Genomic DNA, 82173 nt, shown 5'->3' on the forward strand with positions numbered 1-82173 from the left:
TCAGTGACCTTAGACGTTCATCAACCGACTGAGATTCTAAAACCGAAGCACTCATGCACCCCCAAATAGAGAATCCCGCCACTCACCGCCAGATCAACTCGCTCTCACCACAACTTCCGCGAATGCTTACGAGGTAAATCTTGTAAGTCTTTTTCAATCAATAACTTAAAAACCGGACGAACTCTGCGCGAGCAGGGGTGGGCGGATACCTATACACTGCAGCAGTCACAACTTAAAACCGTACGACCTCACTGGTCGGAGGTTGTCGTTTGTCGTCGCGTGCTGGCAAGTGAGCATTTCCGCCCGCTGTGTGCGTTATTGTTACACGTCTAGCTCTTCCGTTCGCTGTTCGTTCCGATCGACTTTGCAAATCGAAAGTGGTTTTGATGCCAGGTCGTGGATCGATAATTCCAATAGGGTCAAGCAGCGCAACTTGTACCGACTCAAAAGTGGATTGGAAGGGAACCAACGAGTCCACGTGAATTCCATCGCGGAACAATATTTGCGGATGTTCTTTCGAGAGTTTTGAACGCGAGCGGGAGAGACGTCGATGGCGCTATCGCAAAAACCTCGTTTTCTGAATTTATCAACGCCGCTGGGGGACGACGTCCTGTTTCTGACTTCGTTTTCTGGTAACGAGGAGATGTCTCGGCTGTTCACGTACCAGTTGCAGATGATCTCGGACGACAATTCGATTGCGGCCAAGGACATCGTTGGATCGAATGTGACGTTCAGTGTCGAGTTGGCCGATGGTTCCCGGCGACATTTTAACGGGTTCGTGAACCGTTTCATTGCAGGCGACGAGGATCGAGAGCACCGTCGTAACTACCGGGCCGAAGTGGTGCCGTGGCTTTGGTTCCTGACCCGCACGGCCGACTGTCGCATCTTTCAAAACAAAACGGTTCCCGAAATCATCGAGCAGATCTTGGGAGACCTCGGGTTCAGCGATTTTGAATTGCAGATTTCGCTTCAACACAAGAGCTGGGACTATTGCGTTCAGTTTCGTGAAACGGACTTCAACTTCATTTCGCGACTGATGGAACAGGAAGGCATCTTCTACTTTTTTAAGCATGCCGATGGTAAGCACACCCTGGTGATGACCGATCACAAAGGTGCCTACATCGATTGCCCTGAAAATCAGGTCGACCTACCCGGTGACTTCAGCGCGATCGCAGTCAAGGATCATCTCCACAGTTGGGAACATCACTACGAGTTTCGTCCCGGCAAATGGGCTCAGACCGACTTCGATTTCAAGAAGCCCAGTACCAGTTTGATGACGCACACGGACACGATCGTCGACCTGCCCGGCGTAGACAAGTACGAGGTTTACGACTATCCCGGTGAATATGTCGAGAGAAGCGATGGCGAAATGGAAACAAGACTCCGGATGGAGGAAGAGGAAGCCCACCATGACGTCGTGTACGGAACCAGTGGTTGCAAAACCTTTACAATCGGAGGCCGTTTTCGTGTTGGCAAGCACCACAACGAGGATGAAGAAGGGAAGTCCTACGTGATCACCGAGATCCGACATGTCGGGACGGAATCTCTTGGCTACGAGACGGGATCCAATTCGGCGGAAACGGACTACTCGAACTCTTTCGCCTGTATCCCGGATGCGGTCGTGTTCCGTCCCGAACGCCGTACCGCCAAACCGATGATTTCCGGTGTGCAGACGGCGATCGTGGTGGGTCCGTCAGGCGAGGAAATCTACACCGACGAATATGGGCGAGTGAAGGTGCAATTCCACTGGGACCGAGAAGGAAAGAACGACGAGAACAGCAGTTGCTGGATTCGCGTTGCGCAAAACTGGGCCGGAGAGAACTGGGGGGTGCTGTTCAATCCTCGCATTGGCCAAGAGGTGGTGGTCGACTTTATCCAAGGCGATCCTGACCGTCCGATTATCACCGGTCGTGTTTACAACGCCGAGCAGATGCCACCCTACGATTTGCCCAGCGAACAGACCAAGAGCACGATCAAAACACGCAGCTCCAAAGAAGGCAGTCCCGATAACTTCAACGAGATCCGATTTGAAGACAAGAAGGGCGAAGAGGAGTTATACATTCACGCTGAGAAAGACCGAAATACCATCGTCGAAAATAATGATACCCTCAACGTAGGCGTCGATCAGACGATTGAAATTGGCAACAACCAGAGCTTAAAGGTCGGTGGGCAAAACGCTCAAGAAGGAACGCAAACGATTGAGGTATTGAAGGACCAGATGACGACCATTTCAAGAGGAGATCGTAGTACGAAGGTCGAAATGGGAAACGATTTCCTTGAACTCAAAATGGGCGATTGCAAGGTCCTGATGGATTTGGGGAAATCGGAGACCGAGGCGATGCAGTCGATTGAGTTGAAGGTTGGCAGCAGCAGCGTCAAGGTCGATCAAATGGGGGTGGAAATCAAAGGGATGATGGTCAGTATTGAAGGAGACCTCATCACCGACATTAAGGGATTGGTCACGAAAGTCCAAGGAGAGGCCGTTCTGCAAGCAAAGGGTGGCGTCACGATGATCAATTGAAACGGATGAGGTGTTTTGACGAGACCGTCTCCGACAGGTGACATCACATGGAGCAACGAGAGAGTGACATGACGATTACACTAGAAGTCGTGAAGGGACCAGGAGCGGGCAGGAAGATCTTTCTGCAATCCGGTGGACAAACCACCGTCGGTCGTACCGACGAGGCTGACTACAGCTTCGCTAACAATGAAGAGATGTCGGGGCGTCACTTTGCGGTGGTTTGCCAATGGCCTCACTGGTTTTTGGATGATTTGGACAGCAGCAACGGGACGATGCTCAACGGCGAACGAATCACGCACGCCGAGCTAAAGCACGGCGACGAAGTTGCGGCGGGCCAGAACGTCTTTCATGTCATCCTCAGCGGGCAGGATAGCCGGATCCACACCACCATGGACGTGGAAGCGTCCTCGGAGGGTGAAGCTGCGATTGAGGTCTCTGACGCCAATTCGGAGCTCGAACCCATCATCGCGGTTCGCGATGAGCCAAGTGGGTTTGTCGCTGCGACAGCGAAACCGATCTGCGATCAGATGAAAGAACTGGACGAGGCCGCTGCGACATTGCTCCAGCCCGACCATTCACCGAAACAGTACCTCGAGGTACTCGAACAAAACGAGCAATTCACCGACGCCATCCGGTTTCTGGCCAACGCGTTGCCGAGACGCGATGCGGTCGCTTGGGCTGCCGATTGTATCGTCAAGGCAAACCAGGGCAAACTTGCTGACGCCGATGCGCGAGCCATGGAGGTGATCCAAGCTTGGGTGGCAGATCCCAGCGAAGCCAATCGGCGTGCAGCGCAAAGCGCGGCGGAGGCAGCGGAGCTCAAGACGCCTACGAGCTGGGCTGCAATGGGTGCGTTTTGGAGCGAGGGGAGCATGGGGCCACCGGAGGTACCGGCCATTCCGCCCGCCTCACACTTGACGGCGCACGCCGTTTCCAGTTCGGCGATCCTGGCCGCGGTCGAGAAAGAACCCGAGAAAGCGAGTGAGAAGTATCACGCGTTCATTCAGCTGGGAATCGAAAAAGGGAGTTAGGTGATGGGAATGCCAGCCGCACGCGTCGCGGACATGCATGTCTGCCCGATGGTTACGGGTGTGGTTCCACATGTCGGAGGGCCCATCCTGCCGCCAGGCGGAATTCCCGTGTTGATTGGCGGAATGCCTGCGGCTCGGGTGGGGGACATGGCCACTTGTGTCGGACCACCCGATGTCATTGTCTTGGGCTCCTTTACCGTTCTGATCTGCGGTCAACCAGCCGCGCGGCTCGGCGATCTGACCGCACATGGCGGAACGATTGTCATGGGCTACCCGACCGTCTTGATTGGTTGATGAAAGCGACGCGGGCAGGTCCATGGTCCTTCCGACTGGAAAGAAGCTGGCTCGCCGATGCCAGCTAAACCAAAAGAGCGGATTGATGCAGTTGATCAAGCACTTGATCAAGGATCGCCTTGCAAGCGGCGTTCACCTCGACCGAGCTGTTCCCTTCGACATTCGGGGCGAGCTTGCCTTCTTTCGCCAACTCAAAAACACATGCAACCAACTCCTGTTTCGTCTTGGTTCCATCGATCAATGGAACGATGGATCGGATCATCGGATCTGGGTTGAACATGATTGATCTTCCGAGTGTGCAGCGATTCAAGATGTCTTGGTTGCGTCTGGCAACCGGGTTGCGCGGACGATTGAAACACAGAGCCACAGAGGAACACAGAGCCGATTCTCCGTGCTGTCCTTGTGCCCTCCGTGTTCTCTGTGGTTTATCCTCTCTCCTTCGGACATTGGATAACGCGTCGGAGTGACCAGTCGCTAAGCCGTTTCGGTTATCGGTCGGGTCCCTGACTGCCTCCAGGTGGCCTGCTGCTGTAACCTTGGGGCGTTCCGCCAATGCTTGGAGGATGCGGTGAGGTTTGGTATGCTGCGGCTCGTGAAAACGAGCTCGGATTGGCCGAGTCAACGCAGGTACCAAGGACAGAACCCACGGGTGAACGCGTGCCGGAATCGGCCCCATGGCTCGCTTCGCTTGGCGACGTTTTCTCCCCACCGCGTTGCCCGAAATGTTCGGCCTCAAGGACCTCCGAATATTTTTCATACCCTCCGCTCAACCCGCTACCATCCGGAGATGCCCATGACACTACGACGCTTGGTGGTAGCTTTGGCGTTGTTTACGATGGCCATTGGCTTCCTAATGGCGATGGTAGTTGTACTGTGGTGGGAACGGCCTGCGGGCAGCACGCTCGTTAGAGCCGGGGGCGTGTTTTTTTTCGGCAACCTGACGGCTGCATCGACGTTAGCTGCTCTTTATGTCTTGGATACGCCGGCCGATCAAAAGGGCTTTGGCATTCGTAACCTCGCACCGGCGGGATGGGGCTTGGTGGCAGTCACTGGCAACGTAATGGCAGCTGCTGCCATTAAACCACCACCTGATTTCGAGCTGCTGTTTTTCTACCCCAGACTTGCAGCGTTTTTTTTTGGTCTGCCGGTCTTCCTGGTTGGTTGGTTCCTGCTTTCTCGCTTCGGTTTCCGGATTTGGCGAAACAACAAGAGTTGATCAACCTTTGTCCGTTTTTGCCGCCTGCTGCCCATCAGGATCGTCATTGTCGTCGAGCTACCCCAAGGGGTCGCGAGATTCCATGACAACCAGGTCAGCCTTTGCGTTCTTAAGGACGCTGGCGATGGGTTGCGGCTCGGTGGGCATCGTGAGAGAGCGTGTTTTACGAGTTTTGTTGTCAAAGAAGCGGCAGACGGAGTTGAATTTGCCGAGGTCAAGTGCGAGAATTTTTTATATATTTTCAGTCCTTGTGTGTGGTGGATGGCAAAAATGTGGCAGGCGGCCAGCCGCTGCTCCGATCACGGGTCCGAGTCGCCATTTTCATGACGAAAGACTCCCACCCATCAACCTCGGACTTACCTGGATTCTTTCGTCGTCATTTTCCTTGCCATCATTAATGCTTGTCGTCCGGAGACACAAATGGCAGACCGCTCCGATGTGCACGCTTGGAACTACGTCACACAAAGTGGTGCTCAAATAACCGTTCACTCTCCACGCTCTTCGTATGTGAAGATGGCCATGTGGGGAATGTTGGGAGCCTGTCTATGCTTACTTGCCTTGGCCTTGACCCTAATCTTATGGGCTGCAATGCAAATCGGTAAGGCAGAAGCGGATTCAGCCACGAACCCCACCGAGCAGCAAGGCGAAGTAGCTGGTGAGGCGGTTGTGTGCGTATTCGTGGGAATACTTGGGCTCTCGACCGCATACGCCGGTGTGGGCTGTTTCCGAATCGCACGTAGGAACATCGCAGAGTCCGCCGAAGCGGCATTTCGAGTCGGTCAACGTGCCCCCGTTGTCTATCTGCGTTCATTTGCGCAGGACAACATGAAACAGGAATTGCAAACAACAGATCAAATCCTCCACCCAGTTCAGGCCCGTGTCAGCGCCACCTATGAGGAGCGTTTCGCCAAGCACCTGCGTAAGATCGGTCCAATGGTCGCGATTGGTAAACCCGGTGAGAAACTTCCGCCAACCGGTGCAGCGCGAATGTACGTGGAAAACGCGCATTGGCAGGAGCTTGTTGTGGACTTGCTCCATAGGGCGCGCGTTGTCGTAATCCAAGCCGGAAGCACGCCGGGCATCCAGTGGGAATTCAGCACTGCCATCGAACGACTCGCACCCAGCCAATTGCTCGTTTTTTTGCCATCTCAACTCAGCCTTGCCAAGCACCCGAGGGCGGAAGCCTATCGTCAATTCCGCGATTGGGCGTCTCGCGATCTCCCAACAGAACTACCGGAAACAATCGATGATGCCGCCGTGATTCGGTTCTTAGACACTCCGCCTTGGCAACCCGAACCACTTTCGCGTCGAGGGATTCGCGTGCGGGAAGGGGCGATGGATCGCTGTCTGCGTCGATTAGTCCGTGATCGGTACTTGCGCCCTCGAGGTGGTGGTTTACTCCGACTCGTCATTTACGTTTTGCTGGGGCTACTTGCACTGTTTCTGATTGTAGGCATCATTGGCGCAATCTTCTTACCGTAGACGACTGACCGTCGCCGCCGGTTGGTCGTCACCGTTATCCGACTGAAAGCTGCACGCCGTTCTTCAGGGTAATGGGCTGTTCCACGACCGGCACACTCGGTTTGTTGAGCTTGCACAAAGCCACGAAGCAAAGCAAGTCGCCACCGAAACGGAGGAAGAATCAACTCGGAAGACTCGTTCGGAGAACGCGCGCCGAGCGAGCTGGCCGTTAACAACCCTTTCTCTCGCTCCCGGTGCGCGTAGCGTATGCCAAGCAAATGTTAGATCGTCGAATTTTCATCCTTACCCTGTTCGTGCTCGCGGGATGTTCTGGCCCCGAAGGAGATGCATTGACCGAGTCCTACATCCCACCCAACCTAAATTCGCTTGCAGAAGTTGATGTCGCGGACGTTGCATACAACGACCAACCCATTGTGATCGAAGGACTTGTTTCCCCGAGCAGCCAGGGTGCCTCGGTACGCGACGATGATGGGTTCGATGTGCACATGTTCTCGCTTGCGGCCTGGAAGGAATCGAATGGCTCAATCATCGAGGATGAGTTGCTGGTGCTTCATCCCGTTGCTCAAGATCATGACTGGGGGCCCGATTTTCCGGCGTTTTCCGTCCACCGGCTGAAGCTACTTTTATCGAAAGAGCGGAATCGATCTATCCTCATCTCATCGGAAACAATCGATTCTTCTCCGCAGTTCCAGAGTATTGCGCAGAAATTGCTACAGCCAATCGTTGTTGAAACCGAGCAACTTGGGGACCTGATTCTTGACCGCTCGCTGGATTGGTTTGATGATGGAGACCTATTCTGGGGACATGCGATCATGGTAAGCGGAGACGTTGAGAACGGACCTGACGACGCTGGGATTCATGGTTGACAGGACTTCGAGAACCGGCGAACCACGACCGGCACACTGGGCTTGCTGAGCTTGCACAAAGCCACCAGGCAAAACAAGTAGCCGCCGAAATGGAAGAAGAATCCGCCAAAACCGAGCCACGTTGCGGTGTCACCATACCACGCGGCGTCCGCGATCCGCTGCTGTGCCAACCGGCCCATGACGGTTGCGGTTGGTAGTACATAGAGGGCTAGCCCTGTGACAGCCGCCCATCTCCACGTAAAACGATTGTTGGTAGGATCGCGATTGACGAGTCCGCGGTAAGCGATCGCTAGTAGGCCAGCCCAGGCAACGGTCAGAACGGCGATCGATATCGGTCCGGCCATTGTTGCCTCCACTCCTGCGTACGCCATCCAAGCCCCCGTCATTGCAACCAATGCCGATACGCCGCTTCCGCAAAGCGTGAACAAGAGGAAACCGCCAAGCATCCACGCAAGGCGTGTTCGCCAAGCAGAAACTGGTTTGTTTTTTCCAAATTCAGATTCCAGGTCCGCAGTGATGCCCAGACGATACGCACCAACAGCAAACGCTTCGCGTTCGCTCAGGCCTGTTCCTTGAAGACGTTCGATCGACTCACGAAGATGCGATTCAACTTCCAGGATGCCATCGGCTTCAATGGAACTATCTGGGCGGAATGTCCGCTTCCAGTCATCAATCGCCTGTTCTAGCTCAAACATGTCTTCGCTCCCCAAAAAGATACAAGTGTTTCGTGCACCGCAAGCCATTGCGTCCGTTCTGCTTCGATCCCACGCGTCCCTGATTTGCTAAGCCGGTAGTACTTTCGCTTTCGCCCGTTTTCGCCAATCTTCCAAGATGAAAGGATGAGCTTTTCCTTCTCCATTCGATGCAAAACGGGGTACAACATTCCTTCGGACCACTCCAAATGGCCGTCGGACTGTTCACGCACTTGGTCAATGATCGCGTATCCATAACTCTCGCCCCTCGACAGTATCGCCAAGACCAAAGGTCTCGTTGATGCTGCGATGAGTTCTTTTGATGCCATCTGATCCTCCTCCAGTAAATGCCTAACACTACTAGGTAATGTAGCATCGTGTCGCTATGCTTGGCAACTGCCAGCGTCCCAAAAAAATGAAGGTCGTTGATCTTTCGCAGGTGATTTTCTTTCGCCCAACCGACATTGATCGCCTAGCAAAGCGATAACCAGATGACAACTAACACAAGCTCGCGAGTATCAGTGCCATGCATCGGAGAGGCGAAGTCGCGCTCGTCGAAAATAGAAAATCTCTCGTCGCCGCCCCGTGACCGCTAGCATTCGTCGTGTCAAGAATTGCGCAGTCGATGGTTTCGCGGTCGATCTTGAGACACAGAGCAGCAGAGAACCACAGAGGCAGCAGGCTGGTTTCTCGTTTTCCTCTGTGAGCACCGTGCCTCCGTGTTTTCGTTTTTCATCGGTCGCATGTGTGAGGTTCTTGGCGTTCGGTTACTTTTTTGAATCGCTCCGGTTTCCTGCGGCGGTGTTTGTGGTTGTCTCGGCCTACTTGACCAACTTGGCCTTTTATGAACCGCTAGGATTGGCCGCAATGATGGTGACCTTCCTTGAAGAGACAAGGGACATGGAGCCGGATCCGGTGTGGGACGAGCGTCTGACTGCGGCCAGCAGCAAGTTCACCGAACTCAAGGATCGGGCAGTCGAAAGCATGTCCGAGTGGAACGATCGAGGCAACCGCGATCAAAGTGGCGCTGATGAAAACCAATGACGTCGCGGCATCCCGTTTGTTAGGCTTGGCATGCTCTGATTCGGGACTCAACGCGTTACGAGACCTGCCCTCTTGGCTCCGCTTCTCGAGTCGCACAGGGCTCACCCGCTAGGTCGATCGTGAACTCGACGGTCGTCGGTCCTCCCGGTTTGGAATCGATCTTCACTGATCCGCCGATCAGATGGGATCGTGATTTCATCGTTCGAACTCCATAGCGGTCAGCCGGCACTTCGTCGGGGGCGAAGCCGACTCCATTGTCGGTGATGGCTAACGAAAACTCGTTTCCTCGTTTGGAAGCAGCGACCGTGATCTTGGTCGCTTTGCCATGTCGCAGTGCATTTCGGATCGCTTCGACCGAGATTCGGTAAGCGGTGGTGGCGACGGCCATTGGGAGTTGGGTCGATCGATGATCGATTTGCCAATCGATGGCTGGTCGCTGGCCCGATGGATCATCGATCACGCGGTCAATGGTGCCGCGCGCTGCATCGCTCCAAGAACTGCGGTCGAGTTCCACGGGGTAGGCGGCGTTTAGGATCTGCCGCCCTGTTTGCATCGCTTCGTCGATCCAATCGGCGACTTGGGCGAGTCGCTTGTGGTCGTGGAGCTCTTTTGATTCGGCGGGTAGATCCTTGGCAGCGGTGTCAAGCAGACGATGCAAACCGGCTGAGGCGGCGAACAGAAGCGGTAGGAGCGAGTCATGGATTTCGTGGCCGATCGCTGCACGCTCGGTCTCAATCAGCTGAGTCAGCTGATCAGAAAGGGCCGAAGGTGATCGAGACGACTCCCCCATCGAGATCAACCAAACCAGCCTTTCTTGTCAAAGCTCGCCATGGCCTTTTCCTCATTGTCCTGAATATCAAATAGCTTGTTCAGCTTGGTGATTTTAAAGACTTCCATCACATTTGGCGAAACCTCGCAGAATTTGAGGTTCACCCCTTGAGCTTTGCATCCTTTGTTCAACATCACCAGCTTGGTGATCATGGCCGACGACATAAATGAGACGCCACGGAAGACGAGTAACATCTTCTTATGAATCGCTTGCGGGATCATCTCTTGCAATTCGCGTCCTACTTGCTCGATTCGTTGTGAGTCCAGGATCTTGCTGTCTGTAAAACCGACCACAAGGATTTCATTGTTCGTTTGAGACGTGACAGCCGACATGGGGTGCTTTCAGGAGTTTCTTAGAAGGAATCAGCAGGGACCTGCCCCGCCCAGGGGGCACCATTAGGTTATCACCCCGATCCCCGAAAGGCAATTATCTTTACGGCGCCAAACGGAGGATCTGAGAAATCGGTCATCAGCCCAAATCAAAATGGTCAAGCTGATCGACGAGCGCATCGAGTGCGTCTGGAGGCTGTTGTGGCCGAGCTTCTTTCGGTTGCTGCTTCGATCCCTCGTTCGACGTTTCGCGATAACCGCCCGCTGGGCCTCCGTTGGTGTGGCGCAATGGTAGAACGGAGGCCGTTGTGTGTTGCGGTGGACTCGTACGTACAGTGATCGGCGGAGTGGAGCGATCCGTTTGGCTCGGTTCGGTGCGGCGCTCCCTTGCCGCGGTCGATTGCCCTTCCCGATCGGCGATCAGCGAAAAAGTACGAACCTGTTTTTCATTCAATAATTCCTGCATAGCGTTCCGAATGGCTTGCGGAGAGCCAAATTGTCGAAGGTCGAACGCATAGAGGCGGCGAGAGCGGTTTGCGGTTGGCTTAGCGGTTTGCTCGTCGTGGGGGTGCGGAAAGCGAGCACCGCGGAGGCCCAACTCGGCAAACGCTTCACATAGTGCGGACGGCGATTGCCAATCGAGAATGGCAACGTCCCCTTGAATCAACTCGAGCGACAAGTGGTCGGTGGAATCGGGCGCAATCTGTTCAGGACGCCCGATCAGCATCAGATCAATCCCAGCGGCTCCCAGCAGTTCGCCAACGATTCGGTCGACGGATTGCAAGCTGCTGCAGTTTTTGGACGCAGCGGGATCGGTTGGCTCGAAGTCCGCCGTGCTACTTGGAGGCGGTGATTGGACCATCACCACGGTGAGTCGAGTTGCCATATTGTCTCCGAAGGTGTTCCAAAATGTCGTAGCACTCGAACCAGCATTCACGTAGATTGGCTGCGGTGGTACTGGTTCGGGTTGCAAGGTGATTGCGGATCGTTTTCTTGACCTGGTCCGAGAGTCCGCTGAGACGTTGGTCGGTCAGTGCTTCCATCTGATCGGGTGACAGCGTCGTGTTACGGAGTGATTGAAAACCTTGAATCGGGCGGTGGCTGGTTGCCAAGACATGCACCGCTTTCGCTTGAGCATACCAGCGAACTCTTAGAACGTCGTACCAGGCTAATTGCTCCACGCCGTCGATAACCAATAAATCGCTCCTGCCCAAGTGTTTTAGCTCGCTGAAAACCAAGGCCCGGTTTGTGGACGCGTGGCGATAACGCGTCGAGTCACGTTGCCAAGGGGAGAGCGAGTGCAGTTGGACCTCGCGGACTTGACCGAACCGACGATTCAACAGTGGAGCCAACGACCGAATCAGGGTTGATTTTCCCGTGCCGTGTGGACCTTGAATCAGCGAGAAACGGTAGTTCGCGATCTGTTCGGCAAGTTGCAACAGTGCTTCGTCGCGATCCGAGCCGTTGAAGAATTGGTACGCGATCGCACCGGGGCGTACGAAGCGAGTGGCAAACGGATTCGACGCATCCGTTGCAATCATCCGCTCGACGGGTTGGATTTCGAATTCTTAAACGAGGCCCGTCGAATCATCCGCGTTCGATGAGCAAGTCCTGCCCGAACGGCCAATCGCCGCGGTTTCATTCCGAGGCTTTTCGACTTGTTGTATTCCGAAGTGACGCTGGCCAGCTTCGCGTTGTCGATGTCGTCGGATTGCATTTGAGCGACCTGACGACTTGAAACCAAATGAAGGGGATGTTCGCTAACGATTTCCCGTCCCCCTTCAAGGAACAGTCGCAGCCGGATGCACCAACAGATCCGAACCAAATGGCCGTGATAGCTGAGTGGCGTGCAGGGCAATTTGCAGGAAATGGATTGCGAGTCGGCAATCCCGGTTTGCCTGAGTTGGTCTTCGTCGAGCCGATGGAAATGATGGACGTGAAGGTCTTCGTCCCCTTTGCCCTCGGTGTGCCAAAGCACCGATAGTTCCAAGCCTTGCAGTTGGTCGATCGGCACGCGGCTGATTCGCCAATGCACCGTCAAACTTTCGCCTGCTTGATAGACACCATCGACCCTACACAGCGACACGCTCACCGCGGGCTGCGATTCAGCGGCACCCCGGGCGGATGAACGATGACGGGAAAACTTCGGCAGAACGATGGCCAAGGACGGGATTCTCCAGAAACGATGATCTTCCAGCGGATGGCATTGTGAGAACCGACAAAAGAATGCATGACGTTCTCAGGGAGATCAATGCCCAATTGTTGTTCCCAAGGGGTCTGTGGGTCAACCGCAACATCACGCGTATTGCAAATTACTTGGGTGAATGCTTCGTGTTTTTCGACCCGAACATCCGTCCCCTGGCGGTAAAAGGACTCTTCCTCACAACTTAAAACTATTTTGAATCTTCTTAGCCGCAAACGTCCCATTTGGCAAACATACACCCGGTAGGTCTCGCCCGGGATCAGCGGATGGTCGCTGATTTCGACGATCGTGGATCCCACGCCGGCAATTCGCCGAAGCTGCCCAAGGAACGAGCGAAACGACCAATAGCCAATGCCACCCAAGGGAAGGAGCAAGAAGGTTAAAATGTAGCGGGGGCGATCGTAATAAAAGCCCGCAACGACGACGGCCAACAAAACGAACCACACCGTGCTCCAAAGCAGTGCCAGCAGTGAGGGGCCGAGAATTCCACCTTCATCCGCGGTTTTCATCGCCAAGCGATAGGTCAACCGTTCCCCGGGACTGTCGGTCAGTGATCGACCTTGCGGGACACTTGGCAGTTTCGATTCACTGTCGGACCCTGGGCCAATGATCTCGATTCCCGGCGGACGGCTCAACAAGACCGAGCGATGCTCGTGGCTCGTCGAGATCGCGCTCAACCGATACAACAACCCGCCCGCCCCCGTGGCAATGGCCGCAATCGACAAAACCCCAAAAACCCAAAAACTCAATGAGCTCGAAAGGGTCTCGGACGAAACCTCGGGGGCACGCTCCGGTACGAACCAGGCGATCAGGACGATCGAGATGCCGAACACTCCAACCAGAAACAGCGAAGCGTAAAACAACGCTTCGCCTGCAATCCCACCAAGCGAATGACCGATTTGCCGTTTTCCCCGTTTCTTGGTCCACGGTTTGGGGATCCGAAGTCGAGGGAAGTGAGGCATGGATCAGCAGCTTTCCAGCACCGTGGCTAAACCGATGCGGTCTTGTGACCGGGGCGATAGAAACCGAGCGATTCGAGCGATGCGTAGACTTCCTCGAGCGTCTTCTCGCCAAAGTTACTGATGCCCAGCAACTTTCTCGGCGTTGCATTTAGCAAATCGCGAACCGTCAAGATTCCGGTTTCTTCCAAACAATTCGTCGTACGAACCGAAAGCCCCATTTCGGCAATACTCAAATCCAGTCGCTCGCGGCGAAGACGAGCTTCCTCTTCCGCATGGCTCAGTGGAATGCGTGTCATTGTCTACAACTCCCTTAATTCAACAATCGTGTCCCGTCGGAAAAGACTGGCTCGAAGTGAAGCCAGCGGTGTCTGCTGGGCGATGATGGTAGGCAATTGCGGTTCAATTGGCAAACGTTGGCGGAAAAAAACGCGAGCTTTTTTATTGGGTGATGCTAGCAAGAGAGAGAGGTGGCATCGCCTGGTTAGGGACGGGCGAACACGTTGGGCAGTTCCAAAGGTTCCGAGTTCAGCGCTTCCGGGAAATCCAACTGTCCATCCGCCGCAGCGGGGGGGTTGGATGCCGTCGAATCGCTGGCTTGACGCGTCCGGCCGAGTCGATCTTGATCCAAGATTGAATCTCGGGGCGTTGGCTCGGGAAGCCACTGCGACTCGAGGTTCCGCCCCGCATTCGGCGAGGCGGAAATCTCGCTCGCTGACGGTTCGGTCTCGATAAAGCCAAGGTCGCTGGCCAACGGATTGGCAGCGGCAAAGAACAAACCTGGGGTTACCGGAGCCAGGGTTGCAACCGCGTCGGGGCGGCAGCAGGCTCGTTGGCTGCGGCAGCATCGCTGGCAGGTTTCGTTCGACTGCCAAAACATCAGTTCGTCGAGACAAGATCGTGTCGAAACGAAGATCCGGTCCCCAGGTTGCAATTGGTAATTGGTCGTGGTGTCACCGAGTTGAGTGATCTCGCGGTAGCAAACCGGCAACGTCACGCGACACGAACAAGGCGTCGTGGGACGGGCGAGCAAGATCTTGCAGGGGGCCGCATCGCTGGTCAATCCACCGGCGGCTAAGATCCCGTCCAGAACGGTTTCAAAGCCCGATAGCGGATAGCTTCCGGGTGAATTGACTTCGCCAAGTACGTAGTAGTGGTGGACCGGTTCGAGCAACCGAATGTTGATCTGCGTTTCTTCTTCGGCGGAATCTGTAATCGTTCGTTCCACCAATTGCTCGGCTTCCTCGAGCGTCAATCCTGCGACGACACATCGGCCAAATCCGCCCAGATCAATGCTGCCGTCGGCCATCACATGTTGGTCGGCAGGCAAACGCACCTCGCTGCCCAAATGAACCGGTTCAACCAATAGCACATCGCCCGGTTCCAGGTAGTGCACTGGGATCACCGAGCGGTTTAGTTCTCGAGGCAATTCGGCCGCCGTCGGTGAACCATCGAGAACCCGTTCCGCTTGTTCGGTTAGAAAGCTGCCTTTGGGGTAGAGAGACAACCCCAGCGTGCTGCATCCAACAGCCGGAAGTAAGCAGATGCTGGTAGCGAGAAGAAGGATGCGATGGTTCAATACGTTCTCGCTCAAGGAAGTCAAAGCCGATTCAATCGTTTCATTGAGCGTTATCGTCACGCGTTGATGGGTTTTGTGGTAACAAATGGGGCGACATGCATTGTCGGCACGACCGGAAAGGTCTTCCTTTGTTTCGTAATCGATTCACTCCCATTCGGGTTCGATGCCACCCGCCAGGCTCAACCCGAGCAAATCTCGCAGGATATACCGAACGGCTTCGTCGCGAAGCGTTGCCAAGGGTTTGAGGCTCAGGCGAGGATTGGACACTGGACCGCGCGCATCGACGTAGATCGTCCGATTGCTGAGGAGTCGATTGATGCGAATCAACAAGGCCAAGGGGCTAACGAAATCCAGAGCGACAAGTTGCAAATACGCATCCGCCAATTGATTGGCTTCGAAGTTACCCGTCGAGATAACCGCGTCAACTTCCATCCGCCCGCTGGCGAGTTGTACAAAGCCGTCGGCCCAAACTCTCAGATGTGGGCTGGCCAATGCGAACTCCTTGATGCGCGCTCGGCCACCGCTGACCGTACCATTGAGCCGACCCTCGTCGATCCGAATGCCCGAGAGTGGAATGGCGCCGAGGAACCTCTGGGCATCGCGAAGCCCAGGGATCGCGGCTGCTTGACTGCCATCGAGTTCCGTTTCAAAGGAGCCGCGTAGATCGGAGAGTCCGGCAATGCTTTTTCCACCGAGAACGAGTGAGCCCCGAATTTGCCCCTGTGCCATGGTGGAGACGCCACCTCCGGCTTCCGCAATCAATTCATTGAAATCAACACGGTCAAACCCAAGCTCGGTTTGCATGTCGAAACGTCCTGGTCGATAGGCGGAATCAAACGTTGCTTTTCCTCGCACTCGACCGCGTGCAAGGGTGCCGTCGATGGATATCAATCCGACCTCCCAGCGGCCGCTGGGAACCGTGTAGGATGCAATGACTCCGCTGTGCACGTTCCCCAGCATCAGCCCCTTAAACGATGCGTCACTCGTTTGCACCGCACCCCGAGCTCGCAGTTGTTCGCCGCCGGTTACGCGAAGGTTACCCGATAGAGTGCCGTCGATCGATTCGGCCAACGACTTGGAGATCAACTGCATGGCCTGTGAGGCATCGATCGCGGCGACACGAAGTTCCAATCGTCCATTGCCAACGGGGCCTGCCTGCGATTTCCAATCCCAGCGACCGGTCGCTTCGATTCGTCCGCCAGCGTACGTTCCGGAAATACGATCGATCCAAACGATCTGGTCACGTAGCCGAGCCGATATCTCCAATCCGTTGGTCAGCTGCACCGGTCCTAACGCGACGTTGTCCAGACGCAGCTGCAGATCCGCTTCGACCTGCTCGGACGAAACGCTCTGTAGCGGCGCCGTGAGATTTGCCTCAGCGGTGAGGCGACCCTTGAGCCGATCGTACCGCGAATCGGGTAACACACTCGCCGGTAACACCTCGACGATTTGATCAAGCTGGATCGAGTTCGCGGAAACCCTCGCGTTGATGGGATTTCGCATCAGGTCTTGCCAGGTGGTCTTCTCCGTAATCGCCGCCGTCGTGATCACGGTCACATCGCCTCCGAATAAATCTCCTTCGGCAGAGAGCTGTAGTTTCTGGTCTCGATTGACAACCGACATTCGCAGGTCTCCGACTTCGGCCCCGCCAATCTTGATTGACGATACCGCAATCTCCAGCATGCCGTCTTGCTTCGCAGGCAGGTCCCATTGGCCGGCGGGAACGGTCCAACGAATCTCTCCTGATGAAATCCCCGTGATTGAAACCTTGGCGAGCGAGAGAAGATTGGCGTTGAAGACAGGCGATAATTCGCTCCATTGCAAATCGAGCTGATGGGTGCCTAAGGCAGCCAAGGCAAGCGTCGCCTTTCCAGTGACTTCGCCACCGAAGACGCACGCGGCAAGTTTCGACAGGGACCATTGCTGATCGCGAAGCGAATAGTCGGCCTCGATCGATTCGATCACGCGTTCCGGGACCTCCGCCGTGTTGGGTATGGTCGCCGGTTGCAAACGGAAATGCTGGTGGTCAAAGCTAAATTCATGTTCGAGCAAACCTAGGCTGACGCCGACGACCTCCAAGCGTGGCGAAGCAACACGCCCTGATGCATCCCACTGCCGCCGGGACAAGGTGCCACTTGCGCGAGCATCGATGTCGAGGGTTCCTTTGGCCAACCGATCCTGGTCGAAACCAAACAAGTTCGACAAAACCCCAAGCGGCAAATCGTTTGACCGGATCGCTGCGCTGAACCGCTGCTGCTCGTTCAATTCAACTTGGGCTCGCACGGTCGCCGTCAACTCGGCGACCTCAGGCGAAGTCAATTGCATGCGATCGGCCGTCAGTATCCCACGGTCCACGGAGATAGCCCCCGTCGAGAGGTTCAGAGGCATCGACCCGCCGCGCGAGAGACCGTTGATTTCCAGGTTCGCTGTGGTGGTCCAAGCAGCGATGTTTTGCAATTGATTGAGGGGTGCGCGAAAATGGAGGCTGCCCGTTGCCAAACCCGATAGTTGTTTTTGAGCGTCTGTTGACGCCAGCTGTGTTGGGGCAATTTGAACCTCGGATGAAGTGCGAGACGCAGCGAGAACCAGATCGTGAAGCGGAAGGATGGGGATCTCACTTGTGGTGATCGACACTTCGATCGATCCGAGCGGAGACAACTGCAAGTTGGCCTGGCCCGTGACTTCTCCCTTCGCGGTGATCGGGCGTTTGCTCGACCCGTCAACCAAGCGTCCTCGCAGGTTCTCGATCGACATCACCCCGTTGGACAAGTCGAGGGTTGACCGGAAATCGTCAATCACCAATTTTTCGAGACGCAGCTGGTCCGACCGGATCATGCCTTCGATCCGGTAGCTCTTTGCGTCGGTTAACGCGGTCCAAGGGACGGAGACCGTCAAGTCGACCGACACCTTGCCTTGCATCTCGATGGGAACACCGAGGCCCAGCCGATGGAGCCGCAGGTTCATCGTCTGGACGTCGACCTGGTCGAAATGCCATTCGGTCGTCCAATAACGGTTGTTTGCTTGAGCGGCCGCGATCGGCGTCGTGACCAGCGGAAGCACGACCCACCCAAGAACGATCGCAACCACCTTCGCTGGTGTCGATGTTGATAGCAAATGCTGCCAATGGGAGGGGGCCTTTGTCATGTTCGCTCGAATGGGAGAAAAGGGTCGATAAGATCTTCGATCGGAAGGAAAGCGAAAAGAAAGGATGGAAAAGTGGCGATTTCTCAAGCGAATAGGACAACCGCAGCGGTAAACTGAGGTTAGCGGGGCAAAAACGAGGCCATTTGCTCAGGATCCTTGGTGTTTTTGTTGGCACGCTTGTCAAAACGATAGCGTTTTTCGACTCAATAAGGGCGGAATTCTTGGCTTCGGGCTTGGGGGAAAAATGCTGCCAAGCTATACATAAGGACCAATGGCAGGTGCCGGTTGTAGGCACATCCGTTGATTCATTCCGTTGAGATGGCCTCGATTGAGCTGCAATTTGCCATCGAAAAAATCGTCGTGCGGGTCTCGCGCGGCCAGAAAGCGAAGCAACCAGGAGTTGGATTCCGTTTTGCTGGCCAGCTGCGTCCCCCACTCCCATCCAAACCACAAATCACACCCCTACAAAATCATTTATGAGATCAGATCATTGGAATTTCCTAGCCAATTTGCTAGGAACCCCAGGCGGACCCGCTCCCCGCGAAGAAAGCGAGCCGGCAAAAAGCGAACAGCGTGCGAAGGCCGAATCGGGTGACAAGCCAGAAACGAAGCAAGCGGACGATTCGAAGCCGGAAGACAATCGACGCGAAGACAAGAAATCCGCGAAGCGGGATGAACGCAAGCAGCCTGAAACGCTGACGAAAACGGAACCAGAACCCACCAGCGATGCGGTCGCCGAAGAAGCCGCCAGTGTCGATGATGTCATTGAAGCCCTGCAGTCGGTCACTCCGCCACAGGTGATTCCTGGATTTGGGCCGCCGAAGAAGACCGAAGCGGCAAAACCGACCGAGAGCCGCTCGGCAGGTCGAAGTCCGGCATCCGCACCCGTTCGCCGCGAAACGCCAGCCAAGGCTGAAGTCGCGCCCGTCGAGATGGCTGCAGACTCGGACAACGAGAACGACAACGATGAGCTGTCGCAAGCCTGGGGAGGTTTGGCGAGCCAATTGGGGATTCAGGAGGATCCCTCGTCATCGAGTCCGCCGCCAAAGCCTACCAAAGAGGCGTCGCGGGAGTCGCGGTCGCCAGAGAGTCGCAAGCCAAAACGAGAAGAGGACAACCGAACGCGAGCCCCTCGGCCGGCTGTTGGTTTCGGTACGGGGCTTGGGATCGATCTCGGGCCGGAACCGATCGACGAGAACCCTGCAGACGAAGTTGCCAGCAAAGAAAGTGTCAATAAGGAAGTTGACAGTAAAAAAGTGGTCAGTGATTTCGCAGCCGATCTTGCCGGTGCCGATCGTGACACGGATGAGCTTGGTTGGCAGCCTCCCCGTCCCCGTCGTGATTCGGCTCGCGAGGACTCGCCACGACGCAAAGAGCCATCGCGTCGCGAACGGTCGTCACGCGAACCTGCGGATGAAATCCTGGCGAAGCCCAAGGCGTTTGCAGACGATCGCGAAGCCGATGAGGATTCGACCGCAGAGAAGGGTGGGTCGGCACGACGTCGTGGACGCCGCCGTGGTGTCCGTCAACGGATGAGCGAAGACGCGATTGACAGTGGCGGCGACGATTCGGGGAAATCGCCCCGTGGTCGTTCGAGTTCCCGAACCGAACCGGCGCGATCGGAGCTATCGAGCCGGGATGCTGATGAGGATGCGCCTCGTCGTCGTTCACGCAAGTCGAGTTTTGTGACCGATCTTGACGATCAGGCCGATGATGAATTACCCGAAGATCTGTTCGGTGACGACCTCGATACAGAGGACGTCGATACGGACGACGTCGAGGTTAGCGGAGACAGCCGTGATGATCAGGAGGAAGAAGCACCTCGTTCTCGCTCCCGACGTCGTGGGCGCCGCGGTGGCCGCCGAAGCCGTGGTCGTGATAGCGAAACCAAGACCAGCGAAGAGTCAACCAGTCGTCGTGGGATGACAGAGTCGGACGATTTGGAGAGCACATCCGAGTTTGACGATGATCATGAAGACGACGAAGAAGTGGAAGTGATTCGTCGTGGTCGACGACGAGGTCGCCCGCAGCGAGATCAGGACTCGTCAACCGAGGACAATGCGGAACGCGAATCTCAGGGTCGCGGACGAGGGCGTGGACGACAGAGCGAAGCCGACAGCGACGACCCCGTAGCGCCGCGTCCCAATGTGCCCACATGGCTCGAAACGGTCACGTTGCTTGTCGATTCGAACGTGGAAAACCACAAGAAGACACCGGCTCGTGGCGGCGGTGGGCGAGGCCGCGGTAAACGCCGGTAAAGGCGATAGGCGGGCTAATTTGGTGTTTGGAGCGTTTGCGAAGGTGTGACGTTGGCTCACGCCGGCGTTTCGCTCCTCCTCATTCCTTTACCTGATCGATCCCTTATGTCGGCTCAAGACCAAACGCTCGACCAATACCACGAGCTGATGCAGATCAACGTGGTCTCGCATCTGCTCCGCAGCGCCCGCGAAACCGGCTTGTTGGACGAGCTAAAGAACGGGCAGCGGACCCTCGAGCAACTATGCGAATCGTTGTCACTGCTGGTTCAGCCAACATCACTGTTGCTCGATGCATTGATCGCGATTGGTATCGTTCAGAAATATGGTAACGATCATGCATTGTCTCCTGCGGCTCAGTTGCTGTGTAGCTATGACGTTGATTTAGGGGACGCTCGTTGGGGCCAACTGGCCGACCAAGTCCGCGGCCGTCGAAAGCGATCCGATGCCGATTCGATTCGCTATTTTGAACAGATCGCAGCGACCCAATGGATTCACACTCCCGCTGCGATTCAGGCGGCAGAGATCTTGAATCTGGGCGGAGAAGGCGAGGAGCTTGGGCTGAGCATTTTGGATCTCGGCTGTGGGTCAGCGGTTTGGAGTTGCGCGATGGTACATCGCGACGTGGAGGCGACGATCACGGCGGTGGACCTTCCCGGCCCACTGGCTGCTGCAATCAGCATGGCAGCGTCGATCGATGTCACCGATCGCTTTTCTGTGATCGAAAGTGACCCGTTGGAGGTCGATGGACTTGAACCGGTCTATGACATCGTGCTGCTAGCACAGCGGCTGTTTGGCTTGGGCGAAGAGGGGCAGATACGGTTGTTGGAAAAAGCGGTCTCGGCAATCCGGCCCGGTGGCCGGTTGGTCGTCATCGATCTGTTCCGAGGACCTACGAAGCCAAGCTTGGCGGAAAGTGTTGAGGCGTTGAAGCTGGAACTCGATACCCCTGCGGGCGGAATGAAGACGCTCAAGGAAGCCGAAGCGATGCTTGGCTCGGCGGGTTTGGGGCAAATTCAGTTTTCATTTCTTGTGGCAAGCCGCATTCATCTGGGGATGATGGTAGCAGTCCGGTAGCTACGTTTGCTGTTCCTTGCCAAACCATGATGCACGAAATCAATACGTCGGCAAGTCTCTCGCCTACAAGCGTTGCAGTTCGTTCAGTAGAAGCCGAGCGGAGCTGGCATTCTGCCGATCTCCTGTTTGCTGGGAAATCATCAGAGCCGTTTTCGATATCTCAAAGGCCTCGTGAACGAGTCCATTTTCGGCGAGGGCCTGAGCATGGACCAGCAGCGTGGATGGATCCTTGCCGCCGGTGAACTTGTAGGCCTGGGTCGACAACCGCAGCGCCTGTTTGGCATCCTCCGGCGTTATGTCGAGGGGGTTCAGCAGCGTAACGGCCAAACCCGCAAGCGCCGCGGACGACTCGGGGTCTCGCCTAAGGGCTTTGCGGTACAGGGTTTCGGCTTGATCGACCTTTTGTTCAAGCAAAAGAACGCGAGCCAACGCAACGTAGGGTGACGCAAATTCGGGGTCCAGTCGCGAGGCCTGGATCAGGTGTTCTTTACCCTCGTTGGTCTTTCCCATTTGGACGGAAAGGACGCCCAACGCGTGGTAAGCGGGAGCGCTATCAGGGACCGCCTTGATGGCGCTTCGATACGCTTCGGCGGCCTTTGAAAACTCGCCCGTTCTTTCGAGAATCGACCCGTGTAACACATGGGCCCGTCCATTATCGGGGTTGGCGTCAAGGATGATCGCGATTTGATCTTTCGCTTGCTGGATTTTGTTGAGTCGAAGGTACACGTCCCCCAGGCACAGCCGAGCTTCAGCGTATTCCGGGTTTTCCGCCAGCGCTCTTTCAAAAGCTTGAATCGCAAGTTCGTACTCTCCATCAAAAATGCATGATTTCCCCTCTTTCACCAGGGCGTATTCGTCAATGAAGTTCTGCGAGATCTGAGCGATGGCGTCGTCCGACGTATTGACGAACTCAGGGATGTTCGCGGCCATTTGGTCCGAAGTGAAATGGGACAGGACGACCGGAGGAGTGGTTCGGCCCGCTTCATCGAAATGCGTTAAGAACAATTGCGTGTAGGGCGAAAGCGTTTTCGACGAAAAAACCATCCACTTACCATTGGGCGACCAACTGTGCCAAGAATTCATTCGATTCGTATTGCAGTTCAGTCGTCGGGCCTCGCCGCCTTCGGCGGGAATCAGGAACAGCTCGCTATCCGGTTGCAGCAGCATAAAACTCTTTGCTTGACAAAAGACGATCCATTTGCCGTCAGGCGAGTACTTGGGAAAGTAGTTGCTCATCTCATTGTTGGAAGCGCCCAACAGCGGCTTCGGTGTGCCTCCCTTGCCATCATTGAAAGGAATTCGCCAAAGGTCGAACTGGAATTCCTCCTTGTGGTCGATGAAATCACGCACATCTTCCCGCTTGATCAGGCCATGTCCTTTCTTGGTTACCTTCAGTTCGCAAGATTCGTGCCGAGCAAAAACGATATGCTTGCCGTCTGGGCTCCAGGCCGGATTGCTTTGCACGAAGTTTGGGTCATCGGCGCCCGGCAAAGCATGGAACGTTTTGTTCTGAAGGTCATAAAACGCCAAAATTCCGCGGACGGGAAAAAAGAGTTGGCTAAATTCCAAGTCGTCCAAGGGCGCAAAGACCGAAGCATCCTTGACGGTGCTGATCACGTATCGACCATCGGGTGAAACCTGTGAAAGTAGCCCTAGCGTTTCCTCGTCCGCCTCGGGCTTGTAGTCGCTCCAGGTGATGATTTTGGGGTCATCGAAGGTCATCTCCTGCGACACGGGGCTCAGAACATAGGATCCCTTATCACTGCCGTAGTCCACGTCCATCCCTAGGGTCTTGCCGTCGCTTGAAAACGAATGGCAATTGCCGCATAGAGGCATCTTGTCCAACACGACCGGCGGCTGCTCGCAGTTGGCAATGGATCCGAATCGCCAGCGGATATGCGCGCCGGGATCTTTCACAGCCTCAGCAAACGGCAAGTTGACTTCTCGGTAGAAGATCGGTGCGCCAACTTCGTCACGGGACGTGCTGATCGAAACATGGTCTTCTGAAAGCGTGTTTTCCGGGTCCTTGCTGTCGATACCGTAGACGGCGACGTGTGCCTTCGCGTCAAGAGATCGCTGTTTGATTTCGTTCCAGGCATCTTCTGGCGGAGTCCATTCGCAGGTGTTGGCGGTGAATTGCATGGGGGCGCCATCGGCAAATTCAATCAGGATCTTCCAACGGTCAACCTGGTCCGTCTTGTCGCGCCAAACAAATCGTGTCGGGGCGATCTCCGCAGGAAACAGGCTGCCGTCGAAGGGGCATTGGATTTTCAGTGCCGGCGGTTGTGCCTTGCCAAGGGTGGTGGATGTTGCGGTTGGTTGCAGGGTCGCATCGATCGTCGGCGAGGAAGCAAACCACCAAGCCGATACGCCGCCAACCCCCGCCAAAAGCAGTCCGATCGCGACCAGCCAAATAATCGGGACAGACGAACGACTGGATTCTTCACGGGACGATTTTCGCTGTTTTTGAGTCTTGCGCTGCTTGGACCGTTTCGGACTCATCTCATTCTCGGCTCTTCTGGAAACCCTCTAGCGTAGTTGTCTCAGGCGTTGCGGGCCACCTCGGAATCCAAATGGCAAGGTAAGTGGAGTGACTTTGAAAATTCCGTTTCACCTGATGATCTGGCTCCCTTCTCCCCACCCGATTTTGAGGTCGTCCGGTTTTTAAGTTGTGACGAACACAGTGTTTCGGTATCCAACTACCCCTGCCCGCGCAGCGCTCGTTGTACCGCGCATCTCGGGTGCTGTCTAATACATCTGCGGGGTAGGTGACGAGATTTCGCTCTGGACTTTCGACAAACCGCTGCGAATGATTGCTGCCTTGCGGTTCGCGCTGGTGCTGCGAACATGGGCAAGCCTGTTGCACGGAGGTGCGGTTCATGGGTGCGGTGGCTCTCGGACTCCTCGGTCAAAAAACCGGCTCATCCGACGGAAGCGCGCGGAACCCAGACTCAAGGTTTTTTGGAGGTATGGCTCCGGTGTCCAATGATCTCTTAGAAAAGAGTCCCCGACGGTCGGTCGTCCGCCGGGAACCGGTAGCACCCTTGGCGCACCGTCGACCGGGATATCCCTTGTCAAGTTGCACCTCTGCAGAGCTCGACTCCGTTTCTCCCGGCAACTGCACGATAACAAGTGAAAATAGCTCCTGCCAGCAATGATGGGACACCGGAGAGATGCCTCGAAAACCTCCTGCGCACGCTTCCGCCGGATGAGCCAAAAAAATATCACCGGATTAGGAGGTCGTGCAGTTTTTAAGTTGTGACTGCTGAATTGTTTAGGTATCCAACCACCCCTGCCCGCGCAGCGGGAGGGGTCGAGCGCAGCGAGGGGGAGGGCCGGTATAGAAACCGTGCTGGAATTTCATGTTGTCATCGCAGCCCGTTTTCCCTCTCCCTCGCTTAGGCTCGACCTCTCCCAGAGGGAGAGGTAAATCTTGTAAGTCTTTTTCAATCAACAACTTAAAAACTGCACGACCTCTTAGGATGAGGGGGTGGCAGCAGCGTGATCGAGCCCAAGAGTCGGTCCGCAAACCGTGAGCAGATAACGCATTTCCCTGCGATCTGGCGATCGCGAGGGGAGCCAGAATCCATGAGCACGACTTGCGTAGGTACCGATGCCCCAGCGTGGACGGATCTAGCCTGAACGGCCTCCGTGGGTGGGAAGCCGCGCCCAAGGTGGGGTTCAACTGAATCGAGCTGATCGCCTTTGTTTGCTTCCTGTCTTGGTGGTTCGCTTCCCGCGATGGCGGTCATGTCGCCTCGCATGTTGGCCGAGGGGACGACTTCGCCCCAAATTCGAAAGAAAATGGCTGCGCCACGTTGACGAAACCGAGGTGTTGCTTCTACGATACGCGGCTCAAATCAACCGAAACCCCTCTCTATGGACCCCCAGAGATGGCTGTCCCCAAAAGAAAACACTCCAATAGCCGTACCGGTAAGCGCCGTAGCCACGACCGCGTCAAGCGACGCCAAGTGAGTTATTGCCCGCAGTGCAGTTCTGCCGTGCCGACTCACACGGTATGCCCAAAATGTGGGTATTACCAGGGTCGAACCGTGGTCGAGCAAGCTGACGAGTAGGCCAGGCTCGCTGCTGAATCTCAGCTTTGAAAAGAGGAGCCCGTTGTGGCACTTGATGTAAAATCCGCAGGCATTTTGTTTCCAGGGCAAGGTGCACAGGCTGTCGGTATGGGGAAATGGTTGTGCGAAACCTATCCTGCGGCACGCCGTCGTTTTGATGCTGCTTCGGAAGTTCTCGGTTACGACCTTGCGGCGCTCTGTTTTGAAGGTCCCGCCGAGAAGCTGAATGCGACCGAGTTTTGTCAGCCCGCCTTGTTTGTCGTTGGCGTTGCCGCCGCGGATGTCTTGACGGCGGAGCGGCCCGAATGGATCGACTCGATCAAAGCAGCTGCGGGCTTGAGTCTTGGCGAATACACCGCCGTCTGTTTTGCCGGCGGCATGAAGTTCGAAGACGCCGTCACCGTCGTGAAACGCCGTGGCGAGGCGATGCAGGCGGCGTCGGATGTGGTTCGTAGCGGCATGGCCAGCGTCGTTGGTTTGGACCTCGAAAAGGTGCAAGCGGTTTGCGATGAAGCTCGCGGCGAGGTTGACGTCCTACGTCCTGCGAACTTGCTCTGTCCCGGGAATATCGCAATTTCTGGTCATTTATCCGCGATCGATCGAGCGGAACCGATTGCCGAGCAAGCGGGAGCCATGAAGGTAATCCGGTTGACGGTGGCCGGTGCGTTTCACACCTCGTTGATGCAATCGGCTGTCGAAACCTTAGCGGAGGCGCTCGATGCGGTCGAAATCGAAAACACGCGAATCCCGGTCTACAGCAATGTCGATGGAAAACCGCACACCGATGCGGGGGAAATCAAAGATCTGCTGAGCCGCCAGGTGGTCAATCCTGTCCTTTGGGAGGCCTCGATTCGGCAGATGATGAACGATGGCATCGAAGGGTTCATCGAAGCGGGAACCGGCCGCATTCTGCAAGGCACCCTCAAGCGAATCAACCGCAGGACGCCGACCGAAGGCTTCGGCGACGGTTGATCCTCTCCCCTTTCTCGAACGACTGAAGACCAATGCAACTGACGATTTCCGTAGACCTGAAAGAACAAGTAGCCATCGTGACCGGAGCGTCGCAAGGTTTGGGGAAAGCCATCGCGGTTGCCCTTGGGCAGAATGGGGCAACGGTGGTTTGTTTGGCTCGGAACGCGGAAAAACTTGCAGCGACCGTTAGCGAAATCGAAGCGGCGGGTGGTTCCGCTGAAGCGGTTTCGGTGGATGTGACCGACCGAGCCGCAGCCGCCGCGGCGATCGAAGCAGCCCACAAAAAGCATGGCCGGCTCGATATCCTGGTCAACAACGCTGGGATCACAAGAGACAAGTTGATGCGTGGCATGTCCGATCAAGAATGGGACGACGTGATTGCGACCAACCTGACCAGTTGCTTTGTTTGTTGCCGGGCGGCCGCGGGCATCATGCGTAAGGCGAAATACGGTCGAATCATCAATATGGCCAGTATTTCGGGGCTGATCGGCAACCCAGGCCAAGCGAATTATTCGGCCAGCAAGGCTGGCATGATCGGCTTCACGCGAACGCTGAGCAAGGAATTGGTGAACCGCGGCGTCACCGTGAATGCGATCGCGCCCGGCTTTATCGCCAGCGAAATGACCAAAGAGCTTGGTGATGTGGTGCTCGCGGAGGTCAAGAAACGAATCCCAGCGAAACGTGTCGGCGAGCCCGAGGACGTTGCGGCTGCTGCGTTGTTCTTGGCATCCAAGGACGCGGGTTACATTTCTGGCCAAACGATCGTTGTCGACGGCGGCATGACCGGCTAGGTTTGCCAAATCGGACCGCTTACGAGATGTGAAGCTGGGAAAAGAATTGAGAAGCGAGGAAAAACACGAGACTTCCGCCCCAGAAGGGCCTTCGGTGTATTGACGGGATTTAGCTGTTTAACCTATTCTTTTCCGCGAAAGCGTTGGGTGTTGCCGGGCTCTTTATTGTACAGATCGCCGGCTTGATGGATTGAGTCTTGACCCAATCCTAACGCCATTCCCTTCCTCCCTAACATATTTGCTGACATTTCCCCCTGGAGTATAGCCCATGGCTAGCGTCGAAGAACGCGTTGTCGACATCGTTGCTGAACAACTTGGCGTCGACAAAGACAAGATCACACGCGAAACCTCGTTTGTGAATGATCTGGGTGCCGACTCGCTCGACACCGTTGAATTGGTAATGGAACTCGAGGAAGAGTTCGACATCAGTATTCCCGATGAGGCTGCTGAGAAGATCCAAAAGGTTGGTGAAGCCGTCGATTTCATCGAAAACTCCAAAGGCGAAGATGCGTAATCTCGGTTGAACTGCTTTAGGTATCACGACCGAGATCAATCGCTTCACCAACATTTTTAGTGTTGACGCTGTTGCCGCCCAAGAATTTTATCCTTTTTCTTCGCAGAGAACGGGTGATTTTTCGAAGGCGGCATTTGTTTTAGTTTCCCTTCGAGAACCCTTGCCGTTTCCAGGATCGGTTCTTGACCTCTCCTCTGCACCCTTTGTTTTACGTTTTTCTTGAAGGCTCTTTTCGATGCAAACGCGGTCGGCACGTCGTGTGGTTATTACTGGAATGGGGGTGGTTACGCCGCTTGGACTCGACGTCGCGAAGTTTTGGCAACGCTTGATTGCCGGTGAATCAGGCGTCCATCCTTTAACGATTCTCGATACCAGCCAATACAAGGTCCACTTCGGTGGTGATATTCCTGATTTCAACTTGAAGGGAATCGTCGAGCATCGAGAAGTCAAACGACTCGATCGCTTTACGCAGTTTGCCGTCCATGCGGGACATCAAGCGATCAATGATTCGAAGATCGATTTTGATTCGGTCGACCGGCTACGATGCGGGGTTGTGATTGGATCGGGCGTTGGAGGGCTGAGCGAAATCGAAGCTCAAATTGAGAAGATGATCAAGAAAGGGCCTGATCGAGTCAGCCCGTTCACCGTTCCGAAGATGATGCTCAATGCAGCCGGTGGGAACATCTCGATCACCTATGGATTGCGAGGCCCGAACTATGCGGTTGCCACCGCATGCGCGAGTGCGACCAACGCGATTGGTGAAGCGCTGCGCAGTATTCGTCTGGGGGAAACGGACCTGATGGTTACCGGGGGAAGTGAAGCCGCGATCACGCCGATGGGCTTGGCCGCTTTCCAGAATATGAAAGCGCTGTCTACCCGCAACGACGACCCTCAAGCAGCGAGCCGACCGTTTGATGCCGACCGTGACGGGTTTGTCATGGGGGAAGGCGCGGGGGTCCTCGTGCTCGAAGAGCTCCAACACGCTCAGGCTCGAGGCGCCAACATTTATGCGGAGTTGCTAGGCTACGGGACGACCAGCGACGCGGGACATATCACAGCCCCGGATCCCAACGGCACCGGCGCTTCGGCGGCGATGCAAGCGGCGATTGATGATGCGGGAATCGAACCGACCGTCGTTGACTACATCAACGCTCACGGCACGAGCACCCCGCTCGGGGATAAAGCGGAAACGCAAGCGATCAAGAAGGTGTTCGGAGATCACGCGTATCAGCTTGCCGTCAGTAGTACCAAGAGTGCGCTCGGGCACTCGCTCGGCGCAAGTGGTGGGATCGAAGCGGTCGTTACCTGTAAAATTATCGAGAATTCCCTGATCGCACCCACGATCAACTACCAAACGCCCGATCCAAGTTGCGATTTGAATTACACGCCGAACGAAGCTCAACCACGAGAAGTGAAGGTGGCGATGAGCAATAGTTTTGGCTTTGGTGGACATAACGCGTGTATCGTGATTGGCAAGTTTGCCTAGGCGGTTTGCTTTCGTCGACGCGACCGGGAACGCAGCCGCAGCCGGACAGGACGAGAAGGATATCGGGGCTCTTTTGTTGAACGAATCTTAGGCGAATCATGTCCACTCCCATTCTCGATCGCGCGGAATACATCGAGCAGGGGTATCTTTTTCAACTGTTGCGTGAGCGAATCGGCGAGCAAATGCCGATGCAGGAGTTGCTTGAACAGCTTCGCCTCGAATTGCTAACGACAACGAAGTTGCCGATGGCGATCGATTACCTGCTGACGGAATTAAAGCACTCAGGCATGATGGCTCCGGCCATGCTTCGGCTAAGCCATTACTTTACGTCGTTTCAAGCCTATTTAATCGAGGCGTCCGAGAGTGAAACGGGACGATTTGATACCGTCACCGCGTTGCAGGTACTGGAAGCGGACGCAAAGTATCGGGCTGCCGGTGCCACCGCAGCCGGAATGTTTTTGTACCAATTCGAGGCTCTTTGTCGAAACCGGCTGAACTACGATAAAGGGCTCACGGCGATGAGCAACGACCCGATCTACGACGACGCTTGGGCGAAGTGGATTTTGATACTGCGAGCCCAAGTCGGGTTGGTTGACTTGGCCGATTTGTTGTTCTTGGCAAGCGATGACTACAAACGGCGGCTGATCGATGCCGACGAGACACTCAAAGGTAAAGGCCCGTTTCTGTTCGGCGAAAAGGAAGGACGCATTGCGTTTGGCAATCGTCGCAAAGAACCGCTGTACCTTTTCGCAGCGATGCAGAGGCACTTGGGTTACCCAGCGGTTCCGCGACCGGTTCACGCCAATCGCGACCACGAGATCATTCCGCAGTTGGCTCGCCGGATCGAACGCTTAGACGCCCGGATCAAGCTGCTCGAAGAAGAGCAGCGATCCGGGATCGACATCACGAAGTTCTATGAAAGCAACAAGAGCAAACTCAAGTTGCCCGAATAGTTTTTTTTCGGAATCGACCGTTTCGCCGTAATCAAACGTTATCGAGCGGAAACCGGCTGGCTCAACTTTGCAGCGACACGCTCGAGCAAAGCCTTGCTCTTGCGAATGCCTTCGTATTCGTCGCCCCCCCCTTCGTATTCGATGCCAACGTAGCCGTGGTAGCCATGGCTCAGCACGATGCTCATCATCTTTTCGTAGTCAGTTTGATAGGCTTTTCCATCAATGTTCGCATGAACGACGAGGAAATCACCAGCGAAGTCATGAGTCTTTGCGCTAACGGCTTTCGCATACGGCATCATCAACTCAACGCCTTCGTAGTTGTCAAACCATTCCGGTGGATTGCGGTTGACGAAGAAGTTCCCAAAGTCGGGGAGCGTGCCGCAGTTGTCGAGGCCGACCATCTTGATGGTGTCCGACAACCATTTGCCGTTACTGCTTAAACCGCCGTGGTTTTCGACAATGACGCCGAGTCCCTGCGGAGCGGCGTATTCACTGAGTTTTCGCAGGCCATCCGCTGCAAGCTTTTGTTGTTCCTCGTAGCTTCCGCGGCTTGATGCGTTGACACGAATGCTGTGACAACCAAGGAACTTCGCCGCATCGACCCACTGGTAATGGTTCTCCACCGCTTGCTTGCGTTTGGCGTCATCGGGATCGCCTAAGGCGCCTTCGCCATCGACCATGATCAAGACGCTGTTGACCCCAAGGTCTTTGCATCGCGTTTTTAGTTCGGCGAGATACTTGTTGTCTTTTGCTTTGTCTTTGAAGAACTGGTTAACGTATTCCACCCCATCGATGCCAAACTCATTCTTTGAGATGCCTGGGAAATCCATGTTGGTGACTCCCGAGGATGCATCACGCAGCGTGCGATGGAGCGACCATTCGGCGAGCGAGATTTTAAAGGGGGCATCGTCCGATTCGTTGGCGAACAAACGAGATCCAAACAGTCCGGTTGCAGCAAACGCCGCACTGGATGCTTGCAGGAATTGACGACGATCGGAAGAGAACGGTGTTTTGGGCATTACGTATGGATCCTAAAGAGGGAAAGGATGGTGTTGCATGAACCCCATGATTGTAACTGCTAAGCCGGACGTTCTGTAAAGGCTGAACATCAACGGCTCAGCGATTCCTGTTTTCAGGTGCTTTGACGGCTTGCCCGGCTTCGGAATTGACGCGTCGATTTGATGTGTTGTCGAAGTCGGCTGCGGCATTGGTTTGCAAATTGTTTCACCTCCTCGGTTCGGTAGTCGGGATAGGTCCAGCGGTGATCGATCCACTGGCGATGCACATACGTTAGCGTCACTTCGGCAAAGATCCCGTCACGCAGGTAGATCCGGTGATCGCGGTCTTTCGTGGTTGCTAAGACCAGTTTGGCCTGTGTCACATACCCGCAATCCAGGTTTAAGGGGCGTGGTTCCGTGGCTTCGCTCGCCGATGCGTACTGTCGCTCGAGAGCATTGGTTTCCAATTTCCAGTCGGCCAATGGCGAGGGGTCGCACGGGCTGCCGAAGGCGACAATGGTTTTTTCTAAGCCGGCGCCCATTTCGGTTTCATAGTAGCCGCCTGCTTCAAAGGGCATCACGGTTGTGTTCACGACCGCCTCGCCCCAACGCCCGCAAAGCTGGTCAATGGCCCACTGTCGCGTTGCCTCGTAACGCGAAATCACCGCACAAATACGGATCACCGGTTCGACGGATTGGATTTTTGCCATCTGCTCACCTTGGTTCGTTGCTTACCACGCCTCCTCCGCACCGGACAACCGTCATGCGGGCTACAGCCCGATCCACAATTCTTGATACACTTGTCGGTTCAATCGACTCTCCTGTTTACCTTCTCGTGTTCGAAGTGAACTTGCAATGCACCCATGGATCGCTGATCGCACCACCACGTTTGATAGTAGCGGTATTCGAAAAGTCTTTGATTTGGCCGCCAAACTAAAGGATCCCGTGAATTTGTCGATTGGGCAACCCGATTTCGATGTTCCGGATTCGATCAAAGAGGCTGCGATCGAAGCGATTCGCGATGGTAAAAATGCGTATTCCCCCACCCAAGGGATCGCGGAATTGAGGGAAGCCATCCGTCAAGAGGTTGCCGCCAAGTATTCGCATGAAGATCGTGATGTTTTCGTGAGCAGCGGGACCAGTGGCGGGTTGATGTTGGCGATGTTGTCGATGGTGAATCCCGGCGATGAAGTCATTTTCTTGGACCCGTTCTTTGTCATGTACCCTGCGCTCGTACGAATGTGCGGCGGCGTTCCCGTCCCAGTCGATTCGTATCCCGATTTTGATCTCGACGTCGAAAAAATTGCTGCGGCTATCACTCCAAGAACCAAGATGATTCTGCTCAACAGTCCTGCCAATCCCACAGGCGTGACCGCGTCCGAAGCGGAATTGAAGGCCGTCGCCGCTTTAGCCGCTGACAAAAAAATCGCCCTCTTATCAGATGAGATCTACAGCCGGTTCTTCTATGACGGTGACTTTGTTTCGCCGGCTTCGTTCAATGATCAGACCATCGTGATCGATGGGTTCAGCAAGAGCCATGCGATGACCGGTTGGCGAGTGGGGTACGTGCACGGGCCGAGTGAGATCGTTCGAACGATGCTCAAAATCCAGCAATACTCGTTCGTCTGTGCACCACAACCGGCGCAGTGGGGAGCGCTCCGAGCGATGGAAGTGAGCCTTCGCGGCCACATGGATGACTACCGACGAAAACGTGATTTTATCGTCGAATCGCTCAGTGATTGTTACGAGATTGCACGACCCGGCGGTGCCTTTTATGTCTTTCCCAAAGCTCCCGGCGACAGCGGCGCAGCGTTTGTCGAACGAGCGATTGGCCAGGGTTTGCTGATCATCCCAGGTAACATTTTCAGCTCGCGTGACACCCATTTTCGGATCAGTTTCGCCGCCAGTGATGACCAACTGCGGCGGGGCGTCGAGATCCTGCGGTCGCTTGCAGGTGCCTCCGTTTAGGATTCACCCTTCGTGCGTTTTGTACCGAGGTCGGTCGTGGGGGCGGCTGCCGGTTCGATACCGGAATCCCGTACGATCACCAGGATGCTGCGGCACGACGGTTATTCGCCATCGTGACCGGTATTGCAGCGGAGTACATACTGCTGCGATCGTTCGGTGGCGTCCGCGCGAATCGCGGCAAGTAAAGCTCCAAGCGGCTCGGCTGGCGCCGGGCGAAGGGGCTGCGGCGTCAATTCCTTTTGAGTCCTAAGTGTGCTTTCGAGTGGGGCGACGTTCGGATTCGCAACAGCGTTCATGGGAGAGTCAGCCTTTGAAAGGGATGAATCGAAAATCTCGATGGATAACTGCACCAAGAATTGAGTGACAACTTGCCAGCAATCCCTGGGCACGCATCAGAACGCGTAACCTGGAACGATGGCCCGCACGAAAATGATCGCCACGGACGTGAGTTTGCTAGCGTTTGGCCCTCTGTTGACTTGCAATGCGATTGAAGCAGAATCTTCTCGGAACCGATGAATTTTACCCGCGGAGAAAAGTGAACAGTTGGAGAGTCTTTCTTGAAGCAAACGGGGCCCCCTTTTTACGCGGGCGACTGCCAAGCTTAGCGGGATCGAAGACGGGTGCGTCCTTTTTTCGTTGAGGTCGGTTTGCTAGATTAACTCGATGACAGAGACGCTGATTCAACTGCCGAGTGAATCGACCCTTGATCGAGCCGTGACGCTGCTTGGTGAAGGCCGACTCGTGGTCCTTCCCACCGAGACCGTTTATGGCTTGGCCGCCAATGCGTGGAATCGCGAGGCGGTGATGCGGATTTTCGCCGCAAAACAGCGGCCTGCGAATAATCCCTTGATCGTGCACGTTGCCTCCGTAGACCGGATTGGCGAAGCGGCAGCGTTGCCGGTTGACGGTTCGACGCGGCAACAATTTGATGCACTGAGCGATTTGTGGCCGGGGCCGTTGACGCTCGTTTTGCCACGCAGCGAAAAGGTTCCTCCTTGCGTGACCGCTGGCCGCGACACGGTGGCGGTCAGGGTCCCCTCGCATCCCGTCGCCACGCGACTGCTTGAGCGGTGTCCCTTTCCGATCGCAGCCCCGAGTGCGAACCGTTCCAACTACATCAGCCCGACGACGGCCGAGCATTGCGCCCGTGGATTAGCAGGCGAGGTCGAGCTGATCATCGACGGGGGCCCGTGTGATTGTGGTGTCGAGTCGACGATCGTCGCGCTTGATCGATCGGGAGCTCGCTTGTTGAGACCGGGCGCCGTCTCGGCCGAAGAGGTTGCCCGTCGACTCGATGTTCCGATCGAAAGATTGATTCGACAAACGCAGTTCGAACCTGGTGAAATCGAATCGCCGGGCATGCTGCGCGAGCACTACAGTCCGTCGACGCCACTTTTTCTGTTGGCCGGCAACCAAGCCGTTGATGTCTTGCCGCGAACAGGACGGATCGCCTTCTCACCTCTCGATACCGCAGAGGCGACTCAATACGATCGACTTGAAACGCTGAGTGATTCGGGTGACCTCAACGAAGTGGCTCGGCGGCTGTTCGCCGCGCTGAGGCGGTTGGACCTTTTGGGGCTCGACCAGATCCATGTGGATGTGTGTGAGCCGATTGGGATGGGACGTGCGATCATGGACCGGCTTTGTCGCGCGGCCGCGAAGCATCAGCCGTAATGCTGGGCTGGCAGTTCCCCGCTTTAACAACGGGGGGATTTATGCCGGTTGTTCTGGATCTGCGTTAACTGCGGGCTGTCGTGACCAGGAACTCCGTTCGCTTTCTCGAGCCTCTGCGGAACTTGGCCGCGTCGATCGCCGATAACAAACGTGGGAGTGTCTTCTTGCGCTCAATCTGTTTTTGACCGCGTTCTCGATCACTCAAAAGTAAACTGATGAATCGCCCGAACACTTCAAATGGCTCAAGCATGTCGAGCAGCGTGGACACCAAACAGGATGGGAACCAAAATCCGGTCGAAGATCAGCTTGATGCGTTGATCTCTCGAATCCATTCGCTCAGCGGTGAGCGTCCCGCCGAACCCCGTCGCGAGAAGCAGCCGCCACGAGCTGCGCGACCCACCACCGAACCAGCCGCTTCGGCGCCGCTTCAACAAGCGCCCCCTCCAACGCCACCGGTCTCCGCTCCCGTTGCCACCAAGTCTTCTGGGCAACCGATTGCCGCGGCGCCGCCAACAAATAGGGGGCAAGGCAATGCGGGAGCCGCTGCTGCCGCCGCGGGCTTTACGCCAAGTCGCGACGAATGTTGGCGTCCGGCCGAGCCCCGTGATTTGCAGTCGTGCCGTATCAATGAGTCGTTGCTTGAAGCGATCGTCTATCGCTACCTGCGAAATGTTGGCGAGTGCGAAGGTCGCAAAGTTGCTGATCAGGTCAAGCTGCCGTTCCGGTTGGTCGAGCCTCTGCTGAATCGACTCAAAATGGAGCAACGCGTCGCTTACAAAAGCTCGACGGCAACGAACGATTACGTCTATGTGTTGACCGAAACCGGCCGCGAAGTCGCCCGCAACCTCTCCTCCGATTGCACCTACTTTGGAGCGTGCCCGACCAGCTTGAATGAGTATGTGGAAAGCGTCCGCAAGCAAAGTATCGAGGGCCAGTATCCAAAGAAGCCCGACCTGGAACGTGCCTTTCACGACCTTCTAATCAATCCGGCGATGTTAATTCGTCTCGGCCCTGCCGTTGCAAGTGGCCGTGGGATGTTCTTGTTTGGTTTTCCAGGCAACGGCAAAACATCGATCGCGGAGCGCGTCACCGGTGCATTTGGAAAATACATTTGGATTCCCCGTGCCATCGAACTTGACGGAGCGGTGCTGCGGGTCTTTGACCCCATGAACCACGAACTGGCGATGCCGGAGGCGGGGAAGGGACTGCTTGACCGCGGAAGCTTCGATAAACGTTGGGTTCGAATCAAGCGACCGACGATTGTCGCCGGGGGTGAGTTGACCTTGGAGATGCTTGAGGTGCAGTCCAATGCGGAGAGCAACATCAGCGAATCGCCGCTGCAGTTGAAAAGCAACTGTGGTACGCTCGTGATTGATGACTTTGGCCGTCAAAAGATGAGCATTGACCAACTGCTCAACCGTTGGATTATCCCACTTGAAAAGCGATACGATTTTCTGAATATGGCCAATGGTAAGAAAATCCAAGTGCCGTTTGACCAACTGGTCATCTTTAGCACCAACTTGGAACCCAAGGATCTCGTAGACGATGCCTTCCTCAGACGGATTCCTTATAAGATCGAGGTTCCTGATCCGCCCGAAGCTGACTTTCGCACGTTATTTGAGATCATGTGCAAGGTGACCAAGATCCCCTACAACGCGGAAGCGATTGAGTATCTCATTCAAACGCACTACTTGCCAATCAATCGACCGTTTCGCAATTGTCAACCGAGAGACTTGTTACTTCAGGTTCGCAACTTTTGTTTGTACAACGACTTTGAAGTGGAGTTGAAAAACGAGTACTTTGACTTCGCTTGTGAGAATTACTTCTCGGTCATGGATTGATCGGGCGATCAATCGTCACCGAAATCGCCGTCCTCGTCGAACTCCTCAAGCTCATCGGCGGGAGTGGTTGGATCTTCCGGAGCGCGTTTCCGCAGCTTCCGCTGCAGCGAACGGCGATGGATTCCGAGACGACGAGCCGCTTCGCTGATGTTGCCGCCACATTCCGATAACACGCGGTGGATGTGTTCCCATTCGTTCCGCGCAAGTGACGGTGCGGGGAAGATGTTGATCCCCTCGGGAACGCTCGGTTCATCGCCTCGCACAAACGCCGATAAAATATCATCCGCGTCGGCAGGCTTGCTGAGAAAATTGACCGCACCGGCACGGACGGCATCAATGGAAGTCGGAATGCTGCCGAAACCTGACAACAGAATGATTCGGGTTTTGGGTTCCATTTGCAGCAATTTTCGAAGCAGCTCCAGCCCGCTCTTGCCTGGCATGCGAAGATCCAACACGGCCAAGGCAGTCGGCCGCTGTGAAAAAACCTCAACCGCTTCGTCGTAATCACCCGCGGTCTCGACCCGAAAACCTCGCTGCTGCATCGCTAGCGACAATCGCTCACGCAACACCAGCGTATCGTCGACCAAGAGGATGCTGTCGGCGCCAACGGTCGCGGCGTTGTAAACAGGAGGCATGTCGCCGTTCGATTCACTCATCTGCACAAATGTTTCCGAGAGGAGGATCGTCATCCGATCCTGCTGGTTAATAGCCGGGGAACCCCGCCAAGATTTGCCGGGCCAAATTGCGGCATGGACCACTGAGTAGGACAATTTACCGCATGAAGCCGTTTCAGACAGCCCTACGCCTGCGTCAAAATTTCCCTATGGAGACTCGTTTCAACGCTTCTGAACCCCCCATGTTAGCATAGCCCTCGTAAATTATGAGTCAGACGAGGTGATTTTTGCTGAATTGACGCGGCAGTTCCCCCTACCAAGCCGGCATGAAAGAAGCCGGGTTGGGGCCTCGAATCAGCGACCCCGAGGAGCGTCGTCGTCGGATTGGACCAGCGGTAAGCGGACCGTCGCCGTGGTGCCGTTGTCCGGAGCGGAATCAAAATGGAGCTCGCCACCGAGCTGGGAAATGACATTTCGTGTCAGAAACAACCCCAGCCCAATCCCGCGGCCGGGTTCCTTGGTCGTGAAAAAGGGATCGCCCGCCCGCTTGAGCACCTCTCCGGACATCCCCTTTCCCGTGTCCTGAACGGTCAACTCCAATTGATCGCCCAGGCGTCGTGCGTCCAACCGAACGCGACCGTCGCTGCCACTGGCGTCGAGTCCGTTGTGGATCAGGTTTCGGATCGCTTGCGCAACCGCCTCTCGAGGAACCCACAGCGGTTGCTCTTCAATCGGGGCCATCCGTTCGTCGTCGATATCAACGCGATGTGGATCTCGAATGCCCTCGAGTGTCGCATCGATCAGATCTCCAACGGTCGTTTGGTCCCATCGCGGGGCCATCGAATCGCCCGCTGCCGACCTCATTCGAGCAAGGATTTGTCGGCACATTTCTAATTGACCGTCAATCAATAGCAAATCGGTATCGACCGTTTTGGGTTTCTCGACGCCCTCGAGATGCCGAGACAATTCACGAACGATCACATCGATCGTCGACAGCGGCGTTGCCAACTCATGAGCCGCTCCAGCGGCCAGCGTTGTGAGTCCTTCCAAACGGTAGTTTGCGGCTCGGGCTGCCTGAGCTCGTCTCAGGTCTTCTTCGCGTCGCTGCAATTCTCCTGCGGTCCGGGTCACGTAATAGGTCACCACACCCGCGCAGGTCGCAAACGCAAACAGCAACGCGCTGATGCGTAAATCAAAACCGTTTTCCACTCGCTCGATGGTGATGCCGTCGACCGGCACTGAAAAACGCAGCAGGAACGTGTAGCCAGCGATCGCGAGTACCGGCATCAACCAGCTGGCACTCGGGCGAATCATCACACCGCCCACGGCAAGGTTGACGAAGTAAAAAAACGTAAACGGGTTGTCCGCCCCTCCGCTGAAATACAACATCAATGTCAGACTGATCAAATCAAGCAGCATCAACCCCAGTGCGACCGACTGTAACAGAGCCGGCTCGCCGTCCAATTCGGTGGAGGGTTCCGCAGCCTCGTCCGCCGGATTTCCATGTAAATCGGATCTGCGGTAATCCTGATGACGTAACCAGAGGAGGTAACCGAAATTGGTGATTGCGGTAAACCCCACCAGCAACAACAACGGTAACAGAGAGAATTGAATGTCGGTTAGAAAACTGGCGATCACAATCGTCAGCAACTGCCCCATCACCGCCATCCATCGCAGATGGAGAAGCCAGGTGGAGGAACCGAGTCGTGCTGGAGCGAACATCGGGATTGGAAGCGATTCACCAGACGTAGGCACTCTCAGTTACTACCTTCCCGTCGTGTTAACTCGTCACGAAGCTTCGCTGCCAATTCGTATTGCTCTTTTTCGACGGCGGCGTTGAGTTGTTCGTTGAGCGTCTGTCCCACCGCATACTCACTGCGGAGCGATTCACGCATTTCGACCAACCGAATGACCAATTCGTCGTCCTCGAAATGGTCTTCCGCTTCGTGCTCCGCAAAGAATAGACGAATCGTTTCGAGCCCTGCGTTAATCGCTTGAATCGCTTCTTCGGCCGTGTTGTCTTCCAATTCGCCAAGTGCTTGCGCTTGGGTGCGATGGAACAGGACGAAGGGACGGTACTGTTCGTGTGACCCCGTCCATTCTTCATCAGGGCTCATTTGGCTACTTAGATCCATCAGTCGGAGTGTATGGTCTGCATCCATCACGGCGCGGTGATAATACTGCAGCCGCAACCAGCAAATCCGACGATGATAAAACTGCATGAACTCGCGGTCCACTTCGTTACATTGCTCATCGGTCAAAACGGCATTGGGGTTTTCCAACAGGACGATTTGCAGGTGATCCAGAAACGTTTCACACTCCTTGAAAACCGATCCGTCCGGCCGACCCGTTGTTTCCAGTTGCAGAATCCCCATGTCGACGCGCATTTGAATCACGTCGCGCCCATCTTTGCCTTTGACGAGCCGGACGTTTAGATTCGAAGGGTCAAATTCCCATCGAGACAGATGATCGTCAAGGTGCATCGATCGCTTCATCGATCCGTTCAACTAGAGAAGACTGCAAGGTTCACACGCACGTGTGGTCGATCGGGGGGCCCGCTCAGGAGCATGCCCGAATCACCAGAGTATAACAGGCTGAGTTTGAAGTTGAACCATTCGAAGAATCGAATGGACCCAGCAGCGAGTAAATTTTCATTGCCGCCTGTCCAGCGTCCCCAAGCGTCACTCGTTTGGGCCGGGGCCACGGCGATTTTGCTTCTTCTGAGAGTTTTGTCGTTTATGGTCCAAACGCCTCAATTGGCTGCCGCGGGTCGGTTTTGTCGCCTTGCGAGGCTTCGGCGGTGATTGGCACTCCAACAACATGTCAGCGAGTTTTTTTCGCACATCGGCGACGTTTCGGCCGCGGTCGCGGTACTTTTCGCTGTGCAGAATCAATTCGCCGTCGCGATTGATGCGATTTTGATAGCGAGCCACAAATCGGCGACGCCATCCTCCGTCAAAATCGCCACAGCATGCGGGGGACCAGCGCAAGGTGACCTTGGAGTTCACTTTGTTGACGTTCTGCCCACCGGGCCCGCTACTTCGCGCGCTGGTCAAGGTGATTTCCGCAGCCGGAATCGTCAGTCGTGAATTGATGAAAAGGTCGCTCATGGTTTTGCTCGTAGAACGAGAGCCGGTGTGTCTCGTCCAGGTTCGGGGTGAAAACGTAAGGGCGAGGAAAGACGGTACTCAGAAAAAGGGAGTTTTTTTCCGTTCCGCGTGACCAGACTTGTCACGCCCCCGTGCGATGGTAGTTCTGTCGCCCGGCGGTTCGGTGCGACGCAAACGAACCCAAGACTCTTGCTTCAATCACGGAAGAAACCTCTCATGCCAAAGTTTTACGTTCAATGTGGACCAGTGGAAACCATTGTTGACGCCGATTCGCCTTGCTCGGCGGCGATGAATGCGCTGGACGGCGTGCTTCAGTCACATCTGTGGATTTATGACGACAACGGATTGACCCCGCAGGATTGCCGGATGCACTTGATGCTGGAAGCCTTGCTGCACTTCGCCCCCTCGGTACGTGTCAGCGAGCAAGGCTTCCACCGCGATGACGCGATTCAAATCGGTACGCCCGAAACCATCGATCGTTGGCATCGATTGATGGTCGGCATGAGACGGCTGTTTGTTGCCGCAGGATTGGCCACTCGCCCGATGGCTTCGACCGCCAGCTCGCAGGACGCCTCCTTTTCGCCGCCTCGAGTCCCCCGATAACTCGAGTTCCCCGATCGGTTGATTGCCGCTGCCGGCTGATTCGGAAGTTCCGACAAAGGCGTTTGCCCTTTACGTCGCCGTCGTCGATTTGTTAACGGCACGATGGTGAGTGACTGCGACGGTTGAGAGTTTCAACGAAACGCCGTGTGACGAAAGGATGGCGAAATGTCCGCTTTGACAGCCCTGTTGGTGTTTTTGGCTTCAGCGATTGTTCCATCGGGCTCTGCTCGTGAGCCTGAAACAACCCAACAACAAGTCGATTTGATCGAACTCAACCATTTTGTCGATTCAGATGGTCGAGAGGTTTTCCAGCAGGTCATCTTTTACGATTGGTCGAAAGCAAGTCGCCGTTTTCACGTTCGTGCCTGGCGATTGATCAAGGCCCCCGACCAATTGCCAATCCGCCAATTTTCCCCCCCGATGTACCACTGCTCCTGGTACGAGGACCGGGTCAAACGCAAAGTCAACGCACCCACGATGCGAGAAACATGGTCTCAACAGGATCCTGAGCGGGTCAATCGCAAGTTCTTGCCGGAAGATCAGCGGGTGCCACTGTGGCCACCCGCGGTCGCCGCAAAGAACGACGGTCCGGGGCATGAGGAATCGGCTTCACGAACCCAATAGGGCGGCGAGTTGCCGCTCAGAGACAGAGCCGTCTTGACGGTCGTTGCGATCGAGAAAGCCGTCCCGATGGATTCTCGATCAAGTCCTCTCGGTGCTACAGCGACCGAATCCGCAGCTTGCGGTACCAGGCCTCGGTCGGCGGCCCGCTGTGAATCTGCAGTCCAATCACACCGGTTTGCGGGATGCCGGGATCTGCTTCGGTGTAGTCGACCGTTTGAGTGCCGTTGATAAAGATCTGGATGCGTGGTCCTTCACAACGAACACGGATCTCGTTCCAGCCGTCTTGTTTGACAATCTTTTTCTCGAGTTCCGGCGACACCTCTACCAAAAATTTGCGGCGCCGTGATTCGTCGTACAGCGCTCCCCAGATCGGCTTGCCGCCCAATTCGCCCATGTCCGCTTGGTAGCCGGCGACTTCGGTATCCCCCGGAATTCGCTTAGTGCGGAACTGCACTCCCGCATTCTTCACGTCGCCAATCAACTTTGCTTCGAGACGTAATTCAAAGTCGCCAAAGGGACGCGTGGTGCACAGAAATTCGTTGTGGGGGATCTTCTCATCCAGGCGTCCTGCTACGATCGCCTCGTCCTCGACACGGAACCAATACGCATTGCCTTCCCAGCCGGCCAACGTCTCGCCATCGAACAGCGACATGGATTTGAGTGGGAAATCGTCTTCCGCGGTCGTGATCAGTGGGTTTAGGGCGACCACAGAAACGACGAAAAACCAAGCAAATCGCAACATCTTGCTAACTCCGGAAGTGGGGTGCCGGATCGTCCCGTTGTGAAACGCTCCATGAAGATCATAATCGGAAGCCGGTAACCTCCGCAAACCAGTCCTCCCTTTCACGCAATTCGACAGAATCGGCCATGCACCAACCTCTCAACAAATACAGCAGCAAAATCACTCAGCCCAAAAGCCAGGGAGCGTCGCAGGCGATGTTGTACGCCACCGGCATGACCCCCGAGGACATGGATAAGCCGCAGGTGGGTATTGCCAGCATGTGGTACGAAGGCAACAGCTGCAACATGCACCTGCTCGATTTGGCCGCAGAGGTCAAGAAAGGGGTCGAGGAAAAGGGGATGGTCGGGATGCGGTTCAACACGATCGGCGTCAGTGACGGGATCTCGATGGGAACCGACGGCATGAGCTATTCGCTTCAAAGCCGTGATCTGATTGCCGATTCGATCGAAACGATCATGGCGGCCCAGTGGTACGACGCACTGGTGGCTTTGCCAGGTTGCGACAAGAACATGCCAGGATGCTTGATGGCGATGGGGCGGCTGAACCGACCCTCGATCATGGTCTATGGCGGAACGATCAAACCAGGTCACTACAAAGACGAAAAACTAGATATCGTCAGTGCATTTCAGTGCTACGGCCAATTCATTGCGGGACAGATCAGCGAAGAAGAACGCAAGGAAATCGTCCGTCACAGCTGCCCCGGAGCAGGTGCTTGTGGCGGCATGTATACCGCCAACACGATGGCCAGTGCGATCGAAGCACTTGGTATGTCGCTGCCTTACTCTGCCAGTATTCCGGCGGAAGACGTTTGGAAGATGGAAGAGTGCCATCAAACCGGTCCGGCAATCTTGAAACTGTTGGAACTCGATCTCAAGCCACGCGACATCATGACGCGCACCGCTTTCGAAAACGCCATGGTCACCGTCATGGCACTCGGCGGCAGCACCAACGCCGTCTTGCACCTGATTGCAATGGCTCGCGCCGTAGACGTCCCGATCACGATTGACGACTTTCAAAGCGTCAGCGATCGTATCCCGTTCCTGGCGGACCTGAAACCAAGCGGCAAGTTCGTGCAGGAAGATTTGCATTCGGTTGGGGGCACGCCCGCCGTGATGAAGTATTTGCTCAGCGAAGGACTCCTCGACGGATCCTGCATGACAGTGACGGGGCAAACGTTAGCGGAAAACCTCGAACCGCTGCCGGGACTTAAGGAAGGCCAAACGGTCGTGCACACTGTTAGCGATCCGATCAAAAAGACGGGGCATATCCGGATCTTAAAAGGATCCTTGTCGCCCGAAGGTTCGGTGGCAAAAATCACCGGGAAAGAAGGGCTGCAATTCTCGGGGCCGGCACGTGTGTTCGACAGCGAAGAGGACATGTTGCACGCTTTGGAAGAAAAGAAGATCCAAAAGGGGGATGTGGTCGTGATTCGTTACGAAGGGCCCAAAGGCGGCCCCGGCATGCCAGAGATGCTCACGCCGACCAGTGCGATCATGGGTGCTGGACTTGGCGGTGATGTCGCCCTGTTGACCGATGGCCGGTTCAGCGGTGGTAGCCATGGTTTTATCGTTGGACATATCACGCCCGAAGCACAAATTGGCGGGCCGATTGGATTGGTCCAAGATGGCGATACGATCACGATCGATGCGGAAACCAATCGACTCGATGTGGACCTCAGTGACGTGGAACTCGAAAAACGACGGTCGTCTTGGACCGCACCTGCACTGAAGGCCACTCGGGGAACGTTATACAAGTACATCAAAACCGTCAAAAGCGCAAGCGAAGGTTGCGTGACTGACGAGTGAGCGATCTGCAAGACCGCTAACGTGTCGTGGGTCTCAAAAAAGCAGTGGCAGTTCGTGCGTGTCGACTCTGCTTTTTTATCGATCGTGCCCTGTTAGGATTGGGTCGCCATACATTTGCCGTAGCGCTTTGGCAACACGCTTGGCAATCCGTCTGCTTCCGCGTGGGTTGCTGTGAATGCCGTCGTCGCTGAGTTGCGAATTCGGCATCCACATCCCTGGCGGCGCGATCGGACTCATCACCACCACCTGCCGAAGCCAGGTGTCGGCTACCAATTCGACGTCATGCTCGTAAGCGATTTCTCGTTCTAGGCTGGCAAAGGGGTCGAGGATAAAACCGCGAGGAATCTCCATCAGAATGACCTCGGCATCATGGTTGTGACAGCTTTCGATCATCGCGACCAAGTTTGCTTTCGTGGTCGCCCGGCTGTGCCCTTTCAAAAAGTCGTGGCCACCGACTTCGATGACGACCACTTGCGGATCGTGTTCAAGGACGCGATCCATCTGCCCGAGTGCCTGTGAGGTGGCGATGCCCGAAAAGCCAAGGTTCACCACCGGAACGGACAGCATTTCTCCGAGTGGATCGGGGTAGCCATGATCCGGCAGCATGCCGTCCGTTAGGCTATCGCCGATGCACACGATCGGCCGCGATCGATCGAGTGATCGCACTCTTCCGCAATGGATCACTTGAATCCATTCCCCAAGCACCCATCCCCAAGCACACCAAAGCACCAGTATCGAGATGATTGCATGCTTTCTTAAGACGGGCGGTTGATCTCGCGTCGTGAATCGCAATCCCGTTAGAAGCAACAGAATGCATCCGAGCGTTAGGATTGCAGGTGTCCGCGGAACAAGTTTGACCACGAAGATCGCCAGGCAGGTCAACAGCGGAAGCCAGCCCGGACGATCTCGCATTGCCAGGATCGTGTACCAGCCAATCCAGAACGCGATCACCCAGGGCAAAACGCTTGGGAAAGCGAGCAACGAAAGCACGACGGTGACCGCGATCGCAAAAGTTCGAAAGAGGCCACGCAGCGAGGTTCGCGGTGCACGTTGTTCGGTCGTCATCCGATTGGTGCTTTCGGTAGATAGGGTGTTCCGACTAGAATAAGGACCCGCCTTTCCAACTCCAACCGATGTGGTTCCGATGAAAACGCCTCTCGCCCTAATCATTCTACTTGCTTTGATTCTGCAGGACTCGTTATCGATGGCGGCCGAGCAGCCCAATATTGTGGTTTTTTTGGTCGACGACATGGGGATGATGGACACGTCGCTTCCCTTCCTGACGGACGCAGAGGGTCAACCTCAACGTTATCCGCTCAATGACTACTACCGCACGCCTAACATGGAACGCTTGGCGCGGGGTGGAATTCGCTTCAATCAGTTTTACGCGATGAGTGTCTGCTCACCGACGCGTGTGTCCATCATGACGGGACAAAACGCAGCGAGACATCGAGTGACGAACTGGATCAATCCGTTGCAGGACAATGCGGGAAAGAATGGTGCTCCGGACTGGAACTGGGCAGGGCTGAAGAAAGGCGATGTGACGCTGCCGGGCATTTTGAGTCGTGGTGGCTACCGCACGATTCATGTCGGCAAAGCGCACTTTGGACCGGAACAACATGAAGGAGCCGAACCCCTTAATCTGGGATTCGATGTCAATGTTGCCGGCGCCGCTTTCGGGGCTCCCGGAAGCTACTATGGCGAGAAGGGTTACGGGCATGGCACAAAACGTGCGCATCACGCGGTGCCTCATTTGGACAAGTACCATGGCACGGACACGTTCTTGACCGAAGCGTTGACCCTCGAAGCAAAGCAACAGGTTGCGAAAGTCGTCGAGACCGGCCAACCGTTCTATTTGTACTTCTCCCACTATGCAGTTCACGCGCCTTTTGAATCGGATCCTCGGTTTGCCGATCACTACAAGGATTCGGGGAAGCCCGCTAACGCTCAAGCCTTTGCAACGCTCATCGAAGGCATGGACAAATCGCTCGGCGATATGCTTGACCAGTTCGACGAACTCGGGATCGCCGAAAACACGCTGGTTTTCTTTCTCGGTGATAACGGTTCCGATGCACCGCTCGGTCATCAGCACGCTGTCGCATGTGCGGAGCCGCTGCGAGGTAAAAAGGGAGCTCACTACGAAGGCGGGATGCGAGTTCCGCTGATCGCGGCTTGGGCCAAGCCGAATCCCGAGAACGGATGGCAAAACCGATTGCCCATCCCTGAAAACACGATTCAACCGCAAGTCGCATCCGTCGTCGATCTGATGCCCACGATCTTGGATGTCGCTGATCTCGACGCTCCCTCGGGCCACACGCTCGATGGCCATTCCTTGCAGACGCTGTTGTTGGGGCAACCCGACGAACAGCGCCAGGAACAGTTCCTCATGCATTACCCACACGGTCCTCATCGCAGTAACTATTTTACGACATGGCGCGATGGTGATTGGAAGGTGATTTACCATGCGTTGCCAGAAGACTCGACGACGACGGACGATCTGCGATCAAGTGGGATTCACTATGAACTGTTCAACCTCCGGGATGACCCGTTCGAGTCAACGAATCTCGCGGAATCAAAACCGCAAGAGCTGGAGCGGATGATGAAAGGATTGATCGGTGCACTGAAAGATCATCACGCGGTCTATCCCGTCGATGATCAAGGAACGGAATTGCGGCCCCAACTGCCCCACCACTAACCCTCTCGCTCGCTGCGCTTGACCTCTCCCAGAGGGAGAAGAAAATCACCCCTCCCGCGCGGGAGGGGTCGAGCGCAGCGAGGGGGAAGGCCCCGAACGCGCGGCCAACTTTTCGGATAGGTTCTTATTGTTCAAGTACTTAAAAACTACACGACCTCTAAAGAGTAAAGGCACACAGGCTTTCACATGTTTCGAACGATAATTGACGCGAGAGCTGACCGAGTGGCGACCTTTCGCTTGTTGTCCGTCGCGGTGGCTGCCGTGCTGATCGGCACAGGGCCGGGCCTTGCCAAGTCCGACGATCGCCCGAATGACGATCGCCCTAACATCGTCTTGATTCTTGTTGATGATATGGGCTATGGCGATCCCGGTTGTTTCAACCCCGAATCAAAAATTCCCACACCGAACATCGATTCTTTAGCCACTTCGGGGATGCGTTTCACGGACGCGCATGCTCCCGGGCCGCTTTGCCATATGTCGCGTTACGGATTGATGACTGGCATGTACCCGTTCCGTATCAACGTGAACCGCTGGCCAACGCAACCGCTGATTGAACCGGGGCAAATGACGGTTGCATCCCTGCTTGATTCGCAGGGTTATGAAACCGCGATGGTTGGGAAATGGCATGTGGGTTTCAAGGAAAACGGCTACGACCATCCGTTGCCGGGTGGCCCCGTCGATGTCGGTTTCGACTCGTTCTTTGGTATTCGCGCATCGACCGATATTCCTCCTTATTTCTATATTCGAGACAACCATGCGGTGGCGCCGCCGAGTGAGACGATTGCTGCAAACCGTAGCCCCGGTTGGTCGCCGATCCAGGGAGCGTTTTGGCGAGAAGGTGGCATCGCTCCTGGTTTGGAATTGGAAGATGTCTTGCCGCGTTTTACCGAAGAAGCGATCACGGTTATCGACAAACACCGTCAATCGCAGATCGGTCCAAACGCAGATCCTCTGATGCTTTATCTCGCTTTTCCAGCACCTCATACGCCCTGGTTGCCGTCGCCAGCGTTTCAGAACAAGAGTGGCGCAGGCATGTATGGCGATTTTCTTGTCATGGTCGATGCGATGATCGGGCGCGTGTTGGATAAGCTTGAGGAAGCCGGGATGAGTGACAACACGATGGTGATCTTTACCAGCGACAACGGCCCGGTGTGGTACGACGAAGATGTCAAGCGGCTTGGGCATGACAGCAGCGGTGGGTTGCGCGGCATGAAAGCGGATGCATGGGAATGTGGCCATCGAATGCCGATGATCGTTCGCTGGCCCGGCAAGGTGAAGCCAGGTAGCGTGTCGAATCAACTTGTTAGCTTCGTTGATTTTCTTGCGACGTTTGCCGACGTGACGGGGCAACAGCTTGAGGAAGGTGACGGTCCCGACAGCATGAGCTTCTTGCCGGCGCTATTGGGGAAGGCTTCGGTCGAGACGAAGATGCGTGACACCTTGGTGTTAAAGAGCGGCAGTGGTTTGATGATGGTTCGACAAGGCGACTGGAAGTTGATCGATGGACTCGGCTCGGGAGGATTTTCGAAACCGAGCAAGGTGAAGGCAGGCGAGGGTGATCCCACTGGCCAGCTGTACGATCTAAAGAACGATCTTGGCGAAACCACCAATTTGTTCCGCGATAAGCCAGAAGTGATTGATCGGCTCAAGCGAGAACTGGATCGCGTGGTGTCGTCGCATCCTTGACTTGCCGAAATGTCGTGAATGCATGGATGTTCCCTTTTCGAGGGGGACAACCACGATGAAAAAAATTTTAGCCCCAGTTGGAAAATGCAATCCAGTCATCGCCCCCGAAGGAGACTGCTGAAGTCGTAGCAACGGAGAAGACTTTCCCCTCCCATGCGGTTTGATTTCACATCGCCGCGTCGATGCGAAGTAGAGTCCATTACCGCGAAGCGGTTAGATTCCAGAGCCCAGGGTCGACGCGCAGCGGCGCACCCTGGGGCCACGGTGTCGAAAGTCGTTTATTACGCCGCAGGCGTTGTACAATGAGGCCAGCGCCGAGGGGTGTCATGTTGGGGCTCGATGCCGTTCATTGTACAACCTCTTCGATGCATGCCGCCTGACGCGGTCGGTGACCCAGGGTGCGCTCAGCGGCTTCGCCGCTGGCGCGGCCCAGGGCTTTGGAATACAACGCCGCTGGCGTAAAGGCACTCCTTAGAGTCAACGCCTACCGCGTCTTCTGCCGGGAATCGCAGCCGATTTCAGCGGGAGCTTGTTCTTTTGGCTCATCCGACGGAAGCGCGCGGACCCCAGACTCGAGGTTTTTTGGAGGTATGGCTCCGGTGTCCAATGATCTCTTAGAAAAGAGTCCCCGACGGACGGTCGTCCGCCGGGAACCGGTAGCACCCTTGGCGCACCGTCGACCGGGATATCCCTTGTCAAGTTGCACCTCTGCAGAGCTCGACTCCGTTTCTCCCGGCAACTGCACATAACAAGTAAAAATAGCTCCTGCCAGCAATGATTGGACACCGGAGAGATGCCTCGAAAACCTCCTGCGCACGCTTCCGCCGGATGCGCCGTTCTTTTCTTCTCGCCCAAAACAATGCGCTCAAATCCAAACTCAGCCACAACAAAGTGACGAGATAAGGGACGGTTTGCCAATGGCGAGATCCTATAAGTTCTGGTTGTGGCCTTATCTTAAGTGACCTGAATGTGGAGCGAATCTGATCGACTTGTGTTTGGCTCAAAGGTTGAATCACCGTTTGATACTGATGGCCATCATTGAAGCGAACGGTGGTTTTCGATGGGATCCAACGGTCAAAGAAGCGTTCGAACTCGACCTCCGTTGTTTGGATTCGTACGTTGGAATCCATCCTCATGGACCGTATTTGCCAATCGACGGTCGAGTCGACCGTAATCTCAAGATGTTCGACGGGGATGCTCTCGTCGCCACTGGATCGCTGTAGAACCTCCGTGTCTTGATTCAGATCGTACACAATCAACCATTGGCCTTCCGAAGATTCAATGGGTCCTACCTTGTGGACCAGAGCTTGGCGTTTCAGCTCTCCTTTGATTGGCAAAATGTTGCTCAGTGTTGGCCTTTCCAAGTATTGGTGCGCAAGAGGGGCGATTGTTTGCTTGCGCGATCCGGAGTGTTTCAAGTTGTTGATTGTTGATCCGTCAAACCGTTTGCTGATGACGCTATTGTCATGAACGATCTCGATGGAAGGACGTTGAGGATCTTCAATGCGAATCCATGACTCCCGTCATCCTGCAACGGCGGTTGAGATACTACGAGTCGCATGGTGGCCGTGCACGCTCTCTGCATTAACGACCGCGATTGGGCTCATTGCGTTGTTATCAAGCAGTACAGCGCCTGTTCGGCAGTTTGGAATCTATTCTGCGATAGGCGTTCTCTTCGGCACCGGCCTGATCCTTCTCACCTTGCCTGGATTCCTGGAGCGATGTCCATTCGTCTTCCCTCGGTTGTCGCAAAATACATCTCCTGGTGAGTGTTTCGATCGCGATCGCCGCATCGAAAAGCTGGTTGATTGCTTGAAACGCTGGCGGTGGGCTGTGTTCACCGTGTTTGCCGGGATCATGAGCTTCAGCCTGCTTGGATTGCCCAGACTCGATACCAGTCTAAATATCGGAAGTACGTTTTCACCGCAGACAAAGATCTTTCAAGATACGCAATGGATTGAATCGAATGTTCGCTCTCTCTCTCAAATTGAAGTGTCCATTCAGTTTCGGCAAGAGTGTGAATTGACGTCGAGTCAACGGCTGTTGGTACTCGCAAAATGCCAGTCTGCGTTGCAGGAGATCGCGGAGGTTTCCCGTGTCTTTTCCCCTTCCGATTTTGTCCCAAGCGAGCCTTCTGGCCGATCCGTTGGGGCAACCATTCGTCGGTCACTTTACCGCAACAAGCTTGCACAGATGCGCCGCGACTTTGTTGAAATGAACTATTTGTCTCAGCAGGGCGGAAGTGAGTGGTGGAGGATCAGTGTGATGGTACCCTCCCTCCCTCGCTCAAACAGATTATTCGACGTTGCTTGAGAAGGTGACGGATCGTTTGCAGGTTGTGCTTCACCCAGCCTGTACCGAGTACCGACTCGATCTGAATCGTCCGTTGGCGACAGCAATCCGGCTGTATTGTAGGAACGCGACTCGTCAGGTCTGCAAAGATCTAGGCGTTTGTTATCGAGATTTTCAATGGCGGCGATTCAAGAAGGAATGCCAATTAAGTTTGGGGAGATATTTAAGATTCCGTGGTTTCTGTGATGACACCTGCGCGATTGTAACTGGAATGGCGATGTCGATTTGGACGGTGGACTCCGAAAGTGTCTTGCAGTTTCCTGCGAGTTTTGTTTTCTCGACTCTCAAAGACGTTGGCGTTTGGCGACTTTTTCGAGGAGGACGATGGCGTCAGGTTTCCGGCGGAGCGCAGCGATACATAGAGGCATTGGCGGAGCCGATGCGAGAGTGCATTTCACTCGGTACCCGCGTAGAACGCGTCCGGCGCGAGAGCGACCACGTTGTCGTTGTCACCAACCACCCTCCGACGAACGAACCCTGCGAGCAACGTTTTGATGAAGTCATCTTTGCGATCAATGCCGATACTGCACTGACGTTGATCGATAATCCATCCTCGGACGAACGGCAAACATTGTCGGCGTTCGGATCAACAAAGCATTCGACCGGAATTACTCATGATGAAAGGGTGGTCGCAGGCTACCGAAACGGATCGGAACCCGCATTCATGCACGTCGATGTCCATCGTCCCTCGGGCAAGGGTAACGCCCAGACGGAATTGAAGGCCGGGTTTTTTGATTTGCGTCGTCTATTTCGACTCCAGTTGAAGGATCCACTTTTCTTGTGGTACATCTTGACCGACCAGCCGTGTCCCAAAAATTTCTTTGCAACGTTCGACTACGCCACACCAGTATTCTCAGCGACGGCTTTTGAGGCTCAGCAGAAGCATCCGAGAATCAGTGGAGTAAATCGACTGCATTTTTGTGGTGCGGGTTGGGAAAACGGACTCCATGAAGGCGGTGTTGTCAGTGCGTTGAAGGTTGCAAAGCACTTCGGCAAGTCACTCGACGAAGTGACCAAGTGAGCCATCGATCGGTTCGCGGAGGGCCCAGCCGGGCTTCTGAAGGAACCGGTACAGCCGAGCTACGCTAACAAATCCCTCACCACTCTTCCGTGCACGTCGGTCAAGCGATAGTCGCGTCCTTGGAAGCGATAGGTGAGCTGCTCGTGATTGAATCCAAGCAGATGCAAGATTGTGGCTTGCAGGTCATGCACATGGACAGGGTTTTCTGTCACGCTGAAGCCAAGTTCATCCGATTGTCCATATTCAAAACCGCGTTTCACCCCTCCACCTGCCATCCACATCGTGAACGCATCCGGATAGTGGTCGCGTCCAAGCACCTGGCTGTTGGCCGTACGTCCTTCGCGGAACGGTGTCCGGCCAAACTCGCCTCCCCAAACGACCAGCGTTTCGTCGAGTAGGCCTCGTTGTTTCAAATCCTTGATCAACGCCGCGATGGGTTTGTCCATGGTGGCACATTTCTTGGTCAATCCATCGGTGATCCCTTCGCCAGGGTTGGTTCCATGGAAATCCCATCCCCAATCGAAGAGCTGAACGAATCGTACGCCTGATTCCACCAACCGGCGGGCGAGCAAGCAGTTGTTGGCAAGACTGGATTCACCTGGAACCGCACCATACTGCTGGAGCGTCGTCGCGGATTCTTGCGAAATGTCCATCACTTCCGGCACCGACATTTGCATTCGAAATGCCAGTTCATATTGAGCGATGCGTGTCAACGTTTCGGGGTGTCCCATTTCAGCAGCTTGAATTTCATTCAGATCGCGCAGTGCGTCCAGCGTCATCCGCCGCATGGCACGGTCCATTCCCTTGGGGTTGGAAGCATAGAGCACGGGGTCTCCCTTCGATCGGCATTGGACCCCTTGGTAGACCGAGGGCAAGAAACCGCTCCCGAAGGATGCTTTGCCGCCGTTTGGCTGGACGCCGCTTGAAATCAGGACCACGAACCCGGGTAGATTCTCGTTCTCGCTGCCCAAGCCATACGTCACCCATGATCCCATCGATGGACGGCCCGATCGCGGTGATCCGGTGTAGACCAGCAATTCCGCTGGGGCATGATTGAACTGGTCGGTGTACATCGAATGGACCAAGCAGAGTTCGTCGGCGATGCCGTGGAAGTTCGGAATCGCATCGGACATCCATGCGCCGTGCTTGCCCACCTGCGACCACGCGCGCGGCGAGCCCATTAATTTCGGTGTGCCACTGGTAAAGGCAAACTCCTTTCCTTCCAAGAACTCTGCAGGGCAATCCTCGTCCGAATGTTCAACGAGGCTGGGCTTGAAATCGAACAGGTCCAAGTTCGGAGGCGAACCGGTCATGTGAAGGTAGATCACCCGCTTCGCCTTGGCAGGAAAGTGCGGGGGTTTACAACGGAGTGGATTGTTGGCCAGCGTGGGTTCGGTATCCAGCAGCGATGCGAGTGCCATGCCGCCGACGCCGGCAGCGGATTGCTGCAGGAAATGCCGCCGAGTTCGCAGTTGAATTTGTTCGGATCGTGGGTTCATGCTTGCTACCGTTTCATTAACAATTCATCGAGATTCAGAAGGACATTTCCGACCACCGACCAGGCAGCCAGCTCGGCGAGGTCCATGCCGTCGATGGGCTCACCGATCGGATCGGTTGCCATCGCCGCGGCAGCTTTTGCATCCTTTAGGAACACCTTGTGTGCATCTGTGTACAACGTTTTGATTCGGTCGATTTCTTGATTCGTCGGATTGCGAGTCAAGCAGACGCGGAATGCGAACTGGATCTTTTCGCGTTCGGTTTCGCCGGCGGTGATCATTCGCCGCGCCAATGCCTGGGCGGCTTCGACGTAGACGGGATCGTTGAGCGTCACGAGAGCTTGCAGCGGAGTGTTGGTTCGGATGCGGCGAATCGTACAAACCTCGCGATTTGGCGCATCGAACTGGGCCATCGAGGGGTAGGGGCTTGAGCGTCGCCAGGAGGTGTAGATCCCACGTCGGTAGCGATTGGGGCCAGCGCTCGTGGTCCAATCGGTTTTGCCGCCAAACGCCGCCTTGAGGCCCAGTTCGGGTTGAGGGGGGTTGGCGGGTGGGCCCCCCATGATGTCGCTCAACAGTCCGCTGGCGAACAATGCTTGGTCACGTACCATTTCAGCCGAGACACGAAACCGAGGTCCGCGAGCGAGCAGACGGTTTCTCGGATCGGCTTGTTGAAGTATCTCGTTGGTTGCCGAAGTTTGTCGATACGTTGCCGACATCACGATCGTTTTGAGCAGCGACTTCAGATCCCAGCCATTCTCTTGCAGTTCAACCGCCATCCAATCGAGCAATTGCGGATGCGACGGCAATTCGCCTTGCGAGCCGAACTCTTCGCTCGATTCGACAATGCCGATGCCGAACAATTGTTCCCAATGACGGTTGGCGATCACTCGGGCCGTCAAAGGGTTCTCTGGATCCACCAACCATTTTGCAAGATCGAGTCGGTCCGGACTCGTTGGATCCGACAGAGGGTGAAACGCTTGGGGCGTCGACTCGTGGACTTCTTCACCTTTGCTCAAGTAGTTTCCGCGAATTTGAATTGTCGACGTTCGTCGCTTGTTGGTCGGCAACTCTTGCATGATTGGAACGGTCGCCCGTGGTTTGGTCTTCTCAAGTTCCTGTTGCAATGCCAGCAGCTCGGGATGCGGAGCGTTGGATTGAGCCTTGACCGCCTCGATTTCATGTTGCAACGCGGTTCGTGCGGCGGTTTGCTCGTCCGACCAAAGTTCAAGCACCGGCCGTTCGTCTTTCTGGTCATGATCCGCGGTATGATTGAAGAAGGCGAAGAACTGGAAGTACTCCGTATGCGAGATCGGGTCGTACTTATGAGTGTGGCATTGGGCACAAGCCATGGTTGTCCCCATCCAAACAGCCATGGTGGTATTCACTCGGTCGATGATCGCAGCGTTGCGGAATTCTTCATCGTTTGTCCCCCCTTCGCTGTTGGTCATCGTGTTACGGTGAAACGCGGTAGCAATCAGTTGTTCTTCGGTCGGTTCGGCAAGCAAGTCGCCAGCGATTTGTTCGATCGTGAATTGGTCAAACGGCTTGTTCTGGTTGAGCGAATCGATCACATAGTCGCGAAACGCCCAAATTTCGCGTGGTGGATCATCTGCGTAACCCGCTGAATCGGCGTAGCGAGCGAGGTCCAACCAGACGCGCGCCCAGCGTTCGCCGTACGATGGTTTCGCCAATAGCGAATCGACATACGCTTCGTAGGCCTGATCGCTGGGGTCATCGGCAAACGCCTTGGCCTCCTCCCAAGTCGGTGGCAGGCCGGTTAGATCGATGGACAATCGCCGAGCCAAGGTCAAGCGGTCTGCTTCGGGCGCGGGGCTCATCCCCTGTGCTTCGAGCTTGGCCAAGACAAAGGCATCGATTGGATTGCAAACCCATTGGTCGCCCTCGATGGACGGCTGCGCGGGGCGAATTGGTTTTTTGTACGACCAGTGCTTTGCATACGCGCCACCCTGTTGAATCCAGTTCTGGAACAAATCGATTTCGTCGTCCGAAAGCGGTTTGCCTTTGTCGGTTGGCGGCATCCGCATGTCCTCGTCATCCGACGCAATCCGCAAAACAAGCTCGCTAGCGCCAGGGTTCCCCGGTACCACCGCGGCGTAACCCCCGAGATCCTGCACTGCGCCCGATTCGGTATCGAGCCGCAACCCTGCTTCCCGGCTCCCTTCGTCGGGGCCATGGCAGCTGACACACTTGCTGAACAGGATCGGACGAATATCGCGATTGAAGTCAATCGATTCGTCGGCCCGAGCAAAACCGAGAAAGACAAAGACGAACGAGAACGTCAGAAAGCGACATCGAGAATCGACATACTTCATGAGGAGGTTGCTACCAGGAAGGCTTGGAGGCGGTAGGAGAAAACACTTCAAAGAGGAGGACTTGGCCCCATTGTAGTCGACACGGAAGTGTGGGGTGCCATGGGGATGGTGGGACTCGACTTCATCCTAGTATTCCGACTCAGCTTGAATTGCGAGTAGGCGTTCGAAGTAGGGCCGGTTCCCACCGGCCAAATCACTTGAGAGTGTGGCCGGTAGGAAACGGCCCTTCCCGAAAATTGAGCTGCGGCGGAATACCAGCCCGGGTGATTCATCCGTCCAAACCTATTCCATCTAACCCTTTGTATGCGATCAGCCTACACCGATTGAGTCAAAAACAGACTGTGCACGTTGGAGTCGTAGGCTTAAGCCGATTCAGCAACGATCCAGCTCGCAATCGGCTAAAGCCTACCACTCCTACGAATAATCCGGGCTAGCCAAAATGGGGCAAGTCGTGCGGTGCAACTTCGCCGGGGCCCCAAGCGAGAGGCAGGCAGATAGCTAGCAACTCACAATTCTTCCGTGATGTCTCAATTGACTTTGCGCGGACGCTTTTCCTAGTCTCGGGCCTTGATCTGGAACCGTGTTTCCTTCTAGCACCCGAGTCACATGTCCTTTGGGCGGCGTTCGATTGATCGTCGGCGGCGAGTCTTGTATTCGACTCAGCAGGCTGATTTAGAAACCTCGACAGCGGCAAGCCGCCGAGCGGCTGAGCATTTGCGCGAAGCGAGGAAGCCGACCGCTGCGTTTGCCTCGCGGGTCCATCGGCGAATCCGGGGCCGATGGTTTTCGCTGGTTCCTGTGAAACGTCGCACGCTGGTCTCGGTCGCATCTGCACTGGGTGCGATAGCGCTGCTGCTTTGTGCGGCTCACTATGCGTCGGTGGCCTGGCCCGCGATTGCAAACCGGCCTGAAATTTCACGGCCATTGCGGTTGGATCGGCCCGACAGTTTTGGACGATGGGTTCAGTGTGTGCTGTTAGCGGCTTCGGCGGGAGTCTCGTTGATGATCTACCAAGTCCGCCGCTATCGCGTCGACGATTACACGGGCCAATACCGATTATGGCGTTTGGTGCTGATGACGTTGGTTGTTGCCAGTGTCAATTCGCTCGTTTCCCTTGTCGATTGGGCTGGCGCCATCATGGACGTTGGATTCGGAAAACGCGTCGCGCTTTCCGGCAATGATTGGTTTCGTTTGGTGATCTCGATTGGCGGAGCCATCTTGTGCTTGCGGATGGTCGCGGAGGTGCGTCGTTCGCGTTGGTCGCTGTTGACCATGATCGGCGCATGGATCTTCTTCGCCATTCCCGTGGCGGCGAAATGGAACTTTATCGAAGTCGATTCGCTCGGCCGATGGACCTTGGTCACGTGTGCGCCGCTGCTCGCATGCACGACGCTTTTGATTTCGCTGGGCGGCTATTTGCGAATGCTGTTCCGCCAAGTTCGCAACTTGGACGAAAACGACTCGTTGAGTGAACGGTTTCAACTCTTCAAGTTGCAAGTGTTGCAGCGAGCAAAAACCGAAGACGCCACAGAGAACCACGATCCATCGTTGAAAACCGAGGCGTTTTCAACACCAGCTGCTGAATCGAAAGAGCACTCGGCACGGGATTCGGAAGATCGGCCTGGACCGTTGCCTCGCAAAAAACGCCGCTGGTTTGGGTTGAGAGCAGCCAAAGATCCGAGCTTGGAGGAGTCTTCCTCGAAGCCAACGGAGGCCGTCGTCGGTGAGGCGGACCCGGACGAGGGAGCGAAGAACGACCGAACGCACGAGAACGAAGCCCCCAAACGCAAACGTTTTTCACTTGGCTTCTTGAGCCGAAATAAGGAAAGTGTTCATGGGAGCACGCGGGAAGACGACGACGCAGGCGTGGATGCAGAGGATCGCCAAGGCTCGATGCCAAGCAGCCAACGATCTCGCTACACGGAAGGCGATTCGCGAGACGACGCATCGGGTTCGGAAAGCGAATCCAATTCCGACGATATCGATTGGGATTCACTGAGCAAGGCGGAGCGTCGCCGGCTCCGCAAACAGCTTAAGCGGCAAGGCAGAGCCGCTTAGCATCGCGGGATCAATAACTAACGCGTGGCCTCGTCCATTACCAAAGTCGTCACTTGTTATTCACGCGATGCTTAGGGATAAGTCTGAGCCGCTGATGACGCGACCGCTACGAATCTCGACAGGCTTCGGGTATTTTGTTCGGAGGCTGTCAGTGAACGCTGAATGCTGAACGCTGAACGCTGAACGCTGAAAAACACGTCTCCCCCTTTTCCATCTCCCAACTCCTTAGCCTCCATGATCCGCACCCGATTTGCCCCCAGTCCGACCGGATACCTTCACATCGGTGGTGTCCGCACCGCCCTCTTCAATTGGCTGATCGCGCGTCAATCGGGCGGCCAATTTGTTCTTCGTATCGATGACACCGATTCCGGTCGCAATGTGGCTGAAGCGATCAAGCCGATCTTGGAGGGGTTCCGTTGGCTCGGCATGAATTGGGAGGAAGGGCCCGAGACGGGTGGTCCGCATGAGCCCTATTATCAATCGCAGCGAGCGGAGCGGTACGCACAGGCGGCCGCAAAACTGCTGCAAAGTGGGCATGCCTATCGCGATTATGCAAAGCCGGAGGAGTTCAATGCACTAAGGCAAGAGGCGGAAAAAGCGAAGGTGCAATTCATCTACGATCGCCGCTGGATGGCTGCGGACGATGCGGCCGCGGCCGCGTTTGAAGCCGAGGGCCGCACGGCGGTGGTGCGGCTAAAAATGCCTCGCGAGGGCCAGTGTGTGATTTCGGATCGGGTGCGTGGCGAGGTTCGAGTGGATTGGGCATCCGAACAGGACCATGTGATCCAACGCGCCGACGGCAGCTGCTTGTACCATTTGGCCAGTGTGGTGGACGATCATGATTTTGAGATTTCACATGTGATTCGCTCGGAAGAGCATTTGTCGAACACGCCGCGGCAAATCTATATTCTCGAGTCATTAGGTTACGAGCGACCGATCTATGCTCATTTGCCTTATGTCGCCGAGCCAGGGGGGCATTCGAAGTTAAGCAAGCGAAAGCTGGCCAAGTATCAGAAGAACAAGGATTTTGCCCAATTGCTCGACCATGGCCAGCGGATCGCTGAGCGATGCGGGATTGCAACCGAAGCGGACACGTTCAACCCTGTGATCATTGATTTTTATCGCGAGATCGGCTTCACAGCGGACGCGATTTTGAACTACTTGCTGCTTTTGGGCTGGTCGCTCGATGGCGAACGGGAAAAGTTCACGGTGGAAGAGATGACAAAGCTGTTTTCGCTCGAACGAGTGACCAAATCGCCGGCATCCTTTGATCCGCAAAAGTTGCTCTCGTTCCAAGGGGACGTCTTTGCAGCCCTGTCTCTGGAAACGCGGATCGCCAACGTGATGCCGTTCGCGGTTGCTGCGGGGCTTGTCGAATCGGGCGATGCCGATGCCGCGTCCAAATTGGGCGAAGTGGTTCAAGCGGCAGGCGATCGATTGAAGATTGCGGGCGACATTCTGGATTTCGACTACTGTTTCGTGGACGAGTTCGACGTCGACGAAAAAGCTTACCAAAAGCGGATCGAGAAGCCGGAATCGGCAAAACCGCTGCTCGGAAAGCTGCGTGCATGCATCGATAATGCGGATCGGTTCGATGCGGTGTCGGCTGAGACGCTCGTGAAGCAATTTTGCGAGGACGAAGGGATCAAATTGGGGGATATCATTCACGCCCTGCGAGTCGCGACGACCGGTCGTGCAGCGGGGTTCGGCATGTTTGAAACCTTGGCCGTGATTGGTAAGGACAAGGTCGCTGAGCGAATCGGCAAGGTGGCTTCGGCTTAGGGCGTCGAAGCCGCTGTTGGCGAGCTGCCGCTCGGAGACAAAATCGTCGCATCAAACCAGAACTCGCCCGATGAACGGATGAGCGAGGCGAGCGGTTATCCTTGTTGCAGTGAAAACGGTATGATTTACGGCAGCACGGATTGTCGGTTCCGGCGTGATCGCGTTCAATGCACCGACAATCGCTCCTCTTTTTTGTTTCTGGCCCTAGGAATTGCCATGTTTCGATCGATTTTACCGCTTGGTTTCGGCCTGCTGGTCTGCGTTGGGTTCGTTGGTTGCCGGCAAGAGGCACCGGTAGAATTTGAGCCGAATATGGTCCACGCCATGAAGTACCAGATCCAGGAAGGGATCCCGATGGATCAAGCGTCGAAGGATACGACGTGGGTGGTGACTAAGATGTTTGGGACGCCCAATCAGCCGAAAGTGCCTGACTTTGTTCACGAAGACGAGGATTTGGATGCGCTCGTTTCGGAGCAGCGATTGATGCGAGCGTCTGGGCCCTTGGACGAGGACGGTCGAGGGCTTTATCGAAAGCACTGTGCCTTGTGCCATGGCGTGACCGGAAACGGACGAGGAACGACCGCCGCGATCTTGAATCCCTATCCTCGCGATTATCGGATGGGGATTTTTAAGTTCAAATCGACGCCTCGTGGTTCGAAGCCGACGCGAGAAGATGTTTCGCGGTCGATCCGCAATGGGATTGCTGGCACGGCAATGAACAAGATCCCGGAACTGTCCGAGGAAGATGTGCAGTCGCTCGTTGACTATGTGATCTATCTCTCGTGGCGAGGTGAATTGGAGCGGGCTTTAATTGACGACGCGATTTTCGAGCTTGATCTGGAAGCTGGCGATCGAATCATCAGTCCCGAGTTGGCCAACAGCGAAAAGGAAGAAGACAAGGAATTGTTTGCCGAGCAATGGGAAATTGCCACCGATTTTGCAGCCGAGATCGCTGATTCGTGGCTCGAAGCCGAAGACGAGGTCATCGAAGTGCCCGCGCCTCCGGCCGACCTTCCTGTGCCCAACTCTCGCAAGGAATTTGTCGAGATGCTTGCCAGTTCTCAAGGTGATGCGTTGAAGGCGTCGGTCGAGTCGGGGCAAAAGCTGTTCGTCGGCAAGATCGCTTCTTGCAGCAAATGCCATGGCGAACAAGGGCTCGGCAACGGACAGACGACCGATTACGACGATTGGACAAAAGATTGGACCACGCGGATCGGGCTGAAACCCGAGGAACGTGAAACGCTCGTGCCGCTACTGGCGCGCGGGGCCTTGCCGCCGATCAATGCCGTTCCGCGGAACTTTGCCGAAGGTATTTTCCATGGAGGAGCCGATTCGGAGGACTTGTACCGGCGAATCACTCAAGGGATCGACGGAACGCCGATGCCGGCGGCAACCTTCGTCGAGGGCGAGTTTGAGCAGGGCGACGTCTGGCATCTGATCAATTTTATCCGTTCCCTGCAGACGACCGACCATGACCCGTCGTCGGACCCCGAAGTGCAGCAGGTTTTGTAGTCGATGCGAACGTACCTTCACCTCCTTGACGAAGTTCTCAACCACGGTCTCGATCGCGATGACCGGACCGGCGTAGGGACCCGTGGGCTTTTCGGGCGTCAAATGCGTTTTGATCTCAGCGAGGGCTTTCCGCTGCTGACGACCAAGAAGCTGCATGTTCGTTCGATCATTTACGAATTGTTGTGGTTTCTGCGCGGCGACACCAACGTTAATTGGCTCCAGAAGAATGGGGTGACGATTTGGGATGAGTGGGCCGACGACAACGGCGAACTTGGGCCCATTTACGGAAAGCAATGGCGCAGTTGGCCGTCTGCGGATGGTTCCACTGTCGATCAGATCGCTTGGGTTCAGCAGGAGATCCAGCAGAATCCGCAATCTCGACGATTGGTGGTGTCGGCGTGGAACGTGGCCCAGGTTGAGCAGATGGCTTTACCACCGTGCCACCTTCTTTTTCAATTCTATGTGGCGGGAAACAGGTTATCGTGCCAGTTGTACCAGCGCAGTGCCGACCTGTTCCTGGGCGTCCCGTTCAACATTGCAAGCTACGCGCTGTTGACGATGATGATGGCGAAGGTCACGGGGTTAGAGGCAGGGGATTTTGTGCACACGCTCGGCGATGTTCATTTGTACCGGAATCATTTCGATCAGGCACGCGAACAACTGTCTCGGCATCCGAAACCGCTGCCGAGCATGCAGATTCTGTCCACTCCTGAATCCATCGACGGCTTCGGCTTCGACGATTTTCAGCTCATCGACTACGATCCGCATCCGCGAATCAAGGCACCCATTGCAGTATGAGCGGGCCAGCCGATTCTTCGGTTCCCTCGCCCCCGAGTGGGCAGGATCAGCAGGGAAGCGGATGCCGAGCACACCCCCTTGTTGCCCTGGTGGCGATGACGCCGTCGGGCGTGATTGGCAAAGACGGGGACATGCCCTGGCGTTTGAGCAGTGATTTGCAACGTTTCAAGCGGATGACGATGGGCGGAACGCTGATCATGGGGCGAAAAACATTCGACTCGATTGGCCGGCCGTTGCCGGGGCGTCGCACGATTGTCATCACTCGAAATGCCGATTGGACGGTCGCGGGCGTGACGCGAGCGGCAAGTCCAGAGCAGGCTGTTGCCCTTGCCGGGGACGCAAAGCCGGCGTTTGTCGTTGGTGGAGCGGAGATCTATCGCCAGCTAATACCGTTTTGTGGTGAAGTTTGGCTCACTCGGGTATGGTCTTCCGTTTCAGGTGACACAATTTTGACGATCGACCTTTCCCAATTCGAACAAATCGAACACACTAGACTTCCAGCATCTGCGAAAGATGACGTCCCGACGGAGTTTTCAAAGCTCCGGAGAAAAATTTCTGGAAAAAACGCGACGCGTCCCCATTGAGCAAATAGGGGGCCGTTCGCTATAGTTCGGGATTCTTGGCCGTAGCACCCTCACGCAGCTTGCAGCGTGGTCGCTCGAGTCCTACCGTTAAATTTTTGTGCAAGTCCCCTCGGATTGTTACCTCAGGAGTTCCGCTATGCCCCGTCTGATGGGCGTCGATGTGCCAAACGACAAGCAAATCCAGTATTCGCTGACCTACTTGTACGGGATCGGTTTGTTCACGGCTCGTGAGGCTTGCGACAAACTAGGGATCGATCCCGCACGTCAAGCAAGTGACTTGAGCGAAGAAGAATTGAGCCGAATCGCGGCACTACTTGAACGCGATTACACGGTCGAAGGTCCCCTTCGTCGCCAAGTGACCCAAAACATTAACCGACTTCGCGAAGTCCGCTGCTATCGAGGCATCCGACACCGCGTCAGTTTGCCCGTTCGTGGTCAACGAACCAAGACCAACGCACGAACCCGGAAAGGCCCTCGTAAGACGGTTGCCGGTAAGAAGGGCGTTAAGGATTTGCGTTAAGCGTTTGCTTGACGTTTTTCCCTTATTTCAAACCATCCTCCACTTCACTTGATCGAGACTTTGCAGTGGCAAAGACCAATAAGAAGAAAAAAGTACGTCGTAACGTGACCAGCGGTGTCGCTCACATTCACGCCACGTTCAACAACACCACGGTGACCATCACCGATCCCAAAGGGGATACGTTGTGCTGGGCGAGTGCGGGAACTAGTGGGTTCAAGGGCAGTCGCAAGAGCACCCCGTTTGCCGGCCAGTGCGCCGCGCAGCAGGCCGCTGAGAAAGCGACCAAGTTCGGAATGCGTGATTGCGAAGTCCGCGTGAAGGGGCCTGGTTCGGGTCGCGAAAGTGCGATCACGGCCCTGCAATCCGCTGGATTGAATGTGAAATTGATCGAAGAGGTTACGCCGATCCCCCACAATGGTTGCCGGCCACGCAAAAAGCGTCGCGTCTAAGCCTGTTCCCATTGCTTTTGTTTCGTTTCGCAATCCTGCCTCGGAAGTATTCGGGCCTTTGCGTGTTCGGGACGAAGCCATCAAGCCCAGCGATCGTTGGGATACCGTCAAACAAACACAACCCAAGAATCGAGGTCACATGTCGATGCACATTCGATGGCGTGGTATGGAGTTACCAAGCACGCTCGAGGTCGATCGCGAATCCCTCACGTCGACTTACGGCAAATTTTCCGCCGAGCCGTTTGAACGCGGTTTCGGAGCGAGCGTTGGCAATAGCCTGCGTCGTGTTCTGCTTAGCAGTTTGATGGGCAGTGCGGTCACGCAGATCAAGATTCGTGGTGCTCAGCACGAATTCACCACGATTCCCGGCGTGATGGAAGATGTCACAGAAATCGTGTTGAACGTGAAGAGCTTGGTGGTGAAGAACCACAGCGAAGCGACACGAGTGATCACCGTCGAGTCCGACAAAGCGGGTGTGATTACCGGCGGGGACATTCAGACCGATTCGGATGTCGAGATCATCAACAAGAATCACGTGATCGCGACGTTGACCGACGACACGCCCTTCATGATGGAAATGGTTGTCGAAAATGGACGCGGTTATGTTCCGAGTACGGAGCACAGTAGCGTCGACCACGAAATCGGTATCATTCCGATCGACGCGGTCTTCAGCCCGATCACGCGCGTTCGATACGAAGTCGAGGAAACGCGTGTGGGTCAAAAGACGAACTTCGATCGTTTGATCCTCGAGATTTGGACGGACGGCAGCGTGAATCCTGAGCTGTCGTTGGTCGAGGCGGCGAAGATCCTGCGTAAACACCTCAATCCGTTCGTTCAATATCGCGAACTTGGGCCGAGTATTTTTTCAGCAGCCCGAGGCGGTACGGGTTCGCCCGAAGCGCAACTCGAAGCCAAGTTGAACATGACGCTGGCGGAATTGCGATTGTCGGTTCGTGCGAATAACTGTCTCGAAAGCGAAGCGATTCAAACGGTTCGCGATTTGGTTCAACGAACCGAAGACCAACTGTTGGAAGTTCGCAATTTTGGCGACACCACGCTGAACGAAGTTCGCGAGAAGTTGGCTCAGTACGGGTTGCACCTCGGCATGCGAGTGCCAAACCAACCGCTTTTTTAAGTGGTTGCCCTTTCCCTGAACTCACACATTTTTCAATAAAACTACAGACGGATATTTCGCCATGCGACACCGACGAAAAGGCCGCGTGCTTGGACGAAGCCCAAGTCACCGCAAGGCGTTGCTCAAGAATTTAGCGAGTGCTTTGTTCTTGACCGAACGCGACGCAACCTACGATGATAATGCACCGAAGGTTGCTGGCCGAATCACGACGACTCTGCACAAAGCCAAAGAAGTACGGCCGTTGGTCGAGAAGTGCATTACGATCGCCAAGAAGAGCTTGCCCTATGCCGAGGAAGCGCAGAAGCACGCGACGCAGGCCGATCGAGGCACCGAAGCTTACAAGCAGTGGCGCAAGAGCGACGAGTGGCAGAAATGGGCCGCAGCCCGGGCTCCCGTGGTTGCAGCACAACGTCGTGTTGTCCAACTGATTGGCGACAAACAGGCGACTGCGATTTTGTTTGATACCATCGCGGAACGATTTGTGGATCGACCCGGTGGGTACACACGGATCCTGCGTCTTGCGACTCCACGATTGGGTGACGCGGGTACGCGGGCGTTGTTGGAATTTGTCGGCAAGAACGACCGCGTGAAACGCAAGGCCGAACGACCCTCCTTCGAAGATCAGGCTCCTGTCGCTAACGAAGACACCGCTGCCGAACCGGTTGCAGCGGGTAGCGAAGAGTAAAAGGCATCGAGCTCGTTCCAAACTCAACTCAACGACGGTCCCTCAAAGGCCGTCGTTTTTCGTTGCCTGTGAGGCCGCAGCTACCAGACTCCCCCCGCTTGCAGTTGTTCGGTCGCTTTGTCGGCCCAGCCCTTGTTTGCCGCGGGGGATGCGGGGCTCGGATGCAGAATACGTGACAGTTTGGCACGCGCCTCGGTTTCGTCGAGGACCCGCTTCAAGCATGACTCCGCATACGCTCCCACGCCGACCACAAATTCAGGGTTGAGGCTCGTGATCAGCCGAATCAGGTGGATGTCGCATATCTCGTTGAGCGTTTGACGTTCGTTGGCGGGCAGCTTGTCGGGGGTGCGATTTTTGGCGGATGCCTCCATGAAGACCAGCGGGCAATAGTTGGCAACGAAGTGGTCCTGGAAAAAATCGCTGGCGTTGGGGTACTTCGTTTGAAACAATCCCCACAGCCTACGGCCGCTGACTTCGCTTTTCTCGCAGGCAAACCCTTGCACGGGGCGCTTCGGATGTTCGACGCGGGGCCGTTCGACCGGCCGTTCAATCCCGATCCAGTCTCGGACGGCTGCGATCTCGCCGAAGGGAACTCCGGTTTGTGCCATCCCCCACGGTCCGGGGTTCATGCCGAGAAACACGACGCGAACACCTGCCGGATTCACACAGCGGAGATAGGCTTGGTGTGATTTCCACGCGTAGCTTAAGGGGTTGTAGACATGTGTTACCGGTTCCGCGAACGTCAGTGTCTCGGCCGCGTCACGAAGTGCCTTGGCTGCCTGGATCAACGGACGGCGAACATCCCTTTGCTTGCTCACCATGGTCGTCATTCCATCTCGATCTTTTGGCCGGCCAATAATCTCATTGGAAAGATCCCCGACGAGTGCCCATCGCTGAAGGCGATGTTGTAAGCATAGGATCCAACGGGCCGCATCGACTCAATCTGTAACGGGCGCGCTTCCGCGCTACTCAGCACGGGCAAGGGCGTTGGCCCCGGCGTGGCTTTTTTCTCATCGCTCGCTTTGCGTTTTTCCCGGCACGTCGCGCAGGGGCATGCTTTGCGAAGCTCCCCGGCTGTCCATCGGTTCGTTGATCCATCGGTCCAGGTGATTTCGATCGTCGCATCGCCATCGCGAGTGATCGCGGTGGGCGATAGATCGAAAGCGTCAGGGTTCTCTTTGGATTCAGAGGATTGCAAGAAAGGCTCCGTTAGGACAATGGTTTTCGGTTGTCAATCAAGCGGCGTGATTTTGCTTGTGATCGCGGCAGCGAGTTGTGGGGGACCGCCGCGACGTCGATTCGTAGCGCGAGTCGATTTCGCAATGCCGCCGCCAGGACGCTGGCCAGATCGCCAACGCTTTCAATCTCGATTCGCAATTGGTCCATTTCGTCCACTTGATCGACAATCATAAGGTATTCCGCAGCGGCATCGATCTCGCGAAGGATTGCCTCAATGCTGCTTGGGAAAACATTCACACCACGAATCACAATCATATCATCCGCACGCCCGATCACTCCACCGCGGAGCCAGAGAAACGGTGAAGGAGCATCGTGTTTCCGATAGGCTCGAACGATGTCACCCGTGCGATACCGAATCGCTGGACCACCGAGTCGGCCAAGGTTGGTCAGCACCAACTCGGCGAGTTCACCCTCCGCAGCGGGCACGCCTTGGGGGTGATCTTGATCAAACTGAAGCGTTTCCGCAATGAATTCACTCTCGATCACATGAAGACCACCTCCATCGACGCTGCCGACCCCCCACGCACCCAATTCGCTTGCCCCGCTGTGATCGATCACGCGTGCCCCCCAGGCGTCCTCGATTCGTTTTCGCACCGAAGCGATCGAGCCACCCGGCTCCCCGGCCACGATGATACGAGAGACGCGGTTTTCCGTCAGCTCGATCGAACGCTCCTTTGCCACGGCGACTAGGTGCAGCGCGTAGGTTGGCGTACAGCACAGTACGGTACAGTGATAATCATGAATCATTTTGAGGCGAGCTTCGCTCGTCAGCCCACCACCGGGAACGACCAACGCGCCACGCGCGATCATCGCGTCGTTCGCGGTCCAGAAGCCAATGAACGGGCCAAACGAAAAGGCCATCATGGCTATGTCTTTGACGCTCACTTCCGCTGCATCCAAAACGTATTGCCAACAATCGAGCCACCATTGCCAATCGTCGGCGGTGTCGAGAACGGGAAGGGGCCATCCGCTTGTTCCGCTGGTTTGATGGAGACGCGTGTATTGATCCATCGGTAGGTCAAAGATGCACGCGGGGGTCGCAGGGCTAGCGGGGACCAGATCCGCTTTCTCAAGCAGGGGCACTTCCGCAAGTTCATCGAGGGAACGAAGTGGCAGGGAAAGGTGTTGAAGGCGTTGGCAATAAAAGGGGCGGTCCCGGACGGCAGTCAATAGCGCATTGAGCCGAGCAAGTTGGTGTGCTTGAAGTGATTCACGTGTCGCAAATCCCTGCAATCGTGCTGACGGGGTGCCAGTCATGCGGAAACCTTGGTCTTTGTCACTAAAAGGGCGTTTGAATTTGTGAAGTCTGCATGAAGGATTCCATGCCAGCTTAGGTCAGTGTACCACCCAAGACGTTGTCGTGTCGTCATCCGCAAGGATAGCAATCGAGCCATTCTCACGTCGCTTGGTTTAATGCGATCGCCCTTGCATCTCTCGCATGCGATCGTTGCCATTGATGGTGGGGCACGGTACGCCTGCGAAGATCCGATGAAGACTTCGTGAGCTTACCAATTGGCTCTTGCCGCAGCAAAAGCAAACGTTTCAATGGTCACGTGCGACATCGAAATTGATGTCTGCAAGAGGCTTCATCGAACGATCACATCGACTACGTTCGACCTTCACTTTCCTTGATTCCAATGACCATCGAAATGCAAAGTGTCGAGTTTGGCATTCACTCAGAAAGCGAATCGATGACCGCAAACCAACCGAACCTGCTACACGTGAAGTGTTCGTCATCGAGGGGGTTCACCCTTGTTGAGATGATGGTGGTGATTTCGATCATTGGGGTTCTTGCATCCTTGTTATTGCCCGCGATCAACAAAGCCCGCGCAGCGGCTCGTGGCTCGCAATGTCAAAGCAACTTGCGGCAATTTGGGATTGGCTTGACGGCGCGAACCACGAATGACTCCGATGCTGCGTTTTGTACTGGGGACTTTAATTTCGAGCGTGACGGTGTCCCTACCGAGTATGGATGGGTCTCGGATTTGGTCGACCGCGGCATTCTCGTCGGCGAGATGCGGTGTCCGAGCAATCCAGCGACATCCTCTTCGGCTGTCTATCAATTGTTGACGATGGATGTGGGGGATATCGACCTGTCCAACGATTCGAGTTGTCCTTCGTGTCTGCATTGTCTCGAGGGGCGGCGCCTCGGAAGTGTCGCATACGACGATGCGATGGGTGACCGAGTGCTCAATATTGCCCGCGAGATCGTTGAAAACTCGATCACGGATCCGGCGGCTCGAGCCGCGTTGATCGAGCGGAAAATGTTCCAAAAGGGCTACAACACCAACTATGCCGGAAGCTGGTTTTTGTTCCGATCGGAGTTTCGAATCAATAACGATGGGAACGTGGAAGTGAGTGGTGCGTGTGCCGATGGGGTCGCGACGACCGGAACACGAACCGTGATGCGAGATTGGATGTCCGATACGAAAGGGCGCTTTACGACCTTGGGGCCGCTCACGACCAAACGGGTCGATTCAGGGCGTGCTCCGGCCAGCACGGTGCCACTGCTTTGCGATGCGGCAGCCGTTGGATTCCTGGGCACAGAAATTAACGAAACCATACCAGCCGAATCCGCCTACGCTGTCTCGATGGTCGGGCAACCGGTGGCGCTGAGCAGCGGAACGGATTGGGCTTTGTTGGAAGTTCCGCAGTTTCCGTCAACCACTCCGCGTGAGGGGCATGGCGGTTGGCTGCGAGCATGGAACCATGCCACCAAACAAGACTATCGCGGTATGGCTCCGGTGCATCTAGGAGTTGCCTACGTCTTGATGGCTGATGGCTCGATTCATGGACTCGACGATCGCAACGGCGACGGATTCATCAACAACGGCTTTTCTCAACATCCGCAGTACTGGACCAGTGGCGACGTTGAGGCGGGAGACCTTGATCTCGCAAGCTACTACTCGTTGATGTCAAAGGGCAAATCGAATTGATTCAGCAAATTACGGCAAGTCGCCCATGAGGTTGCACTCGCCAGTTAGGGAACCGTTTTTGATGGGAGGGGATTCTATTTAGAACAATTGCATCTTTACGTCTTACAGAACACTTTCGTTACTCGTAGCGTCGGGCTTCGACCCGATGCTCAACGCAAACAAACGCCGAGCGGCGTCGCCACTGCGAGCGAACTGCCGTTCGATCTTCAGATCGTCGCAAGACAACAAGAATTCAACCGATAACAAAAACAGGAAACTTAGAAATGAAGAACTCCCAAAAGGGCTTTACTTTGATCGAAATGCTCGTTGTGATTTCGATTATCGCACTGTTGGCGGCGCTAGCGCTGCCGGCGCTTGCAAAAGCACGCGAAGCAGCTCGCCGTAGCCAATGTTCCAACAACCTTCGCCAATTCGGCATCGGGTTGCTGACGTATGCCGAACGCGACCAAATTGGTCGTCTCTGTACCGGTGCAAGCGACTATCGTCGCGACGGATGCATGGACACGTATGGGTGGGTCGCCGACCTGGTCAACAGCGGCCTTGCCATTCCATCGGACATGCTTTGCCCAAGCAACGGTGGCAAGGGAAGTGAAAAACTGAATGACCTTGTTGGTACCGATACCACCAATGGAAAGGGAACCACTGCGAACCGGCTGAACACCGGCGAGTGTCGTCCCATCTTTGGTTCGACTCCTGTGTTGGTGGCCAATTCGCCTGAGCGTGCACAGCACATTGGCACCAAGTTCATCGAAAAGGGTTACAACACCAACTATGCAGCAGGCTATCACTTGGTTCGCAATGCTCCTTTGACAAGCGGTCAGGGGAACAACATTGTCTTGAACACACGAAGTGGCAACCAGCGAGACTTCAAGCAGCGCGAAGGCACGTTGGGCCCGATCCAATTGTCGATCATTGATGGCAGTCGAATCCCGGCGTCCAACATCGCCCTTCTCGGTGACGCCGGGCCTGGCGATATTGACGAAGCGATGCTGTCGATCACGATTACCGGCAGCAATGGCGAAGAGTTGTTGCCTCAAGGGATGCTTCTCACCGAAGCGTTCAATGACGGACCTGCCTACGTCAATGGTGCCGGTTCCATTGATTTGGCCAAGCAAGATGCCGCTGGATTGGCGGACGTCTCGTTGCCGATCCGCAACCAAATGGTTTGTGAAAAAGGGCAGCCGACGATCACGCGTTGCTTTGATTTCCCTAATGGTGTCGGGCCGACCGGCAAAGGTGGGAATAACCTGTACCTCCAAGATACGCGTGACTGGTTCGCACTGCACGGTGGAATCGCCAATATCTTGATGGCCGACGGTGCGGTCAAGCAGTTCTATGACGGTAACAATGGCGACGGCTATCTGAACCCGGGATTCCAATTCCCCAATGGGGTTTCGCCGAACCCGCAAATCAGCGGTTATGCCGACAACGAAGTGGAGATCGCTCCGAACGAAATGTTCAACGGGCTGTTTATCGATGAAATGATGATGAAGGGGACCTTCGAAAGCAACTAGGCTTGTTGCCAACGGCTATCGTCCCGCGAGTCGCACTCGCGGGACTCTTGGGCTGCGGCAATCCCGGCTGCAAACTCCTGATGACACATTCTAAGAATACCGATTATGCTCTCTCTTCGATCCACTGGCTCGCGAATGTTTCTTGGCGGACTGAGTGTCTGTATGGCATTCGGCTTCGCGATTTCACTTGGAGCCGTCGTCAAGAACAAACCCTACGGAGTTCCTGACCATCGGCGTGCCGAGTTTGAGCAGAAGCTTCGATTGCTGCGACAAGAGCAACTCGCGATTGAAGATGCGAAAAAAAATTCATCGCCTCGCGTCCTTGTTGAACAAGCAACGTTCGACTTTGGCTTTCTTGCTCCCGGTACGAACGGGGCGTCCCACGACTTCGTTGTCAAGAACGTCGGTGAGGGTGATCTGGTCTTGTCTTCGGGGGGAACCAGTTGCAAATGCACGATTGCTGAAATCGAAGACCGAGTGGTTCCAGCGGGTCAGTCCAGGTCGGTTCGGGTCGTGTGGAATGTTGGTGCGGAGGTGACGGATTCTTATCAACAGACCGCATTGATTGAGACAAATGATCCTACGCATGAAACCATCGAATTGACCGTTCAGGGGCGAATTCGATCGAAATGGTCGGTGCAAGCCGAGGATCTGATGCGATTGAAGGGCAGCATTGGCCAGCCACTCGAGTTCTCTTGTGTGCTGTATAGCCAATTGTTCGACGACTTCGTCGTGCTCGATTGGGAAGCATCGTCCGAGAAAATTCAGGTGGAGGTTCAGCCGATCGGGGATCTTCAGCGAGTTTCGCTTCATGCTCGATCGGGTTACAAAGTGAACGTCGTCTATGCTGCACCTGCCTACGATGCGAGTCCCTTCGACGAGACCATTCGATTGAATGTTTTCGATATGAAGAGCGAAGAAACCGAATGGATTGAAGTGCCGTTTCGAGGTCGGTTTGGTAAGCCACTCGTGTTTCACGGTCCCGCCCTCGATACCTCGGGGTTGGATCTGGGGACGATTGAGATCGGATCCAACAAGGAGTGGTCGTTCTTCGTTCGATTTAAAACCGATGATCGGGTGACCGATCCGTACATCAAATCGATTTCACCCGAGGGGCTGCATGCCGCGATCGAGCCGATCGAGCGAGTCAAAAACACCTATCGCGTAACCCTCCGTGTCGCTGACGATGCGGTGCCAACGCGTTTTCGGTTTGACAAGCAAGGGTTTGTGGAAGTCGCCGACCGTGACCATCCCCGTCGAAGCGACTGGATGCCGCTGTTCGGAGAGTTCATCGCCAAGTTGCAGTCGCCTTGAGGGTTGCCGCAAATTTGTAGAACGGACTCTCCGTCCGTTATTTGTTGACCAGAATGACGGACGGGAAGTCCGTCCTACCCAATGCTTAGCGGTGCCAAACTGCTAGTGGATCGTCAGCATTAAATACTAGGGTAGTGGATTTCGCCAGACATCCGTAGCTCAAATGTTCTTAGGGACTTCTGGCGAAGTCCACTACGTCCCAACTCGCAGTTTTAAGCTTGACGGTCCACTAGTTCGCCTTTGCGATCGCATCGACGACGGCTTGGCCCATGTCAGAGGGAGTGGGGGCAACGACGATTCCCGCTGCTTCGAGGGCGGCGACTTTTTCGACGGCCGTTCCCTTGCCACCACTGATGATGGCTCCGGCGTGGCCCATTCGTTTTCCCGGAGGTGCGGTGCGACCTGCGATGAATGCGGCAACAGGTTTGGTCACATACTCTTTGATGAACTCGGCTGCCTCTTCTTCGGCCGAGCCACCGATTTCGCCGATCATCAAAATGGCTTCAGTTTGATCGTCTTCCTGGTAGAGCTTCAAGAGGTCGATGAAGCTGGTGCCGACAATCGGATCGCCACCGAGTCCAACACAGGTGCTTTGGCCCAGTTTCAAATTACTGGTTTGCCAAACCGCTTCATAGGTCAACGTGCCGCTACGGCTCATCACGCCGACTTTACCTTTTTGATGAATGTAGCCTGGCATGATGCCAATTTTGCACTCACCAGGCGTGATCAAACCGGGGCAATTGGGTCCGATCAACACCGAACCACTCTCGCGTACTTTGCGGTAAACGCGAACCATGTCGAGGACGGGGACGAATTCGGTAATAGCCGCAATCACTTTGATTCCCGCATCGACCGCTTCGATGATCGCATCGGATGTGAAAGCGGGGGGGACGAAGATCATCGTCGCGTCGGCACCGGTTTGCTCGACCGCTTCTTCGACCGTGTCAAAGACGGGAATGCCTTCGACGTTCTCGCCACCTTTACCCGGCGTGACGCCGCCGACCATCTGGGTGCCGTATTCTCGGCATCCGAGGCTATGAAAGGTGCCAGCATTACCGGTGATGCCTTGGCAAATGACTCGCGTGTTGCCGTCAACCAGGATACTCATGACAGAATGTATTGGATGTGAAGAGGAATGGAGTTTTATAGAGGGGAGCCGATCAGGCGTCACCTGAAAGGAAACAGCAGCAGCGATCCGGACCTACTGGACGGCAGCGACGATCTTCTTTGCCGCATCGGTGATGTCGACGGCGCTGATGATGTCAACGTCGCTCTCTTCGAGCATTTTGCGGCCTTCTTCGACTTCCGTTCCTTCGAGACGGACAACCAAAGGCACTTTAAAGCCGATCGTTTTACTTGCCTCGATCAACGCTGCGGCAATCGTTGTACAACGAGCAATTCCACCAAAGATGTTGACCAACACGCCTTTGCAGTTCGGATCGGACAACAAGATTCGAAACGCTTCGGTCACTTGTTGAGCATTCGCACCACCGCCGACATCGAGAAAGTTCGCTGGGTTACCGCCGTGGTACTTGATGATGTCCATCGTCGACATCGCCAATCCGGCACCATTGACGAGGCAGCCGATGTTGCCATCCAGTTTGACATAGCTCAAACCCGCATCGCTAGCGCGAACTTCGCTGGGCTCTTCTTCCGACCAATCACGCAAGTCGAGTAAGTCCTTGTGGCGGAACAGGGCGTTGTCGTCAAAAGTGATCTTTGCGTCCAAAGCAATCATCTTGCCATCACCGGTGATCACCAGCGGGTTGATTTCGACCATCGAGCAGTCGTAGTCGACGAAAAATTGGCCAACCGCTTTGAAGAACTTGGCTGCCGATTTTGCACCTTCACCCGAGATCCCCAGTTTCTTGCAGAGCTTGCGAACTTGAAAGGCATCGATCCCATAAGCAGGGTTATAGCGTTCCTTGAAAATCAGCTCTGGGTTTTTCTCAGCGACCGCTTCAATCTCCACGCCCCCTTCGGTACTGACCATCAAGACAGGCTTGCAAGCGGCTCGGTCGATAATGATTCCTAGGTACAATTCGCGAGCGATATCGCAACCGGCTTCGACAAAGACTCGATTGACGGTTTTGCCTTCGGGGCCCGTCTGGATCGTGACCAATTTCTTATCGATCAAGCCTTTGGCGGCGGCACGAGCTTGTTCGGCCGATTTGACAATCACGACCCCTTTTTGTTCGGGGTTATCGATCACGGTTCCTTTGCCGCGACCGCCCGCATGGATTTGGGCTTTCACGACCGCGATCGGGCCGCCTAGCTTTTTATAAGCCGCCGCAGCCTCGTCGGCTGTACTGGCGACGATTCCGTCCAAAACGGGGACTCCAGCTTGGCGGAACAGTTGTTTGCCTTGAAATTCGTGAATTTTCATCGACGTGCAGGTGGCTTTGGGGGACGCAGAGGATGGGAACGATTCAGTCGAAAAGGATCCGAGATGGATCGAATATACGCATCAGGCAAGTCACAAGGAACCATAGGAGCAACGCAAAAACGATCGGCAGCGGGCATCGATTGCTCGAAGGTCAGGGAACGCAACCGTATCAAGTGGGCCAGCCTTCCCTTAACATAGCGGAAACTCCAGCGCGTCGGGCTCTTCAAACACCTCCGTTATTAACCCACGCGAGACGTTTCGACGGGATGCTTGAAAGGATAGGGACTCATGACGGTCGGAAGTGGCGGCGGATTTCGCGCGATCCAATACACTTGGATTAAAGGACGCGAAGCAGGCGGTTTTTGGAAACTCTTCCAAGCCCTTCGCAGTCGCAACACGTGTAAGACCTGTGCGCTCGGCATGGGGGGCCAAAAAGGGGGCATGGTGAACGAAAAAGGGGCGTTCCCGGAAGTCTGCAAGAAGAGCATGCAGGCAATGGTCGCCGATATGCAACCGGGGATCGAGCCGACCTTCTGGGCCAAGACGTCGATCGCCGCGCTGCAGCAAATGTCGCCTCGCGAACTCGAAAATCTCGGCCGATTGGTCCACCCGATTCGCTACCAAACAGGGTCGGAGCACTTCGAGGTGATCTCTTGGCAGCAGGCGTTCTCGTCGATCATTTGCAAGCTGAAAGCGACCGCGGCGGATAAGTCGTTTTGGTATTTCAGCGGACGCAGCAGCAATGAAGCCGGTTTTCTATTGCAATTGCTCGCACGCGTTTACGGCACGAACCATATCAACAACTGCAGCTATTATTGCCACCAGGCAAGCGGTGTGGGATTGATGTCGACCATCGGTAGCCCAACCGCAACGATCGTGCTCGATGATGTCGATCAAGCCGACTTGGTCTTCTTGATCGGCGGGAATCCTGCCAGTAACCACCCGCGGTTGATGACCACGCTGATGCATTTGCGCAGGCGTGGTGGAAAGGTGATCGTGATCAACCCCGTTCGCGAGACTGGGTTGATGAAGTTCCGTGTGCCAAGTGATCCGATTTCGCTTGTAATGGGGACGAAGATTGCCAGCCACTACGTGCAGCCTCACATCGGTGGCGACCTCGCGTTGTTGTGGGGGATTGCGAAGTCGGTCAAGCAGGCGGGGACCTTGGACGATGCCTTTCTTGCGAATCATTGCCGACATCGCGAATCCTGGCTCGCTGCGATCGATCAATTGAGTTGGCAGGAGATTGAACAAAAGTCGGGCGTCGCTCGAGGCGAGATCGAAACGATTGCGGAGGTGTACGGCCAATCCAAACACGCGGTATTTGCGTGGACCATGGGCATTACCCACCATGCCCATGGCGTCGACAACGTGCAAGCGATCGCATCGTTGGCGATGTGTCGTGGCATGATCGGCCGACCCGGGTGCGGGATGATGCCCATTCGAGGCCACAGCAATATTCAAGGGATGGGGTCGGTCGGCGTCACCCCCAATCTACGCAAGCAGATCTTTGAATCGTTGCAGTCCAAGTTCAACCTCACGCTTCCCACGTCGCCCGGCAAAGACACCATGGCTTGCATGGAAGCGGCCAGCAACTCTGAAATCAGCGTTGGTTTTTGCCTTGGAGGCAACTTGTATGGCTCGAATCCCGATTCGAAGTATGCAGCGGAGGCGTTGTCGCGGCTCGAGATGAATGTGATGTTGAGCACCACGATGAACACAGGTCATGTGCACGGCTTGGCGGGTGAAACCATCATCTTGCCAGTTCTCGCTCGTGATGAGGAACCCGAACCCACGACGCAAGAATCGATGTTCAATTTTGTTCGCATGAGTGACGGTGGACCGCGAAGGCTGCCTGGGCCGCGAAGCGAAGTCGAGGTGATTGCCACCATCGGAAAAGGATTACTGTCCGCTACGCCAGGGATCGATTGGGATGCGATGCGTCATACCGCGACCATTCGCCAATGGATTGCCGCGGTGGTTCCTGGTTACGAGAAAATCGCGGCGATGAATGAAACCAAAGAAGAATTTCAAATCGCGGGGCGGACGTTTCATCAGCCGGCTTTCCATACCGCCGATGGTCGTGGCGTTTTGCATGTTCATTCATTGCCACCGCTCAAGGGAACCGGCGATCGACAATTGCGATTGATGACGGTTCGCAGCGAAGGTCAATTCAATACCGTGGTCTACGAAGAAGAAGACGTTTATCGCAATCAGGAGCGGAGGGATGTGATTTTGGTGCATCCCGAGGATGTCAAACGGATGAACTTCGTGCATGACCAACGGGTGACCGTCAAAAGCGATACCGGAGAAATGACGGGCATTTTGGTCCGAGCATATGAAGCCATTCGACCGGGTAACGCTTTGATGTATTATCCCGAAGCCAACGTGCTTGTTTCGCGATGTCTCGATTCGAAGAGCAAGACGCCCGCGTTCAAGGGGGTGGTGATTGAGTTAACCGCGAGCGGGAAATGAGTGAGCGAAATGCAATTCATTCGGACAATCCGTTACGCGAACGTAACCGAGCGATCATCGCAAACACCGATGCGACGACCAAACCAAAACTAAAGACAAAGTAACCCGCCACGATGCTCAGGTTGCCGACGTTCGCGGGTTCTTCGCCATCCTCAAGTAGCGCCGCGTCGAGTGGCAACGCAAACGCTGCCGAGAAAGGACTGGTGACGCCAAACCACTCTGCCTTTGCAACCGAGGCGTCAGGAAAGTCGAGAATGGTCATCAGCGAAACGATGGTCGGTGGTCCGACATACAGCACCAACAACACGATGTAGGTGCACATCAACGCGATCGATGTCTTGCGCTGAAACAGCGAGCAGACCAGCGCCACCACGGCATTGACCAAGCAAACCATCGAAACGATCGCGAACATGCCGAAGACACTGCCCAGGTTGCTCCAGTAACTGTAGTTCAGCAGTCCCCCGAGCAGCAGCGGCCAGAGCAGAAAGCAGGTCAACACGGCCGAGATGCGGAAACCGACCACAAACTTTCCCCACAGAATCTGCCACGGTGTGAGCGTGGTGGTCAGTAGCAGATCGAGTGTTTGACGCTCGCGTTCGCTGGTCATGCTGCCCGCCAAGAAAACCGGCCCCACCAGCATGTTGAAGACGATCACATAAAGTGTGAACCAGGCGATTTTCTCATCCAAGTAGAACAAAAAGACCCCCATCAATGGGATCGCTAACAACATGCTGATCTGGATCACCAAACGGAGCATCAACGTGCCTTGGCTAAAAATCTCGCTGTGGATCTCTTTGTCGTAAACGGGGTTCGCACCGTCGGCCATCAGCTCTGATTTTTTGGGGGGAGCGAACAACCGATCGGGAAACTGGTCGGGCTGGATGACCAGTCCAACGGCTTCCTCGGCTTCGCGTTGCAAATCAACGACCTCGTTCCCTTCGCTGCCAACGTCTGGTGGGTACAGCATACGGCCGGCCGCTGCAGCACACATCAAAATCACCCCTGAGAGTGCAAAGGCGGGAATCACGAGCACCGCCAACTTCAGACGTAATTCGCCCTGGCCTTCAAGGGAACGCCAAAATAAGATCGCCAAGATGACCAGTGGTAAGATGATCAAATAGCTGACGACAAGTGAACTGCTGGTTCGTGAAAAGTAACTGCTGCAAAAAACACCGATGGCTCCGAACAGGATCACCGAGACCATCAAGCCAAGGTAGGCAGCGAGCACTTCAAAGACGCTGACCCCACCAAGCGGCAAACACAACACGATGATCGGTAAGGATGCGAGAATCAACATGCCAAGGTGCGTTAGGCTGGCGACCATTTTTCCTAGCACGATAGCGCCAGGACGAAGCGGGCTGGCTAGCAGCATCTCGTAGGTGTGTCGCTCCTTTTCGCCCGTGATCGTACCAGCCGCAAAGCTTGGGGCCATCAACGATGCGATGACGTATTGGCCGAGGAAGAACAAATTGACCAGCTTTGCGGCGGAGGGAGGGTTGCTGGTCAGGTCGAGTCGTTGTTCACTCGGCCAAGCCAACAAAACGACTGCAGCAAGCAGTAGCTGGTACAACGCCAACAGGATGAACGCGCGGTTGGTCCGCAAGTTACCAAGCAGTTCACGCTGCAGCACGGGGTTTTCGAGGATGTACATGGTCGTTCTTTTCAGATTCGGTCCAACGGTGTCTTGGAAGGCTGGCCCGGTTGTTCCGTGACGTAGGTTGGAACAGCGTAGCCAGGCAACCTTGCTCGAATGCGTCTCATCAATTCGAGGCCGTGCTGGATCGGGACTTCAAAGTGCTTTGTACCACGAACACGATCGAGTTGGTGCAGGTAGTAAGGTTGGATTCGATGATCCACCAACCTCGTCATCAGATCCACTAACGACTGCTCATTGGCATTGACGCCGCGAAGTAAGACGGATTGGTTGAGTACGGGAATGCCAGCTTCCACCAGTAGCCCGATCCGGCTTAGGCAAGTTGCGTCGAGCTCGCTTGCGTGGTTCGCATGAATAACGAACCACACCCTTGATCTTAGCGAACTTAAATGATCGCAGAATGCAGGAGTGATACGTTGCGGGATGACGATCGGGAATCGCGAGTGAATACGGATACGGCGAACATGCCCAATCGCATCGATCCGATCGAGCAGTTCGAACAGATTCTCATCGACCAAGGTGAGCGGATCACCGCCGCTGAGAATGACTTCGTGAACGTCAGGGTGCGAGCGAACGTACTGGATCGCAGCTTCCCATTTTTGTCGCTGCCCCCCGAATTCGCCGTAGGGAAATTCACGTCGGAAACAGTATCGGCAATGCACGGCACAGGCACCTGAGGCGATCAGCAGCACGCGACCGTCATACTTATGGATCAATCCAGGGGTGGCCAACGCGTCGCCGTCGCCAACCGGATCCGAGACAAAACCCGAGTGTTGGAGTTGTTCGTCGCTCGTGACCAAGACTTGGCGCAGCAGAGGATCCCGTGCATCCCCCTTTTGGATTCGTCGCAAAAACTCGAGTGGCACGAAGGTCCCAAACTCGTTGCTGTCGCGAGAATCTGACTCTAAGGGCAGTCCTAGCAACTGTCGCAATTGGTTTGTGGATCGAATCGCCCGCCGAAGCGCTGTTTGCCAGTCAACGTTCCAGTCGACCCGATCTGCATCAAAAAGTCGTGATTCTGACGCGGAACCGGGCGGGACAAGACCTGAAAAGGTGGTTAGAATCTTGGCCGGTTGACCGGAAAGGGGGGGCTGGCTCATTCAATGTGTCCGGTGACAACCGATCCTCATAAACACTGTTCTGACTCGTAAAACGGAGCCATCGACTATGGCTACTTATAACACAAGTGACTTCCGTAAGGGGCTGAAGGTCCAAATCGACGGCGAACCCTACATCATGTCGGAAATGATGTTCGTCAAGCCGGGAAAAGGAAACGCTTTCTACAAGTGTAAGCTGAAGAACCTGATTCGCGGCACCACCTTGGACCGCACCTACAAAGGTGGCGATGCATTGGAATCTGCGGATGTCGAAACCACCGAGGTCCAATTCCTCTACCGCCAAGGCGAAGACTACGTCTTCATGCACGGCGAATCGTTCGAACAATTCGAAGTCTCGTCCGACGTCGCGGGTGACATTTGGATGTACTTGAAAGATGGTATGTCTTGCTCGATGACGTTGTACAATGGCAATGCAATTATCGTGGAAGCGCCGAATCATGTGGAATTGGAAGTGATCGATTGTGTGCCGGGTGCGAAAGGTGACACGGCGACCAACGTGACCAAACCTGCCAAAGTTGAAACGGGAGCGGAATTCACGGTTCCCGGGTTCATTAAGATTGGCAACGTGATTAAGATCGATTCCCGGTCCGGAGAGTACATCGAACGCGTTAGCAACTAGGTTCCTCCATGGTCAACACGCTCTTTCTTCCCGAACTTCGCGAGATGTTGGCCGATCATAACGAGGCCGATCTGGTCGAGTTCTGCAATGCGCTGAACCCCGGTCGCACGGCCGAGTTCATGGAGGGACTCAGCAACGAAGAAGCGTGGGAGGTGCTCCAGCACGCTGCGCCGGCACGACGCTCCGAGATCTTTGGTTATTTTGCGGAAGAACGCCAATTGGCGATGCTTCAGCACCACGAACCGTGGCAAGTGGCCGAGTTGGTCGAAGAGATCCCGGCCGATGACCGGGTCGACCTGCTACAAGACTTGCCGGACGAGCGGGTTGCCGAGATCCTTCCGCTGCTGCCGCTCGCAGACCGCAGAAACATTCAGCGACTGCGAGCCTATGCGGAGGAAACCGCCGGCGGTCTGATGACGACCGAAGTCGCGAAATTGGCTCAAACCTTGACCGTTCGCGAAGCCCTCGAAGAACTCGGCCGACAAGCCAGCGAGTTGGAGACGATTTACTATTTGTATGTGGTTGATGAAGACAACATGCTGCGCGGGATTGTGTCGACGCGACAATTGGTTTCCTCGCTGGCCAAGCCGAATCGTACGCTCGGCGAGATGATGGAATCGGATGTGGTCGTCGCGTTGGTGACCGAGGACCAGGAATCGGTCGCCGAAAAAGTTGAGCGTTACAACTTGCTGGCAATTCCCGTTGTCGATTCCGGACGCCGTCTTCTCGGCATCATTACCCACGATGATGTGATCGACGTTGTCCGTGATGAATTGACCGAAGACGCCCATCGTATCGCTGCGGTGGCCCCACTCGAAGATGACTACCTTCGCATTGGCCTGTTTACCCTTACCTGGAAACGAGGGCTCTGGCTGACCATCCTGTTTTTTGCCGCATTGCTAACCGCATTTACTTTGCGTAGCTACGAGGTGGAGCTGGAAAGCTATGCTTGGTTGGTGTGGTTCATTCCCTTGATCATCAGTGCCGGTGGAAACTCGGGTAGCCAATCTGCGACGCTGGTCATCACCGCCATGACCAGTGGAGAGGTGAAGTTTAGCGATTGGTACTTGGTGTTGGTTCGCGAATGCATTGTCTCGGTGGTGCTCGGCAGTTTTTTGGCTTTGATCGGGTTTGGTGTCGCGCTGTTTATCGCTCCAACGGTTCGTGGCGCTTTCGTGATTCCGTTTACGCTGCTGTCGGTCATTGTCTGTGGATGCCTGTGTGGCGCGACGTTGCCGATTCTGTTCAAGCGAGCCGGATTGGATCCCGCCTTGATGAGCAATCCCTTTGTCGCAGGGATCGTCGATATTCTTGGGATTGTGATCTACATCAATGTTGCTCGAGTTTTGCTGGGCTAAGCATCGCGTGAACAACAAGTGACGACTTTGGTAGATGGGGATGAAATGCTCGCTGCAGAGTAAAACCAAGTGATATCTAACTTCCCCTGATTTCACTCGGAGCAACGAGCAATGTCGAAAATAACCTATCACGTCGGACTGGACTATCACCAACACAGC

Annotated in this window: 72 protein-coding genes; 41 read left to right on the forward strand and 31 right to left on the reverse strand. The window is 55.4% G+C overall.

The annotated features are described in order from the left end of the window. The first annotated feature begins 550 nt into the window (after positions 1-550). The 3 genes from Poly41_RS20460 to Poly41_RS20470 all read left to right on the forward strand — a co-directional run bounded on the left by Poly41_RS20460 (position 551) and on the right by Poly41_RS20470 (position 3846). On the forward strand, positions 551-2521 hold the full coding sequence (locus tag Poly41_RS20460) for a type VI secretion system Vgr family protein (RefSeq protein ID WP_146528603.1): 1971 nt from the start codon (positions 551-553) through the stop codon (positions 2519-2521). Between the two features lie 68 nt (positions 2522-2589). Beyond that, complete coding sequence (locus Poly41_RS20465; protein ID WP_197231487.1) at positions 2590-3552, forward strand: FHA domain-containing protein; 963 nt, start codon at positions 2590-2592, stop codon at positions 3550-3552. Between the two features lie 3 nt (positions 3553-3555). Next, positions 3556-3846 (forward strand): PAAR domain-containing protein, encoded by a 291-nt coding sequence (locus Poly41_RS20470; RefSeq protein ID WP_146528605.1) that lies wholly within the window; start codon positions 3556-3558, stop codon positions 3844-3846. Between the two features lie 64 nt (positions 3847-3910). Here the strand turns inward: Poly41_RS20470 and Poly41_RS20475 are convergent, their stop codons facing one another. Continuing rightward, positions 3911-4126, reverse strand: coding sequence for a hypothetical protein (locus Poly41_RS20475; RefSeq protein WP_146528606.1), 216 nt, complete (start codon positions 4124-4126; stop codon positions 3911-3913). Between the two features lie 555 nt (positions 4127-4681). Here Poly41_RS20475 and Poly41_RS20480 point away from each other — a divergent pair. The 3 genes from Poly41_RS20480 (at position 4682) to Poly41_RS20490 (ending at position 7410) form a co-directional block, all read left to right on the forward strand. Continuing rightward, complete coding sequence (locus tag Poly41_RS20480; RefSeq protein WP_146528607.1) at positions 4682-5062, forward strand: hypothetical protein; 381 nt, start codon at positions 4682-4684, stop codon at positions 5060-5062. A 420-nt stretch (positions 5063-5482) separates the two neighbouring features. After that, a complete protein-coding gene (locus Poly41_RS20485) occupies positions 5483-6544 on the forward strand; it encodes a hypothetical protein (protein ID WP_146528608.1) in 1062 nt (353 codons plus the stop codon). 257 nt (positions 6545-6801) lie between these two features. After that, positions 6802-7410, forward strand: a complete 609-nt coding sequence (locus Poly41_RS20490; protein ID WP_146528609.1) for a hypothetical protein — start codon at positions 6802-6804, stop codon at positions 7408-7410. Here the strand turns inward: Poly41_RS20490 and Poly41_RS20495 are convergent. Together Poly41_RS20495 and Poly41_RS20500 are read right to left on the reverse strand one after the other, a co-directional pair. Then, complete coding sequence (locus Poly41_RS20495; protein WP_146528610.1) at positions 7401-8105, reverse strand: hypothetical protein; 705 nt, start codon at positions 8103-8105, stop codon at positions 7401-7403. The genes Poly41_RS20490 and Poly41_RS20495 overlap by 10 nt on opposite strands. Beyond that, the gene (locus Poly41_RS20500; protein ID WP_146528611.1) at positions 8093-8431 is read right to left on the reverse strand and encodes a PadR family transcriptional regulator; all 339 of its coding nucleotides are present in this window, start codon (positions 8429-8431) and stop codon (positions 8093-8095) included. The genes Poly41_RS20495 and Poly41_RS20500 overlap by 13 nt, the downstream gene beginning before the upstream one ends. Before the next feature lie 382 nt (positions 8432-8813). Here Poly41_RS20500 and Poly41_RS20505 point away from each other — a divergent pair, with 382 nt between their 5' ends. After that, positions 8814-9146, forward strand: coding sequence for a hypothetical protein (locus Poly41_RS20505; RefSeq protein WP_146528612.1), 333 nt, complete (start codon positions 8814-8816; stop codon positions 9144-9146). A 55-nt stretch (positions 9147-9201) separates the two neighbouring features. Here Poly41_RS20505 and Poly41_RS20510 read toward each other — a convergent pair whose 3' ends face one another. The 9 genes from Poly41_RS20510 to Poly41_RS20550 all read right to left on the reverse strand — a co-directional run bounded on the left by Poly41_RS20510 (position 9202) and on the right by Poly41_RS20550 (position 18189). Further along, positions 9202-9936 (reverse strand): sensor histidine kinase, encoded by a 735-nt coding sequence (locus Poly41_RS20510; RefSeq protein WP_146528613.1) that lies wholly within the window; start codon positions 9934-9936, stop codon positions 9202-9204. Between the two features lie 5 nt (positions 9937-9941). Continuing rightward, positions 9942-10307 carry an STAS domain-containing protein gene (locus Poly41_RS20515; protein WP_146528614.1) on the reverse strand — a complete coding sequence of 122 codons (366 nt, stop codon included), beginning with the start codon at positions 10305-10307 and terminating at the stop codon, positions 9942-9944. 136 nt (positions 10308-10443) lie between these two features. Beyond that, positions 10444-11190 (reverse strand): hypothetical protein, encoded by a 747-nt coding sequence (locus Poly41_RS20520; RefSeq protein WP_146528615.1) that lies wholly within the window; start codon positions 11188-11190, stop codon positions 10444-10446. Further along, the gene (locus Poly41_RS20525; RefSeq protein ID WP_146528616.1) at positions 11141-11845 is read right to left on the reverse strand and encodes an AAA family ATPase; all 705 of its coding nucleotides are present in this window, start codon (positions 11843-11845) and stop codon (positions 11141-11143) included. The genes Poly41_RS20520 and Poly41_RS20525 overlap by 50 nt, the downstream gene beginning before the upstream one ends. Beyond that, complete coding sequence (locus tag Poly41_RS20530; protein WP_146528617.1) at positions 11842-12390, reverse strand: hypothetical protein; 549 nt, start codon at positions 12388-12390, stop codon at positions 11842-11844. Before Poly41_RS20530 ends, Poly41_RS20525 begins: the two co-directional genes overlap by 4 nt. A 2-nt stretch (positions 12391-12392) precedes the next feature. Next, entirely contained in the window at positions 12393-13469 is a 1077-nt protein-coding gene (locus Poly41_RS20535) for a hypothetical protein (RefSeq protein WP_231615812.1), read from the reverse strand. Between the two features lie 26 nt (positions 13470-13495). Continuing rightward, positions 13496-13765: a DNA-directed RNA polymerase subunit alpha C-terminal domain-containing protein gene (locus Poly41_RS20540; RefSeq protein ID WP_146528618.1), complete on the reverse strand. Its 270-nt coding sequence runs from the start codon at positions 13763-13765 to the stop codon at positions 13496-13498. A 185-nt stretch (positions 13766-13950) separates the two neighbouring features. After that, a complete protein-coding gene (locus tag Poly41_RS20545) occupies positions 13951-15105 on the reverse strand; it encodes a polysaccharide biosynthesis/export family protein (RefSeq protein ID WP_231615813.1) in 1155 nt (384 codons plus the stop codon). An 84-nt stretch (positions 15106-15189) separates the two neighbouring features. Beyond that, on the reverse strand, positions 15190-18189 hold the full coding sequence (locus Poly41_RS20550; protein ID WP_146528619.1) for a translocation/assembly module TamB domain-containing protein: 3000 nt from the start codon (positions 18187-18189) through the stop codon (positions 15190-15192). 476 nt (positions 18190-18665) lie between these two features. Between Poly41_RS20550 and Poly41_RS20555 the strand changes: the two genes are divergently transcribed. Both Poly41_RS20555 and Poly41_RS20560 read left to right on the forward strand, forming a co-directional pair. Next, a complete protein-coding gene (locus Poly41_RS20555; RefSeq protein ID WP_146528620.1) occupies positions 18666-20447 on the forward strand; it encodes a hypothetical protein in 1782 nt (593 codons plus the stop codon). Between the two features lie 105 nt (positions 20448-20552). Continuing rightward, positions 20553-21521 (forward strand): class I SAM-dependent methyltransferase, encoded by a 969-nt coding sequence (locus tag Poly41_RS20560; RefSeq protein WP_146528621.1) that lies wholly within the window; start codon positions 20553-20555, stop codon positions 21519-21521. A 63-nt stretch (positions 21522-21584) separates the two neighbouring features. Here the strand turns inward: Poly41_RS20560 and Poly41_RS20565 are convergent, their stop codons facing one another. Continuing rightward, a complete protein-coding gene (locus tag Poly41_RS20565; protein WP_146528622.1) occupies positions 21585-24023 on the reverse strand; it encodes a tetratricopeptide repeat protein in 2439 nt (812 codons plus the stop codon). Positions 24024-25414: 1391 nt separating this feature from the next. Between Poly41_RS20565 and rpmF the strand changes: the two genes are divergently transcribed. From rpmF to Poly41_RS20595, 6 genes are all read left to right on the forward strand, one after another. Further along, positions 25415-25597, forward strand: a complete 183-nt coding sequence (gene rpmF, locus Poly41_RS20570; RefSeq protein WP_146528623.1) for a 50S ribosomal protein L32 — start codon at positions 25415-25417, stop codon at positions 25595-25597. 45 nt (positions 25598-25642) lie between these two features. After that, positions 25643-26569 carry an ACP S-malonyltransferase gene (gene fabD, locus Poly41_RS20575; protein WP_146528624.1) on the forward strand — a complete coding sequence of 309 codons (927 nt, stop codon included), beginning with the start codon at positions 25643-25645 and terminating at the stop codon, positions 26567-26569. Between the two features lie 32 nt (positions 26570-26601). Next, a complete protein-coding gene (gene fabG / locus Poly41_RS20580; protein ID WP_146528625.1) occupies positions 26602-27360 on the forward strand; it encodes a 3-oxoacyl-[acyl-carrier-protein] reductase in 759 nt (252 codons plus the stop codon). Positions 27361-27628: 268 nt separating this feature from the next. Next, complete coding sequence (acpP, locus tag Poly41_RS20585; protein WP_146528626.1) at positions 27629-27874, forward strand: acyl carrier protein; 246 nt, start codon at positions 27629-27631, stop codon at positions 27872-27874. A gap of 235 nt (positions 27875-28109) precedes the next feature. Continuing rightward, the gene (fabF, locus tag Poly41_RS20590) at positions 28110-29360 is read left to right on the forward strand and encodes a beta-ketoacyl-ACP synthase II (RefSeq protein ID WP_146528627.1); all 1251 of its coding nucleotides are present in this window, start codon (positions 28110-28112) and stop codon (positions 29358-29360) included. 110 nt (positions 29361-29470) lie between these two features. After that, complete coding sequence (locus Poly41_RS20595) at positions 29471-30313, forward strand: hypothetical protein (protein ID WP_146528932.1); 843 nt, start codon at positions 29471-29473, stop codon at positions 30311-30313. Between the two features lie 38 nt (positions 30314-30351). On the opposite strand, the gene Poly41_RS20600 is transcribed toward Poly41_RS20595, so the two are convergent. Then, positions 30352-31332, reverse strand: a complete 981-nt coding sequence (locus Poly41_RS20600; protein ID WP_146528628.1) for a sugar phosphate isomerase/epimerase family protein — start codon at positions 31330-31332, stop codon at positions 30352-30354. 113 nt (positions 31333-31445) lie between these two features. After that, a complete protein-coding gene (locus Poly41_RS20605) occupies positions 31446-32021 on the reverse strand; it encodes a DUF4416 family protein (RefSeq protein ID WP_146528629.1) in 576 nt (191 codons plus the stop codon). Between the two features lie 145 nt (positions 32022-32166). Here Poly41_RS20605 and Poly41_RS20610 point away from each other — a divergent pair, with 145 nt between their 5' ends. Continuing rightward, entirely contained in the window at positions 32167-33279 is a 1113-nt protein-coding gene (locus Poly41_RS20610) for a pyridoxal phosphate-dependent aminotransferase (protein ID WP_146528630.1), read from the forward strand. A gap of 101 nt (positions 33280-33380) precedes the next feature. Here Poly41_RS20610 and Poly41_RS20615 read toward each other — a convergent pair whose 3' ends face one another. Continuing rightward, positions 33381-33575 (reverse strand): hypothetical protein, encoded by a 195-nt coding sequence (locus tag Poly41_RS20615; protein WP_146528631.1) that lies wholly within the window; start codon positions 33573-33575, stop codon positions 33381-33383. Positions 33576-33942: 367 nt separating this feature from the next. Here Poly41_RS20615 and Poly41_RS20620 point away from each other — a divergent pair, with 367 nt between their 5' ends. Next, positions 33943-34953 (forward strand): L-threonylcarbamoyladenylate synthase, encoded by a 1011-nt coding sequence (locus Poly41_RS20620; protein ID WP_146528632.1) that lies wholly within the window; start codon positions 33943-33945, stop codon positions 34951-34953. 215 nt (positions 34954-35168) lie between these two features. Further along, the gene (locus tag Poly41_RS20625; protein WP_390621458.1) at positions 35169-36794 is read left to right on the forward strand and encodes an ATP-binding protein; all 1626 of its coding nucleotides are present in this window, start codon (positions 35169-35171) and stop codon (positions 36792-36794) included. Positions 36795-36802: 8 nt separating this feature from the next. On the opposite strand, the gene Poly41_RS20630 is transcribed toward Poly41_RS20625, so the two are convergent. The 4 genes from Poly41_RS20630 to arfB form a co-directional block, all read right to left on the reverse strand. Continuing rightward, the gene (locus Poly41_RS20630; protein WP_231615814.1) at positions 36803-37483 is read right to left on the reverse strand and encodes a response regulator transcription factor; all 681 of its coding nucleotides are present in this window, start codon (positions 37481-37483) and stop codon (positions 36803-36805) included. A 279-nt stretch (positions 37484-37762) separates the two neighbouring features. Then, positions 37763-39130: an ATP-binding protein gene (locus Poly41_RS20635; RefSeq protein WP_231615815.1), complete on the reverse strand. Its 1368-nt coding sequence runs from the start codon at positions 39128-39130 to the stop codon at positions 37763-37765. A gap of 35 nt (positions 39131-39165) precedes the next feature. Continuing rightward, positions 39166-39903 (reverse strand): UvrB/UvrC motif-containing protein, encoded by a 738-nt coding sequence (locus Poly41_RS20640; protein ID WP_146528633.1) that lies wholly within the window; start codon positions 39901-39903, stop codon positions 39166-39168. Positions 39904-40089: 186 nt separating this feature from the next. After that, on the reverse strand, positions 40090-40518 hold the full coding sequence (gene arfB / locus Poly41_RS20645; protein WP_146528634.1) for an alternative ribosome rescue aminoacyl-tRNA hydrolase ArfB: 429 nt from the start codon (positions 40516-40518) through the stop codon (positions 40090-40092). A 216-nt stretch (positions 40519-40734) separates the two neighbouring features. Here arfB and Poly41_RS20650 point away from each other — a divergent pair, with 216 nt between their 5' ends. Next, on the forward strand, positions 40735-41121 hold the full coding sequence (locus Poly41_RS20650) for a hypothetical protein (RefSeq protein WP_146528635.1): 387 nt from the start codon (positions 40735-40737) through the stop codon (positions 41119-41121). Between the two features lie 165 nt (positions 41122-41286). Continuing rightward, positions 41287-41745: a hypothetical protein gene (locus Poly41_RS20655; protein ID WP_197231488.1), complete on the forward strand. Its 459-nt coding sequence runs from the start codon at positions 41287-41289 to the stop codon at positions 41743-41745. Between the two features lie 94 nt (positions 41746-41839). On the opposite strand, the gene Poly41_RS20660 is transcribed toward Poly41_RS20655, so the two are convergent. After that, the gene (locus Poly41_RS20660; RefSeq protein ID WP_146528636.1) at positions 41840-42487 is read right to left on the reverse strand and encodes a 3-keto-disaccharide hydrolase; all 648 of its coding nucleotides are present in this window, start codon (positions 42485-42487) and stop codon (positions 41840-41842) included. Between the two features lie 125 nt (positions 42488-42612). Between Poly41_RS20660 and ilvD the strand changes: the two genes are divergently transcribed. Then, the gene (ilvD, locus tag Poly41_RS20665) at positions 42613-44292 is read left to right on the forward strand and encodes a dihydroxy-acid dehydratase (RefSeq protein ID WP_146528637.1); all 1680 of its coding nucleotides are present in this window, start codon (positions 42613-42615) and stop codon (positions 44290-44292) included. 75 nt (positions 44293-44367) lie between these two features. Here ilvD and Poly41_RS20670 read toward each other — a convergent pair whose 3' ends face one another. After that, entirely contained in the window at positions 44368-45357 is a 990-nt protein-coding gene (locus Poly41_RS20670; RefSeq protein ID WP_231615816.1) for a GDSL-type esterase/lipase family protein, read from the reverse strand. A 79-nt stretch (positions 45358-45436) separates the two neighbouring features. On the opposite strand from Poly41_RS20670, the gene Poly41_RS20675 reads away from it, so the two are divergent. The 5 genes from Poly41_RS20675 (at position 45437) to Poly41_RS20695 (ending at position 52046) form a co-directional block, all read left to right on the forward strand. Then, positions 45437-46987 carry a sulfatase-like hydrolase/transferase gene (locus Poly41_RS20675; protein WP_146528639.1) on the forward strand — a complete coding sequence of 517 codons (1551 nt, stop codon included), beginning with the start codon at positions 45437-45439 and terminating at the stop codon, positions 46985-46987. 186 nt (positions 46988-47173) lie between these two features. Beyond that, the gene (locus Poly41_RS20680) at positions 47174-48673 is read left to right on the forward strand and encodes a sulfatase family protein (protein WP_146528640.1); all 1500 of its coding nucleotides are present in this window, start codon (positions 47174-47176) and stop codon (positions 48671-48673) included. Positions 48674-49701: 1028 nt separating this feature from the next. Then, entirely contained in the window at positions 49702-49896 is a 195-nt protein-coding gene (locus Poly41_RS20685; protein ID WP_146528641.1) for a hypothetical protein, read from the forward strand. Between the two features lie 280 nt (positions 49897-50176). After that, a complete protein-coding gene (locus Poly41_RS20690) occupies positions 50177-50986 on the forward strand; it encodes an RND transporter family protein (RefSeq protein WP_146528642.1) in 810 nt (269 codons plus the stop codon). A 250-nt stretch (positions 50987-51236) separates the two neighbouring features. After that, positions 51237-52046 (forward strand): FAD-dependent oxidoreductase, encoded by an 810-nt coding sequence (locus Poly41_RS20695; RefSeq protein ID WP_146528643.1) that lies wholly within the window; start codon positions 51237-51239, stop codon positions 52044-52046. A gap of 59 nt (positions 52047-52105) precedes the next feature. On the opposite strand, the gene Poly41_RS20700 is transcribed toward Poly41_RS20695, so the two are convergent. Beyond that, positions 52106-53545, reverse strand: coding sequence for a DUF1501 domain-containing protein (locus tag Poly41_RS20700; RefSeq protein WP_146528644.1), 1440 nt, complete (start codon positions 53543-53545; stop codon positions 52106-52108). Positions 53546-53550: 5 nt separating this feature from the next. After that, positions 53551-55878, reverse strand: coding sequence for a PSD1 and planctomycete cytochrome C domain-containing protein (locus tag Poly41_RS20705; RefSeq protein WP_146528645.1), 2328 nt, complete (start codon positions 55876-55878; stop codon positions 53551-53553). Between the two features lie 606 nt (positions 55879-56484). Between Poly41_RS20705 and Poly41_RS20710 the strand changes: the two genes are divergently transcribed. The 9 genes from Poly41_RS20710 (at position 56485) to Poly41_RS20750 (ending at position 65401) form a co-directional block, all read left to right on the forward strand. Next, complete coding sequence (locus tag Poly41_RS20710) at positions 56485-57936, forward strand: hypothetical protein (protein ID WP_146528646.1); 1452 nt, start codon at positions 56485-56487, stop codon at positions 57934-57936. Positions 57937-58170: 234 nt separating this feature from the next. After that, the gene (gene gltX, locus Poly41_RS20715) at positions 58171-59718 is read left to right on the forward strand and encodes a glutamate--tRNA ligase (protein WP_146528647.1); all 1548 of its coding nucleotides are present in this window, start codon (positions 58171-58173) and stop codon (positions 59716-59718) included. Positions 59719-59934: 216 nt separating this feature from the next. Further along, on the forward strand, positions 59935-61230 hold the full coding sequence (locus tag Poly41_RS20720) for a cytochrome c (protein ID WP_146528648.1): 1296 nt from the start codon (positions 59935-59937) through the stop codon (positions 61228-61230). Positions 61231-61233: 3 nt separating this feature from the next. Further along, the gene (locus Poly41_RS20725; protein ID WP_146528649.1) at positions 61234-62028 is read left to right on the forward strand and encodes a thymidylate synthase; all 795 of its coding nucleotides are present in this window, start codon (positions 61234-61236) and stop codon (positions 62026-62028) included. Next, positions 62025-62612, forward strand: coding sequence for a dihydrofolate reductase (locus Poly41_RS20730; RefSeq protein ID WP_146528650.1), 588 nt, complete (start codon positions 62025-62027; stop codon positions 62610-62612). The genes Poly41_RS20725 and Poly41_RS20730 overlap by 4 nt, the downstream gene beginning before the upstream one ends. Before the next feature lie 148 nt (positions 62613-62760). Further along, positions 62761-63132 (forward strand): 30S ribosomal protein S13, encoded by a 372-nt coding sequence (rpsM, locus tag Poly41_RS20735; RefSeq protein ID WP_146528940.1) that lies wholly within the window; start codon positions 62761-62763, stop codon positions 63130-63132. Positions 63133-63197: 65 nt separating this feature from the next. Further along, on the forward strand, positions 63198-63581 hold the full coding sequence (gene rpsK / locus Poly41_RS20740; protein WP_146528651.1) for a 30S ribosomal protein S11: 384 nt from the start codon (positions 63198-63200) through the stop codon (positions 63579-63581). Between the two features lie 139 nt (positions 63582-63720). Further along, positions 63721-64716, forward strand: coding sequence for a DNA-directed RNA polymerase subunit alpha (locus Poly41_RS20745; protein WP_146528652.1), 996 nt, complete (start codon positions 63721-63723; stop codon positions 64714-64716). Positions 64717-64777: 61 nt separating this feature from the next. Beyond that, positions 64778-65401 (forward strand): bL17 family ribosomal protein, encoded by a 624-nt coding sequence (locus Poly41_RS20750; RefSeq protein WP_146528653.1) that lies wholly within the window; start codon positions 64778-64780, stop codon positions 65399-65401. A gap of 80 nt (positions 65402-65481) precedes the next feature. Here Poly41_RS20750 and Poly41_RS20755 read toward each other — a convergent pair whose 3' ends face one another. Genes Poly41_RS20755 through Poly41_RS20765 form a run of 3 tightly spaced genes read right to left on the reverse strand, consistent with a single transcriptional unit; the run spans position 65482 to position 67897 of the window. Next, a complete protein-coding gene (locus Poly41_RS20755; protein ID WP_315853741.1) occupies positions 65482-66222 on the reverse strand; it encodes a uracil-DNA glycosylase family protein in 741 nt (246 codons plus the stop codon). 5 nt (positions 66223-66227) lie between these two features. Next, positions 66228-66599, reverse strand: coding sequence for a DUF971 domain-containing protein (locus tag Poly41_RS20760; protein WP_146528655.1), 372 nt, complete (start codon positions 66597-66599; stop codon positions 66228-66230). A gap of 11 nt (positions 66600-66610) precedes the next feature. After that, complete coding sequence (locus Poly41_RS20765) at positions 66611-67897, reverse strand: acyl-CoA synthetase family protein (RefSeq protein ID WP_146528656.1); 1287 nt, start codon at positions 67895-67897, stop codon at positions 66611-66613. A 434-nt stretch (positions 67898-68331) separates the two neighbouring features. On the opposite strand from Poly41_RS20765, the gene Poly41_RS20770 reads away from it, so the two are divergent. The 3 genes from Poly41_RS20770 (at position 68332) to Poly41_RS20780 (ending at position 72404) form a co-directional block, all read left to right on the forward strand. Then, on the forward strand, positions 68332-69576 hold the full coding sequence (locus Poly41_RS20770; protein ID WP_146528942.1) for a prepilin-type N-terminal cleavage/methylation domain-containing protein: 1245 nt from the start codon (positions 68332-68334) through the stop codon (positions 69574-69576). A gap of 263 nt (positions 69577-69839) precedes the next feature. Further along, complete coding sequence (locus Poly41_RS20775) at positions 69840-71090, forward strand: DUF1559 family PulG-like putative transporter (RefSeq protein WP_146528657.1); 1251 nt, start codon at positions 69840-69842, stop codon at positions 71088-71090. A gap of 105 nt (positions 71091-71195) precedes the next feature. Next, a complete protein-coding gene (locus Poly41_RS20780; protein ID WP_146528658.1) occupies positions 71196-72404 on the forward strand; it encodes a DUF1573 domain-containing protein in 1209 nt (402 codons plus the stop codon). A 229-nt stretch (positions 72405-72633) separates the two neighbouring features. Here the strand turns inward: Poly41_RS20780 and sucD are convergent, their stop codons facing one another. Continuing rightward, positions 72634-73512 (reverse strand): succinate--CoA ligase subunit alpha, encoded by an 879-nt coding sequence (sucD, locus tag Poly41_RS20785; protein ID WP_146528659.1) that lies wholly within the window; start codon positions 73510-73512, stop codon positions 72634-72636. 93 nt (positions 73513-73605) lie between these two features. Next, positions 73606-74790 carry an ADP-forming succinate--CoA ligase subunit beta gene (gene sucC, locus Poly41_RS20790; RefSeq protein ID WP_146528660.1) on the reverse strand — a complete coding sequence of 395 codons (1185 nt, stop codon included), beginning with the start codon at positions 74788-74790 and terminating at the stop codon, positions 73606-73608. 288 nt (positions 74791-75078) lie between these two features. On the opposite strand from sucC, the gene Poly41_RS20795 reads away from it, so the two are divergent. Continuing rightward, positions 75079-77265, forward strand: a complete 2187-nt coding sequence (locus tag Poly41_RS20795) for an FdhF/YdeP family oxidoreductase (RefSeq protein ID WP_146528661.1) — start codon at positions 75079-75081, stop codon at positions 77263-77265. Positions 77266-77281: 16 nt separating this feature from the next. Here Poly41_RS20795 and Poly41_RS20800 read toward each other — a convergent pair whose 3' ends face one another. Both Poly41_RS20800 and epmB read right to left on the reverse strand, forming a co-directional pair. Next, a complete protein-coding gene (locus Poly41_RS20800; protein WP_146528662.1) occupies positions 77282-78916 on the reverse strand; it encodes an ABC transporter permease in 1635 nt (544 codons plus the stop codon). Between the two features lie 11 nt (positions 78917-78927). Beyond that, positions 78928-80019: an EF-P beta-lysylation protein EpmB gene (epmB, locus tag Poly41_RS20805; protein ID WP_146528663.1), complete on the reverse strand. Its 1092-nt coding sequence runs from the start codon at positions 80017-80019 to the stop codon at positions 78928-78930. Positions 80020-80086: 67 nt separating this feature from the next. On the opposite strand from epmB, the gene efp reads away from it, so the two are divergent. Beyond that, complete coding sequence (gene efp / locus Poly41_RS20810) at positions 80087-80656, forward strand: elongation factor P (RefSeq protein WP_146528664.1); 570 nt, start codon at positions 80087-80089, stop codon at positions 80654-80656. Between the two features lie 8 nt (positions 80657-80664). Next, on the forward strand, positions 80665-82014 hold the full coding sequence (mgtE, locus tag Poly41_RS20815; protein ID WP_146528665.1) for a magnesium transporter: 1350 nt from the start codon (positions 80665-80667) through the stop codon (positions 82012-82014). Positions 82015-82173: the final 159 nt, after the last annotated feature.

The organism is Novipirellula artificiosorum (genome assembly GCF_007860135.1).
Classification (GTDB): Bacteria; Planctomycetota; Planctomycetia; order Pirellulales; family Pirellulaceae; genus Novipirellula_A; species Novipirellula_A artificiosorum.

Coding starts and splice junctions, on each gene's coding strand:
- Poly41_RS20515 (WP_146528614.1), bottom strand. CDS start 10,307: ATGTCGGCTGTCACGTCTCAAACGAACAATGAAATCCTTGTGGTCGGT.
- Poly41_RS20550 (WP_146528619.1), bottom strand. CDS start 18,189: ATGACAAAGGCCCCCTCCCATTGGCAGCATTTGCTATCAACATCGACA.
- epmB (WP_146528663.1), bottom strand. CDS start 80,019: ATGAGCCAGCCCCCCCTTTCCGGTCAACCGGCCAAGATTCTAACCACC.
- Poly41_RS20795 (WP_146528661.1), top strand. CDS start 75,079: ATGACGGTCGGAAGTGGCGGCGGATTTCGCGCGATCCAATACACTTGG.
- Poly41_RS20525 (WP_146528616.1), bottom strand. CDS start 11,845: ATGATTGCAACGGATGCGTCGAATCCGTTTGCCACTCGCTTCGTACGC.
- Poly41_RS20565 (WP_146528622.1), bottom strand. CDS start 24,023: ATGAGTCCGAAACGGTCCAAGCAGCGCAAGACTCAAAAACAGCGAAAA.
- Poly41_RS20465 (WP_197231487.1), top strand. CDS start 2,590: ATGACGATTACACTAGAAGTCGTGAAGGGACCAGGAGCGGGCAGGAAG.
- Poly41_RS20770 (WP_146528942.1), top strand. CDS start 68,332: ATGACCGCAAACCAACCGAACCTGCTACACGTGAAGTGTTCGTCATCG.
- Poly41_RS20475 (WP_146528606.1), bottom strand. CDS start 4,126: ATGTTCAACCCAGATCCGATGATCCGATCCATCGTTCCATTGATCGAT.
- acpP (WP_146528626.1), top strand. CDS start 27,629: ATGGCTAGCGTCGAAGAACGCGTTGTCGACATCGTTGCTGAACAACTT.
- Poly41_RS20670 (WP_231615816.1), bottom strand. CDS start 45,357: ATGACGACCGAACAACGTGCACCGCGAACCTCGCTGCGTGGCCTCTTT.
- Poly41_RS20495 (WP_146528610.1), bottom strand. CDS start 8,105: ATGTTTGAGCTAGAACAGGCGATTGATGACTGGAAGCGGACATTCCGC.
- Poly41_RS20615 (WP_146528631.1), bottom strand. CDS start 33,575: ATGAACGCTGTTGCGAATCCGAACGTCGCCCCACTCGAAAGCACACTT.
- Poly41_RS20600 (WP_146528628.1), bottom strand. CDS start 31,332: ATGCCCAAAACACCGTTCTCTTCCGATCGTCGTCAATTCCTGCAAGCA.
- Poly41_RS20460 (WP_146528603.1), top strand. CDS start 551: ATGGCGCTATCGCAAAAACCTCGTTTTCTGAATTTATCAACGCCGCTG.
- Poly41_RS20635 (WP_231615815.1), bottom strand. CDS start 39,130: ATGTTCGCTCCAGCACGACTCGGTTCCTCCACCTGGCTTCTCCATCTG.
- Poly41_RS20490 (WP_146528609.1), top strand. CDS start 6,802: ATGTTAGATCGTCGAATTTTCATCCTTACCCTGTTCGTGCTCGCGGGA.
- Poly41_RS20560 (WP_146528621.1), top strand. CDS start 20,553: ATGTCGGCTCAAGACCAAACGCTCGACCAATACCACGAGCTGATGCAG.
- Poly41_RS20745 (WP_146528652.1), top strand. CDS start 63,721: ATGTCGATGCACATTCGATGGCGTGGTATGGAGTTACCAAGCACGCTC.
- Poly41_RS20690 (WP_146528642.1), top strand. CDS start 50,177: ATGCGAATCCATGACTCCCGTCATCCTGCAACGGCGGTTGAGATACTA.
- rpsM (WP_146528940.1), top strand. CDS start 62,761: ATGGGCGTCGATGTGCCAAACGACAAGCAAATCCAGTATTCGCTGACC.
- sucD (WP_146528659.1), bottom strand. CDS start 73,512: ATGAGTATCCTGGTTGACGGCAACACGCGAGTCATTTGCCAAGGCATC.
- gltX (WP_146528647.1), top strand. CDS start 58,171: ATGATCCGCACCCGATTTGCCCCCAGTCCGACCGGATACCTTCACATC.
- Poly41_RS20800 (WP_146528662.1), bottom strand. CDS start 78,916: ATGTACATCCTCGAAAACCCCGTGCTGCAGCGTGAACTGCTTGGTAAC.
- Poly41_RS20480 (WP_146528607.1), top strand. CDS start 4,682: ATGGCCATTGGCTTCCTAATGGCGATGGTAGTTGTACTGTGGTGGGAA.
- Poly41_RS20605 (WP_146528629.1), bottom strand. CDS start 32,021: ATGGCAAAAATCCAATCCGTCGAACCGGTGATCCGTATTTGTGCGGTG.
- Poly41_RS20780 (WP_146528658.1), top strand. CDS start 71,196: ATGCTCTCTCTTCGATCCACTGGCTCGCGAATGTTTCTTGGCGGACTG.
- Poly41_RS20705 (WP_146528645.1), bottom strand. CDS start 55,878: ATGAAGTATGTCGATTCTCGATGTCGCTTTCTGACGTTCTCGTTCGTC.
- Poly41_RS20630 (WP_231615814.1), bottom strand. CDS start 37,483: ATGACGATCCTCCTCTCGGAAACATTTGTGCAGATGAGTGAATCGAAC.
- Poly41_RS20625 (WP_390621458.1), top strand. CDS start 35,169: ATGAATCGCCCGAACACTTCAAATGGCTCAAGCATGTCGAGCAGCGTG.
- Poly41_RS20620 (WP_146528632.1), top strand. CDS start 33,943: ATGACAGAGACGCTGATTCAACTGCCGAGTGAATCGACCCTTGATCGA.
- Poly41_RS20520 (WP_146528615.1), bottom strand. CDS start 11,190: ATGGCAACTCGACTCACCGTGGTGATGGTCCAATCACCGCCTCCAAGT.
- fabG (WP_146528625.1), top strand. CDS start 26,602: ATGCAACTGACGATTTCCGTAGACCTGAAAGAACAAGTAGCCATCGTG.
- Poly41_RS20775 (WP_146528657.1), top strand. CDS start 69,840: ATGAAGAACTCCCAAAAGGGCTTTACTTTGATCGAAATGCTCGTTGTG.
- Poly41_RS20540 (WP_146528618.1), bottom strand. CDS start 13,765: ATGACACGCATTCCACTGAGCCATGCGGAAGAGGAAGCTCGTCTTCGC.
- Poly41_RS20675 (WP_146528639.1), top strand. CDS start 45,437: ATGAAAACGCCTCTCGCCCTAATCATTCTACTTGCTTTGATTCTGCAG.
- Poly41_RS20610 (WP_146528630.1), top strand. CDS start 32,167: ATGCACCCATGGATCGCTGATCGCACCACCACGTTTGATAGTAGCGGT.
- Poly41_RS20720 (WP_146528648.1), top strand. CDS start 59,935: ATGTTTCGATCGATTTTACCGCTTGGTTTCGGCCTGCTGGTCTGCGTT.
- Poly41_RS20700 (WP_146528644.1), bottom strand. CDS start 53,545: ATGAACCCACGATCCGAACAAATTCAACTGCGAACTCGGCGGCATTTC.
- ilvD (WP_146528637.1), top strand. CDS start 42,613: ATGCACCAACCTCTCAACAAATACAGCAGCAAAATCACTCAGCCCAAA.
- mgtE (WP_146528665.1), top strand. CDS start 80,665: ATGGTCAACACGCTCTTTCTTCCCGAACTTCGCGAGATGTTGGCCGAT.
- Poly41_RS20755 (WP_315853741.1), bottom strand. CDS start 66,222: ATGGTGAGCAAGCAAAGGGATGTTCGCCGTCCGTTGATCCAGGCAGCC.
- Poly41_RS20730 (WP_146528650.1), top strand. CDS start 62,025: ATGAGCGGGCCAGCCGATTCTTCGGTTCCCTCGCCCCCGAGTGGGCAG.
- Poly41_RS20750 (WP_146528653.1), top strand. CDS start 64,778: ATGCGACACCGACGAAAAGGCCGCGTGCTTGGACGAAGCCCAAGTCAC.
- Poly41_RS20685 (WP_146528641.1), top strand. CDS start 49,702: ATGGCCATCATTGAAGCGAACGGTGGTTTTCGATGGGATCCAACGGTC.
- Poly41_RS20725 (WP_146528649.1), top strand. CDS start 61,234: ATGCGAACGTACCTTCACCTCCTTGACGAAGTTCTCAACCACGGTCTC.
- sucC (WP_146528660.1), bottom strand. CDS start 74,790: ATGAAAATTCACGAATTTCAAGGCAAACAACTGTTCCGCCAAGCTGGA.
- Poly41_RS20485 (WP_146528608.1), top strand. CDS start 5,483: ATGGCAGACCGCTCCGATGTGCACGCTTGGAACTACGTCACACAAAGT.
- Poly41_RS20695 (WP_146528643.1), top strand. CDS start 51,237: ATGGCGATGTCGATTTGGACGGTGGACTCCGAAAGTGTCTTGCAGTTT.
- Poly41_RS20650 (WP_146528635.1), top strand. CDS start 40,735: ATGCCAAAGTTTTACGTTCAATGTGGACCAGTGGAAACCATTGTTGAC.
- Poly41_RS20470 (WP_146528605.1), top strand. CDS start 3,556: ATGGGAATGCCAGCCGCACGCGTCGCGGACATGCATGTCTGCCCGATG.
- Poly41_RS20500 (WP_146528611.1), bottom strand. CDS start 8,431: ATGGCATCAAAAGAACTCATCGCAGCATCAACGAGACCTTTGGTCTTG.
- rpmF (WP_146528623.1), top strand. CDS start 25,415: ATGGCTGTCCCCAAAAGAAAACACTCCAATAGCCGTACCGGTAAGCGC.
- Poly41_RS20765 (WP_146528656.1), bottom strand. CDS start 67,897: ATGACTGGCACCCCGTCAGCACGATTGCAGGGATTTGCGACACGTGAA.
- Poly41_RS20660 (WP_146528636.1), bottom strand. CDS start 42,487: ATGTTGCGATTTGCTTGGTTTTTCGTCGTTTCTGTGGTCGCCCTAAAC.
- Poly41_RS20535 (WP_231615812.1), bottom strand. CDS start 13,469: ATGCCTCACTTCCCTCGACTTCGGATCCCCAAACCGTGGACCAAGAAA.
- Poly41_RS20510 (WP_146528613.1), bottom strand. CDS start 9,936: ATGGGGGAGTCGTCTCGATCACCTTCGGCCCTTTCTGATCAGCTGACT.
- efp (WP_146528664.1), top strand. CDS start 80,087: ATGGCTACTTATAACACAAGTGACTTCCGTAAGGGGCTGAAGGTCCAA.
- Poly41_RS20640 (WP_146528633.1), bottom strand. CDS start 39,903: ATGAAGCGATCGATGCACCTTGACGATCATCTGTCTCGATGGGAATTT.
- fabF (WP_146528627.1), top strand. CDS start 28,110: ATGCAAACGCGGTCGGCACGTCGTGTGGTTATTACTGGAATGGGGGTG.
- Poly41_RS20655 (WP_197231488.1), top strand. CDS start 41,287: ATGTCCGCTTTGACAGCCCTGTTGGTGTTTTTGGCTTCAGCGATTGTT.
- Poly41_RS20680 (WP_146528640.1), top strand. CDS start 47,174: ATGTTTCGAACGATAATTGACGCGAGAGCTGACCGAGTGGCGACCTTT.
- Poly41_RS20710 (WP_146528646.1), top strand. CDS start 56,485: ATGTCCTTTGGGCGGCGTTCGATTGATCGTCGGCGGCGAGTCTTGTAT.
- arfB (WP_146528634.1), bottom strand. CDS start 40,518: ATGAGCGACCTTTTCATCAATTCACGACTGACGATTCCGGCTGCGGAA.
- Poly41_RS20555 (WP_146528620.1), top strand. CDS start 18,666: ATGAGATCAGATCATTGGAATTTCCTAGCCAATTTGCTAGGAACCCCA.